The organism is Moraxella nonliquefaciens (assembly GCF_001679005.1).
In the GTDB taxonomy this organism is placed as follows: Bacteria; Pseudomonadota; Gammaproteobacteria; order Pseudomonadales; family Moraxellaceae; genus Moraxella; species Moraxella nonliquefaciens.
Map to the genome: position 1 here is coordinate 1 of NZ_LXTW01000006.1, position 115,343 is coordinate 115,343.

A 115,343-nucleotide genomic window follows, 5' to 3' on the forward strand; every position below is an offset into this window, starting at 1 on the left:
TGTGTTGTCAAGCGGTTTTTAAAAAACTTTTGATTTATTTTTCCAAAACGCTTTTCGTCAGCGAAAAGCAAATTATACAACAATATAAAAATATGTCAAGAAATTTTTTAAAGTTATTAACATTAATCAATTACTAAATCATAATCAATAATAGTGTTATTAATAATGGTGGCGATGAAGAGACTTGAACTCTTGACCTTACGATTATGAGTCGTACGCTCTAACCAGCTGAGCTACATCGCCGTCATAGGGTGCAAATTATACAGATGATTTTCTATGCTGTCAACACCAATTTTAAATTTTTTATTTTTGGAAAAATAATGGCAAACCGATAAGCCGGATTCTGTCGTGGACAATCATTCATCTAGACGCACAATCGCTTGTACGTTCAAGCAACCTACCCGTATCCTAAGCGGGCAACTCATTGGATACCTATTTGGTTTTGCTACACGTGGAGTTTACCTTGCCATGACTGTCGCCAGCCACGCGGTGAGCTCTTACCTCACCGTTTCACCCTTACCCAACCACTCAACCGAATATTTTTAAACACTTGATTGAGTGGTTGGGCGGTCTATTCTCTGTTGCACTGGTCGTAGGCTCTCGCCCCCTAGCCGTTAGCTAGCACGTCGCCCTGTGTAGTCCGGACTTTCCTCCCTTTACCAAAGTAAACGGCGATTGTCTAGTCTGCCATTTATTATTGTAACATATTTTTATCAAAGTGTGTAAAACTTTTATAAATCTATTGAAAAACTATAAAAATCAATCACATACAATTATTTCTTACCTTTGGATTGGTAACCACTCTTAGAAAAACTGTCAAAATTTTTTAAATACTGTGATAAGATAGTCAGCAAAATTCACTTATCTTTTGCTAATTTTTTGCTAAATTTGTAAATGATTGGTTTTGCTATGATTCTGGTACTCAAATAAAAATTCTCACACCTACTTTTCTTTTGAGTTAACTTTTGCTAAAATCTTTAATTAACAAAACTTAATCTAAATAAAATTTTAAAAATCTTGGCTTATCAACCTTGATTTTTTTAAATTTAAATTTTTGACAAAGCCAGAAAATACATAAGTTTACAAAATCTCTGAACTGCTTGTAAGAGAGAAATTGTTTTATTGTGGATATTTTTGTGATAACACCACACCATTTTTGACCATTTACCAGTGAATGGATAATCTAACATATGCCATCGCATTCTAATACCTGTTACATATTAAGGATAAACAGATGAGAATTCTAATTTGTGAGAGCGAGCTGGCCTTACGCAAGCACATTCAAGCAATTTTTGAATTGCTTACACATGAGATTGTCGGACAAGCAGAACGCCTAGAAGAAGCTTATACACTGGTTATGGAGCATCAGCCTGAGATTGTACTTATTAATGCACATCTGACATATATTGAAGAATTTTGCCAAAAACTAAACCGAGAATTTGACCATCCTCCTGCTATGATATTCTTTGGATTAGATGATACTCATCTTATGTTAAATGCTTTTAAATGGGGCATTTGTGATTATATCCCCATTCCCATCCAAGAAAATGAGATAAAAAATGCCCTGCAAAAATGTTGTCGTATCAACGCCGCCCAACAAGCAAATTTTAACGAAAAAAATGGAAAAAGTGGTCGTACTCGTCAATACATTGCCGCACGCACTCATCGTGGTGTTGAACTCATTTCACTGTCTGATGTCTATTATTTTACCGCTGATCAAAAATACGTCAAAGTACGCCATAAAAATGGCGTGGTACTCATTGATGAGACCCTAAAAGACCTAGAAGAAGAGTTTGAAGGCATTATGTTTCGTATTCATCGCAATGCCTTGATTAATTTAGATTATCTGGATTTATTAGAAACCGTAGACAACGGTCAATACCAAGTACGCTTTCGAGATGTGTCCGAAAAACTGTCGGTATCTCGTCGTCACCTGCCCATGCTAAGAGAGAAGATTCACAGCATCTAAAAAGATAGGCAGACAGATACAAGTGATGATATCCAAGGATATTGATGATTTGGTCATTTTGATTTGATGAATATTTTGTCATTTGACAGTGATTTACAGTCATGCTAAGGATTGACTGATATGAATTTTTATTTGGCATTTTGGGGCAAATGTGGTTAAATAGACAAACAACCTATCAGATGACACAGCGATAACACAACCATGAACACCTTAACCATTGCCACACGCCAATCTCCACTTGCACTTTGGCAGGCTTATTTTGTCAAAGACGAACTTCAAAAACTCTACCCCAAACTTGATATTCACCTATTAGAACTTGTTACCAAAGGTGATAAAATCCTAGACACTCCTCTTGCCAAAATCGGTGGAAAAGGCTTATTTGTCAAAGAATTAGAAACCGCTCTACTAAGCGGTAAAGCTGATATTGCTGTGCATTCTCTAAAAGATGTACCCATGGTGCTACCCGATGGTCTTATCATTGGGGCGTATCTTGACCGCCACAGTCCTTTTGATGCTTTTGTTAGCAATCACTTTCACCATTTGGATGAATTGCCACAAGGGGCAAAAGTTGGCACATCAAGCCTACGTCGTGAATGTCAACTGCGTGCCTATCGTCCTGACTTACAAATCATCAGTTTGCGTGGTAATGTTGGCACACGTCTTGGTAAGCTAGATAATGGCGACTATGATGCAATCATCCTTGCCCAAAGTGGCTTGGAACGGTTGGAGTTGCATGAACGTATTCGCCACAGTCTCTCCATTGGCATGTGCCTGCCTGCGGTCGGTCAAGGTACGCTTGCTATTGAGTGCCGAGATGATGGGATTAAAGAATTCATCAGACCTTTAAATCACAAAATCTCTGAACTACAAGCCATCACCGAACGGGCCATGAACCACGCCTTAGATGGGGGTTGTCAAGTACCGATAGCAGGATTTGCACAGCTTGATAAAGGTGTTTTAAGCCTAGAAGGCCGAGTAGGTACCTCCAACGGTCGCACCCTGCTTAAAGTCACCAATCAAACTGATGTTACAGATAATGCCACACAAAACACCCAAAATGCTCAAAGGCTGGGGAAAACTGTCGCAATAGAACTGCTCAATCAAGGAGCAGATAGCATATTAAGAGCTTTATACCAAAGACAAGACAGATAAGGCAAAAGATAAAACTAATAAATATAAGCAACTGATGACCATGTCGCCTTTATTCATCAACACCCGCCCTAGGCACAAGGCTGATATAAGTCTGGTCATTAACACCATCAACCTGCCATTACTCGCCATTCGTCATTTTGATGAGTTAAATGGGTCAGAGATACAGGATTTGGTAGATTTTGTGCAGGGTAAATTTGGCACACTCATCGTGGTGAGCGTGGAAGCAGTTGCCTGTGCGGTACATTTTTTAAAAAAACAAAACATTCACCATGCTTGTAACATACCCCATCATGACACTCTAAATGTCATCGCCGTAGGACAAACAACGGCGGATGCTTTGGTAGATTTTGGGTTTTCTGTGCTAACTCCTTTTGATGTGGGATGCCAGATGAGTAATGAAGGCATGCTTGCCATGCCTGCCATCAATGAATTACACGTCGGTGATGATGTGCTGATATGGCGTGGGGTTGATGGGCGTAGTCTATTGTCTGATACGCTCATCAAACGTGGCGTGAATGTGCATGCCATCGCCTTTTATGAACGGTTCGTGCCATCAGAGCTGTCAGATGACTTTGCTCGTCTGCTTGGTAATATTGATAAAAGTCTTGACAATACTTTTAATGGTACTCAAAATAATCAGCCAAATCAAATTGGTAACCATTCACCCATCTTTGTTCTTATCAGCAGTCAGATGAGTTTGGATGCTTGGCGAGGTGTGTACGACCACTGGATTTATGACCACACCACGCACACACATGGGTTTTTACCACAAAATATGATATATTTAACCCTAGGTCATCGCCTAAGCACCCTAACTGCCAAATACTATCCACACAGTCATGTCTGTGCTGTGAAAAATTTGGCAGAACCAACCCTAAATCAAGCCATACAGGACGTCATGGCAATGTATTCATCATAAGACTTCTTAACATTTAAAAACTTTTATCATCATGCCAAATACCAAAAAGCCCGACACTCCAAACGCCAAAGCCATCAAGGCAAATTTGGAAGAATTAGATGCCAAATTCACTCACGCCAAAGAAACTGAAAAAGAAGAGCTAAAAAAACAAGCCGAACAAGCTCGGATGGTACTCATGCGACTACAATGGCTTGTTATCATTTTATTGGCAGGTGGACTGCTGTGGTTGCACCTTTCTTTTACGTCTGTTGTGGATAAAGTAGATGAACGCCTTACCAAAATGGATGCTGTTGATACTCGCCTAAATGACATGGATGACCGTCTTTTTGCCATCACCCCAACCGACACCCACAAAAAAACAGATAAAGACGAAATAAGTAAAGACATCCAATTTTTAAAAATTGAACTGGCCATGATAAGCAAACTCTTTGAACAAGGCAGTTATGATGATACCTTGACCGCTTTGCAAGCCATTGACTATCAGCTTGGGCAGATGATGGGCATCGCTCCGTCAGTCAAATCCGCTTTAAGTAACAGCATTAAGGCAGATATTGCCTACATAAACACCCTAAAAACCCAACCTGACGCATGGCAAGCCCACATTATCAAAATGCGAGACATACAAGCATTCTTACGCACTCAGCAGACCAGCACACCCAACACTCCTCTTAGTCGTGATGATATTTTACTCCATGATGCCAACATGATGCTATCACTTGCTATCAGCTCGGCGAGTGTACGAGACAGAGGACTGATGACCAGTTATCTACAAGAAGCTCGCTCACAATTAGAAAGCCATATCATCTTGCATGGCGGTAAGATTGACCCTGACAGTCTAAAAAGACAGTCCAAGCAAAAAGCCACAGATGCCAAAAAGGGTGAAAAGAACAACGAAAGCACCAACAACAGCACCGATATCAGAACAGGACAAATCGGACAGCAGGTCGCTTTAAATACCATAGATGATGCCCTATTTTGGGTCTATGATTTACTTGCCAATAGCCCTAAGAACAAAGAGCTTAGCAGTGTTTTGATGTTAAAAAGCCCCCAAAATTAGCACTAAACTGGTGCCAAATTATCATTTACTTAACTATTTTTAGATAAGGATGCTTATGATGAGCCCCTATACTACCACACTCACAGGAAACGAGCGTCCAAATGAGTTACACGATTACCCCATCGTCTACGTCCAGCCTGTGGCATGGGGTGACATGGATGCTTTTAACCATGTTAATAATGTCGCCTATTATCGCTATGCTGAGTCCGCTCGCATCAGCTACCTACATGCTCTTGCCATGTTCAAGGGCGAAACCTTGACCATATTGGCAGGCTCATCATGCAACTATTTACGCCCTGTACGCTATCCTGACACGCTACTCATTGGGGTCAAATGCACCAAAATCGGTAATACAAGTCTAAGCATGGCATATGAATATTATAGCACCGCCCAACAAGCCATCGTTGCTAACGCCACAGCGACCATCGTTCGCACTGATAAAGATGGCAATAAACAAGCATGGACAGAAGATGAGCGTAATATTTTAAACGATTTTAAGGGATGATAACCATGAGTGAAGTTAGCATTTTTCATCTAGATACCACAGGTCTGATTTGCCCTGAACCCATCATGTTGCTACATAAAAGCATACGTACCGCCAAAGGAGGGGATGAAATTCATCTGCTGGCATCCGATCCTGCCACAACCCGAGACATTCCTAACTTCTGCCGTCATTTAGGGCATACGCTCGCCCATCAAGAAACCCTTGATGATGGCAGTTATCGCTATGTTGTTGTAAAAAAGTTGGGATAAATCAGTTGATAATCATTTTTTATACAAATATGAGTTGATGTTGTTAAATGCCCATCCATTGTCAATAAAATGCCAAAAGCAGCAGTCACGCTCTACTTTTGCTTTAACCAACGGATAAAATTAAAACTGCTCTGCTCTTTTTGATTATCAGCAAAATGATAAAAGCGTTTGCCAATGAGATTATCAGGCAGATAATTTTGGGGATAATAATGATTAGCATAATCGTGCGGATAGACATAATCCACCCCATAACCTGCTTTTTTCATAAGTTCGCTAACGCCATTTCTAAGATGAAAGGGTACGGGTGAATTGTCGTTTTTGACAAAGGCAAGGGCTTCATTAATCGCCGTATAGGTACTGTTAGATTTGGGTGATGTGGCAAGGTAAACAGTCGCTTGGGCAAGGATAATACGTGCCTCAGGCATACCGATAGACTGCACAGAACGCAAGGCAGTATCAGCAAGTAATAAGGCATTAGGGTTGGCAAGTCCGATATCCTCACTTGCCAAAATCACCAAACGACGGGCGATGAACGCAGAGTCCTCGCCAGCACTAAGCATACGAGCAAGCCAATAAATGCTGGCATCAGCATCTGAACCACGCACCGATTTGATAAATGCCGAGATGATGTCATAGTGCATATCGCCTGCCTTATCATAGCGTGGTAGCACGGTTTGGGCGATGTTTTGTAACAAAGCATCATCTATGATTAGGGTAAAACCATCTGAGTATTGGCAAGCGATTTCCAATAAATTCAATGCCTTACGAGCATCTCCACTGGCAAGACGTGCGATATTAGCAAGATCGCCTTGCACCACATAGTTTTTTAAAATCGCATCCATTGCCAACGCTCTTTGTAATACCTTGACAAGCTCATCAATGGTCAATGACTCTAAGCGATATACTTGACAGCGAGAGAGCAAGGCGTTGTTTACGCTAAAAGACGGATTTTCGGTGGTCGCCCCAATCAGCGTGATTTTACCGCTTTCAACCGCCCCAAGCAGAGCGTCTTGTTGGGCTTTGTTAAAGCGATGAATCTCATCAATAAACAGCACAGGCGAGCCAAAATCCAAACCGCCTGTCATGCCTTTTCCGCCGTCTATCAGCTCACGCAATTCCTTGACGGTCAAATCAAGGGCGGATAGCAGATGAAATTCACGCCCAACAGCATGGGCAAGTAGCCGTGCCAAAGTCGTCTTGCCAATACCTGCCTCACCATGTAAAATCAAACTTGGCAAATGATTGTGGGCAATCATACGACTAATGGGGGCATTCTTGCCCAATAGGTGTGTCTGTCCGATGATGTCAGAGAGCTGTTGTGGGCGAACTCGTTCAGCAAGAGGGATATTTAAGGTAGCCATTTTGGGGTTTTGTACCAATAATAGTTAATGGATAAGTTGATTAAAAATATCACAAAGACAGCCAAAATATAAATAAACAAATAAAAATCAAAACTGACATATCCTATTATCAAAAATAAGATGGTGTAATTTGATGCAAATTGGATGGTATTCGTTTTTTTTAATTTTGGATTTAGGGATGATTTTGTATGGCATTTTTGACACACATAATCATCATCTGCTGTGTTGTGAAATCTTTGAGATTGGCAATGTGGACAATATGGTGCATGTGCATCAAAAGAGGTGGCTAGTTTATCATGGGCAACAGAGATATTAAAATCATTTTTGATGTCATCATAGTTATCCACGCCTTTTATTAGGGGTCTGTTTTTTATTTTATAAGCATGATAATATCTTAGATTGTTTTCAATGGCAACAATTGCCACAAAAAACAAAAACATGATAAGAACAATCACTGCCGCCCAAAATCCTGTTGTAAGATTGAATTTATCTAAATCAGCAAAAGCGAATATATCAGTATAAATCAATATGAATATGCCGGTACAAATCACATATAATTTATAATATCTTTTGATGAAATATTTGACAAATTGCCAAAAAGTCATTTGCTGCAAATCAGGCGTAAATGGATTGACCAATAGGCTTTTTTGGCAATGCGGACAAAAGATGATACCATATTTATAAATCACATCACAAAATATCTTGCCACAATCACCATGTGGACAAGTACGTGGGGTGGGTGTTAAGTGAAATGGATTTTTCATACATTTTTAATCAAAAAGTTCATGAACCATCAAAACAGTTCGCTCTGATTTTATCACATGGCATAAAAAATTGACATAAAAAATCTGCCAAAATATTGACAGATTTTTAAGAACTTTGCTTTTTGATAATTAACGAAGGTCACGCTCACGAACAGTGATGGGCGATGCCAAACGGTAATTTGCTGCGGCAGTTTTTGCACCCATGATGCTTGCCACAAAAGTCAGTAGCGTGCTAATCAACCAAAACAGACCAGAGTATAGGGCAGCTTTACGAGCAGTATCTTCTGCATTTTGTAGCGTTTGCTCAATATTCATCTTAGCATCAGCAATGGCTTGCTCAGTTTTGGCACGATATTCATGATAAGCGGTGGCAGTTTCTTCACGCACCTCTAATGCTTGCTCTTGGGTTAAACCCTCTGCTTGTAGTCTGGCAATAAGCTCATCACCTGTAACAATGGCTTGCACCTCATCGGCACGCTGCTTGGCGTATCCATCAATATTTTTCCATGTGTCAAGATTGGTAAAATCCATGCCATTAAGGTCAGCTTTGGTTTTGTTAAGCATGTCTTCAAGCACATTCACTGTTGCGCTGATTTGTGCTTCATCAAAAGTTTCGTTGTTCTTAGCAACCCAAGCTTCGATGTCTTGACGGCTGATATTGCCTGTGGCTTTTTGGTACAGCTCTTGTGCTTTGGCAGTGATATCGCCACCTGCGGCATTAGATGAGCCAGCTGCTGCGGTAGCACCAGCACCAGCTACTGTTGTTACCGTTGATGTAACGGCACTGGCAGCCCCTCCAATAGCACCTGCGGTTGTGCCAACAGCGTTGCCAGCAGTTCTTACAATGCCAGTTACACTATTAAAAGCAAATACAGAGCTGATGACAACGATGGCTGCTGCGGTTAGCATACCTGTTAAAGCAGCGTCTTTTGGCAAAATGTCGGTACCATCACCAAATAACGCCTCTGGTGCTGATGCTTTGACGGCAAAAAACCCTGCAACAAAAGCACTGATTAAAGCGGTTACTGCGGCATAAACGCCAGCAGCAATACCTGCCCCACGCAAATCTAGTGATAAAAAAGAGCTTAGCACTAAGGCCAAAGCCAGCATTATCATAGATACAACAAGACCCATCAAAAGTCCTGCAAAAATGCCACGCCATGAAGGGCGTCTGGCGGCCGTTGTATGAATGCTCATAAGTGATCCTCTACAATCTTAATATAAAAAATAGTGATAATTGATGTGATGATATAAAAATTAAATCCGAATGAACGGACATTATAAAAAAAGTTTGTGTAATATTCAATAAGACTTTGGTAACCATCAGGTAATATAAGTAACTGTCAAATCTTCCGCCCAATCAAAATGAAAATAAAATATGAATTATCAGCAAAAATAATGTAACAAAATAAAGTCATTGATATAAATTTGTTACAATACGCTCTGTGATGCCATCAAATCATTGCTTGACTGCAAGTGTTACTGTGTAAGTTTTGCCCTGTTTGATTTTATCGGCATTACCAAACACCTCATTAAATGAGCGTTTCATAAAATCCCTAAGTCCATTAATGGTAACAACATAAAACCGCCCACCCACTTCCATGCGTTCATAGGCATCTAGTAGATACAAATAGTGTTGCTCTTTACTTGCTTTGGCGGGTAAATTGCTCATCACAAGGCTAAACTTTTTGTCTTTATTGACATGATAAAAGCCATTGGACATCTGAACATGAGTGTTGGTCAGTCCATTTTTTTGGCAGTTTAATTTGGCATATTCTACCGCCACAAAGTCTTTATCAATGAGCAAATGCTGACCATTTGGGCATTCACGTCCTGCGGTCATGCCAAGCACACCATAGCCACAGCCCAAATCAATGGAATCATCATCCGCCCTAAAATCAATATAATCAAGAAGCATAAGACTGCCATCATCTAACTTCTCTGGACTAAAAATTCCCCACGTGGTATTAAAGGTGAAGGGTTTGCCAAGCACATTTTGGGTGAAACTGATGTCTTCTCGCCATAATTTGGCTTTGGTTTGTAGCTCGGACAAACTGGTTTTGGTGGTTTGAATTGTCATGACTGTATCTCATTGAAGTTGGTGTCAAAGAAACGCCTATTGACACCGCTCTAAAAACTTGCCCAAATCTACCATAGGAGAATTTGGCACCTCTTTTTGCTTTATCGCTTATTGGCTTTGTCGTTTGACGCAGCGTTTAGATAAATTTATAAACACACGGTGGCACTGTTTGCTTTTTTAACTGTTTTTAACTGTCTAGACGGTCAAAACTTTTGTTGGGCTATTTAAATATAAATCGCCACAACCTTAAAAATATCTTAAAACCGCCAATGCTACTTGCTTGTGCGTATCATCACGTCCACGCTCTGCTTTGCCTGTTAAACGTAAGGCATGTGTGGCACTGATATCGTACTGCATACCTACATTTAGGGCAGGCTGAATGTATGTTGTGCGGTTTTTGCCCTGATTATGATGATACCATACTGGCAGAGAAAGCTCGCCCATGACACGCACCTTGTCGCTGGCATGATAAATACAGCCCACATTCACGCCTGCCCCCACACGATAGCCCTTATTGATACGCCCCACTTGTCCGCCATAATCACCCAACGCATAACAGAGTGTATCGGAGAGCCTGCCTGTACCTACCTTTGCCTGTCCCATCGTCCATGATTTGCCTTTTTCTAGGCGAACATCAAAGACCATATGGTCATCGTTATCACCATCTGATGCGTCCATGACTTGTATAAAACGTGCATGCTGACCCCATGCCACACCATCATGATTTTTGGCGGTATTGGCAGGGTTGTAACTGCGTGTGCTAAATAGCGTTGCTCTCTCCACTTTTAATCTGTCATCATGGCGTAAATCAAGCGATAACAACGTCATGTCTAAATACTGGCGTACACCCATGGGTCTGTCTAGCACATCATGATAGGCTGAGCGTACAGATAGTCCATAGGTCATACCATCGTTCTTGTCTGTACCATGATAAGCATCATCATAACCCACTGACATGCCAATGCGATGGGTAGGGCTGGCATGGGCAGGATTGTCATCACTTTTGATGGTGCCACTGGTGCCGTTTTGCACCGCTTGGACGATACTGCTCTTTGATGGCAAGTATTTACTGTGAACCACCAATCCCTTTTCACTAAGCACTCGTGCCACTTCATTGGGAATAACAACTCTACCAACCGCTTCTCGCAACTCGCTGCCACGCACCACATCAATCAGGCGTAATATCTCACTGGCACAGTTATCATGGGTAAAAAAGTACGGGCGTTTTAAATCTTTAATCTCCCACACGTGTCGCATGATTTGAGCAACTTCTGCTGTGCTTAGGTTTAAGCGATACTCCCAAATATCTCGCTCATCATCTAACAGGTACACATCTCGCTTTTCACCATAATCATAAAATTCCATGACCCCTGCATAGCCCCCAAAAAGTGAGTGCATACTCGCTTTGGCGTCGCTGTTTGCCCCATCTCGGGCGACAGTGTAATTAATGGCAAAAGCGTCATCATCCGTCCTACTTGCCAGACTTTGCTTGGTATCTGCCTTTATCATCACATGGGCAAATGCCGAACCTAGCGAATTGGGATGCTCATCAGCAAAAGTCAACGATAACGCCTGTGCATCATATCGTGTTGCCCATGCCCAAAATTCATCACAACCGCCATCATCCAACTCTAAGCCCAACTGCTCTGCCACAAAGTAAGTGCGAGCAGGAAAGGCACACAGTATTTTCTCATCATGCTCATCTATCGCCTTGATGATGGCATCTAGTTCTGCTCTGGTGTCGCCTCCTGCCAAAAGAAAATGTAAGTCTTTGGCAATGGGTTTGGCGTTTTTGTCCAAGAGCAAAAGTTTTCGCCAAGCAGACGAACTTGCAATATCTGCCAAGCGTTGTGATTTGGTTTGGTTTGTGGTTTGGGTGGTATTATATTTAGAATCATCCGTTTGGAATGACGGGTGATAAACATCATCAAAGAATACACCACCATCTTGCTGATACGCCAAATTGGTATTGGCTGTTAAAGCATTATCAGATGAGATGGCATAAGTTGGCATAGCCATGAAAAAAGTCAGGCTAAAAAATAACAACGCAGGGGCAAATTGAGAAAAATTTTTCATGGTGCATATTAAAATCAAGCAAACATTGGTAAAATAGACTTCTGATAAGTATTTGATAAGTATAAATCATCATGACAAAATTAACCACTTTTTTTATCAAAGATGGCATATTACACGGAGCAGACTTTTTGCCATCCCCCAACTTCAATGCTCGTCCCAACTGTCCCATCAGTGGCATCGTCATTCATAATATCAGCCTACCGCCTGGTGAATTTGGCAAAACCGATGCAACAGGAACACATTTTGTCAAAGCCTTTTTCCAAAACAGACTAAATGCCAATGACCATGAATATTTTAAAAGCATTGCTCATTTAGAGGTTTGTGCCCATTTATTTGTAGAGCGAGACGGACATGTCAGCCAGTTTGTCAATTTTAATGATAGAGCATGGCACGCAGGAAAATCTGTTTATCTTGGGCGGTCAAATTGCAATGATTTCACCATTGGCATAGAATTGGAGGGCGATGATTTTTCACCCTTTACTAAGATACAATACACCATCCTTGCTCATATCATCCATGCCATTCATATTGCCTATCCTAGCACACGGCGACATCTTATGGGACATAGTGACATTGCTCCCATTCGCAAAACCGATCCTGGGGAATTTTTTGATTGGCAAAAAATTCGTCATATGATTGATGATTTATGCAGAAATTAAAAAAACATTTTATCCACAACTTAAAAAAAAACAGCCATAAAAAATTCATCAACTCATCTGCCAAATCCTTTATAATACGCCCAAATCTTTGTTGACAATTCATCATGGCAAAATCTCATCTGTTGCGCTCTACCCTTATTGTAAGTTCCATGACCATGCTTTCACGCATTTTGGGTTTGGTGCGTGATGTTGTTTTGATGAGTGTGTTTGGGGCAGGCGGTCTGATGGATGCTTTTTTGGTTGCTTTTAAAATCCCCAATTTTTTACGCCGCCTGTTTGCCGAAGGGGCATTCTCACAAGCCTTTGTACCTGTTTTGACCGAATATAAAGAACAAAAAACCTTTAACGAAATTCAGCTACTCATCGCTCATGTCTCAGGCGTGCTTGGGTTGATTTTATTGGTGCTAACGGTAGCAGTGCTTGCTTTTGCCCCGTTTGTCATACAACTTTTTGCCCCCGGTTTTGTGGATGACCCTGCCAAATTTAACACAGCCACCGAACTTTTATATTTAACCTTTCCGTATTTGTTTTTCATTTCAATAACAGCATTTTTTGGCAGTATCTTGCAAAGTTATGGTAAATTTGCCCCACCTGCTTTTGCTCCTGTCCTACTAAACATTAGTATGATAATTGCAGCGTGGTGCATCGCCCCCCTGCTTAACAAATCCATCATGGCGTTAGGTTATGCAGTGGCAGTGGCTGGTGTGTTACAACTAATGATACAACTGCCTGATTTATATCGCAAAAAGTTGCTGGTTGCTCCAAGCATTGACTTTAAACATGAAGGGGTCAGACGCATTTTAACACTCATGCTCCCTGCCATTTTTGGGGTGTCAGTAACGCAAATCAACCTGCTATTAAATACCATTTTTGCCTCCAAAATGGCAAATGGCTCGGTCTCGTGGCTCTACTCTGCTGAACGGTTAAGTGAGTTGCCACTGGGTCTGATTGGCGTGGCCATCGGTACGGTCATCTTACCGAGTTTATCGGCAAGCCTTGCCAAAGCAGACATGGCAGAATTTGGCAAAACCCTAGATTGGGCAATGCGTCTTGTCATTGTCATCGGTCTGCCTGCCTCTTTGGCGATGTTTGCACTGTCAGATGTGCTGATGAATGCCTTGTTTGTGCGTGGCGAATTTACCCCCACAGATGGCGACATGGCAGGACTTGCCCTGCGGTGTTTGTCGGGTGGGATTTTGGGATTTATGCTAATTAAAGTGTTTGCTCCTGCATTTTTTGCAAGTCAAGACACCAAAACCCCTGTCAAAATCGGTATCGTCTCGGTGTTTGCCAATATGCTGTTTAGTGTGGTATTTATTGGGATTTTTTATCTTGCCAGATTACCTTTGCATGGTGGTCTTGCTCTTGCCACCACAGGGGCGAGTTTTGTCAATGCAGGGCTTTTATATTATTTTTTGCAAAAGCGGAACATTTGGCGTTTTGGTAAACATTGGTGCAAAATGGGCATGCAATTTGTCACCGCCACGCTTGCCATGACGGTAAGTCTGTATGCGATGCTACCTTACTACCCCCAAGACGGCTCGGCATGGGCAAAACTTACCGTACTTATCGCCATCTGTGTGGTAGGGGCGGTGGTGTATGGCGTGGTGCTACTTGCCAGTGGATTTAGACCAAAACAGTTACGACATGGATAAGCGGATGGGTGTGCATTGTTCTAGATGACGTTTTGATGGCATGTTAATGTGTGGCATTGGCATACCATCATCACTTAATTCTATTATCACTTAACCCCCATCATTTAATTGTGGCACTAAGGTCAGTTCAAGCAAATGAATGTACCGCCCCTCTACGTCCACAACCGTGATTTGCCAGTCATTAATAGACACGCTCTGCCCCTGTAAGTTACTTACCGCCCCCAACGCCTGCATGACCAGACCGCCCATGGTATCCACATCTGTATCATCAAAACTTGTTCCTAACACCTCATTACAGTCGCCAATGAGCGTGGATGCTTGTACAAGCCACACGCCGTCTTTTTCAGGGTGAGTGATGATGTTGTTAATGGTGCTGTCCTCATCGATGTCATCATGTTCATCAACAATATCGCCAACAATCTCTTCAAGCAAATCCTCCAACGTCGCCACGCCTGACACCGAACCGAACTCATCAACCACAACCGCCATATGCACCTGAGCCCGTTGCAATGAGCGAAGTAAGGTATCTGAACGTGCTGTCTCCGAGATATACAAGGGCTTTCGTACTAGGTCTTTGAGTAAAAATGGGGGGTTTTGCCCTGCTGACTTTTGGACAAGGTAAGGAATTAGGTCTTTGACAAGTAAAATCCCCATGACCGCGTTATCATCCGCCTCATCAATGACAGGATAACGAGAATGATTGGACTCAAAAATGGTAGCAAGCACCGTCTGGATACCATCACTACTGGTAATGGCTCTCACATCAGGACGTGGGGTCATGATTTCTTTGACCGCCATGGCAGGCAAATCAAGCACCCCCTCCAACATATCTACCATGTCCGAATCCAAAAATCGCCGAGAGTCTTGAACGAGATTAAGCAGGTCATCACGAGTTTCAGGAGCGGTAGATAGCCAACGTTTTAAGCCACGTCGCCAACTGTGGTCATCAGACATAAGCGGTCTTTTCCTTTTTAAAAATGTATGTCTAATATAGTGGATTTATCAGGGTTATTCAAGGGATTTTTTAATAGTTTGGGTATGATGCACCATCTGATGTCTAAATTTTTACCCACTTTATCACACGTTCTTCTATCTTATCATCACTAAAATACATCTCAGAGACACAGCGTCCACGTACACCCACTTTATCCATTTGTCTGTCGTGTCTGTCTTGCCCTGCAATAAGATAGTGCCAATGTGGTAAGCCCTGCCCCAAATAGAGACGTTTGTAAGCACAATGACGAGGCAGCCACATCATCTGTGCCATCATCTCCACTGTTAGGCGAATGCAATCAGGAACAAAGTGTTTGCGATTGGGATAATCCGAGCAATGCCCTGTGGCAGTATCCATGAGTTTACATGCCACATCTGTATATTCGGTAAAGCGTGGATCATCATCGTCTAGATATTTGACCAGACAGCACACACCACAACCATCACACAAAGCCTCCCATTCATCATCGCTAAGTGTGGCTAAGGGCAGTTGCCAAAAGTTGGGGCGTAAATTGGACACAGACATTTTCCAAAAATATTTATTGTAACAAATTTGGCAGTTTTTGGTAGCAAATTTGCCAAAAATTTTTGTTATAATCGTCGGTGGGATTTTGGTAAGAATTGGTTTTTTAAACTTTCATTATTTTACAATAAATCATTCATACAGGATAAATTTATGATTTATGACATTATTGGCGACATTCATGGACACGCCGACAAATTAGCAGGACTGCTTGATAAATTGGGCTATATTCATGATGGCATCAGTCATATCGCCCCACACGGTCATCAAGCGATTTTTATTGGTGATTTTATTGACAGGGGCAATCAGCAGTTAGCCACACTCCAAATTGTCTTTGACATGCTTGACAACAACCAAGCACTTGCTGTTATGGGCAATCACGAATACAATGCCATATGCTATGCCACCCAAAATGACCATGGCAACTATTTACGTCCACATACTGATAATAATAATTTTCAACACAAAGCCTTTATTGATGAAACAGGATTTGACAGCGATTTACACCGATATTGGATAAATCGCTTTTATGAATTGCCACTTTGGCTAGAATTAGACGACTGCATTTGTGTTCACGCCTGCTATGATAAACACAGCATGGACATATTAAGCCCCCTTTTGGATAATAACAGACTCACCTGCCATGCCATACAGCTTACAGGCAAAAAAGACACTAAGCCTTATTATGCCATAGAGCATGTACTAAAAGGCATAGAAAGTCCCCTACCAGATGGCTTGACCATGACCGATAAAACTGGCATTGTTCGCACACAAGCTCGTGTTAAATGGTGGGTGGATGATTGGCAACATCAATCCATTGACAAAACATTATTTGCCAATGATTTGCCAAAAATTTATCTTAACGATTTGTCTGATGAGTTATTGGCATTTGGCATAACAACCGACAAGCCAATATTCATCGGACATTATTGGTTACATGACAAACCGACCATTTTATCAGACAAAGTGGTGTGTATTGACTATTCAGCAGGCAAAGATGGACACTTGACCGCTTATCAATTTGATACAAAAAACCCAACATTAGACGATGATAACTTTGTGCAATTTATAGGTTAAATTTACCCACGCTCTTAGCATTCACCCAAATCTTTGCTATAATAGCACTTTTAGATTAAGGATTATCATGTCAAACACCCAACACGCCCCAAGTCCTGCCCCCATCACATCCCCCACTGGCACCCCAAAAGTTGGTATCATCATGGGCAGTCAGTCCGATTGGGCAACCATGTCTTTATCGGCGCAGATTTTGGCAGATTTTGGCATCCCCTTTGAGTGTCAGGTCGTCTCAGCACATCGCACGCCAGATAAACTCTTTGACTATGCCAAAACCGCCAAAGATAAGGGCTTAAAAGTCATCATCGCAGGGGCAGGCGGAGCGGCTCATCTGCCTGGTATGTGTGCCAGCCAAACCCCACTGCCTGTGCTTGGCGTACCCGTCAAATCAAGCATACTGTCAGGCTGGGACAGTTTATTATCCATCGTACAAATGCCCAAAGGCGTGGCGGTCGGTACGCTTGCCATTGGAGATGCTGGTGCGTTTAATGCTGGACTGCTGGCAATACAGATACTTGCCATCGATGATGATGCCCTTGCCACAAAATTGAACCAATTTCGCCAAAAACAGACCCAAACGGTGCTAAAAAGCCCCCATCCAGGAATTGTCAATGCCTAAAAGGACAGTTTAACATGAATGAATACATTGAAAAATCTGAAACAAATATTGATAATTTACATCATTGTTTTAAAAAATCTTGGGTGGCATATTTTAAAACAACATCAATATTTATAATTATTTTTTTGTTAAGTGTGTTTTTTTGGGGCAAAAGTGTCTTGATGGCATTGCTGGTTTCAACAGTGATTATTTTAATTTTTATCTATAAAATTCTTTATCTTAAAAGTTTTAAATTATATACCAATGAAGAGGGTGTTTGGGCATTTAGCGGTGTATTGCCTTGGCAGAGAGGTGTTTCTGGCGTCAAATGGCGAGACTTAGATGACGCTGTATTTTTTCAAGGCATGATAAGCTATTTTTGTAAATCATACAACATATCCATTCGTCATAGATTTACCAAATCAAATGAGATTGTTTTAGAACACATACACAAAGGCAACCATGCCGTTTCAATCATCAATCAATTACATAAAGATTTACTCAATCACGGGCTAATTCATTAACAAAGCGGGTAACCAAACCATGACACAATTGACCCTTGGGATTTTAGGCGGTGGACAGCTTGGCATGATGCTGGCTCAATCTGCCCTAAAACTTGGCCATCGTTGCGTTTTTTTAGAAGATACTCCCCATGCACCAGCGGGTCTGTATGGGCAAGTATACAGTACACAGCAACTGGATGAATTTGTCGCCAAAGCTGACATTTTTAGCTTAGAATTTGAAAATACGCCCGTCGCCACCGCTTCCTACCTTGCCAATCAAAAACAAAGCATTTACCCACCACCCACCGCCCTAGCCGTCGCCCAAGACCGCCTTGCTGAAAAGGCGTTGTTCAATGAGCTTGACATTGCCACCGTACCATTTATGGCGGTAAACAGCTTAGATGAGCTACAAACTGCTACCAAAAAACTTGGACTGCCTTTGGTCTTAAAGACCAGCCGAGGCGGCTATGATGGTAAAGGACAATATGTCATCAAAACCAAAGATGACATTGCCACCGCTTGGCAGGAGCTTAGTGATGCACTCACAAAAGGCAACTTACCTGCTCCACTCATTGCCGAGGGGTTCATTCATTTTAGCCGTGAGGTATCGCTCATTGGTGTGCGTGGACGGACAGGTGAAATTGGTTTTTATCCGTTGGTTGAAAACGTGCATAAAAATGGCATTCTTAGCAAAACAATCGCCCCCGCCCCCAATGTGGATACGCTAAGCCAAACCGCCCAAACAAGCATGAAAAAACTGCTTGAAAAATTAGACTATGTTGGTGTTTTGACCTTAGAACTTTTTGTCAGCGATGATGGACTCATTGCCAATGAAATTGCCCCACGCGTGCATAACTCTGGACATTGGACGATTGAGGGGGCAAATACCAGCCAATTTGAAAACCATATCCGAGCCGTATTAGGCTTACCGCTTGGCGATACAGGCATCATCAAGCCGTCTGTCATGCTAAATGTTATCGGTAAATATCCTGATGCCAGCGAACTTTTGACCCATACAGGGGTGCATTTTCATCATTATCATAAGGCAGAGCGAGACGGTCGCAAGATTGGACATATCACGGTGATGAGTGATGATAATGATGGGGTTGTAACCAATATCACACAATTACTCACATCATAACGACTGGTATTTTATCCATGACTGAATTTGTTCGCTATGAAAATACTCATTGATGCAGACGCACTGCCTGTCATTGCCAAAGAACTCATCATTAAAACCGCCAATCGCACCCAAACGATGGCGGTATTTGTGGCAAATCGGATGACCAAACTGCCACCATCGCCATTTTTATCATATGTTGTGGTTGGTGCTGGCTTTGATGTGGCGGATGACTACATTATCAATCATATCCAAGCAGGGGATTTGGTCATTACAAGCGACATTCCGCTTGCCAATGATGTGCTAGAAAAAGGAGCAAAGGTTTTGACCGCACGGGGTGAGGAATTTAGCAAAGATAACATCAAACCCAGATTAAATGTCCGAGATTTTATGGAGTCACTTCGTGGTACGGGCGTGCTTGACCCCAAAAGCATGGGCGGACAAAAACCATACAGCAACAAGGACAAAATCGCCTTTGCCAACGCCTTAAATCGCCTTGTTCGTACGTTACCCTAGTGGTTTTTTAATAGATTTGCTTAATCTTATGCAACGCAAACACCACAAAATCCACAAGCATTTTTATCAAGTTTTTGGCATAATAAGTAGCGACATTCCCAATTCAATTTCTTCTTTAAATTTGTTATGTTAAACTTCAAAAACCACGTCAAAACTGCGATGAAACCATGATGAAACCATGATTGAACAATGGAATAAAGAGTTCGTCTTACAACGCCTGCTCGCTTTGACCTTGCTTGTTATCTTGATTGTACTGTGCTTTAAAGTGGTGCAATTTTTTATCGTGCCAGCATTATGGGCAGGGATTTTGGCATATGTTACCTTTCCCATTTATACCTTTTTTCACACCAAAGTCCGTCTAAGCCCCAGTTTTAGTGCGTTTTTGATGACTTTTTGCATCTCGCTTATGATTGGCGTACCGCTTATTGTGGGTGTGTTCTACCTACAACATGAAGTGCTAAGTTTTGTTGGCATGGCAATTCGTCGCCTACAAGCAGGATATTTAGATTTACCCAGCCAAATCAAGGACTTACCTGTTATCGGACAGACGATTAAAGACACGCTTTGGGAGATTAACAAAAACCCTGAAACCACGATGGAGGCGGTACGTGCTTGGGTGCAGTCGCATTTGTATTATGGCAAAATGGCCTTTGATGCGGTGCTAAAAAACCTTGCCAAACTTGGCATGGCTCTGATGACGTTGTTTTTCTTTTATAGAGATGGTAAAAGTTTGGTACACCAAATCCGTCAAGCCATGCGTAACATCATCGGCGACCGCATTGATGATTACATTGACTCAGTAGGAGCAACCACACAAGCGGTGGTGTATGGCATTGGATTGACTGCCTTGGCTCAGGCGATTTTGGCAGGGATGGGCTATGCTTTCACCAACGCTCCCAACCCCATTTTACTCACACTCATCACCTTTGTGGTGGCACTCATCCCCTTTGGTACGCCCTTTGCATGGGGCGGTGTGGCGGTGTGGTTATTATCGCAAGGGCATACAACAGAGGGCATTGGGCTTGGGCTATGGGGAATACTCGTCATCAGCTGGGTGGATAATCTGATACGTCCGATTGTCATTAGTGGCGCAACCAAAATCCCTTTTATCATCATCTTTATTGGTGTACTTGGGGGCTTGACGGCATTTGGTTTTGTGGGGTTGTTCATCGGCCCTGTGGTACTTGCCATTGGGCTTGCTGTGTGGCGTGAGTGGATAAGTCAGCACAAAAATGAGATTTTCGCCCCCAAAGACAGCATTGTCCCTGTGTCAGATGGCAAAGCTCTGCTTGCAGATACCCATGGTAAAAAAACACCCAAATCTACTCACAACTAAATTTAATAAATTTGATGCCACCGGTAGACAAACACCGTCTATGATAGGGATTTTTATGGGTTTTAAGGGCGGTTATCAGCCCCTAGGATGATGCTCCTCATGCAATGCTTGTAGGCGTGCTGTGGCAACATGGGTATAAATCTGCGTGGTAGATAAGTCGCTATGTCCAAGCAACAACTGAATGCTACGTAAGTCCGCTCCATGGTTGAGTAGGTGCGTGGCAAAAGCATGACGTAATGTGTGGGGCGAGATGTCAGTGGTGATACCTGCCAGCAGTGCGTATTTTTTAATCAAATGCCAAAAATTATGACGTGTCATATAACCACCCTGCTCAGTCAAAAACACCGCTTGACAGATAACGCCTTTTGTACCAACTTTGCCACTTTTGCCTGCAATCAACTCATGGCGACGAACAAGATAATTTTGTAGGGCGTTTTGGGCATATTCACCAAGCGGAATTAGGCGAGTTTTGTTACCTTTGCCCGTTATTTGTAGCCAGCCTGCGTTTAGATTTAACTCATCTAGTGACAGATTAACAAGCTCGGAGACACGCAAACCACAAGCATACATAACCTCCAACATGGCTTTATCACGCATTCCTAATATCGTGGTCATATCAGGTGCATCAAGCAGTTTGGTAATGTCATCCTCAGACAAGGTTTTGGGTAGAGGTTTGTCAGCTTTGGGATTTTTGATGTTCTGGCATGGGTTATCATCACGCACCCCATCACCTACTTGCCACAAGAAGAACTGGCGTAAACTTGCCAGCATTCTCGCCTGCGTGCGTGGTGATTTGCCTTGGTTGTGTAGGTACACCAAACACCCTGCTACATCTGTCTCTTGCCAATTGGGTAATGCTCGCTTACTGCTTTTTAGGCAAATACGTAAATCACGAATATAGGCATTACGGGTACGTGTGGCAAGTCCCCGGGCCAGCATGTTAATACGAAATTGGGTCAGATAATCCGGATCGGTATCGGTGGTTGTCAAAGATGGCAGACGGGGCTTGGTGGCTCGGGTTTTACTCATGGTCGGTCACACTGCTAAGATTAAAAGTATTGTAACAAACTTTGACAGATGATGAAATGATTTTTGGGCAGGTGTGATGTTTTGTTGTTTTAAATTTTATATCATTTACCTTTAATCCCCCAAATACGCCCCCATGTAGCCCATAAATTTTTAACAAAATAGGCTCACCTATGGCAAGCACCCTAAATACCGCAGAAGAAATCATTGCTGACATCAAAGCAGGCAAAATGGTCATCTTGATGGATGATGAAGACCGTGAGAATGAAGGTGATATCGTCATGGCAGCGGTTCATATCAAGCCATCTGACATTAACTTTATGATTACCCACGCTCGTGGATTGGTGTGTTTAACCTTGTCCGAAGCTCGTTGTCGTCAGCTTGAACTGCCCCTAATGAGCGACAAAAACGGGGCGAAATTTAGCACCAACTTTACCTTATCCATTGAAGCTGCCCAGGGCGTAACCACAGGCATATCCGCCGCTGACCGTGCTAAAACCATCCAAGCGGCTGTCGCTCCCTTTGCCAAACCTAGCGACATCGTCCAACCTGGGCATGTATTTCCCATCATGGCAAAACAAGGTGGCGTGTTACATCGGGCAGGTCATACCGAAGCAGGTTGCGATTTGGCACGCCTTGCAGGGCTTGAACCTGCGGCGGTGATTTGTGAAATCATCAAAGCCGATGGTGAGATGGCACGTCGTGATGATTTGGAGGTTTTTGCCAAAGAACACGGACTTAAAATCGGTACCATCGCTGACCTTATTCATTATCGCATGACCAATGAACAGACTGTGGAGGTCATTGATGAGCAAGACTTTGACAGTGAATTTGGGACATTCAAACTCTACCGTTTTAGAGAATACGGAGCGGATGAGACACACATTGCTTTGGTTAAAGGCAATCCAAGCTGTGGCATAGCAACCGTACGAGTCCATGCCCTAAACCCCCTAAAAGACTTATTTGGACATATTAACAGCAAGCACAGTTGGGACATTCGCTCAGCATTGGCAGAGATCGGACGAAGTGAACAAGGCGTGTTTGTGTGGATTGACCCTGGGCATGCTGTTGATATCAGTGGTGCGTTAGATAAATTCCAAGCCAATACCAGCGTTCACGAAAGTGGCGAACCTTATCGCAGTATCGGTGTTGGTGCTCAAATCCTCAAACAGCTTGGTGTCAAAGACATGCAGCTTTTATCAAGTTCAGCCAAATTTAACGTATCAGGCTTTGATTTGAACATTGTCAAAGTCATACCACGATGATCATCACCAGATGGTTTGGGAAAGTACCATTTGGCTGATTTGATTATTATTGGCAAATAACTTATACTACAAATAGATGCACCCCAATCCAAATCTATACTATATAAGGACAGCTGATGAATGTATACCCTTGGCACTGGTTGATTTTTGGGCTAATTCTCATGATATTAGAGATGTTCGTGCCAACCTTTTTTCTGCTATGGTTCGGAGCGTCTGCTGTTGTAACGGCAGTGCTTGCCTGGGCGTTTGGCTTAGGCTTTGGGACAGAGGTCATCTTGTGGCTTGTGCTGTCGGTTATCTTATGCCTGTCATGGTTTAAATTCATCCAACCCAACATAAAAACTCGCACAACCGCAGGACTTGGGGGCAGTGTCATCATCGGCGAGATAGGCATGCTCACCCACGCCCCAAGTGCGAACAGACTTGGCAAAGTTCGGTTTAGCGTGCCAAAGGTTGGCTCTGATGAATGGCTGTGCCGTGGGACAGATGGCGAGGTGTTGCAGGCGGGCGACAGGGTCGTGGTGGTGCAGATACTCGGTAATGAGTTGGTGGTTCGGCGTAAGTGATACGGACTTATTGGGTTTTATTTATTAAATTTTAGACAGGGGTTTATTATGGAAGTTTTATTTGTCTTGGTGGCATTTGTGGTCTTTACCATTTTTAAGGGCGTCAGACTCGTACCACAGGGCTATAAATGGGTAGTTCAGCGACTGGGGAAATACCATCAGACCTTAGAGCCGGGCTTGAATTTTATCATTCCCTTTATTGATACGGTCGCCTATAAAATCACCACCAAAGACATCGTGCTTGATGTCCCAAGTCAAGAGGTCATCACCCGAGACAATGTGGTCATCATCGCCAATGCGGTAGCGTATATTAATATCATCCAGCCAGAATATGCTGTGTATGGCATTGAAGATTATGAATATGGCATTCGCAATCTGGTGCAAACATCCTTACGCTCTATCATCGGTGAGATGGATTTGGATAATGCTTTATCCAGCCGAGACCAAATCAAAGCCCAGCTCAAACACGCCATATCAGACGACATCGCCGATTGGGGCATTACCCTAAAAACGGTGGAAATCCAAGACATCAAACCATCACAGACCATGCAGATGGCAATGGAAGAGCAAGCGGCTGCCGAACGAGGACGCCGTGCGATGGTAACCCGAGCAGATGGGCAAAAGCAGGCCGCCATCTTGGAGGCGGATGGACGATTAGAAGCATCTCGCCGTGATGCAGAAGCTCAGGTAGTGCTTGCCAGAGGTTCCGAAGAATCCATTCGTCTTATCTCATCGGCGATGGACGGAAAAGAAATGCCTGTGGTGTACCTTTTGGGTGAACAATACATCAAGGCAATGAATGAGATGGCACAATCTAATAATGCCAAAACCGTTGTATTGCCTGCTGACATTCTAAACACAGTCAAAGGGCTGGTCGGTGATAAGTTAAAGGGTTGATGGTCAAAAGTGGATTATCAAAAAGTGGTCATGATGCCATCTTTTATGGATAGATTTTTAAAATCCATCCAATTTATCAATTTAATCCAATTCATCAAGCCATGCCATTTGAATGGCTTCAAGTATGGCTTCGCTTGATTTATCAGGTTCGCCCACAAAGTCATCAAGCTCGCACACATAGCGGTGCAGGTCGGTAAAGCGAATATACTGCACGTCCACATCAGGGTGTTTTTCGGCAAGTGCAATGGCAATATCTAAGCTGTCGTGCCAGTTGAGTTTCATAAAAAAACCTTTTTTAATGTAAGTTTCATGCAAATTTTAGCAAAAAATTTAAATGAGTGCTATAATAATCGCCATTTTTATTTATCATCGTTATCATTATGAACGTACAAACCCACACCTCCAATCAAAATCACAATCAAAATCAACGTAAAGGCAAACCACAAATCGCCAAAGCCGACCCAAGCAATCCACATTTAACACCGATTGACCGCCCCATTTTGACCCCACCCAACGGACATAAAAAAGTACTGCTGCACTCATGTTGTGCCCCCTGCTCGGGCGAGGTCATGGAGGCGATGCTTGCCAGTGGCATTGAATTTACCATTTATTTTTATAACCCCAACATTCACCCCAAAAAAGAATACGAAATTCGCAAAAACGAAAACATCGCCTTTGCCCAAAAGCATGGCATACCATTCATTGATGCTGATTATGACATGGATAACTGGTTTGCCCGTGCCAAAGGCATGGAGCAAGACCCTGAGCGTGGCAGACGTTGTACCATGTGCTTTGACATGCGATTTGAACGCACCGCCCTATACGCCCACGAGCATGGTTTTCCTGTGATAACCAGTTCTTTGGGCATCTCACGTTGGAAGAACATGGCACAAATCAATGACTGTGGTCATCGTGCCGCTGCCCCTTATGATGACCTTGAATATTGGGATTTTAACTGGCGTAAAGGCGGTGGCAGTAGCCGTATGATTGAGATTAGCAAACGAGAGCATTTTTATCAACAAGAATACTGTGGCTGTGCTTACTCACTGCGTGATACCAATAATTTTCGCCGCAGCCAAGGACGAGAACCCATCAAAATTGGGGTCAAGTACTACGGTGATGAGGAATAACCAAATAAAGCGGATATGTGTCATCCGCTTTTTTATTGGCAACACGGCAGACAAAAAACCACGATGATAATGACCCCACCATGATACAATCTATTTTTTAAATCAAAAATTAAATTTATCAAAGTTTTTTCAATTTAAAAAATCAAATAAAAACATCAAAATATTATGATTTACCAAATCATCAATCCTGCCTATAATAGCCCCATAAATTGACAAACCGAGCAAAAGCAATTCAGCAATGAGTGTCATTTGTATTGTTTACATACGCTAACCGACAAGCATGTCTTGCTTTGTTATACTCTCAATCAAAATACACCGTAACCATAGGATTTATCATGACCGATATCCCAAAATGCCCCTACTCAGGCACCGTATTAACCCACAGTAATGGCGCGCCTGTTATTGACAACCAAAATTCAATGACCGCAGGTGCAAGAGGGCCGCTGCTTGCCCAAGATTTATGGCTCAACGAAAAACTTGCCGACTTTGCCCGAGAGGTCATTCCAGAACGTCGCATGCACGCCAAAGGCTCAGGCGCATTTGGCACATTCACGGTAACCCACGACATCACCCAATACACTCGTGCTAAGATTTTTAGCGAAGTGGGCAAAAAAACTGAGATGTTCGCTCGTTTTACCACCGTGGCAGGCGAGCGGGGGGCGGCGGACGCTGAGCGTGATATTCGTGGTTTTGCCCTAAAATTTTATACCGAAGAGGGTAATTGGGACATGGTGGGTAATAACACGCCTGTTTTCTTTTTAAGAGACCCAAAAAAATTCCCTGATTTAAATAAAGCGGTCAAACGAGACCCACGCACCAACATGCGTTCTGCCACCAATAACTGGGATTTTTGGACACTGCTGCCAGAGGCGTTTCATCAGGTTACCATTGTGATGAGCGACCGTGGCATTCCTAAATCTTATCGTCATATGCACGGCTTTGGCTCGCACACTTATAGCTTTATCAATGCTGATAATGAACGCTTTTGGGTCAAATTTCACTTTCGCACCCAACAAGGCATTGAAAATTTGACAGATGCCGAAGCTGAAATGGTGGTTGGTAAAGACCGTGAGAGCAATCAGCGTGATTTGTTTGATGCCATTGAGCGTGGCGATTTCCCAAAATGGACAATGTATGTGCAAATCATGCCAGAAACCGATGCCCAAACTGTGCCTTATCACCCATTTGATTTAACCAAAGTGTGGCCAAAAGGAGACTATCCGCTCATTGAAGTGGGTGAGTTTGAGTTAAATAAAAACCCTGAAAACTTCTTTTTAGACGTTGAACAATCTGCCTTTGCCCCAAGCAACCTAGTCCCGGGTATCAGTGTGTCTCCTGACCGCATGCTTCAAGCACGCCTATTTAACTATGCTGATGCCCAGCGTTATCGCTTGGGTGTCAATCGTAACCAAATTCCAGTGAATGCCCCACGCTGTCCTGTGTACTCAAACCAAAGAGATGGACAAGGGCGAGTGGGCGATAACTATGGCGGTCGTCCACATTATGAACCAAACAGCTTTGGGCAGTGGCAAGACCAGCCACATTTGGCTGAGCCAGCATTAAAAATTCATGGCGATGCTAAGTTTTGGGATTATCGTGAGAATGATGATGATTATTTTAGCCAACCCAGAGCCTTGTTTGAGTTGATGAGCGATGAGCAAAAACAGGCGTTGTTTGGTAATACGGCTCGTGCGATGGGCGATGCCCCTGATTTTATTAAATACCGCCATATCCGTAATTGCGATAAATGCCACCCTGATTATGCCATGGGTGTGGCCAAAGCGTTAGGTCTTACGGTTGAAGATGCCAAAAATGCGTATGAGAGCGACCCTGCTCGCCATCTGTCCAGTTGCCTGCCACCTATGGTATAAAAAGCAGTTGTAAAAAATGCCGTCTAGTGAGACGGTGTTTTTTATGTTAATCCTTTAATAAAAGCTATACAATCCCCAAAATTTGCTTTACAATTTTATCATCAAAGACAATCAACCATATCTTCACCCATGACCGAACTTCTTCTCTACACTTTTATTTACCTATCCTTTGCCGTGCTTGCGGTCATGATAAGTCAGCGAGCAGGTTTGGGGTCAGTTTTGGGCTATCTTTTGGCGGGGATTGCCATAGGGCCTGTGCTTGGTTTTGTTGGTAAGGAGACCCAAAGTATTGGACATGTTGCTGAATTTGGTGTGGTGATGATGCTGTTCATTGTTGGCTTAGAGCTTGCCCCAAAGATGCTGTGGCAGATGCGTCATAAGCTCATCGGACTGGGCGGACTTCAAGTGGGGCTTAGTCTGTTTGGAATTACGGCACTTGCCATGCTGTTTGGCTTATCATGGCAAATCGGTGTGGCATTGGGCTGTATTTTATCCTTGTCATCCACCGCCATTGTCCTACAAACTTTCGCTGAGAAAAAACTCATCAGCACCCAAGGCGGTCAATCAGGTTTTGCCGTGTTATTGTTTCAAGATGTCGCCGCCATTCCCATGCTGACCCTGTTGCCCTTACTTGGCATGTCAAGTGTGCAACATGAACCAAACAATCTGTTATCTGGTATGGATGGTTGGGTGATTGCTTTGGTGGGTGTGGGGGCAGTGGCTTTTATTGTCATGCTCATGCGGTATGCTGTGCCATTTTTTTTGCAAATGATTAGCCGTTATCGTATTCATGAGATGTTTTTGGTGTTTACGCTCACGGTGGTGGTTGGCATTGCCACGCTGATGTCGCTTGTGGGGTTATCGCCTGCGTTGGGGGCGTTTATTGCAGGGGTTGCCCTTGCCAACAGCCCTTATCGTCATGAAATGGAAAGTCAGCTTGACCCCTTTAAGAGTCTGTTTTTGGGGCTATTTTTTATCACGGTGGGGGCGAGTATGAATTTTACCTTGCTAAAATCCAACCTGACTGAGATTATCGCCATCACGCTTGGGGTTATGACCCTAAAAGGGATGGTACTATATGGGCTTGGGCGATTGTTTAAACTAAATCCCTTAGCTAACAAGCTCCTTACCCTATCGCTGGCAGGAGCGGGAGAATTTGGCTTTGTGCTAATTTCTATTGCCAATCACGCCCGAGTTTTACCAAAAGAGCTGAGTGATAAAATCCTGTTGGTGGTTGCTCTGTCCATGATTTTGACGCCACTTTGTTTTGTCGTTTATGAAAAGGTCTTTGCCAAAAAAGTCTTAAAAGATGAACAACCTGCTCCCACCAATGACGATATCACCCATACAGCAGAGGTGGTGATTTTAGGGCATGGTCGCTTTGGACAACAAGTCAACAGTCTTTTGATGGCATGTGGATTTCATACAACCGTCATTGATAACCATGTGGAGATGATTGAGGGTCTTGCCAAATTTGGCATACAGACCTATTATGGCGATGCCACACGCCCTGATATGTTAAAAAGCATTGGACTAAAAAACGCCAAAATGCTCGTCATCTGCCTTGCCAACGAACAAGCATCCACGGACATCATCCATTTTGTTCGCCGTCATTATCCACATGTGACGATTTTGGCCAGAGCGTATGATGCTCGTCATACCTTTGATTTGCACCATGCTGGGGCAAATTACATCATCAGAGAGACCGCAGATTCTGCCATTCGTAGTGGTCGCATTGTACTAGAACAGCTTGGGCTGTCCCGTGATAAGGCCCGTGAGCTGACCAAGTTTTATGAAGCCCGTGAACGCCATCATCTGGGACGTGCCTCCCATTTGTATGACCCTGCCGTATCAGTCTATGACAATGATGAGATGATGAATCTTATCAAGAACTTACGAGAAGAGACAAACCAGATGATGAGTGCAATACGCCGTGGAAAGAGCGTAGACTGGCAAGAAGACCCCGAATGCTGGACGAGAACAAAGAAAGGGATCAGTTAGCAATGAATTCTCACCCACTCCACAACACGCCCTACCTGCTTGTCATAATCGCTCATTCTATGGTCGCCCCCATCTTGGGCAAGAACATCCGCCCCACGACTTTCAAAAAAGACTTTGGTGGCATGGGCATCTAGTAACTCATCGCCCATTTTTAGTAGCACTCTGATTTTATGAGGATTTTTGACGGTTAAGCGATGCTTTTCAAACCACGCCAAATCACCATGGCGAATTTGCCAGCCCCCTGTTGTGGTGTAAATAATGGCATCATCTGTGAGTAATTGCCTATCAAAATTACCCTTTAAAAATCGCACAAAGCTCAAATCAGGGCGTATGCTTGGATTTAGAAGCAGTGCAGGCATGCCTGTCATGTCAGACATTAATGTGGCAAAATACCCACCCAAAGATGAGCCAACCAGCACAGCATTTGGGTTTTTTTGTATCAATCTCAAAAGCTTATCTACCACATCATCGGGCGGGTAGTTCAAATTGGGGCGTAATGTGTCTATACCATACTCTTTGGCATGGCTTGCGGTGATGATGGCTTTGTTGGCGTTCGGGCCAGAATCTAAGCCGTGTAAATAGATGATGGTCATGGTCATATTATGGCTTGTGTTGATTGTAAAATATGTAAGATTAACAGATGAGTTTTGGCTAATATTGATGTCTTTGTTCGTCCAAATTCAACCAGTCCAAATTCAATCATGAGATGACGTGGTTTATTTGCCCAGCTTGTCTGCCAGTGCCATACATGCTTTATAACGCCTGTCAACATTGGTGGCATACCAGTTGGTGTTTTTGTCCTGCTTCATCTTTGCACTGCTAATCACAACCTGTGGCATGATGGCATAAGTGGGGTCTTTTTTGTATTTGGCTTTAAACAGCTCACCTATCTCTTGATAAGTGGCAGTCTGCTCAAAACTCGCTTTCTTTTCTTTTTTTAGGTCGCTTCTGATTTGGGCAGGGCTTAGCGGTGTTTTGGCAGTGGCAAGCAGTTTGATGAGTGCCGTTTCGGTCTGTGATTTGCTACTGCTGACCGTACCATTATCATATAACAATAAGTCGCCATCAATATCAAGGTTGATGCCTGTCAGACTTGCCACACGTTTTTGAAAAGCAGCATTACGACTAGAATACACCCCTGAATTATAATCAGCAAAACGGTATAAGGGCTTATCATAGTCCGCCTGATACATCATCAAGCGATGAATGCCATAGTACAGACCGCCGTATTGTTCATACATATCAGCACGCAAAGTGCGATCGTTCATGTTGGCTCGGCGATGGCGTTTGGCGTAGTTGATATGCACTTGCATAGAACCTAGTGTGGTGATGGGATTTAGACGCTCATCAAGGCTCTCGCCTGTGAGTTTGGTCAGATGATTGACCCCGCTGACTTTGTAGGTACTGCTAAAATGGTCAAATATCTGTTGGTATAGCTCATCTAACTGCTTTTCGGTTGTTACCTTTTTGATTTGGGTCTCAAAGCTGTTGGTGTTGGTAGGATGCGTGGCAAGCATGGAGCGAAATAATCCAGCGAGTTGTTTGCCCAATTTATCCTCCAACTTATCATCAATGGCACGCAAGGATGCCTGTCCGAGATTGGCAACAGCAGGGTCGGCATGAAAGTTGGATTCTTGGTCAATGACAGCAACCACGGTACATATGTTCTGTTTGTCCTTATGCAGTTTTAGCGTGTCAAATACCGCTTCAATATCGCCTGCCCAACTTGCCTTATCTTGTGAGCGATTCGGCAACACTTTGGCAATCTCATGGGCTGACAGCGTGGGCGTTTGGGGCGTATTTTGGGTGCAGGCGGTCAAGATGACTGTACCAAACAAAACAAGGCATAAGGGCAAATTTTTCATAAAAAAGTACCATAAAGACACGATGAACCAAAAAGGTCTATTGGGTGTATGTGTTTTTATATCATCAACTACATCGCACGTTCATCATCAACCAGTCGCATGAGTCCTTCTTGTTGGGTTGTGGCAACGAGCCTGCCATCTTGCCAAAATTGTCCGTGGTTTAGTCCTTTGGCATGACTGGTGGTGTCGCTCCACATGTCATACAGTAACCAGTCGCTGACATCAAAGGGGCGATGAAAATGCATGCTGTGGTCAATACTCGCCACCTGCAAACCTTTGGTCATAAAGCTAAGTCCATGTGGCATAAGCGCTGTGCCAACCAAATAAAAATCCGATGCAAAGGCAAGCAGAGCCTGATGAATAGCAACAGGTTGCTCTTGTAGTCCATTGATGCGAAGCCAGTTGGCTTGGCGTGGTCGCATGGGCTTTGGTGAGATGGGGTCTTTGGGCGTAACAGGGCGTATCTCAACATGGCGTTTACGCAAGTAGCGAGCTTTTAGGGCATCTGGAATTTTATCAACATGGGCATCTTTTAGTTCCTGCTCATTTTGTAGGGTGTCAGGAGATGGATACTTAGGCATACGCTCTTGATAATCTGACCCACCCTCCATAGGCGAGAATGATGCTATCATGGTAAAAATGACCTGTTCGGTTGTACCAGATGTGGGGTCATCAGGGTTGTTTGATACGTTTTGCACCGCCACGATTTGTCTGGCGGACAGACTTCTGCCATCACGCAGACGACGAACCTGATAAATGACAGGCAAACGAATGTCGCCCCCACGCAAAAAATAACCGTGAAAACTGTGACAAGGCTTGTCCGTCTCTAAGCTCTTTGCCCCTGCCATCATCGCTTGGGCAAGCACCTGCCCACCAAACACCCTAGCCCCCACATAATCAAAACTGGGTGCACAAAACACATCAGGGCTTATCTTAGTTAGGTTTAAGGTCGTCATCAGCTCACAAATCAAACTGGCATCAGGCGTATTTGGCATAATTGCTCCACATATCTAAATCGTCAAGGTAGGCTAAGGGTAAACGGTGTTGGTTCTTATTGATAAGTATCATCAAAACACGCCGTTTATGGCAGACTGCCAGTATAACAAAATTTTTGTCCATTTTTGCTTAAAAATGTTAAAATACTAAGAATATTGTCAAACCATGGTACGCATTATGCTAAAATTCCCTAAGCCATCTCAGTTATCTCAGCTGTCTCAGATTTTCTCCAAACGTACCAACTCTTCTATCCTGACCGACGATAATGCCACCACCAAACCCAAAAAAAGAACAGAAAACAGACCATCAGCTTATCGGCATTTATCAGGCAAAGGTTTATCACTGGCAGTCAAAGCACAAATTTTAGGCGAGGTGCCAGAGCTTGATGATGACATTCCCACTTTTTATGTTCTAAGAGAATATTCACGCTCTAACAGTCTGCTTGTAGACATCAAGACCAGAGAGCTGGATTTACCATCCGCCCTTGCCAGTACGACTGTTGGCAAAAACACAGAGAGTGCATCGGTCATTTTTTTAAAGCACCGACACGGCTCGGACAACGTACCATCGCCACGTTTAGAGCGTCTGGTGAGAGCCTGCCTAGATGACCCAACTTTGCGTGTGCAACTTGTTGTTGTTACCATCTTGTGGGGCAGAGCTCCGAGTAAAGAAGATAGCCTACTTCGCCTGCTCATGGCGGACGAATGGAGCACACCAAGCATTCCCAAACAACTCTTTAACATCGGTGTCATGGGACGTGATACGGTCGTACAGTTCGCCGCCCCCAAAGAGCTACACACACTCATAAAAGAGGTTAAGCAAACGGACACTGCCAACATTAATGCCACCGCCCTAACCCAAACCATCGCCACTGCCCTAAAAGGCTTTTTGGACAAACAGCGAACGAGTATCATAGGGCCTGATTTGTCCGATAAACGCAACATCACAGGCAAGATTCTGGCATCATCTGTGGTACAAAGCGCCATTGAACAAGAATCTGCCACCACAGGCAAATCCATCGTCGAAGTCAAAAAAGAAGCGGCGGGCTATATTGGCGAGATAACCAGTGACTATTCTCATTCGGTTGTGCGTTTTTTTTTACATTTTCTAACATGGCTCTGGGAGCAACTCTATGATGGTGTTGAGGTTCGCCATTTTGAACGAGTACGTACCATCGCCCCTGACAGCCAAATCATCTATGTGCCATGCCATCGCAGCCATATGGACTACCTGCTTTTATCTTATGTCATCTACAAACGAGGCTTGCGTATCCCTTATATCGCCGCAGGGGACAACCTAAATATCCCAATACTCGGCGAGATACTTCGTGGCGGCGGAGCCTTTTTTATGCGTCGTAGCTTTAAGGGTAATGCCCTGTATAGTACGGTATTTAAAGAATACCTACACACACTCATGCAACGTACTGTACCCATTGAGTATTTTATTGAGGGTGGTCGCTCTCGCTCGGGTCGCCTGCTGCCCCCCAAACTTGGCATGCTTGCCATGACCGTGGGCAGTTATTTGCGTGACCCTGCCAAACCTGTGGTCTTTATTCCCACTTATATCAGTTATGAACGGATCATGGAGGGGGCAACTTATGTGGGTGAACTCAAAGGCAAGCCCAAAGAAAGTGAAAACCTACTTAGCCTGATTAAAACCGCCCAAAAAATTGAACGAGTATTTGGTACGGTGCATTTGTCTTTTGGTGAACCGCTACACCTGACTCATTTTTTGGACAAATTTAACGTCAAAACAGGCAAAGATGCCCTAATGCTAAGCCCTGACGAACAAGCGGACAATAAAAAGCAAACACACGCCATGATTGCTAATATTGGTGTTAAAATCATGCAAAACATCAACAAATCAGCGGTCGTCAATCCTGTCTCCTTGCTGGCACTGGTACTGCTGTCTACCCCAAAGTCTGCCCTTGATGAAACCCAAGCGATAGAACAAATCGCCTTGTATCAGCGTATCGCCCAAGCTCTGCCCTACGATGGCGATACGTTTATCACCGACATGCACCCCAAAGACATCTTAGCGTATGGGTTACAGTTGGAACTCATTGAACGCACGCCCCACGTATTGGGTGATATGATAAAAGTGGCGGACAAACAAGCCCCCTTGCTAAGCTACTTTAAAAACAACATCTTGCACGTCTTTATCCTAGCCAGTTTTATCGCATCACTGATACAACGCAACGGACGCATGTACCGTGATAAGCTAGAAGACATCAGCGTGCTTTTGTATCCCTTTTTACAAACCGAACTGTTTTTAAAGCACTCGCAACGCAGTATCAAGGACACCATTGGTGAGATTTTGGACATGCTTGCCAAAGAAAATCTGGTCGTCAAATGGGGTGATACACTCATCAGTGCCCCTGAGACCAACTCGCCTGCCTACCAACAGCTTATCGTGCTTGCTGCCCCTGCCCAGCAGAGTCTAGAACGCTACTTTATGGCACTGACCTTATTGTCTGAGCAAGGGACAGGACGTCTAAATGCCGAACAAGTCGTCAATCTGTGCTACTTTTTGGGGCAGAGGGTATCGGTTTTGTATGCCGATGATTTGCCTGATATGTTTGATAAGGCGTTATTTACCAGTTTTTTAGATACGCTTGTACGCATGGGTTATGCCCATATTGAACCTAAGACGGGCATGATTGACTTTGATGAACGCATTGACAAAATCGCAGAACACGCCAAATACGTCCTAAATCCTGACATGATTGAGCTGTTACGTCATAGTGCCCGCCTAAGCGATGATGAGATTGACAGTGTCATGGATGAGATGCATAAAAAACGTAAATTTGGGCGTAAATAATGGCACATCAATCCACACACCTTGCCCCCCCCCCATTTAGGCTCTATCTAGGAGTAACCCATGGACATGAACACCCTACCCACCATTAATCCTGATGCCCTAGGCGATAGAGTGCCACGCCGTCATGGCAAATTTGCCCCACGCCTTGCCAAAGCCTTTTTGGACAAAGCAGGCTGGCGTATCACAGGTGAGATTCCCAACATATCGCAGGCGGTACTGCTTGCTGTACCACACACCTCCAACATGGATGGCGTGTATGCCATTCCCACCCTGCTGGCTCTTGATGTGGACATCAAATTACTTGGCAAAAAACAGCTTTTTAAACTCCCCATTCTGTCGCACTTTTTGAGATGGGCGGGGGTCATCGCCATTGATAGGGATAAAAAAGGCTCGGTATTACAAGCCAACATCAACCGCTTTAAAACTGGCAAACCGCTCTTTTTGGGGCTGTCGCCTGAGGGCACTCGGGGCTACACTGATGAGTGGAAAACGGGCTTTTATTATCTGGCACTTGGGGCAGACGTACCCATCTTGCCTGTGGCGATGGATTATAACACCAAAGAGGTTCGCTTTATGCCCCTGTTCTATCCCACAGGCGACATTTTAACAGACCTGCCAAAGATTTATGCTTATTATGATGGTGTGATGGGCAGACATGCAGACAACATGTCCGGGCCATTGCAAAGGCGGTCAAAACCCTGAGTATCTGCCCCTTAGCATGCCATCAATATGTTGGCAATACCATCAAAAAATCGCAATACCCATCCTCCCATCTGCTTTTATACCATCTGCCCTCTTTGTGATACCAAAAGTGATGCCAAAACAAAACGCCCCCAACTTGGGAGCGTTTTGGTGGTTGTGAGTGATACAGTTTAGATGATTTAGATGACTTCAATGCCTTTTTGAATAAAGACATGGGTATTCTCATTATTGCCATCCCAATAGGCATCATAACCCTCAGGAGCTTTCCCTTCTCGAATATCTTTGACAAATCCACCTAATTTGTCTCCTCTTCTTGGGCTACCATTAGCTCCCAAATCAACCTTATCTTGACCGTTACCATTGATAAACAGACCTTGATAGGACTGACCATCGATGAGGGTGGCAGTATCAGCATTCTTTACCACATCAGATATCTTGACTTGTAATACATTCTTGCGACCGCCTAGATCAATTACCTCCATGCCAGAGATGTTATTTAGATCATGTTTAATTCCAGAGCCAGTCATATCCCAAAAGTCATAACCTTTACCGCCATCAAGAGAACCTCTAACACCACCAACAGACCCTCCTCGGACGACATCATCACCCTCACCTAACTTAATGGTTGAGCCTGTAAAGGATGAATTACCAACCAAGCCCACCTCTAAGATGTCATTGCCACTGCCCATATCCACACTACCATATCCTGCTTGTCTGATATAGTTAAACTTGGCATAGTCATCACCAGCACCCATGTTGATGTAGCTATTATTTTGTAGATATCCGCCATTTTGTACCAACACATCATCAGCAGATCCAAAATTAAATGTCCCAGCAGAAATAACGTTATTCACGTAGACGGTATGTGGGATGTCTTGCAGTTTTGTTGTTGAAGCGGCGGTCGTTCCTGTCTTAGATGTAGCGGTACTAAAGTAATCATAGCCATCCAAGGAGTCAAAATAAAAGAAATGAGACATGTCCTTTTTGCTCAGTGCATTGCCAGCTTCATCAATCACACCAAGACTTGCTAACGGTGTATCTTTATTTTGACGGCTAAATATAAGTGGTCCATCTCTGCCTGTTTCTTTTAACTTTTCTCCAAAAGGTAGAGTAAACTCGCCTTTATTATTAGCAACAGTGCCAACATCACCTCTTGTGTAAGTACCACTGCCATCTTTGTCAATATAGACAAAGCTGTTTGCTTCTGCAATGCCTGTGATTTGATTACCAGATTTAACACCAGTGATAATAGGAGCACGCACACTTTGGTCAAGGGTCATATCAAGACTTCCTAGGGTACTGTTACTATCATAATCCTTAGACTTAACACGAGCTTCAATCTTATATGACACACCTTGCCATACATCAGGTGCTGGTTTTAGGTCAAAGGTGCCTGTACCCTCATCATTTGGTTTTTCGCCCTTCTCCCATTTTCCATTGTTTAACCTATACTCCCACTCTACCCCTTCTGGGATATTGGAAATGTTAATTTTTGGGTTATTGGTGTACTGATCATTATCACTACCCACCTGAGGTCTCTCTGAATAACTGTCTTTAGCCAACCCTACAACCAGCTTGTCGTCATTCTTAATCACCGAAGATGCACTGTCTGTGGTAATGGCTGCACCTTTCGCATCTGACAGGGTTACTGTAAAGCCCTCTGTTTTTTCTACCACTGTGTCATCTTTGATCTTGACCTCGATGATCTTCTCGGTTTCACCTGGGGCAAAGGTTAGCTTACCAGCGGTCGGCTGACCATCAGCAAAGTCGCTGTCTTTACCTGTTACTGTGGCAGGGTTATCGACAGTCCCTGTCAATGTCCATTTGACAGATGACTCTTTGTCAGTGCCTTCTGTACGGGTAACCTTAAAGGTTACTGTGCCATCTTTATCACCCTCGACAATCTCGGTTTGTTCGGTAGTGATTTCCAATTTTGAAGGTGTAGTAACCGTACTACCATTGGTCACAGGGGTATTAGTAAAGCTGGCAGCATCATTACCTGCTTTGTCTTGAACTGCTTTGGCATCGTTAGCAGCAGTTGGATCAGTGTAGCTGACACTAACTTTGTCACCTTGTTTGGCTGGGGTAGGCAGAGTTAGTTTAACTTTATCGCCATCAACAGTTACCGCTGTTGGTTTGACTGGTTTGCTATCCACTGTGACTGCGAAGTTTTCTTTGGCTGGTGGGTTTTTGTCATCTAGTGATTCACTAAATGGTACGGTTAATGTGGTACCTGTACCATCAACCGTTGGGTCGCCTTTGACTTTTGGTGGTGTGGTGTCTGCTGGTGTGACATTACCTGTACCCACATTACCTGCTTTGTCTTTGGCACCGATGGTGTTGTCAGCTGGGACTTTGCCTGCTGGGATGGTGAAGTTACCATCAGCATCAGAGACGATGGGCTTGCCCTTAGCATCATTGATGGGGTTACCATCTTTATCGGTGATGACAGTGTTAGGATCTGTTTTGCCTGTGATTGAGTTATCAGGTTGACGAGTGGCGTTAACAGTTGGAGCATCAGTATCAACTGTATAGGCTCCTGTGTCTGTGACGGTGCCTGTTTTGTCAGCTTTACTTAGAGTAACTTTGGCAGTGGCGGTATTGTCAGCATCTGTTTTGATGTCAGCAGATGGTACTTGGGCAGTATAGTTACCGTTAGTGCCTGGGGTTGCTTTGTATGGTTTGCCATTGACTGTGACTGTAACGTCTGTGACAGTTTCGCCATTTTGTGGGGTAACTTTGACAACAACAGGAACGGTGGTTTGGTCTGCTTCGGCTTTATTGACAATGTCATCGCCTGCCACGGTGATGGTGATGTCTTTGTCAGTAGTTGTTGGGGTGAAGGTGGTGCTGGGTGCATCTGCTACTGTAGCACTAGAATCACCACTCTTACCATTATTAGTGGTTTGATTGGCAGTCACATCAGAACCATCTTTAACTTTATCAGCTGGAATGGTGATGCTGCCATCATTACCGATGACAACTTTATCATTATTTGATGTCCATTTACCATTGTTATCTTTGTTGGCTGTAACAGTCTGCTCTTTGTTGTCTTCATCTACATAGCTGATCTCAACTTTTGTGGCATCTTTTGCTGGCTTGACTGTTACAGAGCCGTTATTATTGGCAGTAACCTCAGGTTCGGCGATGCTGTCTTTGGCAGTTGTATTTGCTGGGTTACTAATACCCACAGACGTGGTTTGCTGTGCGGTGACTTTTGAGCCATCTTTAACTTTATCAGCTGGAATGGTGATGCTGCCATCATTACCGATGACAACTTTATCATCATTTGATGTCCATTTGCCATTGTTATCTTTGGCGATGGTGGCAGTGTTTTGCTTGCCATCTTCGTCAGTGTAATTGATGGTGACTTTATTTGCTTTATCTGATGGCGTAACTGTCACAGAGCCATCATCGTTGGCATTAATTTCTGGTGATGCAGGTTTGGCAGGTGTGGTGCTATTTTGGTTGTTAACAACCACTGGTACTTTACCACTGTCTTTGGTGCCCACAGTTTGCTCAGCAGTGGCGGTTGAGCCATCTTTAACTTTATCAGCTGGAATGGTGATGCTGCCATCATTACCGATGACAACTTTATCATCATTTGATGTCCATTTGCCATTGTTATCTTTGGCGATGGTGGCAGTGTTTTGCTTGCCATCTTCGTCAGTGTAATTGATGGTGACTTTATTTGCTTTATCTGATGGCGTAACTGTCACAGAGCCATCATCGTTGGCATTAATTTTTGGTGTGGGTGTGGCATTATTTTGAGCGGTTGCTGTACCTTTATCGCTGTCTTTGGTGCCCACAGTTTGGTTGGCAGAGACCTCTGAGCCATCTTTTACGTTATTGTCAGGCAGAATGATGCTGCCATCATTACCGATGACAACTTTATCATCATTTGATGTCCATTTGCCATTGTTATCTTTGGCGATGGTGGCAGTGTTTTGCTTGCCATCTTCGTCAGTGTAATTGATGGTGACTTTATTTGCTTTATCTGATGGCGTAACTGTCACAGAGCCATCATCGTTGGCATTAATTTTGGGTTGTGGTACGCTTGTTTTTGCTCTGTCAGATGCAGGGACACTCTCTTCACGACCTGGATCGGTTTGTGTTGCACTAACATCAGAGCCGTCTGTCACATTGTCAGATGAAATGGTTACAGTGCCTTTGTCTTTGTCTAGGCTAACACCCTTTGGCAGACTTGCGTCAGCCGTCCAAGCACCTTTGTCTTTGGCGATGGTGGCGGTGTTTGATTTGCCGTCTGCATCGGTGTAGCTTACGATAACTTTTGAGCCATTGATAGCGTCATCGCTTGGTTTGATGACAACATTACCAGCATCATCGCCTGTCTTGATGGCCTCTACAACAGGTTTGGCAGATAAAATATCGCTCACGCCTTTGCTGTTATTGGTTGTACCGACATCAGTGGTCTGTTTGGCGGTTACGTTGGTCTTAGAACCTATCGTATTTACAGGAATAACAACCTTACCAGTAGCAGGGTCAATAGTAACACTGTCATCTTTATTGTTATCTATCCAGGCATCAGCTTTGCCATCGCCATTGGTGTCTTTGTGTGTAAATTTGGCAGTAGTAGATACCGTCTGACCTGGTTTGGTATAGGTTACTTCAAGCTCTGTTGCACTCTCATGAGGGGTAACAACAACACCACCATCCATCGTTACAACCTCTGGATTGTGTAGCGTGGCTGTGGCTTCTGTATAATGTTCTTTTTTTGCACTGATGGTAAAATCAGGAAGCTTACCCAATTTGATGCCATTTGCCTCCAAAAGCTGGGCACTAATATTTACCTTACCATCTTTATCTGTAAGAACTGTCTTATTATTTGCATCTTTTAGTTCGGTGCCATTGACAGAGATGATGGCTTGCGATACATTCTGACCGTTGCTGGTTACGGTAAAGTTTAGTGCTTGTGTTGCACCTTGTGCAACTGTATCACTTTGTATGTTTTCAATGTTTAGCGGTTTTTCTTGGGCAGAGGCATTAGCATTATTGTTATTGTCGTTACCTTTATCATCTCTACCAGAGACAACAGCAGCGATACCAGCCAATCCTGCGATACCAACAAGCCATGGCATGACACCAAAACGGCTGCCTTCTTCTGCACCGATCCACCATGGGGCAGGATATCCTTGACCGCCCAAGGCTTGACCTTCGATATCGCCGATGACAAGCTCGGTAACATAGTCCTGAGTTAGACCTGTATCTGGTACATAATAATGATATTGACCACTTTCAGCCTGTCCGATGAGTGCTGATTTGTCATAATCATAGAAGTCTTTGATGATAAGGTCGGATTCTTTGGCATCATCTTCAAAAGAGATGTGCAAATCTTTGCCAACACGTTTGGTTACGATGTGATCAGGAGCGTAACCTGTGGCATCATTGATAAGTTCATAATTGGCATTACGAGTGGCTTTGATGACGGTGGGCTGACCGTCTTTGGTGACAACCTTTGTCTGAGCAATGGTCTGAACGCTGTCATTAACTTTTACACTGATAGATTTCATAAATTATCCTTATATTAAACTACATGATGATTATTGTGATACAACTACGACACGGCGATTTTTATAACGCCCCGCTTGGGTATTGTTGGTTGCAATAGGTTGAGATTCGCCATGACCGATGGTAGATAGGCGAGATTTTTCAATGCCATGATTTTTTATCAACAAATGTTTGACTGTTTTGGCACGACGTTCAGAGAGTTTTTGATTATAACTGGCAGCACCTGTTGAGTCGGTATGCCCTTCAATGGTGGCATTGGTGCTAGGATGCTGTTTTAGAAAATTGGCAACTTCGCTAAGGTCTTTTTGAAAAGATGATTTGACATGACTTTTGTCATGGTCAAATTGGATGGTTAGATTTAAAGTATCAGATTCTGTCTCATAAGACTTATCCATCTGCACCGCATAAGACGACTGATTAGGCTGCACATTAGATGACCAAACAGATGATACATAGGAAGACTGGCTAGGCTGTACGTGTGTCTCTGCCCTTACAGGAATAATTACCAAAGAAGAGGCTTGGGGGGGGTTACTTGTTGCTGGCTGTATTGCACCGAAGCACAGTCATCAGGCTGTGGCAGACGACTAACCTGATGAGCCTGACGGCGTACCCCTTGGATGAGTTCATGAGCCCGATTGGCATTTATCTGCACCAGATTGGCTTTATGATTATTGCCAGCTTGTACCACAAAATATTGTATCTGTTTTGGGCTCAGATGGGTGTGAATGGATTGGGCGGATAAATCGTTGGTTTTTTTGCTTGTGGGGACAGCACTGATTTGAACATCACCTGCACACGCCACACCAAAGACATAGTGTCCATCTTGTAGATTGGATAGGTAACGGTTATTGATGGCAATGTTAGTACCAGACTGTTTAGAATGCTCTACATCGCCAGACGGTCTGATAAATACCAAACCACCAGCATTATCATGTGTGGTTAGATTGACTAGCTCATCTGTCTTACCATAAGATGAGGTATTCCATGTGACTTGATTGTCCAAATGCACATGAGCATGTGCATGAACCGCCATCATCAGCACTGAACCGATGAAAGCTGACTTTTTTAGTTGCATGGCAACTCCTTATCAATGAATAACTACTTGTAACATGTATTTGACATACTCCCACCACTAAGCCAAAGGATACAGTGGGGGAATCTTTGCGACCCATAACAATCCCAACCTAGATTGAATTGTTACCTTTCGCCAGCACACTTACGCTGATAAGTATTATACTGGGGGAACTCTTTACACAGCACTAAGTCCTAGTGCATCAGCTAATGCTTGCTGTTTATGGTTCTTTACCATGTTTTTTACACCTAAATCTTAAAAACATTTGTAGCAGAAAGCATCTGTCTTGACACATTCACATCAATAAATGCCAAATAAAAGATATGATATGAATGTCATGACAAATCCAAGTTCCACAAAATTTCCTTTCGCTCACTTTCACCAAACCCAAAGGTCAAGTTGGAAGATATTGACAACCCATAACATCCTAAGTCTAAGGTTGCGTGCTGTCCTTATCACGTCCATCCAAATGGTATGGATGAAAAAGCATTTATACAGCACTAAATTTTGGCATATTCGCTAAGATTTCAAAGGCTTCTGTATTTATTCAATATTGTATTGTGATGATATTATTGTTGCTTGCACTGTCATCGCAACCATGATGAGGCAGTCTGTCATCATCTCATGTTGTATCAATCTTGTACCTGCATCAATCTTGCACCAATAAAAACTTCTCTGGTCGCAGAACAAGCCAAATCAGTCCCATGGCGGGTTTTGGGTTGTTTTGTTGCACCAATAAGCCCCTAAATCTCAAAACTCCTTTAAAGCTGAGAAAAAAGCTAAAAAATACAAAACCAACATCCATCGTGTTGCAAATAATATACCAAAAAAACGATTGTATATACAACACTTTGGTAGCAAAATTAACTTAAATAACACTTAAATGATACTTAAACGATACAAATAAACCATCTTGACATACTTGACTAAGTTTTGATTAATGACTGATGCAAGTCATTCAATCAGTAGCTGGATATAACGCAAAATATGGTTATAAACAAATACTCCATCCTGATATTTGAGCAAGCAGTTTTGTTTGTTCAGACATCAAGATGGAGCAGAATTTATGAAGAGACTAAGTAGAAATAAGTAAAAATACTGAATACGGATAATAGATAATATATGGAGCTCTTGGCGAGAATTGAACTCGCGACCTCTTCCTTACCAAGGAAGTGCTCTACCCCTGAGCTACAAGAGCAAATGGCTTTGCTAAAAATGGAGCGGGTGGCGGGAATCGAACCCGCACCATCAGCTTGGAAGGCTGAGGTTCTACCACTAAACCACACCCGCATGGGTATTTGGTAGGGAAATATGGTGGTGGGGGAAGGATTCGAACCTTCGAAGCTTTCGCGACAGAGTTACAGTCTGTTGGGTTTGACCGCTCCCCAACCCCACCGAGTGATACAGGCATGTCTTTTAATGGTCTGTTAAAAGATGAAGCCCAATAGATGGGCCCAACCTGAAAGTATTCTTAGGAGTGGTGCCGGCTGCCGGAATCGAACTGGCGACCTACTGATTACAAGTCAGTTGCTCTACCAACTGAGCTAAGCCGGCGATGTTTCCTAAGTGGTGCGTATGATATCATAATTTTTCATTTGTGCAAGTATTTTTTTAAAAATTTTTGCAATTATTTTAAATTATTTTATAAGTCATTGTTTTTTATATTGATTGACTCTTGGATTGAGTGTTGGTTTTTCTTCATATACATGCCTGTTTGTTTTTATATCAACCAAATATAAAACAAAAAAAATCTGCTGATTTGAGGTGATTTGACAAAAACCATTTGCAATTTATCCTAAATTTTTGTAAATTAGCTAAATTAGCCAAAAACCATTTTAACTCACTTTTTTAAGGATAAAAACCATGCCTGCCCTACGAGACGACATTGACCCACAAGGACTTTTGGAGTATTCGGTGGTCTACACTGACCGAACATTAAACCACATGTCCGCCGAATTTCAAAATGTGATGAAAGAGTTATCCGCCACATTAAAGGGGCTTTATCATGCTGACAGCGTGGCCATCATCCCAGGTTCTGGCACATCAGGCATGGAAGCGGTCGCTCGCCAGCTTGCCACCGATAAAAATGTGGTGGTTGTACGAAATGGCTGGTTTAGCCATCGTTGGGTGCAGATTTTGGAACAGGGACGCATCGCCAACACAACGCACGTTTTTAATGCCCAAATCCACGGTAGCCCTGCCACATTCTCCCCTGCCAATATTGATGAGGTTACCGCTTTTATTCGCCAAAATCGCCCAAACGTGGTATTCGCTCCACACGTTGAGACCGCCTCTGGCATGATGTTATCAGATGGATATGTCAAAGCACTTGGGCAGGCGGTGCATGATGTGGGTGGGATTTTGGTGATTGACTGTATTGCATCAGGCTGTGTGTGGCTTGACATGAAAGCATTGGGCATTGATGTGTTGCTCTCTGCCCCACAAAAAGGCTTGTCTAGCACGCCTTGCTGCGGGCTTGTGATGATGTCTGGGCGTGCCATGGAGTTGGTACAAAGTAGCAATTCTACAAGTTTTGCCTTGGATTTAAAGGCGTGGGCAAATATCATGACCGCCTATGAAAATGGCGGACACGCCTATCATGCCACCATGCCCACAGACGGACTAAGACAGCTAAGAGACACCCTAAATGAGTGCCAAGCGATGGGATTTGATAAGCTAAAATCCGCCCAAATAGAGCTAGGATGTGCTGTTTTGCAAGTGCTAAACGATAAGGGCATCATCAGCGTGGCGGACAAAGACAGTCAAGCGATGGGTGTCATCGTCTGCCATGCTCCCAATGATGACATACACAAAGGGGTGGCATTCGCCAAAGTCGGTGTGCAAATTGCAGGAGGCGTACCGTTACAGGTGGGCGAACCATCTGACTATAAGAGTTTTAGGATTGGGTTATTTGGGCTTGATAAATTAAGTGATGTATCAGGCACGGTGGCACGATTTAGACAAGCGTGTGATAAGATTTTTTGAGTATTAAATCAACTTTCTAAACAGATAAACACAAAAACTTGCCATCATCTCAAAACTCTTTTGTGCCTTTAACGCTGTTTTTCGGTCAAGTTTGGCTTTGTAGGTGTAGGGGGTCATGTCTATCAAATCACTCAGACTTTGACTATTAAGAGATAAATCTGTGTCTATTTGCCACTGATTTATCAGCTCAAACTCTGGGGCAAGCTCATCTATGACTTTGGTAGGGTTGTGCACATTAACGGTCTCAAAAAGCCACTCACGCATGGTGTATAAGTGCATCGGAGCTGGCACAGCCACAAGCAGATGACCATCTGATTTTAACACTCTTAGCATTTGTGTCTTTGGCAAAGGGGCAAATAGACTGGTGCAAATATCCATAGAGCCATCCGCCACAGGTAATAATGCCCCTGTACCAACTACCCAAATAAGATTATTAGCGATTTTAGTGTTCTTGTAAGTTTTGGATGCTGTGATGATGGCAGTTTTGGCGATGTCTAATCCGATGACGTGGGCGGTGCGTGCCATACAAGCGGTATAATAACCCTCACCACAACCGATGTCTAACACCGATGTTGGGGCAAACTCGTCAATCACTTGCCCGACCTTATCCCTTAATGGTTCATAAAATCCGCCTGCCAAAAACCGCCTGCGAGCCTGTACCGATATATTGGTATCGCCTGCGGTGTGGCTGTTTTTGTGCTGAACCACGTGTAGGTTAATATAGCCGTCCTTGCTCACATCATAGCTGTGGCGGTTTTGGCAAGTGTAAGTTTTGCCTTGTAAGTTTAAGTCGGTGTGGCAAATGGGGCAGATGAGCATGAGCAAGTCTTATTTTTCTAAAAGTTTTCTTAATAATTCAATTTCTTTGTCTTTTTGGGCAAGCAATTCATCTTTATGGGCAATGATAAGTTCTAATTTTTCTATTTCATACTGATTACCATAACATTTATTTGCATAATTTCCGTTATTATCGCCAAATAGTACATTTAAATCCTTTCCTTGTTTTAATAAATCTACAATGTCAATATTAAATACATTGGCAATTTGTTGCAAATGTTCAACATTTAATTTACTTTCGCCCCTTTCTAGTTTGGCATATCCGTTTTTGGACATTTGCAATTTTTCTGCCATTTGTTCTTGGGTAAGATGATGTTCTTTTCTAAGATTGGCAAAGTTTTTGGCGATGTCCATAAGTTACCTTTTTGTGGGTTTTGTGATAAAAAGTGGGTGTGAAAAGTCGGGTTTGTTGGTGGATTTAATACACATTACAACTTAGAATGATAACGCATTTTTGTATTTTTGGCAATTTATTTTTAAAGGATGGAATTATGGTATTACCAGTATTGGCGTGGGGTGCGATTGCACTGGTGGGTGCGGTAGCAGGCGGAGCTTATACTTACAGCAAATGGTGGGACGGAAAGTCCATTGCGGTTTTGGGTGGGCGTGGCACAGGCAAAACCACTTTGCTTAATTATTTTGCTACCGAAGAAGTCATCACCACTTATGAACAAACTGACACTAAGCAACGCTATTCTGGCATGACGGTTAAAATAAATAATTTAACACTTAAAATTAAAGGAGGGTACGATATTGGCGGCTCATCTATCAATCACGGTACTTGGCGAGAGCAGATTGATAATTCTGATATTGTTTTTTATATTGTTGATATTAGCCGAGTGATTGGGCAAGCAAAAGATGAACAATATATAAATAATACCCTAAATGACATAGAAGCAATTGCAAATAAAGTAAGTAATCGCAAGGAAAAAATGCACATTATTATTTTGGCAACCCACGCCGATAAATGCTCTGCATTTCATAAAGATAAACAAGCCTTTGAAAAGAAAGTGGCACGCTCACAAGTGATTGAAACCGCTGAAATTGCCTTCGGTGGTACGAATTATTGCAAGGTAATTATTGGCTCTTTAAAAGATACCACAGAAGCCGAAAAACTTGTCAAAAACATATTGTCATCTATTAATAACTAATGGGAGAATGTAATGTCAAAATTTAGTCCTTTTTATATTTATACCCAATCTTTGGACAATACTTCCCAAGATTTGATGTATAAAATCTCACAAGACAGCACCATTAAGGCTGAACAAATCACAGATTTACCAACAGCTCAATCAATTATGCAAGACATAAATGATGTTGCCACAGACATTAATCTAAAAAATTTACTTGCAAATAACAAAATTATTGAAAAAATAAAGCAACATTCACCAATTTCAGAAAAGACATTGCCGCCTATCTTTATTAAAAAGAATCAAGTTGTCATTAAATTAAAAACAAAAGATGTTGATAATCTTAACCGACATTCTCCTATCTTGATTTTTTTTACCCTACCTCACGATAAAAACTATAAAGGGTGTGTAAAATATATTTCAAATGGGCTGGTTGAATTTTGCAAAATTACAGACAGACACCCAAATGATGGGATTTTAAAGTTCATTGAATTTCTACCCTTAGATGATTTAATTTCTAGCGGTGGCAATTTTTTGTCAAAAAAAATAACCAAGATGGCAATCGTGGTACTTATCGCCACTATCATTTTGATTATTTTAAAAAATTGTATTTCCCCCACTCCCAACTCCACACAAGAGATTGATTCATCAACACAAGAGATTGATTCATCAAGGGCAAATTACAATTCGCCCCTACCTCCCGAAAAATAATTATAGAATAATCAATAAGTTAACATTTTAAGTTGAGAGTGAGATATTTCTTAATTTATCAAGGAATTAAATATGTTTTATCATGATTTAGATGATTTACCAGCCCAATATCCAGAGCATTTAATTTTAATTGACGAAAGCCAGTTTAATGAATTAAAGCAAGATAAAAAAAATAGTGGTTTTTTGCTTGCAAAGGACAAGCATTATTTGATTGTCCCAAGCATTCAAGAGGCACAAAACCACCCTATAACCAAAGAATTGATAAATCAAAATAATTTAAAGCCAAATACGCTACTTCTATTGAATGAAAATGAAGGAGCGAAACGCTATTTGCCTTACGATGTGCTTATAGAAAAAAGTCTTGAATTTCAAATGCTCCAATTTACAGAGCTTTGTCAGCATTTGGGGGCAAAAAAAGTGGAGCTTATTTATGAAGCAAGTTCCAATGAAAAGTCCAAGACTTCTGCCGAAGCGAGTGCTACGATTAAGAGTGCAAATATGGGTGCGGGAGCAAGCCATCAAAACGAATCATTAAATAATGCAAAGACAAGAAAATCAAGTACTTTTGATGGCAAACATATAGACCTTACTAAGGCAGAAGAGTTGATGAAAACGGGCATTTTTGATGGTAATAATCCAGTAATTGCTTTTTATAATACCGCTAGAAACCAAACCAATAAAATGCAAACACAACATATTGAATTTTCTGCCAGTCAAAAACTGACCAAGCAGCTAAAAGCATTTGCCAATGCCGATGTGCCATTTTTAAAAACAATTGCCAATGCTGAATTTGAAAGAGAAGTTGAGCAAGTGCAATCTTGGAGGGTGGCTTATAAGGTTGAATTTTAAATGGTTTTAAGATAAAAGCATATTATAAATATGCTTTTTACTGTTTATTACGCCAAAATCAATGCTCCCTCGTACTTCTAAACTCCACCTCAGGATACCGCTCCTGCATGAGTTGTAAATTGACACGACTGGGGGCAAGATAAGTCAGATAACCACCACCGTCTACCGACAGCTGGTCGTGGGCTTTTTTCTTAAATTTTTCAAAAGCGACCTTATCATCAGAGTAAACCCATCGCACCGTTGCAATGCTAATCGGTTCAAAGGTGCATTGTACTTTATATTCTTCTAATAATCTGTGTGCCACCACCTCAAATTGTAGCACGCCCACCGCCCCCAAAATCAAATCGTTGTTGATTTGGGGCATAAATACCTGAGTTGCCCCTTCTTCGGAAAGTTGTTGCAAGCCCTTTTGTAATTGCTTGGATTTCATCGGGTCTTTTAGCACCACACGGCGAAATAGTTCAGGGGCAAAGTGCGGGATGCCTGTAAAATTCAAAGTCTCGCCACTCGTGAAACTATCGCCAATTTGTATCGTGCCATGATTGTGCAGACCGATGATATCACCAGCATACGCCTCATCTAGCGTCTCACGGTCGCCTGCCAAAAACATGAGAGCGTCCGACACTCGCACTTCTTTGCCAAGACGCACATGGTTCATTTTCATGCCACGCTCGTATTTGCCCGAACACACTCGCATAAAGGCGACACGGTCTCGGTGCTTAGGGTCCATGTTGGCTTGAATTTTAAAGACAAAACCTGTAAAGGCAGGTTCGTCCGCTTTTACCGTCCGCTCTATTGCCACATGGTCTTTTGGGGGCGGTGCGTATTGGGTCAGCACGTCCAAAATCATGTTTACGCCAAAGTTACCCAACGCCGTACCAAACAGCACAGGTGTTTGTCGCCCTGCCAAAAATTCACGCTCATCCCAATCTTCATACGCCATTTGGGCAAGTTCAATGTTTTCTATAAATTCATCCCACAAAATCTGCCCAAGCCTGTCCTTAATGTCAGCATGGTCATAGCCATCTTTACTCTCAATCTCTACAATTTGTGAACCAAAGCCTTTTTTATAAAAGTAAGTCTTGTTATCCACAAAACTATATACCCCCACAAAGTCCTGACCCATACCAATGGGATAAGCAAAAGGCACGCATTTGATTTTTAGGACACTTTCAATCTCATCAAGCAAGGCAAGCGGATTTTGAATCTCACGGTCAAGTTTATTGACAAATGAGATGATGGGCGTATCACGCATGCGACACACCTCCATAAGCTTAATCGTCCGCTCCTCAACGCCCTTAGCACCGTCAATCACCATAAGGGCAGAGTCCACAGCGGTCAGCGTGCGGTAAGTATCTTCTGAAAAATCGGCGTGTCCTGGGGTATCTAGCAGATTAACCACATGATTTTTATAGGGAAATTGCATGACTGATGTCGTGATAGAGATGCCACGCTCTTGCTCCATGCTCATCCAATCGGATGTGGCGTGGCGGTCGGCTTTGCGTCCACGCACCTCGCCTGCTACCTGAATTGCCTTGCCCCAAAGCAGTAGCTTTTCGGTCATGGTGGTTTTACCAGCGTCGGGGTGGCTGATGATGGCAAAAGTTCTGCGAGCCTTTATTTCATTGGTTAAATTGGTTGTCATTGCTTGCCTTTTTGTATTATGCACACGTTTATGTACAAATATATTTTGAGTAAAATGGGATAAAATTTGGCATATTATATATCAAAACACACTTTCTTAACACACAAAAAATAACCCCCATCTTGTGATGGGGGCAAGGCATAATCTTTATGGGCAATTTAAACACACACCATCATAACCCACTGATGGACACCTAGATTCGCACCCAAACCTTAATCAAAGAGCATCTCATCAATGGTCATCGCCTCACGGATTTTGTCCATGGCATTTTTTTCAATCTGACGCACACGTTCAGCTGAAATGTTATAGACCGCTGCTAAATCGTGCAAGGTAGATTTTTGGTCAGCAAGCCAACGCTGCGTGATGATGTCCCGAGAACGCTCATCTAAGCCATCCATTGCTTCTTTTAGAGCAGTGGTTGTATTTTCTTCCCAGTCAGCATCTTCAACCATCTCAGCAGGATTAACCCCATCTTCTAAGAAAAGCTGGGGAGCATAACGCCCATCTTCATCATCAGAATCTTGCAACTCAAAGGAGGCGTCATAACTGGTCAAACGTGATTCCATTTCTAGGACTTGCTTGACCGTAACGTTTAGGTCTTTGGCGATGGCTTCGGCCTCTTCTAAGCTAAGCTGATTGCTTGATTTTTTAAGGCTACGCAAGTTAAAAAACAGCTTACGATGTGCTTTGGTAGTGGCAACCTTGACAATACGCCAATTTTTGATGACAAATTCATGAATCTCCGCCTTAATCCAATGCACAGCAAAGCTCACAAGACGCACGCCCTTAGTGGGGTCAAAGCGTTTGACTGCTTTCATTAACCCCAAATTACCCTCTTGAATCAAATCCGCCTGCGACAGACCATAGCCTGAATAACTGCGTGCGATGTGTATCACAAAACGCAAATGACTCATGACCAACAGGCGTGCCGCTTCTACGTCGCCATCTTGATAATACCGTTTAGCAAGCTCTCGCTCTTCATCTGGGGTTAAGATGGGAATGTGATGCACAGTATTGATATATGCCCCCAAATTTACCCCAGGGGCGGTTAAATTGGTGGGCATGGCAGGCACCAAATCCTTGGTAGCAACCTCATGGTGTGGCATGGCATTTAAAGCGTTATCTGTTTGATTGGCAAAGACGGGGGTAAGTGCTTCATTCTCATTTGGCTCATCTGTTTTATCTTCACCATCTAAATATCCATCCAGCTCATCATCAGGCTCATCAAAACCATCTAATCCATCCAACTCATCGGACAGCTCACCAGAGAAACCATCAAGTTCATCCATCTCATCACTTAATTCATCTAACGTATCAGGTGCGTCAAAATCACGCCCATCGGCATAATCACCGCCATAATCGTCAAAGTCATCAAAAGTGTCATAATCATAATTTTTGGGCATGCTTTTTATCTACCAATTATCTACCAATGAATCATCAGTTTAAATATTGCCCCATTTTAAGCTGAAATCTACTCAAATGCTAGCGGTTTTTACACCTTTTTGGTAATCAAAAAGTGAAAGATTGTATCTGTTTGTCCATACGTCCACGTCTTGACCGCCAGTTTGTTTTTATGGCAATAGGCCACAATGTCAGTTTGTGAATTTTTATCGGTGGCAAGCAAATACAAGGCTTGCCCCATCGCAACATGTTTTAAGGTAACTTTTGCTTTTAATAAAGGCATGGGACAAGACAGACGACGTGCATCAAAAAAATGACTGACACACATCACATCATCGGCATGTATCAAATGCTCACTTAGGGCAAAATACAAAGCATCACTCACGTTGGCATCATCTGCCACATCAGCAGGGACAATGTCATTCATAAAATCAAAAACAGCAGATAAATCGGTCATGATAGTGGTTCAAGCGGTCAATGGCAATGGCTAAAATGGTTCTTAAAATGGCTCTTAGAGCACTTTCATCATGGGGATAAATCAAAACTTTACAAGAGAGTTATCAAAGCAAATTTCCACTCGCCCCAATTTAAATGAATACAAGTTTAAATGAACGTAAGTGATGCGGTTTGTTTGTTTGTTATTTTTCATATTCTCTAAAAGCAAGCAGCTCTGATTGTTTGGGATTGAACTTTTAAAATCGCCCTACCGTTTAACAGACATTTTTCATGACAAAATGACAAATAAAACATAAATACATTTCAATTCAATAAAACCCATACGTTTACAAAAATATTGATAAAAATAACGCAGACTCGCTAAAATTTTGACAAAATTTGACCAAAATTCTGATAAACTTGACATCTTAGTGATTTGCCAATCATTTAACATCTAATTTAATAATTTGTTTTTTAATATCAATTTTTTAATATCAATAGAGGACAATTCATGAGTTTATTGCAAAACATCATCGCTCAGGTCGCCCAAAGCACACTCAATCAAAACACACCAACTGGCGGTCAGCCCCAGCAACAAAACAGTGCAATCGGTACACTGCTAGGTAGCGTACTTGGCAGTCAGACCCAACAAAATACCACATTAAGTGGTGTGCTTGGGCAGGTTTTGGGCAATTCCCAACAAACCCAAAATGGGCTAAGCGGTGTGTTAGGCTCACTCTTAGGAGGCGGTCAAACTCATCAAAACATACCTGCCAGAGATTTGGGCAGTGTGTTGGGGCAAATACTTAGCAGTCAATCCGCCGAGCAAAAAGGTGGATTTAACAAAAATACCCTGCTTTTGGCACTCATTCCCATCGTGCTCGGTTATATCCAAAAAAATGGGGGTCTGTCAGGCGTGCTTGCCAAATTTCAAGGCAGTGAACTGGCAAGCAAAGCCCAATCGTGGATAAACAACGACACAGCCAATGATGGACTAAACCCCCAAGACGTGGTAGAACTGTTTGGCAAAGATGAGATTAACCGTGTCTGCCAGCAAACAGGAGCCAGCCAAACACAAGTTTGTCAAGGCATTGCCGAGCTACTGCCACAGGTCATGAATGACCTAACCCCTAACGGCAACCTAGCCACCGAAAGCGAGGCTAATGCTGAGATTAATCAAATCTTACAGCAGGTAGGCATCAATCGCCAACAATGAGCCAAACCCATCAAAACCTAAAACCACAAAGAGTGTCATATGACACTCTTTTTATGGCAAATAATGACTTTGCCAGTTTATAAAAATGGTAACTCATACGCAGTATTTACAAATACCAATAATCATGACATAATTATTTATAAAGACACCCTTTAAATAACCATACATATGTTATAATTAAGAGAATAAAAATTAAGTGAGTAAATTAGTCATTTTAAGGCTCGTTATAAGTTAGTTTTTGATTAAACACACAATACCACTTTAATACCACTTTAATGCTTGATATATTTATTTACAAATAAATACCAATAACATCCAATCACACCAAAGATACAATCCCATGATAACCATACTAGCCGATGAAAATATTACCCATTTGGACGATTATTTTTGCCATGATAATATTAAACTCATCAAATTAAAAGGGCGTGAAATTAGCCAATCCGTCATTGACAACCATAATCCAACTGCTTTGCTCATTCGCTCGGTAACCCCCATCAATTCAAATACCATCACAAACCCTAAAAACATCAAATTCATCGGATCGGCAACCATTGGTACAGACCATGTAGATAATGAATTTATTCATTCAAACAATATCCACTTTGCCAATGCCAAAGGTTCAAGCAAACATTCAGTTGCTCAGTATGTCATTACTGCCATTTTAAGCAAATTTTCCAATTTTTTACATAAAAAAATCACAATAGGCATTATAGGTTTGGGTAATATCGGGGGAACACTCGCCCAATACGCCAAAGAGCTGGGCTGGCAAATATTAGGGTATGACCCTTATTTGCCAATATCGGATACTAATAACAGCAGTTTTGATGAATTATTAAAAAATAGTGACATCATCTCCATTCACACACCATTAACCAAAACAGGCAGTCATCCCACCCATCAATTATTTAACCAATCCATTTTTAAACAATTAAAAAATCATGCCATCTTAATCAATACCGCTCGAGGTGAGATTATTCATCAAGATGATTTATTATGGGCGATAAACAATAAAAACATTAGCGTGATATTAGACGTTTTTCCTTTTGAACCGATGATTGATAAAATATTGTTAGACAAACTCACCATTGCCACATCTCATATTGCAGGCTATACCCTAGATGGCAAACTGCGTGGTACAGATATGGTTTATCAGGCATTTTGTGAATGTTTTAATTTACCTATTTTACAGAGTATGAATGATTTAATGCCAACCAATAATTATCATTGGCAAATATTAAAAAATGAGCTGTTAAATGGTGATACTCATCATTTAAAAATTTATTATGACATTTTAAAAGACGACAATCATTTACGTAAAATTTGTGCTGATAAAGTACATGGGGCAGATTTTGATGAATTAAGAAAACAATATGAACTAAAAAGAGAATGGCTTTATGATTAATACCGATTATCGCCCAAGCATGACATTAGACATTGCCATAAATAAAGCCCAAATGATTGCTGATATTCGTCAGTTTTTTGGCAATCGGGGCGTATTAGAGATTACCACACCCATATTATCCAATCACGGCAATACTGACATATTTATAGAAAGCGTGAGTGCCAATTTTAAGCAATATGGTAAATTAAAAACAGGTTATCTACACACATCACCAGAATTTGCCATGAAACGAGTATTGGCAGAGTATCAAATACCAATTTATCAGATTTGTCAGGTATTTCGTGATAATGAAAAAGGAGATAAACACAATATAGAATTTACCATGTTAGAATGGTATCGCCCTGATTTTAATTTGGCTGATTTGGCAAATGAATTAAATGCACTCATCAGTGTGGCACTTCATAAAAATCTGCCCTTTAAAACTTATCGCTACGCCCAAGCCTTTAATGACATGCTTGGCATTCACCCTTTTTGTGCTGATATTGACACATTGCAACAAGTTGCCCTAGCACAGGGCATTCATCTGAACATGGGTAATGACAGACAAGGTTGGCTTGATTTGCTATTTTCTCATGTGATAGAGCCGACTTTGGGGCATGATTTACCAACACTCATCACAGATTATCCTGTGGCAACAGCATCCTTGGCGAAAGTTACAAGCGATGTGGATGGCTATGATGTTGCCAAACGCTTTGAACTGTATATCAACGGCATAGAGATTGCCAATGCCTATGATGAACTTACCAGTGGCGATGAACTATTCAAACGATTCACACAGGACAATCATGAGCGAGAAAAGTTGGGTTTACCGGTCATTCCCATTGACATGAATCTTATCCGAGCATGTGATGATTTACCGCCATGTAGTGGCATTGCTTTGGGGATTGACCGCTTATTTATGGTGCGTGAAAAACTCTCTGACATCAGTCAAGCGGTCATGATGATGACAGACAGAGCATGACTGTGAGAATATGGCTACTTATCATTTGATTCCTGTAACCATCTTGCCTGCTCTTTGGTCGGCGTAAAACACTCCCACAGGTCAGGGCGACGGGTTTTGGTACGTTTGACCTGCTCTAAAAAACGCCATTTAGCAATGTTAGCATGATGACCTGACAGCAATACATCAGGGACTTTTTTATCCTTAAAAATCAATGGCTTGGTATAGTGAGGGCAGTCTAGCAGTCCATCAACAAAACTGTCCTCCATGGCAGATTTGTCATCATTTAACACGCTTGGCAAACGACGAATGACGCTGTCCATCAATACCATCGCAGGCAATTCACCCCCTGTCAGTACATAATCACCAATGGAAATCTCACCATCAACATAAGCACTAAGTAGCCGTTCATCAATCCCTTCATAACGCCCACAAAGCAGTATCATACCATCTTGCTCGCTACATCTTAGCACCGTCTGTTCATCCAATGTCTTGCCCTGTGGCGACAGATAGATGACAGGACAAATGGGGTTATCCTTGCCTGCACTTGCAAAATACTCGTCAGCCAAAGCCTTGGCATATAATATCGCCCGTTCCAATGGTTCAGCCAACATAACCATGCCCGGTCCACCACCAAAGGGACGCTCATCAATACGCCGATAATTGTCCGTGGTAAAATCCCTAGGATTAACAATGTGTATCACCACCTGCCCACGCTCCACGGCACGCCCTGTAATACCAAAATCTGTGGTTGCTTCAAACATCTTGGGTAAGATACTAATAACTACAAAAAACATCATTCACCTTTGCTGACCGAACTTTTTGGTAAAGCCATCCAACACACAAGATGGTACAAATTTTGAGACATCACCGCCGAGTTTGGCAACTTCTCGCACAAGCGTGGATGAGACAAATGAGTATTCTTGGGCAGGGGTCAAAAATACCGCCTCAAAGCTCTCATCTAAGCTACGGTTCATGTTAGCAAGTCCAAATTCATACTCAAAATCACTCACCGCACGCAGTCCACGAATGATTGCCACCGCCTTTTGTTCTTTAACAAAATCCACGAGCAAGCCCTCAAAACCGACCACCGATACACGGTCATTATCCTTAAAAATCTCCTGCACCAGTGCCACTCGTTCATCAAAACTAAATAATGGTTTTTTGTGATGAGCGAACGCCACCGAGATGACAACCTCATCAAAGATTTTTAAGGCACGATTAGCAAGGTCAATGTGTCCGTTGGTGATGGGGTCAAAGGTACCAGGGTATAGGGCTTTTTTTGGTGTCATGGTTTTTGATATATTGACAAAAATGATTTTAAAAAATGCTTATAGTAACAAATTTTTGACGCTTTGGGGATTTTATTTTAAATTTTTGCACATAACACACAAAAAGCATAAAAAGAAAAAGCCGAACCAATGTCCGACTTTTTGTGTTTGGTTAGCGTTTGGCAAAGCCCTGCGATTGTAAATATTCTAGCATAAACGGACGCACCTCCCCACCAAAGGTTTTGGCAATTTGTTCTACCCAGTCAAGCTCTAAGCCACGGTCAGCATAGTAGTCCCTCACTTTGTCATTATAAGATGATAACACATCATCGCTTGGGGTTTTATAGGTGTCGGTTGAGACGATGACATCAAGCGGTAGGCGTGGTCGCTGAGATTGATTGATTTTGGCGGTTTGGTCAGGATGCCCCAAACACAGCCCAAATAGTGGCACAACATGCTTTGGCAAAGAGAGCAATTCACTGGCTCGTTTAATATCATTACGCAGTGAACCAATATACACCCCACCCAACCCAAAACTCTCAGCAGCTGCCAGCATGTTTTGAGCCATGAGTGCTGAGTCAATCACTCCAATAAGCATTACCTCTGTCCAGTCGGTATTGACATCAGCAAGGGCGTGATGACGATAAGCATCCATACAAAATACCAGATATTCAGCACAACTCTCAACATAGTCATGCCCCAAACGTTTGCCTTGTGAGAGCAGTTCGTTGTATTTGTCCTCGCTTAGGTTATTAGAGATTTGACGAAACGCCGTCCGCTTTGCTTTATCACGCACACGCACCACACTCGCCGCTTGTAGATAACTTGATGTAGAGACAGCACGCCCTGCCTCCAAGATGGCATTTAGCATGTCATCAGAGATTGGTTCATTGGTATATTTACGCACCGAGCGATGATTTAGTAAGGTTTGTAGGGTTGGCTGTGAGTTTAGCATATCAAATCCTGTGATGATAAATTTACCCCATCTTATCAAGTATTAACCCCAAAGGCAAATGCTGTTTTATTAGACAAATGTAACATGGGCATGGGTTTGTTTGTAATTATTTGGCAAATCTCTTATAATGGACGCATGAACAGCACTAGGAAAATAAACATGGCAAAAAAACCCTCAAACCAAATCTGTGCCAACAAGAAAGCTCGCCACGAATATTTTATTGAGGAGACCTTTGAGGCAGGTCTGTCGCTTGAAGGTTGGGAGGTCAAATCAATACGAGCAGGCAAAATGGCAATCACAGATGCTTATGTGATTTTTAAAAACGGCGAAGCATTTTTGTTTGGGGCTCACATTCAACCCCTGCTAAGTAGCTCTACGCACATCAACCCTGACAATATCCGCACTCGTAAATTACTGCTGCACCGCAAGCAGATTGATAAACTCTTTGGCATGGTCAACCAAAAAGGTTATGCCGTTATTCCTCTGTCATGCTACTGGAAAGGCAGTCGTGTCAAATGTGAAATTGCCCTAGCCAAAGGTAAAAAGCTCCATGATAAACGAGCCACACTCAAAGAACGTGATTGGCAGATGGATAAAAAACGTGGCTTTAAAGTAGATATGAGATAAGGGTATGCTGCCATTTATGACGTGCTTGCTCTTTATCAAACAATTAAGACCAAACAATGACAAATTAAAATTTAGAGACTTATAAGATAAACCCCAACTCATTGAATCATTGAACCACACCCCAAAAGGTCAGGCATCTAACTTTTGGAGTGTGGTTCATATTCTGTTGGGATTTTTAAATCACTTCTTTTTGGCAGGGCCTAACAGCATGCCCATTTGGCGACCTTCTACCTTAGGAGCTTGCTCAACGCTGGCAATCTCTTCGGTATCTTTGATAATACGTTCAAGCTGAGCTCTTCCAATCTCTTGATGGCTCATCTCACGACCACGGAAACGAATGGAGACCTTGACTTTATCTTTATCCTCCAAAAACTCAACGATTTTACGCAATTTGACTTGATAATCTGCCTCTTCTGTACCAGGGCGTAGCTTGATTTCTTTAAGCTGAGTCTGTTTTTGATTCTTTTTGGCTTCTTTTGCCTTTTGTTTTTGATCGTACAAATACTTTTTGTAATCCATAATTTTGGCAACAGGTGGCTTGGCATCTGGAACGAGTTCCACCAAATCCAAATTGGCCTCTCTTGCCTTTTCTAGGGCTGTTTTTAGATTGACAACACCAAGCATTTCGCCATCTTCTTTGACTAAGCGAACTTCTCTGGAACGAATGTCTTCATTGACATTTAGACGGTTTGACGGTTTAATGGGTCATACTCCAAATAAAAAGATAGACCCTTATTTTACTTAAAAATGACGGGGATTTCAAGGGGTTTTTAATGCCTGACTTCAATAACTAACCTTTGTCTTGCCAATTCATTAATTAACTCATCAAGATGACTTTTATTGATGCCATCCAAGTTTGCGTCCCATTCATCAAGAATGATGACATCAACATCGCTTTTATTATTATTAATTTGCATTAATTGAGATGATAATTTTTGACCTGTGGATTTTTTATGATTTTGATGAAAAAATAAATCATGGCTGACAGGCAAATAAAAAGCCCTATTTGATAATAATGTTTTTAAATACAACAAAAAACTGCTTTTACCTGCCCCATTACGCCCTTTAATCGTCATTCTGCCATTTTTTGGCAAATGATTTAAATCAAAATCACTCAATGGCATGTTATTAATAAAAATCTCTTTAAAGTTAATTCTGCTTAATATGTCAATATCAGGCATATTTAACGAATTTTGCAAACCAACAAATCTGGCTTTAATGCCAGAAAAATTGGTTTGGTGAAAAACAAGTGCCTGACCCATTTGCAATAGCTGTATTTGTCTTGGTAATGTTGCAACCAACAATGATAAAAATACATAATCATTGTGGTGTTTGATAAATAAATAAACAATAAAGCCCAATACAGGAATCATAAACAAAATCATACCAAAACTAGAAATTAATTGATTGAATGATTGGCTGTGAATATGATATTTTTTTGAGCGGTTAAAATTATTTTTATAAATACGGTTAAAAATACCCATATTATATTGATTATAAATAATTACATTGTCCCAAATTTTATTTAAAATGGCAATAAAATATATTCTGGATTTTTGAGATATTTTTGACATCTTAGATATTTGATTTTTATGGTAAAAAATAAAAAATTCCACCAATAAAAATCCAACGATATACGCCACCAATAAATCATAATCAAGAAAAAATCCCAAGATTAAGATATTAATCAATAAATTTAAAATCAGTGCCACGCCATCAAATGCAAAGTCCAGCATGTCATCTATCACTGATTTACCCTCTTGACTGACAAAAACGGTGCTTTGGTCTTTTAGTTCTTTATTATTAAGCAAGACAGCTTTGCCAAAAAAAGTTGTCGTAAATTTTTGCACATAATTATTTAGTAGGTCAAATTTTGATTTTTCTAAATAAATGGTTGCAAAATAAGCAGGGATATAAACAATGATTAACGATAAAACAAAACCAGCTAAATTTAGCAAAAAATCATCATTTTTAGCAATGTCTATGGCAAGATTTGCAATAAAATAGGTGGATAAGCCAACAATCATTTGTTGAATGAGTAAAAAAATAAAGCAAAGACATAATGATGGTGTGATGATTTTCATGATATCCATAAAGATAAATGGAAAGACAAATGGAAAGACAAATGGGTTGTCAACAAAATAATTTCGTTAAACATGGTTTTAAAAAAATCCATTCAATGTTTTGAATGGATTTTTCTTAATAAACTTATTCTGTTTACAAATTTAGCCGACCTTTTTTCTCAATCGCCCCATCTAATATTTTGATAAAGTCGTCAAGGTTCATACTGCCTAAGTTATCGCCCGTGCGAGTACGCACATTGACCGTACCACTCTCCACTTCTTTATCACCCAAAATCAGCATGAACGGAATGCGTTCTAAGGTGCGTTCACGGATTTTAAAGCCAATTTTTTCGTTACGCAAATCACTGATGGCACGATAGCCTTTGGTGTTTAGCTTGCTAACCACATCGCCCACGCTGTCAGCTTGCTTGTCGGTGATGTTCATTACAACCACTTGTTGGGGGGCAAGCCATGCTGGGAAGAGACCTGCATAATGTTCAATCAAAATGCCAATAAAGCGTTCAAATGACCCTAAAATCGCACGGTGGAGCATGACAGGGCGTTCACGCTCGCCTGATTCTCCCACAAACTCAGCGTCCAAGCGTTCAGGTAGGTTAAAGTCCAGCTGTAATGTGCCACATTGCCAAACCCGTCCGATACAATCTTGTAGGCTAAACTCAATCTTAGGACCATAAAACGCCCCTTCGCCTGCTTGTAGCTCCCAGTCAAGCCCAGCGTTATCTAGGGCGTCGGCTAGGGCTTGTTCTGCCAAGTCCCACAACTCGTCCGCCCCCACCCGTTTTTCTGGGCGAGTGGACAGCTTCATTTGAATGTGGTCAAACCCAAAGTCTTTATACACATCAAGGGTAAGTTTGATAAAATTAAGGGCTTCTGAGCGAATTTGGGCATTGGTGCAAAATATATGGGCATCGTCTTGGGTAAAGCCACGCACACGCATGATGCCATGCAAAGACCCTGATGGCTCGTTGCGGTGGCATGAGCCAAACTCAGCCAAGCGTAGGGGCAAATCACGGTAGGATTTTAAGCCTTGATTAAACACCTGCACATGACAAGGGCAGTTCATCGGTTTGATGGCGTAATCTCGTTTTTCACTGGCGGTGGTAAACATCATCTCGCCATAGTTATCCCAATGCCCTGATTTTTCCCATAAGCTTCTGTCCACAATTTGCGGGGTTTTTATTTCAAGATAGCCGTTGTCTTTTTGTACTTTTCGCATATATTGTTCAAGTACTTGCCAGATTGTCCAACCATTGGGATGCCAAAACACCATGCCGGGGGCTTGCTCTTGCATGTGAAATAAGTTCAAGGCTTTACCGATTTTGCGGTGGTCTCGCTTTTCGGCTTCTTCTAGGCGTTGTAAGTAGGCTTTAAGCTGTTTTTTGTCTGCCCATGCTGTGCCATAGATGCGTTGTAGCTGTTCGTTTTTGGCATCACCACGCCAGTACGCACCGCTCATTTTGGTGAGTTTAAACGCCTTTAAAAAGCGAGTGTTAGGAACGTGTGGGCCTCGGCACATGTCAATGTATTCTTGATGGTGATACAAGCCCATGTGGGTTTCATCAGGCATGTCCTCCACCAAGCGAAGTTTATAAGTCTCATCACGCTCCAAAAAGGTTTTGATAACCTCATCTCGTGGGGTCATTTTTTTGATGACATCATAATCTTGATTGATGAGTTGTATCATGCGAGCTTCAATCTTTGCCATGTCATCAGGGGTAAAAGGGCGTTCGCTATAAATGTCATAATAAAAGCCATCATCAATGACAGGCCCGATGACCATTTTAACATCAGGGTAGAGCTGTTTGACCGCATGACCTAAAAGGTGGGCGGTTGAATGACGGATAATCTCCACGCCTGCATCATCTTTTGGGGTGATTATCTCTACCGTGGCATCGGTGGTGATGGGGTCGCTGGCATCGACCAACCGACCATTCACCCGACCTGCCACGGTGGCCTTGGCAAGCCCAGCACCGATACTTTGAGCCACTTGCATCACGGTGGTGTTACCGTCAAATTTTTTGATACTACCATCAGGTAGGGTAATTGCGACCATAGAACTCTCCTAAATATGGCGTTGGTAGTGATATTTGTTACAACCAAATATATAACCGCTACCAATGGGACTAATATAAAATAGATTGGTATAAAAATAAAGTACATACAAGGCACTTTTGGGCAAGTGGGTCATTATAGCAGACTTTTGGCATCAAAAAAAGCCAATGGACGTGATGGGAAATGGATTGACATCATTGTATGTTTTATTATTTTATTATTCAATTTTGATAAACCAAACAAAATCATCATCTTGTAAGCAACCCAAATTGTCCAAGTCTTTCATCATTGTCGCCACGCACCCAAAAATTCAGCATGCCGTACCGTATCGCCATTTTTTATCTGTAATAATCTGTCATGAGTGAGTGCCTCATAGTATGCCACAATATCTGCGGTGAATTTGCCTGTCAAAAGCTGCCATCTTAGATAGATGAGCCATGTATTTAAGACGTCCGATTCACAATATGTGGTAAGTTTATCCCATTGCCCTGCTTTGACCATCGGCACAACGGCTGAACCGTCAATCTCACCTTTGCCAGCAAATCCACACAGACTGGCAACGGTATCCAGCTTTTGTTTGTGGCCATAATTACCCAGTGATAATTTATCCATCAAATCAATGTGAGCATCACCATATTTATACAGATAATTGGGCGATTGGCTATTAAACAGTGCAGGAGCAGATAACTTGTGGTGCAAGGCACGATAGAGCATGACAGGCAAGTCAAATCCTGCCCCATTCCATGACACAAGCGTAGGGGCGGGTCTTTGAATAAATGCCCTAAAAAAAGTCGTCAAAATCTCCGATTCGCTCATCTGATGTAGGCTTAATGATTTTAGGCTAAATTTATCATCACTGACCCACAAAAAAGACAAGCAGGCGATTTTGTGCAAAGGCAATCGCATAAAGGTATGACCTGCCTCTGCCTGCCTGATGGCATTTAGGGCGGTTTGGGCATCGTCATCAGAGAGCTTGGCAATATTAGGATAGAGCAATCGCCCTGTATCAAGGTCGGGGATGGTTTCAATATCAAAAATCAAAATTGGGTTCATCATCACTGCTTGTCATTCACAAAAAAGCAATTATAGCATGATAAATGCTCTGCTAAGAAGACAATTTAATTAAGAAGATGATTTAATAGAATGTGCCAACTTGATTGACATGGCGATTGATTGATGGTTTGGATTGATATCCAACCTAATCTGCCCCAAACAGTCCTGTGGACAAGTATCTGTCGCCTCTGTCACATACGATAAAAACGATGAGTGCTTTGGGATTGGTTGCTTTGATTTGCTTGGCGATTTGGTAACTTGCAAAGCCTGCACCACCACCAGATACCCCACAAAATATCCCCTCTTGGCGTGCCAGCGACCGCATGTAATTCTCTGCATCTGTCTGCTCAATATCCATCATCACATCCACCCATTTTTCATCAAAAATTTTGGGTAAATAAGCCCTTTTCCAACGGCGTATTCCTGCAATATTTGAACCATCTGATGGTTGCAAGCCTATGATTTGAATGTTGGGATTTTGCTCTTTTAAAAAGCGAGAGACGCCCATAATCGTCCCTGTCGTCCCCATGCTACTGACAAAATGAGTAATGCGTCCGTGCGTCTGCTCCCAAATCTCAGGGGCGGTAGTCTTATAATGGGCTTGCCAGTTGTCATCATTGTTAAATTGGTCTAACACCACACCTTTACCATCCGCTTGCATGGCAAGTGCCAAATCTCGTGCCACCTCCATATTATCCACCTCTATCAAGTTTGCCCCATAGGCACGCATGGCATCTTTACGCTCTTGGGTTGAATTAGATGGCATGATCAGCGTCATTTTATAGCCCAGCATGGCAGACACCATCGCCAAGGCAATGCCTGTATTACCGCTTGTGGCCTCAATGAGTGTGTCGCCTTGTTTGATTTGTCCACGTTTTTGGGCTTCATTTATCATATTAAAGGCAGGGCGGTCTTTGACAGAGCCTGCGGGGTTATTACCCTCTAATTTGGCAAAAATATCAGCATTTACGTCTGTGGCAAGGCGTGTCAAACGGACAAGGGGGGTGTTGCCAATGGTGTCAGATAAAGTATGATTTAGGGTGTTAGGGACAATCAAATCAGTCATGGGATGGTCATTTGTGCATTAATATGGCAACATTATAGCACAAATAGGCTTTTGGCGTTAAATTTGTCAGTAAATTCTAATCACTCTGCCTTAAAATTCATCTTAAAGTCACCCTCAAAGTTATGCTACACTATGGCATCGCCTAACAATAAAACTCATTCATGAAAAAAACCCTCTTTAACCTACGAAGTGCTTATGGACAACTGCTCATCCTTGTGTTCTTGCCAATAGTCATCTTGGCGATGGTCGGTGGGGTGTTGGTTTTTCGTGAAGTCAGACAGGCACTGCTCTCTGAGCAGGATGCTTTGGCACGCACCGCCTTGCTTGGTTATGAGATGAATTTAACCCATCATTTTGCCAATACAGGCAGTCCCACGCCCACACTGTCTGTTTTTGATGAATCTTTTCATCAAATATCCCCCCAACAAGTCAGGCGGATGGCAATTTTTGATGGTGATTATCATCTGTTGGCAAGTCATGGTGGTTATGATAATGATACCCTCTTTGCCAGTGATGACCTACTTAGGGTAATGCACAAAAATCAGGGCAATTTTGAACGTCATAAAAGTACTTATGGCACAAGCTATGGCAAGCAGATGATGTTTTATGGCATGCCTTATTATGTTGTCGTTGAGATGGACGATGAACCTTTGACCATCACAGGCTATCGGGTGGTGCTTGCCCTTGCCATCACAGGTTTGACCACGTTATTGTTGCTTTTGCTCATTTTAAATATCTACTCTAAACGCTGGATTGCCCCGATTTATGAAATGCGTCTGTTTTTACAAAAACTAAACAGTAGCAACATTGATAAACCCATCAAGACCAATGCCGATGGTGAGTTTTCGTTACTACAACGAGACTTTGTTCAGGCCATGAGACGATTGTCATCAAGTTTTAATGAACTCAAAACCCATGCCAATGAGACCGAACAGGATTTACAGCATGCCCTAGATGAGATGGAAATGCAGGCCATCTCCATTCGTAAAGCTCGGGATTTGGCAGTATCATCCAGTCATGCCAAATCAGCCTTTTTGGCAAATATCAGCCATGAACTACGCACACCATTAAATAGTATTGACGGCTTCATCAACCTGCTGGCTCGCCATGACGGTCTGGGTGCTAAGCAAAACCTGTATGTCCAAACCATCAAAAAATCATCCGCCCATCTGCTCGCCTTGGTCAATGATGTGCTTGATTTTTCAAAGTTAGAAGCGAATAAGCTTGTGCTGGACAGTCATAGGTTTGACTTATATGCTGCCATCTACGATGTGGTAGACATGCTCTCACCCATGGCATTAGAAAAACACCTAAGACTGTCGGTGCTGTTTTATAATGACGTACCAAATCGTGTAACTGGCGACAGCTTACGGGTAAAACAAATCCTAACCAACCTGGTTGGTAATGCCATAAAATTCACCGACACAGGAAGTGTGGTGGTGCGTGTGGAACTGTCTGATGATAATGACGGCTATTTACACATAAGTGTTGAAGATACAGGCAAGGGCGTATCTGATGATGATAAAGTATCGCTGTTTAAGAGTTTTAGTCAAGGAGACTTGTCAGTAACACGGCGTTATGGTGGCACAGGGCTGGGTTTGGTCATCAGTAAACAATTGACCGAACTGATGGGCGGGGTGATAGGTTTTTATGACAACAACAGCCAAAATATTGCCAAAACAGGGGCGACGTTTTGGTTTGAGATGCCCATTAATTTGGGTGGTGAATTTAAAGAAACTTACCATGACACAGATGCAGATGATGCCCTATACGATTTGGCAAAACTTAGCCCAACCAAAATTGTGGTATGGATAAACCACACGCCTGCCATTCACGTACTAAAAGCAACTTTGGCAGGGTCGGATATGGACGTACATTTTGCCATCGGCTTTGCTGATTTGCTAGAACAGTTGGACAAGGTGGGGCATGGTTTTGATTGGGTGATTGTGGATTATTTTGGGCAAGATGCCTCTTTGGATGATGTTGGTGCCATCCTTCGCCAAATCCGCTCTCGTTATCAAGGCAAACTGTCCGCCTATGGCTATCAGGTTGGCATGGATAATGCTCTACTGGAAAAATACCAAACACACGCACTCTACGAACCCATGGATAAACGCCAGCTTATCGCTATGCTTGCCAATGACAAATCTGTGCAAGATGCCCCCACCAGTAAATTTTTGGGCTATCGGGTGCTGGCGGTGGATGACCATCTGCCCAACTTGCTTGTGCTAGAAGCTTTGCTTGGTGAACTTGATGTAACAGTCATCACCGCTCATAACGGCTTTGATGCCATTGAGACCATGACTCATGCCATTAGCATGGGTGAGAGGATTGATCTGATTTTTATGGACATTCAAATGCCCAAAATGTCAGGGCTTGAGGCCAGTATCCAAATCCGTAAAATAGAAGAAAGCCACAACCACCCCCCCACCCCCATCATCGCCCTAACCGCTCACGGTCTGTCTGATGAAAAAGAGCGATTGGTTATGGCAGGGCTAAGTGATTATGTTGGCAAGCCCATCGGACATGAACAGTTGGTACAGACGCTCTCACGTTGGCTTGGTCAGTCGGGCAGACCCATGCTCGCTCCCACAGATGATGAATCTGACTTTATAAATACATTGCATCAGGATATGGGTAAAATAAAAGACCATGACATCAATGATGGCACCAACAAAGCTGATGAGAATGAATCAAACCCTAAACAGAACAAACACCCTCCAAAAATTGATAATAATGATAAAGCCAAATCCATCTTAGCTGACATTGATTGGGCAGATGCATTGACACGCTCTGCCAACAAAGACGACCTTGCCAAAACCTTGCTCTTGCTACTCATTGAAAGCAGTGAAAGCGAAAAACTCGCCTTAGAACGAGCATGGGCAAACAGGGACAGAGTTGCCTTGGCTGACATCACACATAAATTGGTTGGAGGTAGTCGTTATACGGGCGTGCCACGTCTTAGAGCTATGGCAGAAGACTTTGAACAAAAATGCCGTGCCAATTTGGACGACACATCAGCAGGTCAGTTTATCAGTATTCGCCCCAGTTATCGTTCACTCATTGATGCCTTAGAGAGCCTTGAAAATATTGACATTGAAAACTTCTTGACAAACCAGACAATGACACACTCACCAAAGACTCATCTCAACAAAGGCGGTCATGATGGTAAAGATGCCCTACCTTGAAAAATGGTATAAAAAATCCATGCAAATCCATATAGTCACTTACCCATCATCACATCGCTCTTGACATCTAAGTAAAGCTCAAACTCTCCATGTTCCAACGTGGCAAGCACACCACCGCCAAATCATCCATTTGCCCCATACTAAGACGACGATAACCTGCATATGCTATCATTGCTCCATTATCAGTGCATAGGTGCAAAGGAGCATAATGCACACTCGCCCCCATCTTGGCAAGGGCAGTTTCTAGCTGTGTGCGTAAAGTTGCGTTGGCAGAGACCCCCCCTGCGATGACTAGTTCTGTTAGCCCTGTTTGTTTTAAGGCTTTGGTGCATTTTTTGACGAGTGTATCTACCACCGCATGCTGAAAACTTGCCAAAATATCTGCTCGCACCGAAGGGTCGGTATCACTTCCTGCTGTGTCTTTGATGAGATTATGTACCGCTGTTTTCATGCCACTAAAACTAAAATCTAGCCCCTTGCCCATCATAGGGCGTGGCAAGTCATGGGCATCAGGATTGCCCCCTTTGGCAAGTCGCTCCACATTAGGGCCACCAGGATAAGGCAAACCCAACATTTTGGCAGTTTTATCAAAACACTCGCCTACCGCATCATCAATGCTCTCACCCAGTATCTTATAGCAACCCACACCATCGGCTCGCACCAGCATGGTATGACCGCCTGAGACAAGCAGACAGACAAAGGGGAAATTTAGCCCCTTGTCATTTTCTATCATCGGAGCAAGCAAGTGTCCTTCCATGTGATGCACACCAATGGCAGGTATGTTGAGTCCATAAGCAAGCGTTCGCCCAAATAATGCCCCTGTCATGAGCGCCCCAATCAGCCCCGGGCCCTTGGTGTAGGCAAGTGCGTCAATGTCAGATTTGCCAATATTTGCCTTGTCCAACAGTTCGTTAAATAACGGCACAAGTTTGCGAATGTGGTCACGGCTGGCAAGTTCAGGCACAACCCCACCATAAGTGGCGTGCAACTCAATTTGACTGTATAATACCTGAGCTAATATTCCCCCTTGACCATCATTCATCTTGCTGTCATAAATGGCAAGCCCTGTCTCATCGCAGGATGTCTCTAAACCCAATACTCTCATAACTGCCTTATTCTAAAAATTTGGGGTATTATAACATTTTTATCCAAATGATTAGCAGATGTTGTCAAAATCATTGAAAAAGCCATCAAGATGTGTTAGTTTTAAATTTTTAACCAAAAATCCACACCCTATGACAAAATCTCCCAACCCCCCCTTTATCATCGGTCTAACAGGTGGTATCGGTAGTGGAAAAACTACTGTCAGCGATTATTTTGCCAAACTTGGCATAGATGTGATAGATGCTGATGTCATCAGCCACACCATTACCGCCAAAGGTTCGCCCGTACTGGACAAACTTGCTTTGGCATTTGGCACGGACATCATCACAGACGGTAGGCTTGACCGTACCTATCTGCGTAAAATTGCTTTTGCAAACGATGCCAAACTTGCCACCTTAAATGCCATCATCCACCCTGCCATCCGCACCCAAATCAAGCATGAACTTGACCATGCCAGCAGTCCCTACGCCATCTTATCTGCCCCACTTTTGTTAGAGAGCATAAAGGGCGATGATAAAGGTTTAACCGCCCTTTGCGATAGAATTTTAGTGGTAGATGTGCCAACAGAACAACAAATAAAACGTGCCAGCAGACGAGATGGACAAAGCGATGAGGATATTTTGGCAATCATGGACAAACAAATCGGACGAGAAAAACGCTTATCCCATGCTGATGATGTGTTAGATAACTCGCATGATGTGAATAGTTTATACCAACAAATCAATCAGTTGCACCAAAAATACCTAATCATGGCAAATAATATGGCAAAAAACCAATGATGCCAACAAAGAGTAAATACTTGTAAGCAAATGCTTACAGACATTGACGACATTAGCGTATTTTTTTAGAGCGTGGATTTTGGCATAATACACCCATCAGCAAGGAGACGGCAAATGGATAAGTCAACCATGGATGACAGCTGATATTATGGAAGCCCCTATGGATAAAGCAAGTAGCAACCCCCTATAAAACCACAAACTCCCCCAGTTTGTGGTTTTATTCTTTGATGAGTTTATCATCTTTATTAAAAGACAAGCCATGTCTGTCACACCAAAACCCCGCTTTATTTTAATGACACACACCATCAAAGATGCCATTTATCCATCTTGCACATTTTTGTAAAACTAAATTTATCAACCCCCATCATAAAAAAAACACCTTGATGCGTATCAAGGTGTTAAGGTATTTGTACTGTGTTTGTGCTTTTAGCTGATTAAGCAGGAATACGCAATACTTGACCTGGATAGATTTTATTTGGGTCGGACAGCAGTGGCTTATTGGCTTCAAAGATTTTGTTATAGTCATTGGCGTTGCCATACATTTCTTTGGCAATTTTTGATAACGTATCGCCTGATTTGACGGTATAAAAACGAGACTCAGATTCAGGCATTGCCACGCTCAATTGGTCATCCACCTGAGCGACGTGCTGAACATTACCTGCGGCAAGTACCGCTTTTTCACGGTCGGCTTGCGATGCGGCCATACCTGACAGGACAACCGTATCAGTATTACCATTATAGTTGACCTTTAAGCCAGTGATATTAGCATTAGCTTGCACACGAGCCAACAGCAAATTGGCAATCTCTTGGGCGCTAGGCTCAGCAGGAGCTGATGTTGTTGGTGTAGGGGTTGTTGGGGCTGATTGCTCTTTTTTATTGCGGTTAAATACTTTATCACCGATGTCTTTGGCAAAACTAAAAATACTCATAATAACTCCTGATGGATTTGTGGGTTTGTTCTATCTGGATAAATAAGGCATTTATTTATGGCTTGTGATGATTTGCTTGTTTGGAAAATCACCTCAAAACCTACTTGCCATCTTAATACAAACTAATAACAATTTGTGCTGTCTTTGTGCATAAAATTGTTGTAGTTATGTAGGGCATGTTAGACAAGGTAGCACACCATCCAAAAAAGCCACTTTTTTAAAACTAAAAAGTGGCATACATCTGACCCTAAGCAAACTTATATGCTGTCGGTTACATAATCAATGGCTTTTTGAACAGTGGTCAGCTCAGATGAATCCTCATCGGGGATGGTAATACCAAACTCATTTTCAAAAGTCATGATAAGCTCAACCAAATCAAGGGAGTCAGCACCCAAATCATCCATAAAAGATGCTGCATTGTTAATCTCGTCAATATTTTTACCAAGTTGCTCGGCAACCGCTGCTTTTACTTTGGCTTCGATATCGCTCATAAAATTATCCTTTAAATAAAGTGAAAAAATGGAATGAAAAATAACACAAATCGCTTTGTGAATGAGACTGGCGTATAATAAAACATTTTTGCCATTTGTGCAAGTATTATTAGTACGCTCGTTCACAAATTTACATAAAAAATTTACATCAAAATGGCAACACAGAACAAATCACATATACATGCCACCATTGACTGCCAATACCTCACCTGTGATATAACTTGCCCCATCGCTTGCTAAGAATGACACAGCTGCGGCAATCTCATCAGGCTGTGCCATACGTCCAAGCGGTACAGCATCAAGCATGGAGCTGACCAAACGTTCATCTAACTCTTCGGTCATGTCTGTCTCAACAAAACCAGGGGCGACACAGTTTACCGTAACGCCACGAGAGCCAATCTCACGAGCCAAAGCACGGGTAAATCCTTCCACGCCTGCCTTAGATGCGGCGTAATTGGTCTGACCTGCATTTCCCATCTGCCCAACCACGGAAGTTACATTAATGATACGTCCAGAGCGAGCCTTCATCATGCCACGCACTGCACGGCGACTCATGCGATAGATGGCAGTCAAGTTGGTATCAAGCACACTTGCCCAGTCTTCGTCTTTCATACGCATGAGCAGACCGTCTTTGGTGATGCCTGCGTTATTGACCAACACATTGACCGAGCCATACACGCTGTCAATCTCTTCAAAGAGTTTATCAATGGCTGTATCATCGCATACATCAAGCACACGTCCGATACCGCCTGATTCGGACAGATACTCTTCTATTACCTCTGCCCCACGCTCACCGGTGGCAGTACCAATGACAAAATGACCTTCACTGGCAAACTGTGCGGCAATGGCACGTCCGATACCACGGCTTGCCCCTGTTACTAGGATAATCTTACGACTCATATAATTGCTCCAATTTTTCTAAACGTGCTAATTTATCGGTCGGCAAAGCGACAATCGGCGTCTTTTGACGTTTGGCAAGGTTGGATAGAACATTACCAGGCCCACACTCAATGACCAGCTCTATGTGTTTGTCAGCAAGCTGTTGCATGGTTTGTGACCATAGCACTGGCATGGACAACTGCTCAATCAAGGCAGTTTTGATGTCGCTGACACTCTTTTGCACTTTGGCATCACGGTTTTGGATGACAGGGATTTGGGCAGCGGCAAATTCGGTTGCATCCAAAAGCTGTGCCAAAGCATCGCTGGCAGAATTCATCAGCTCACAGTGTGATGGTACAGAGACTTTAAGTGGCACTGCCTTTTTACCCAGTGCCTCTACCGCTGACAGAACATGACTGACCCCCACTTGCGTGCCTGCAATCACAACCTGACCTGGACTGTTAAAGTTGGCAGGATTGACAATCCCCACATGCTCTTTGGCATTCTCACACAGGCTGATGACCTGCTCATCATCTAGCCCCAGCACTGCTGCCATCTGCGTGTCTATCCCTGCTACCGCTCCTGTCATGAGTTTACCTCGTTCATGCACAAGCTTGACCGCATCGGATAAGGTCAGCACAGAACTTGCCACCAATGCTGAATATTCACCGAGTGAATGCCCTGCCATGCACAGTGGTACAATTGTCTGTGCTGATAATTTATCTTTGACAATCTGCCAAATCGCCACGCTCGCTGTCAGTAGAACAGGCTGGGTAAACTCTGTCTTGTTTAGGCGACTCTCATCATGGGTTATCTCCCACAAATCCATGCCCAAAGCACGACTTGCTTCATCAAAGGTGGTCTTTATCGCACTAAAATGCTCGGCAAGCTCATCCATCATGCCAATGGCCTGCGAGCCTTGACCGGGGAAAATCACTGCCACACGTTTTGTTGTCATGTTACACCATTTACACCATTTTTTATCAAACATTCATCAGGCTGATGAACCAAACATTTTACCATAAAAATAAACATTTGTTTACAGTTTATGGATGAAATTTATAAATCATTCATTTTTACCATAAATATGTCAATGATCCAAAAATAGGTACGCTCAACTGATGACAACCTATAATTTAAAGAGATTTTAAATAAAAAGCCAAGCTCATGGGTCATGAAACTTGGCCAGATTCGGTATTTACAAGGTAAATCCAAACAAATTAGCTTTCGGCGGCTACTTTAAATAACTGACGACCACGATAAAAACCATCTTTGGTTGCATGGTGACGAATGTGCTTCTCGCCAGTAGTAGAATCAATGCTTAAAGTAGCAATGCTGATACGGTCGTGAGAACGACGCATATCACGGCGTGAACGGCTTTTGCGATTTTGTTGAACTGCCATGATAACTCCTAAAATAAGATACGGTAAATGACTGCCAAACAGGCTCAGATACATTAAACGCCCTATTATACCAAAAATTTGACATTTTAAAAGCCCATTTTGCAAAATTTACAAAAATTTCAGTTCTGCTTTGACAGCTCATCTCTTAACTGCCCCAAAACAGCAAAGGGGTTCTCGGTAGGTTCATCAACGACATCGCCCACACTGTCAGTATACATATCACAATCATCATGACGTGGAGAAAGCGGGATGGCAAGCAACAACTCATCTTCTAGCATGTCCGCCACAGGAATCATTTTTTTATCATCAAGACAAACCTCATCTAACAAAACATAATCTGCCGTCTCATCTAGGGCATTTAGGTAGCCAATTTTATTTTCGCTGTCTAAGATTGCCATACGGTAGTTACCTGAGATATCCACAGGCATGGGGTCAAGACAGCGTTGGCAAGCCACAGACAGCACTGCTTTGATGTCATAGTTTAGCCAAAGGATTTTGTCTTGCTGGGTAAGTGTCAAGGCAACCGTCAGCATCTCATCAGCCATCACCTGCTCTGCCAGACGGGGCAGGTCGGTTACAGGAACATTGCCCTGCCATGTAAAGCCAATGTCTGCCCATTTATCAAAGGCGATGTTTTTGGGTAGTGTGGTCATGTTTTATCATCATAAAAATTTGGCTTATTATTTCACAAAAACCACCAAAATTCACGCAAAATTTATCCAGCGTGATATAATTTTATTTTTTAGATAAATTTAGATACAGCAGATGAAAAGCACTGATTTTAGCAAGCTCGGTTTACACTTTCAAGCGCCACTTTGGCAAGCCTTTTATGATGATAAGGTCATACAGGCATGCGTAACGTCTGTGTTTTGTTTTGATGAGACCTATTACAGGCTAAAACAGGCATGGCAAGCACTTGCTGATGAACATGAACAGACCGATTGGCTCATCAACCTATTTAATCATCTGTATGAACACAGTGCCATACCCACCGTGCTGGTACGTGGCATGAGTGAACCTGAATACTTTGCCAGCAAAGATGGCATGCCTGCTCGCATTGAGTTCGCTCATGGTTTTTTTCAAAGTGCCTTGCATGAAATTAGCCATTGGTGTGTGGCAGGAACAAAACGCAGGGGGCTTCATGATTTTGGCTATTGGTACTGCCCTGATGGGCGAGATGAGATAACCCAGCGACAATTTGAACAAGTAGAGATAAAACCCCAAGCCATTGAATGCTTATTGTCGTTGGCACTGGGACGACATTTTTATGTCTCAGCGGACAACCTAAATGCCAATTTTGACACATCAAACAGCACCTTTGCCACAGATGTCTACGCCCAAGCTTATGCCCATCTAAAAAATCCACACGCACTACCCCATCGGCTGTCTTTGGACGCCAAACGCTTGCTTTGGGTGTTTTTGGATATGAACATGCCAAAGTTGGATAAATGCCATTTTGCTGATAAATCTCTTACCATCTAAACAACCATCAAGCGATATATCCATCAATACATGCCCATCCATCAATAAGGATAATTTATGAAAACGCTATACATACACCCCAAAAACCCCCAACCTCGCCTGCTAGATGAGACAACAAATGCACTATTATCAGGCAAAGTTGTCATCATACCGACCGAATGTGGTTATCGTTTTGCTTTTGCAATGAATGCCAAAGATGCCTTTGAACGCTTGGTGCGTGTGGGGGTCAATGAGTCTGATTTGGTTCTGCTTTGCAAAAATATCAGTCAGCTGTCAGGCGTGGCGGTTATAACAAATGATGCGTTTATCACCCTAAAAAATGACTTTTTGCCCCATCATGTCTTCATCTTAGAGCCAACCAAAGCGGTCAATAAAAAAATCATCAGCAAAAAATCACTTCGTTTTACCACCTCTGCCATGCCCATCATGACGGCACTATTAGAGCAAATGGATGAGCCATTTTTTACCGCTCCACTTATCTGTCAAGGCGAGTCTGTTAATGAATATGACATAACAGACAAGCTGGACTCACAGGCAGAGATTTTTGTAGATGTGGGCGTGATTGATGAAGCTAGGATGACCGTGATTGATTTGATGGGCAGTTAGGGTTTATTTACGGTCGGGTAAGTTAATGTTCATTTCAAGCACATCAAGGCTCTCTTCATGACGCTGTTTGATATTAACATCATCAATCTGTACGCCACTGATGAATTTATTAACCACCGCCAAAATCTCACGCTTCATCTCATCCACACGTTCAGGCGTCAGACGTGTGTTTAGGCGGTCGTGGCTTGCGACGATGACTTTTAGGCGGTCTTTGGCGATAGACGCACTGGTTGGCTCATCGCCCCCACCAAATAACGTACTCCAAAATCCTTTTTTCATATCAGCCCCCGAACAACTTAGCAAAGAAACCTTTCTTTTTGACATCAATATGACGCAAAGGACGATTTTCACCCAAGAATCGTGCCACGATATCATCATAGCACTGACCTGCTGCCGAGTCTTTAAAATAGATGACAGGCTGACCGTGGTTTGATGCTTCTAGTACGGCATTAGACTCTGGGATAACGCCAATGAGTGGCACTTTTAGAATGTCATTGGCGATATCATCAATGCCCATCATCTCACCATGAGCGGCACGCTCTGGATTGTAACGGGTAATGATAAGATGCTCTTTGACACTACCACCCTCCAAAACACGCTTGGTGCGAGATTGTAAGATGCCAATGATGCGGTCAGAATCACGCACGCTTGACACCTCTGGGTTGGTAACAATTAAAGCCTCATCGGCATGATACATGGCAAGCTGTGCCCCACGTTCAATCCCAGCAGGGCTGTCGCAAATGATATAATCAAAGCCAAGTTCTTCGGAGAGTTCCTTGATGACCGCTGCCACACCTTCATCTGTGAGAGCATCTTTATCACGGGTCTGTGATGCAGGCAGGATATACAGATTTTCTTGTTGTTTGTCCTTGACCAGTGCTTGTGAGAGTTTGGCATTACCACTGATGACATCAACAAAATCATAGACAATGCGATTTTCACAACCCATAACAAGGTCAAGGTTACGTAAACCCACATCAAAATCAATGATGACTGTTTTGTAACCACGCTCTGCAAGACCCGCCCCAAAAGATGCACTGGTGGTGGTCTTGCCCACCCCACCTTTACCTGATGTTACTACGATGATTTTTGCCACAGGGCAACTCCTTATATTTTAACATTGCTACATTTTAGCAATCCAAACACATAATACCCAACTGTCTTTGTAAACCATTATTGCTATTATCAATCTGATGAGTGATTTTTCTTACTCATCAATCATTTATTCATTATCGGTTCTTAAAGTTGGAAATTGGGTTAAGATTTAGAAAAATTTATCTATTTTAGCATAATTTTAAAAAATGATAAACCAAACCCATCATGCCATCAGCGTAAAAATAAGCCCCTCACTGTCATCATAGCTAACTTGCACCGCCTTATCTATCATCTGAGATGGGATGGCATCGCTTAGGCAGTATGTACCTGCTACCGAGACCAGCGTGGGGTTGAACTTTTGACAAAAAATACGGGCATCTCTGTCGCCTGTTGCCCCAGCAACCAGTCGCCCTTGTCCATGCCCATAAATGTGTAAACTGTTATCGGTAATGGCCTCTGCACCATTGTTTACCCCACCGATGATGATTAAATCGCCACCCAAGTGTTGTAAACTCTGACCTGAACGAAGCATTTGACCATGCACTCTACTGGTTACACCTTGCTCTTGCTGGGGGATGGTTTGGGGTGTAGGCCGATTGCTAAACTCGCCTGCTTGCTCTGATGATTTTAGTTGTGATGATTGAGATTGTGATGATGGGGCATTATTATCCACACTACTTGTTTTTGACGTTGGGGCAAAATGTGAATCAACTGGCAAAATGCGTTCCATACGTTTACCATCAGCAGGAAAGCTCGCCAATCGTAGGGCATTTGCCTGCTCGCTTAATACACCATCAATCACACCAATTGGCTGTACGCCCATTTGCCATAACATCTCAACCAATGCTGACAAATCAATTTTGTATTCACTCTCTAACACCACAGGTACAGACACGTTATCTTTTAATACAACACTTAACTCGTTTTGGATGGCAGTTAAGTCATCGGTGTGTAGTTTTAGACGGCTAAAACTGAGCATCTTGCCAAATAAAGTAATTGCTTTCATAATATTATTACCATTATTACCATTGTCTAACATTTTGTCAATTTTACCATTTTTTTTGATATTTTAGGGTAAAATCACCGCTCTTATGTGGCTGTTTTGGTGTTTTTGATGATAAATGGCGTGAATTTATGGGCAAAATACCACAACCACCATAGACTATAAATGAAGCTGCTCTTTGTGTTTCCACTGTTGCACCTTAATCTGCTTTTCAAAAGCGTTTAGGGCATCATCGATCACCACACTGACAAAATTTTGTAGCTGTGGGTGTGTGGTATCAATATTTGCTACGCCTTTGGCGATATGAATCATCAGTGCATCCAAGGTCTTTTCATCAAACAAATGTTCATTGACCGCCATGGTAACATTCTCACCGATATGGCGACCCACATTTGTAATTTGCGATTCTATCATACCCCCTGCGATGGGAATGAGTTTAAGATATCGTCTTAGCTCAGGAGTGTCAAGGAGTGCCTGCTCAACGGAAGTACCAATATCATGCGAGAGCCTCTGCCCTGTCTGTGCCAAAAACGCCTGTTGCAACTTTGGGGCAAGCTCACGACGAAGCAAATCAAGCACCACACCTTCAAACTCAGCACGGTTACGGTTAATCGTCGTCTGAATCAGCGTGCCATGTGTCTTAGACTGTGCCATCTGCTCACGAAAGTTATCAATGGCGGTCAAAATCACTCGGTCAGAGAGTTCCTCTAAGATGACATGATAATAAAACTGGGCAGATGTTATCCACTTTTTAGGAATGACCATCACGCCTGTGTCATGCAGTCGTTTGATGATAATCCCTGCTCGCAGCAGTCTTAACGCACGAAGTATGGGAAAACATGCCAGCACCTCATACCAATGCACAAAAGGGAAAAAGAACCAGCGATAATAAGTGCGACGCTTAATGGCCAGCAACCAGCGTGCCAGCAGTTCACTCACCCAAAACAGGGTAAATACGCCACCAATGACGGACAGGCTCAAATGATGAGTCACTTGATACATGTTTAGCATCTCACCAAATCCACCCCACTGGGCAAGTTTGCTCATCAGTTCACTCATCAAAAGATTGTCGGCAAATATCAAACACAAATCAACAACCAACAGGATAAGCATGACGATATCATAGATGATTTTGGTGCGACTTTGTCTGGCGCTGGACTCTCGTTTGTCCTTATTTACCCCAAAAAGTGGGATAACATCATCTGGCACATCAGAGGGTTGGGGGATTTCTAAGTCGGATAAATCAGGAGTATGCTTGTTATTCATGTTGTGTTTATCACAGTTGTATTGACGATATTGTAAAACTTTTTGGGTAATTGTAAAACTTTTTGGGTATTTTTAAAAGCATAACCCCCAGACAAATTGCAATTTACACAACATCAAATCACACAAAATCAAACATCTGGGGTGTTGGGGATGAGTTTAACATTATCTTATTATCTTATTGCATGATTGCCATCGCCATCAGTCATCAAACTTGCTTATCATCTGTCCAATTCGCTCATCTTTAATCGTCCACACCTCATCTAAAAAATCAAACAGCTCTGCCTTGACCGCTTCATCATTGTCATATTTACCCTCTTTTAACTGAGCAAACAAACGCTCATCCATCTTCAAATGACGAATGTCCACGCCCAAACGAGTCATTTTACCTGCCCACAACTCACCATAATTAGGCACACCATCAGGATAGACCACCGTCATATCCAATATGCCATCTATCTTATCGCCCAAACTTGCAATGGCTAAGGCAAAACCCCCTGCTTTGGGTTTTAATAAATGTGTATAAGGTGAGTGTTGGCGGGCGTGTTTATCATTGCCAAAGCGTGTGCCTTCTAGGTAATTAAGCAAAACAAAGGGCTTATCAGCGAGCAGTTTACAGGCACGTCTGGCCTCTTCTAAATCCACAGTAGCAAGGATAGGATTTTTGGCAATCTGTGCTTTGGTGTGGCGTTTCATCATCGGAAAATCCAAAAAATAAAACGCCTGCCCTATGATGGGAATATACAGCAGTTCATGTTTGGCAAAAAATCTGGTAACTGGCAAATGTGATTGACTGACATACTGCACCACACTCGTATCTACCCAAGACTGGTGATTACACACCAGCAAATAACGCCCATCCTTTTTTAGGTCATCAGGCATCGATATTCGCCAATCACGCTCTGGCATGAGTGTATCTAGCAGACGGTTGTTGGTGTTAATCCAGTGGTTGGCGATGGACAGCACCACTTTATCACCCCACTTTGAACCCAGCAATGTCTTAGCAAGTCCTGCCCCATATAACGGCACGCTGATTGCCACACTATTAACAAGTATCGTCCCCAGTCCTGTACCCAGACGAAGTTTTTGGGCAAGTTTGGGGTGCTTGTTGTGGATTTTTTGAAAAAAGAGCGTAAAATTAGGTGTGTTGTTATACATACAAAACCGCCAATGGGATAAATGTCATTATTAATGTTCAAAGTTAATATTCAAAGTTAATGTTAAAATCTGCCCATCATCAGCCTGCCAAAAGGCATGATACCGCCAACGCACTTAACCAAAATGTTGCATTAACCAAAATATCATAAAGCCGTAAAATAAATGTTCTCTGATAATGGGTGGGTCATGCTCCATTTTAGCAAATTTTCATCAAGATAATCAAAAAGCCATCAAGTTTTTTAAAGATTTTTAAAATAACTTTAAAATAACAACGCACAAAAATGACAACGCACATCATACTCATGATGATTTTATCATCATTGAAATAACATTGATTAAATTGTATCACAGCAAACACCCCAACAAAATCATTCTTTTATTGGGGCGATTTACTAAGTGGCGTCTGCTTTTACAATTAAAATAACTTATTAACTACACACTTATAACAAATAAGAGCGTTTTTTAGGGCATAATAGTCTCATCAAATGATTTGAGTTTGAGTTTAATGCTTGAATTTTGATATTTTTCTATATCACATATCAAGGTCAAATCACCTTGGAGTTTTATTTTTTACACTTTTTACCATCGTTTATTCGGAGCATTTTATGAAAAAAATTCTAACCGTTACAGCCATCTCCACAAGTATGATTTTGGCAGGTTGTGCCAGTACTGGTACAGGCATGAACGACACCACAAGACAAACAGGTCTTGGTGCGTTGGGCGGTGCTGCCCTAGGTGCTGTCATCTCTAAGGCAACAGGCGGTGAGCATACCGGTCGTGATGCTGCCATCGGTGCAGCACTCGGTGCAGGCGTGGGGGCTTATATGAGTCGTCAAGAAGCCAAACTCAAAGAGCAAACCGCAGGCACAGGCATTGAGGTTCAAAGAGACCCTGTTACCAATAACATTAACCTATCCATCCCAGAGGCGATTACCTTTGATGTTGGCAGATACGACATTAAGTCCAGCTCATATAGCACACTAAATCAGGTGGCTCAGACACTCAATCAGTATGACCAAACCACAGTGATGGTCAATGGTTATGCCTCCATTGAAGGCAATGCCAATTTTAATCAGGTACTATCACAAAATCGTGCCTCTGCTGTTGCCAACTATTTGGTAGGTCGTGGTGTTAACTCTTACCGTATTGATGCCATCGGACATGGTGCAACCACTCAATTTGGTAGCAGATACGAACCAAACCGTCGTGTTGAGCTGACCATTTTGGCACCAAACAACATGAATTAATCGCCTTTTTACCATCTTTTGATGCTAAAATACAGGTTTTGAATTTGACCTGTATTTTTTTGTTTAATTCATGGCTTGTTCATGGATGCTCAGGGCTTCATTAAAAATCTCGCTTAGGGTCTTAACATCATTGACCCGTGCGTAGTTTAGGCGAGTAACAAATGCCAGTCGTCTGTGTGGCCCTGCCTCGTTTAGGGGCAAGGTGGTTACATCATCACCGATTTGCTCTAATGCCATCTTAGGCACTAAGGTCGTCCCCATGCCCACTTTTGCCATCTGAATGAGCGTGTTAAGTGTGGCATCAGAAAAGCCTGATTTTAGCTCATTTTTATTCATGGTACAAACAGACAGCACCTGATCGGTCAAACAATGACCCTCACCCAGCAACAGCACATCATTTTCAAACAACTCTGTGCTTGAAATGCTTGTCTTATCTTGCTTGGCATCTTTGGGAAAAATGGCATAAAAATTCTCCGCCCAAAACTCAAACGCATGCAGACCATCAATGGCATAAGGCAAGGCAACGATGGCAGTATCAATATGTCCATAACGCACCTGCTCCAAAAGTCGCTCGGTCTGCTTTTCTCTCACCGCAATATCAAAATTAGGATGCTTTTGTTTTAGAGCTGGTAGCACCTTGGGTAAAAGATATGGGGCGATGGTTGGAATGATGCCTATTGTCATGGGATAAGCAAGGGGCAACTGATGGCTATGTGCCCGTGTGGTCAGGTCATTAATCTCGCTAAACACTCTTTGGGCTCGCTCCAACAACTCCTCACCGATGGGCGTGATAAGCACCTGCTTGTTATTGCGTTCAAAAATTTGCGTGTCCAGCTGTTTTTCAAGTTCAGCAATGCCAAGACTTAGGGCAGATTGGGAGATATTGCACTCCTCGGCAGCACGTTTAAAATGCTTGTGTTTGGCAACGGCAAGGGCGAACTCTAACTGACGCAAAGTAATCATCACACATTCCTTATTTTAAAAAATCATAACCGCTATTTTACACCTAAGTTTAATAAAACAAAACCTTTTATTTAAAACTTTTAACTGGATAAACCGTTAAATTTTGTTATCATGTTTATGAAAAATCAGTTTATGGCAGAGCTTTTTGTGCTTTGTCATGCCACTTTTAACAACAAACCATAGGTAATATTATGACTGCCATCATTAATCAACATATTCCAGAGTTTACCACCGAAGCTTTTGTCAACGGTGAGTTCAAAACCATCTCATCAGAAGACACCAAAGGCAAATGGTCCATTTTCATGTTCTACCCACACGACTTTACGTTCGTCTGCCCAACCGAGCTTGAAGACATGGCTGACCACTACGAAGAGCTAAAAACCCTTGGTGTGGAGGTGTATGCCGTCTCTACCGACAGCCATTTTGTTCACAAAGCATGGCACGATTCATCTGCTGCCATTAGCAAAGTAAAATACCCAATGTTAGGTGATGGCACTGGTAAAATCACTCGTGGCTTTAACATCATGATTGAAGACGAGCACGCTGCATTGCGTGGTACTTTCTTAGTAGACCCAGACGGTCTTATTAAGGTTGCCGAGATTCACGACTTAGGCATCGGTCGCTCTGCCAAAGACATGATTCGTAAAGTCAAGGCCGCCCAATATGTGCGTGATAATGACGGCGAGGTTTGTCCAGCTGCTTGGGAGGCAGGTCAAGAAACCTTAAAACCAAGTTTGGATTTGGTTGGTAAAATCTGATTTGATGATTGGTCAAAAAGAGATAAAATCGCTCAAAATTTGGGCGATTTTTTATGGTCAAATGAAAAATGATTACATAAAAAACACAGGTCTCATACCTGTGTTTTAGAACCTATGTTTAAAACCTGCATGTAAAACGTTTTTGAAATAACCTACTCATGCCTTACTAAGCAAATATTGATACAATTCATCTTTTAGGGCAAGTTTTTTGCGTTTTAGCCCTTCAATTTCTTCGCCACGACTATTATGGGCAATGGGGTCATTTTCAAGATTGGTAATCTCTTCATCAAGTTTGTTATGAGCATCAAAGAGTTTAACAAAATGCAAATCATTTTTGGTTTTTAGTTCGGTGATGAGTTCACGGTATTCTGGGAACATAAAAATTCTCCTGATATATCAATGGGTTAGAGATACTGCAAGAGCTGATTTGATGGCGACTTACCATCAAATCTGCTCATTTGATATGGCTTTATCTTAGCAAGAATTCATGGCATAAGCAAGCGTAATTCTCTTTTTTATGTGCTTTTTTGTATGAATTTTCTTTTTTGTTATTGATTAAGTTTTATGAACTTAATCTTAAAAACGTTTAAATTTTCTAAATACAAAACAGCCCTTATAATGCTGGGCAGTTTAAACATTTTTATATATAGGTACACACCATGCTAGACCAATCTTTACTTGATGCCATCAAATCATACAGCACCAACATGACCCGCCCCATCCAGATGGTTTTGGGGCAAGGCAATCATGACAGACGTGCCAATCTTGTGGATTTCTTAGAACAAATCGCCAGTTGCTCGGATAAAATCGGCTTTGATAAAACCCTTGTAGATACCGATTTATCCCCCATGAGCTTTAAGATTAGTGCCGATAACCGTGATACAGGCATTGTGTTTAGTGGCATTCCAGGGGGTCATGAATTTACATCGCTGCTGCTTGCCATTTTGCATGCAGGCGGTCATGAGATGAAACTGGACAAAAGCATTCAAGAATTGGTCGGACGCATTCAAAAGCCATTAAAGTTTCAAACCTTTGTGTCATTATCTTGCCACAACTGCCCTGATGTTGTGCAAGCATTGAACCAATTTGCCCTATTAAATGACAATATTGAAAACGAGATGATAGATGGGAGTGTCTTCCCTGAACTTGTGGAGGCCAACAACATTCAAGGTGTGCCTGCGGTATTCTTAAATGGCGAACCTTTTTTAAATGGCAAAGTAGATACCGCCCGTATCATTGACAAACTCCAAACCCAGCATCCTGATTTATTGGCAAATGGTCAGACAGAACAGCTACAAACACAAGACGTTACCGTCATCGGTGGTGGGCCAGCAGGCTGTGCAGCTGCCATCTATACCGCTCGCAAGGGACTGCGTGTGGCACTTGTGGCTGACCGTATTGGCGGGCAAGTCAAGGATACCCAAGACATTGAAAACCTAATCTCCGTACCACTGACCAATGGTAACACCCTAGCCAACAACCTTAGCACTCACATTAAAGAATACAACATTACCATCAAAGAACACGTGAGTGTCTCTGGCATTGAAGAGGTCAAAGGCGGTTATAAGATTACCCTAAACACAGGAGCAAGTTGGACATCACGCACGCTTATCGTTGCAACAGGAGCCAAATGGCGTAAACTTGGTGTCAAAGGCGAGGATGAGAATATCGGTAATGGTGTGGCGTATTGCCCACATTGCGATGGCCCTTTCTTTAAGGGCAAACCTGTGGCAGTCATCGGTGGTGGTAATTCAGGCATAGAAGCAGCATTAGACTTAGCAGGTATTGTTCATCATGTCACTGTGCTAGAATTTAGCGACAAATTGCGTGCTGATCAAGTACTCATTGACAAAGCCAATGCCAAAGACAACATTACCATCATAGGTAATGCCGCCACCCAAGAGATTACAGCAAATAATGGCAAAGTAGACAGTCTCATCTATCAAGACCGAGTATCGGGCGAGAATATAACTCTACCGTTGTCAGCGGTATTTGTGCAAATTGGGTTGGTACCAAACTCTGATGTCGTCAAAGGTTTGGTTGAAATGAGTGTGCATGGCGAGATTGAGATTGATGCCAAATGTCGCACAAATAAGGCAGGAATATTTGCCTGCGGAGATGTAACCACTGTGCCTTATAAGCAAATCAACATTGCCATGGGTGAGGGTTCAAAAGCAGGATTATCCGCCTTTGAATATCTCATGATGAATTCTTGATGCCAGTTAGAGCGCGCCTGTATTTGGTTGATAACAAAAACACACCCCAAAAACAAGCCCCAAACAGATATTGGGGCTTGTTTTGCATTTGACCGCTCATTTTATTTCATGACACTCATCAAATCATCTTTCATCACAAATTGATGATACAACGCCCCACCAACGTGGGCAATCACCAAAAATACCAGCACATAAAACACCATCCCTGTGTGTAATCCGTTCATCACTTTTGCCATCTGCCTATCAATACCAACCACACTTGGTAAACCAAACAATCCAAACACGCTGACGCCACGACCGCCATACATACTCATGAGCATGCCTGTGATGGGCATGGCAAGCATGGCAACATACAAGCCCAAATGGGTCAGATGGGCTATCGCCGTTTGCCATTTTGGCATGGGCGGGTGCGGCGGTGTTTTGGTAATAAAGCGGTTAATGATACGCAAAACCGTCCAAATAAAGAAGCTTGCCCCGATGGATTTATGCAAACTGATGTATTCATCACCCATATTAATGCTAATAAATGCCACGATGATAAGTAACGCCCCCACCCAATGAAAAATACGAGTAAAAAGGCTGTGTTTATCAGTACGCTGTGTTGGCTGGCTTTTGGCTGGCGTGGTCATAATTTTTTTCATGAATAAAAATGGGGGAATTAACTGTCCAAATCCACCAAACGGTGAGCGATTAAATCCAAATCTGGCACGACATGTATCGCACCATCTAACATGACCGCTTGATACAGATAGCTTTCTTGTTTTTGTTCACGATTGGGCAGATTGGGAGTAGACAACCAGATACCAGCCATCTCCTCATCACTTAGAGTAACATCTGTAACATCTGAAATACGCACCCGTTTGGTCATCAGCTCACCTGTGGTCTGCAATACCAAACGGTGCACATCTGAGTTGCCCTCTAAGATGACAAGTTTATCCGCTTCAATGTCTTTGGGTACTAAATGATATACCGAGACCTCTTGTCCACGCCACAGATATGTCCAAATGCGTTCATGGTATTCATCCACACTCATGATAAGGGCGGTTGGTACAAGCCAATTGGGCTGACCGATGGCAGGGATGATGGTTACCTCAATCATGCCACGCTCAGCGGTAAGCAAACTGACAGGTTCAAACTGGTGTTTTTGGATTTTTCTCATAACGTCTCTTAATAATAATACTAAATGGCAAATGATACATTCTTTAATGCTGTTATCATACAACTTTTGTCAAAGCCATCGGTCTACAACACATCCGATGATATGGACAGATTTGGATTGTCATCTTTTGTTATTTTGGGCATTTAAAGCCGCCAAGCATATGATTAATGCGATTGGCAAGCTCCAACGGCGTCCCAGAAAACTGGCAAAACCCTGAATCAATCACCGCTTGGGGCTGGCTTGAACAGACACTACTTTTGGGACTTTGAGCCCAAAGATGGCTCTTATTTTGGTTAATTTGAGCAAGATGGGCAGAGCCGTCGTTACCCATGCCAGAGAATATGATGCCAATAAGGTCACTGCCATACACATCACTGGTATTTTTAAGCAGCTGGCTGATGTTCGGCTGGTACTCACCCTCCCACACCTTATCCAACAAAATCACCCGTCCTTCACTATCGCACACGATTTGTTGTTCAATCGGAGCAATCAAACAAGTGCCTGTTTGTAGTCGCTGGCTTGTGCCAATTACCCGACATCGCCATTCATTATTACGACTTAATATCTTTGGCAAACCATGAATCATCTCTTTGTCAAAATGATGAGCGATTAAAACAGCAAGTGGCAACTGAGCAGAAACATTATCCAAAAACACCTTCAAGGCATCTGGCCCACCCATGGATGCTCCCAAAAACAGCACATATCTCCAAGGGCGTACAGACACATGAAAGACAACTTTGGGGTTTTTATCCTCAGTTTTTATCATGGGCAAGCCAAGTGAGTCGCAAAGACGGCGTAATAGGGAGCGTTGCCATTTTTTATAAGCCTCATCATGCTTTGGGTTGGGTGCCTCTTGAAAACCCACTAACATCAGGCGTGGCTGATAACTGTCAATGAGTGCCTGCAATCCATCCGACAAAGGCGACTCTACCAGCCACACCATACCTTTGGGCAGTTTTGATTTTATCATCACATCAAGCTGTTTGATGTCAAAACAGCCGATCACATCAAAGCCTGCTTTACGCAAACCATCATCAAAAGCAAGTCGCTGACTGCGTTGGTCGCTGACCACGATGATTTTAATATCTTTGACTTCATCAAATGTGGTGGGCGGATGGGTGCAAATTTCATCAGTCTCTGATTTTTCCCAGAGCTGACAAGCAGGAGATGCGTTATTTAGCTTACTTTGCCAATATTGTGCCGCCACACTCAAAGACTCTTGTTTTGGCACTTTTTTATTAGATTCCATCACCCACCATCATCTTCCATCAATCAAACGCTAAATGTTAAGCAAATTACCAATACGTCCCAGCAGTTCCATCTCTTGGAATGGCTTACCCATGTAGTCATTAACACCAATCTCAAAGGCACGATCTCGGTGTTTCTCGCCTGTTCTTGATGTGATCATAATGATTGGCAAATGGCTCAAACGAGAACTATGACGTACCTGTGTGGCAACCTCAAATCCATCCATGCGTGGCATCTCAATGTCAAGCAACATCAAATCAGGCATGTTGTCCTGCAAAATCTCAATGGCATCAACACCGTCTTTGGCAACAATTACCTCAAAGCCTTGACGTTCTAGGAAACGAGAGGTTACCTTACGTACTGTTACCGAGTCATCTACCACCATGATAAGATGACGACGACTGGCAGTAGGTTCTACCTCTTTGACCTCTCGTTTTGCCTGAGCGGTACGCATGAGTGCTAACAGGTCAAGGATGAGCATGACCGAACCATCGCCCATGATGGTTGCCGCTGAAATGCCCGATAAGTTGGACAGTTGGCGACCCAATGGTTTTACCACAATCTCAATACGAGAGCCTACAATTTCATCCACTTGTAAGGCAAGAGCTTGTCCTGTTTGTGTTTTGATGATGATGACAGGCAAGGTAGTACCTGAGACAATCTCATTAAAATAATTACCCGCCAAAATTTCATTAAGATAACGCAAGCGATAGTTTTTGTTGTCAATCTTGATGGTGTTTTTGCCCGACTGATGATAAGCCAGTAGTTCGGTGGCATTCATCTGTACCACACTCTCAATCTGCACCAACGGAATGGCATACTGGCGGTCAGCCGCTCGTACAACAAGCACATCTGACATAGATACAGTCAGTGGTACACGAATGATAAAGCGAGAACCTTTGCCAGACTCTGACTCTACCGATACCGAGCCACCCAACTGACGAATCTCTGTTCGCACAACATCCATGCCCACGCCACGCCCTGATATTTGAGTTACTTTGCTTGTGGTAGACAGACCTGCGTTAAAGATATATTGCATGATATCACTGTCAGAGAGCTTCTCATTGGGGCTGATAAGTCCTTGACTGATGGCTTTATTACGTACCGCCTCTACGTTCACGCCTGAACCATCATCAGAGAGCAAAATAACCATCTCACCGCCCTCACGCATGACCTCCAACACGATACGTCCTGTTAGTGGCTTGCCCATCTCGCTCCGTTTGGCGGGCATCTCCACACCATGGTCAACAGCGTTACGAAGCATGTGTTCTAGCGATGATGTGATGCGGTCAAGAATGCTTCTGTCCATCTCATCATCGGCGTTAATCACTGTCAGCTCAACATTTTTGCCAAGCTCACTGGCCGTTTGACGCACGATACGTTGCAAGCGTGGGGTTAGACGTGAAAAAGGCACCATCCGTGAATTCATCAGACTGTTTTGTAAGTCCGCTTGTGTGCGTGACAGTTGTAGCAATAAATTTTCGCCATCACGGGTCTTATCAAGCATGGTTGCCTTAATGTCTAGCAAATCCGACGCCGACTCCGAGAGTGATTTTGACAGCTGGTTTAGTGATGAATATTGGTCCATCTCCAAAGGGTCAAAACCCTCATCTAAACCATCATCATCAATCTGTGCCAAAATCTGCTCTTCTAGCTCAATATCCATCCGACGCAACTGGTCAAACAGACGCTGAACCGTAACACCCATCTCCTCAATACTACCTGTGATGCTGGCAAGATTCATGTCAATACGAGCACGGTTAATCGCCGCCTCACCTGACAGGTTAATCATGCGTTCAAGTAATGGGGCTGAGATGCGAATCATCTCATTGCTATTACTGCTGTCCACGCTCTCACCAAACACACCTTTCATAGGTGGCATGTGACTGATGTCACGGACATTTTTAGATGCTGCCAAAAAGGCTTGGTATTCGTTGATGACATTAATTTGTTTTTCAAGCGAAACCACAGGCACTTCATTTAAGTTGTCAGGATTTTTGACAAAATGTCGCAGGGCATCCACCAGTGGCGTAGGATGTGGTGGGTTATAATTGTGTTCAAGCAATCCAATCGCTGATGTGATCCAATCATGACAGGCAAAGAGTAGATTTGTTACCATGCGTGTGGCGGGCAAGCGACGGTTTGCCAACTCTTCATAAACGGTCTCCATCTCGTGAGCCAAATCTGCCATGCCGTTGGCAGAGACCATTCTCGCCCCACCTTTGATGGTGTGTAGCTTACGCTGTAATGACTGCAAACTTGCCACATCTGATGTGTTATTACGAAACGCCACAAAATCTTCGCTACTGCTCTCAGCAAGTTCTTTGGCTTCTTCTAAGAATGTAGCCAAAATGTCCTTATCAGGCAGCACATTCTGCCATGAATCATTGATAAAACGCTGATATTTGACCGTCTCATCAAGTGGTGCTTCGCTTGTCTCTGGCGTGGATGGCGTTTCTTGACCTTGTTTGGTGTCAAGCATGGGAATGGCTATTGTTGCCCCCTCTGGCACTTTCCCTGCGGACAAATAGGCTTGCAAATCAGCAATGGTATTATCAGCAAAAAAAGACTGCTTGGTATTTTTAACCGCATCCAACTGCAAAGACAACACATCCTGCACACGTTGCATGGTACGCACCCACAGGTCGGTAACGGTCATCTGCTTGTTTGTAAAACGTTCGTACACACTCTCTGCTTCGTGAGTGAGATCACCAATACTACTAATGCCTGCCAATCTCGCCCCGCCTTTGATGGTATGTAAATGACGTTGCAAAGTTTTTAGGTGGTCAAGGTTGTCTTTATCATCACGCCATTGCCCAAAAACTTCTGTCACCTCAGCATCAAGCTCTAATGCTTCATCCAAAAAGATTTCTAGCAGTTCGTCATCGGTGCTAATTGTCTCCAAACGAATAGGGGCTGACTGCGATGCCTTTTCATCATCTGATGTCTGAGATGCAGTGGCATTTGTTTGGGCGGACTGCTCTGTTAAGACATTTGCCAGTTCTTGGTAATAATTGTTTTGCTCTGATGTGATGGTATTTAGATGATTTAAAGCCTCTTTATTTACCGTCAATGCCATGCTGCCTGCCATGGCATCAAACAGCCCAATGAGCTCATGATGCACCGCAAGCAAGGCATCAATAAAGCCATCATCTTTGGCCTGCTCGGGATGTTCTTTTATGAGTTCATAGGCAGATTTTAAGGACATGAGCAGGTTTTGAAATTTTGGTAAGTCATGCGTACGTTCTAAGAGCGTCTCAATTTGGGCAAGTTGTGTTTTGGCATAGCTTTGTACAACATCATGCTCTTTGCCAACCACATTTTCCAGTTCAAGTTCAGCATCTAGCAGTTCATCAATGCCATCAATGAGAGTCTCTACATGATAAATATCATTCTCATCAAGCATTAATTCTTTGATTTCTTGTTTATCATCAGCAAGCTCTCCCAACTCTTGGGCACTGATGAGATTATCATCGGTTTGATTGTAAGCATTTAAATAACCATCAATGAATGCCACCGCATTTTTGAGTGCTTGTTTGTGCTTATTGCCCATCGGTGCGTCATGATGCTGTAAACTTTGCAAACCACGCTCAATGATGGCACCTACCTCGCCTACCTCCACAAGCGGTGTTAAACCCGATGCCCCACGTAAGGTATGAAATGCACGCACCACGTTATTATCCACAGGCGTTTTAGCATCTGCTTCATGCGTATCTAAAAATGTGGTTACCTCTGCCAAAAGCTCTCTGGCTTCTTCAATAAAAATCTGACACAGCATGTCCTCTTCATCATTTGCAGGACTTCTTGGTGTCGTACGAGACATTAACTGACCTGCCTGCTCTACCAGATTAAGTGCTTCGTGGGCAGGCTTGGTTTTCTTGGCAGTTTTGTTCTCTTGAGTGTTGTTTGCCTCTTGGATGACCTCATCATTGCCAATATCTTGACCCGATAAGTGTTGTGCTGATGGTTTTGTCAAAACAGGTTCAGACACCAACCCTTTGTCATCTAATGATTGCCAACCAACATCAATACGCTTGTCAATATCGCCATCTTTGATATCGGTATCTTTATCTAAATCATCACTGACATCTAGCATACGATAATCAAAGTCTTTGCCATACCCTTTGCTATACGCATGAGCCACCGCTTCCCACAGCTTTATCTTGGCAGGATAATCATCAGATTTGGATTTAAAGATTGACACCAATGCACTAAACTCACCAATCACATCGCCAATGAGAGCTTGCATGCCAGCATCCATCGGTACAGTCTCATCTAAGACACGGTTTAGCATGTTTTCAATAGACCACGCCAACTCACCCAATTCATACGCCCCAACCATACGCCCTGAACCTTTTAGCGTATGAAAACCTCGGCGGATGTCGGTCAGCGTGCCTTTGTCAGGACTGCTTTGGTATTTATCAAAAAGCGGAATGATGGTCTCTAAGACCTCGCCTGCCTCTTCAATATAAATCTCACGAATGTCCTCATCAACTTCCATCGGTTCATACGTGGTCGCCTTAGCGGTCTCAATAAAAGGCATTAACACATCTGGTAGCGTGCTTTGTGTTTTTGATGATACTTCATCAACATCAACACCATTTAAACCGTCGCCAACATCACTTGTTGATGCCTGTTCTGCCTCATCAATTACCCTCTCATCGTCGCCAGCACTCATGTCAGTTTCATCAGATGCCAAATCATCTGCCACATTCTCATCTGCTGGCTTAGGAGCGCCTTCATCCATAGGTCTGCCCGCCAAAATGTTATTGGCACGCATGACCACCAGTGCATTATCCACACTGGGGGATTTGGTATTGGCAAAATCTTGCACCATGATGGGGATAATGTTGGCGGTCTCACTGACAATGGCCACCACATCAGGGCTGATTTTAATCGTCTCATCTAGGACACGGTTTAGCATGTTTTCAATTGCCCAAGCGGTTTCACCCACTTGCAACGCTCCAACCATACGCCCTGAACCTTTGAGTGTGTGCCAATTACGGCGAATCTCTTTTAGCGGTTTGAGATTTTGGGGGTCATCTTGCCATTTTGGTAGGTGCGTGTGCATCTCTTCCATGACTTCATCGACTTCTTCGATAAAAATCTCACGAAATTCTTCATCATGACTAAAATCATCCTCTTTTAGGCTTGCCTTGGCAGCAATATAAGCTTCGCTTAGAGAGTCTGTATCTTGCCCATCATCCAATACTTGCTCGGTAGGTTCATCTTGTTGGTAAGTTTTATCATCAGCGTCATCAGCGTCATTTTCTCCGATAAGAATTTGCTCTGTTTCATTTGACTGTGGTTCATCTTGTCTTTGGTTGGTAAAGTTGTCCGCCAATTTAGGCTCAACCAATACCACATCCTGTTCAGAATCGCCCTCCGATTTGGGTTCGTGAGCCATCTCATCATCAAAGACAACCTTATCGGACACATTTTGATCATCATCTGTTTGAACAACATCCACATCAGTCGTCATCTCATCTGCATTTATCTCATTAGCAGATGGCTCATCAAAAGCCAATAACTCACTGCTTGCAAGACTTGGTACAACATTATCTACCGTGCCTTCATTGACATAATCAGACAACAAAATCTCATCATCTTGGGCAGCATACACGCCATCTTCTGCTGTGCTTGGCTCTTGGTCGGATAACTCATCTACCAACAATTCATCATCATGGTCATCATCGTCATCTAAGGTCAGTGCAATACCATCATCAAACAAATCAAGCTCAATATCATCAGACAGTTGTTGGGCGATTTGTGATTCATCTTGATTTTGGGTGTCTTGATTTTGGGTGTCTTGGTTATTTGATAATATGGGTTCATCAATAAAAATATCATCAAAGAGTTCATCGTCTGAAATATCAAAATCAGTTTGGTTGTTAGTGCTTATTGCAACATCATCAATACCAAAGTCATCATCAAAGCTAAGCGTGTCATCAAATAAATCATCAAAATCATCTTGAAATGCTTGACTGATTTGGTCGTCTTGGGTGTTATGATGATTGACATCTTGGTAACTGGTATCTGTGACATTAGCATGTTCATCTGGCGTTATGGCAACTGTCTTAGCATCTTGATGGATATCCAGATTGGCATCATCAATGCTGACATTATCAGCATCGGCATCGGCATCAGTATTTATCACATCATCATCCACAGAGACATCATCTGTTGGTAACGCATTTGTAACTTGCTCTTGATGCTCATCTTGATGCTCATCTTGATGGTTATCTTGATGGTTATCTTGGGTACTGTTTTGTACAGACAATTCATCAGTATGACTCACAACAACATCTTGTGCATGGTGGACTTGCTCATTATGGGCATCCAAATCTACACCCAAATCCATATCTGCATTTGTATCCACATCAAGCGTCTGTTGGGCATCATCTAAATGCGTCTGCGATGATAAAGCGGGCAAATGTTCGCCTGCATCATCATAAAGTGTGGTATGCTGATGGGCAAGACGTCGTGCCATCTCCACATCAGACAGTTCAGGTTCGTTTAGATTGGCATCAAGCAATAATTTTTGCACATCATCGGTACATTCTTCTATCCGGGTCAGCAGTGCATGATCAAATATTTGCTGTGCCAAATTATCAAGGAACATCTCAAATAAAGACAAGCCCTCTGCGGTCTTATGGGCAATTTGCCATGACAGATGATTTGGTGATTTGTCTTGAAGCAGGGTGAACACCTCCGCCATTTTTGTTGCCACTGTCGCTGCATCAAACAATCCTAGGTCATTAAAACTTTTGACCAGCACCTCAAAACTCTTAGATGATGGCAGTTTATCAGTTTGCTTATCTTGTAGGTAATCTAAGAACTTATCTTTAAACTGCTCCATCAAAATACGCACATCACGAAGTACATCATTGTCATTGGCAATCATTTCATCATGATGATTGTCTTTGGTGTTGATAACCTCGGCGGTACTGGTGATGGCGGTATACAAATCTTGGAGCTGAGTGTTTATTTGCCATTGCATTTGAGCAAACATCTCATTACTACTTTGAGCGGTGGTGGCATCATTGATGATTTGTTCCACATAGCGAGCATAAAATGACCAACCACGTGCTGACAGTTGCTCTTGTAGGGCAGATAATACATTTGTCTCAATCTTGTTATCTGCCAACGCAAAGATTAGCCCTTCAATGGTGGTTAATACATGGGAAAAGAAAGTTTGATTGTCCGTTAAAATCTCATTGAGACGTTTTAAAAAGTTATGAGCTTGCTCATTGAGTGTGTCCAGATTGGCAAGTGCCACATAAATATCAGCAATGACATTTTCAAGCCAAATACTCGCTTCAAGCTCTGGGGTAATGCCTGCCTTTTGAAAAGCAATCACACGGTCAAGCTCACCTAAAATATGGGCATAATAAGATGGTAACGGCTTGGTATTTAGTGCTGTATTTTCAAGCCATAATACCGTGATAAGCCACAACCTTTGCAATACAGGCTCTACTGTTGCCCCTGCCAAATGTGTACTAAGGTTACGCAATTTGGTTAATTGTTCGCCATTGACCCCACTTTGGATAAGTTGCCCTGCAAGCGTTCGCCATGCCTGATTGATTTCTTGATAATTATTATCATCTAGTACGCTTGGCTGTATGGCATGTAACTGTATTTGTTCACTAAATCGTTCGTGGACAACTGATTGCAAAATGCTTTGTTTGTCTATATTATTGTCCCCCAAATGAGCACTCACCAAATTCAAATAATAGATGCGTGAATTTAATAAAGAGCGTCGCAAAAATCCAGTGGTGGCATAGCGATTTATCTCATGCTGCAACAGATGACTGGCATAGATGATTTTTGGTGCTAATACCGCAGGGTTGCCCACTTTTGTAAAATAATCAGCAGTTTGGGCGATGGTTTGGGCAAGTTTGGTAAAGTCGGGTAAATTTGCCATGACAAGCACGTTGCCAATAATGTCATATTGACGAGCAAAATGAGCCAAAAGCTCAGATGGCGATGGTGCTATATGGGCATGCAACGCCCAAAATTCCTGATTTAATGGGTCAATGAGCCATTCTAATGCCACTAATTCATTGGACTGCTTAATCATCTTATCATCCTAAAACAATCTTAAAAATAATATCTTGATCGGCTTACGCCATTTTTAAATCATTATTTGATGTGGGTGGTCATTTATTGGCTTATTTTTTGCCAAGCATTAATTTGTCCGTTATCCACACGTCTCATACTGGGGTGTTGCCAAAACATGGCCTCATTGGGAGCAAGCAGAACATAACCCCCAATGTCTAAATTCTGCACAAAATATGCCAAGATGTCTCTTTGGTCAAATTTTCTAAAATAAATCAGCACATTTTGACAAATAATCACCTGTTGCTTAGGCAGTTCAAGTGGTGTTTTTGCAAAAAGATTATGCCAAAAAAAATGAGTGTGTTGCTGGGTTGCCTGATTCACTTGCCATATTTTTTGGCAATCAGCAACATCTGCATTATTTTGTATGGCATGAAGCTGAGAGTGATGGCGGGCAGGTATTTCATGAATTTGTCTGCCCATGTATTCACCCTTTTTTGCCAATGCCAATGAACGAGAAGACAAATCCGACCCATTAACCTGAAATGGCAGAGCACTGACAAACTGCCGAGATATCAAGTCAAGCACCATCGCTAAGGAATACGTCTCTTGACCTGTGGAACATCCTGCACTCCATACCGAGAATGTGGATGGTATGTCAAAAGATGGGGTTACTTTGTGTCGCTCGGTAATGTGGGATTTGTATAACTCTCCGACAAATGTTATAGACGGCTCATGGCGAAAAAACCGACTCTCAGTAATGAGTAGGTTGTCAAGTAACGACTGAGTCAAAGCCGACAATGGTTGCGATGAAATCATGTTGTCATGTTGTATGGTATCGTACAATTCATCAGCACTCATGCCATGATTTTGGGCGGTGATTGTAATGGCATGAATGAGCCAATTATGTTGCACCGATGGTAACACAAATCCACAGATTCGCTCTATGCACGCTTGCCACAAAGGCAGATTCATCACGTCCCCCTACACCAACAATCAGCTGTCAGCAAAGACATCATCATCATTTGACAACTTAAAGCCAGATACCGACTCTTGGAGTGCCGCTGCCATCTCATTTAGACGACCTACCGAACGAGCGGTTGCCATCGTACCTGATGATGTCTGAGATGTGATGTCTTGGATGATGTTCATCGTGCTAGAAATATGACCTGCTGATGTGGCTTGCTGACGAGCAGCGTTTGAGATGTTTTGAATCAAGTCTGCCAATGTATTTGATACGTTTTGCACCTCATCTAGTGCTTCACCAGCATCTTTGGCAAGTTTGGCACCTTTAACAACTTCTGAGGTGGTTGATTCCATGGATGATACCGCTTCATTGGTATCTGCTTGAATGGTCTTAACAAGCGTCTCAATCTGACGGGTTGCCGCAGCAGAACGTTCTGCCAGTCGCTGAACCTCATCGGCAACAACAGCAAAACCACGACCAGCCTCACCTGCCATCGATGCTTGAATGGCGGCGTTCAAGGCTAGGATATTGGTTTGGTCAGCAATATCGTTAATCAGACCGACGATATCACCAATCTCTTGTGATGATTCACCCAGACGCTTAATACGTTTGGATGTCTCTTGGATCTGATTACGAATGGTATTCATGCCCTCAATGGAACGCTGTACCACGTTTGCACCATTTTGGGCGATGACAACCGAACGCTGAGCAACCGAAGCAGATTCTGATGCGTTCGCTGATACCTGATCAATAGAAACCGCCATTTCATTAATAGCAGCAGATACACCAGCAATCTCTTGGGCTTGATGCTCAGATGCTTCGGCAAGCTCCACAGCGGTCATCTGTGTTTGTTGTGATGACTGAGCAACACGGTCGGCGGTGGTGTTAATGGCAAGTACCAACTGACGCAGTTGGTCAATGGCAAAGTTTACCGAGTCAGCGATTGCCCCTGTAAAATCCTCTGATACAGTGGCGTTTACGGTCAAGTCACCCTCTGCCAAATCTCCCAATTCATCAAGCAGTCGCAAAATCGCCATTTGTGAGCGTTCGTTTTCTTCTTGGATTTGTCTGGCTCGTGCTGCTTCCTTTTCCATCTCTTGACGCTGACGCAAGTTTTCTTTTTCACTCACACGCAGCTCTTGACTGCTTTGCTGTCTTAGCAAGCGATACAAGGCAAATGCCAAAACAAGGCTGCTAAGCAACAACAAAAGTGCAGGGATGAGAATGCTTTTTTGGGTAATGATACCACGGTCAATCTTAGACAGCTGTTCTTGGGTTTTGGTGGCAAGGTCGGTAAGTGCTTGGGCGGATTCACGAGATTGGATGGTGGGGTTACTTAGGTCGGTCAGCTGACCCATGACAGGTTTGACCATTTGCTGATACGTATCATTAATGTTTTGCAAGGCTGGGGAGACTTGCCCAAAGGCTCCTTGTTGATTGTCCAAAACACGTGAAAAATTTGCCACTTCTGCTTTAAACTCATCGGTATTGGTGCCTGTACTGCTAGTCAATGCCGCCATTTTTTCGCTGATGCGTTCAAGCCGTAAAATTTGCCCTTGAATTTCTTTGATAAAAGCAGACGATACACCCACTTTCATGGCTTGGTCGGTAACGTTGGCATATTGCTCTTGCATTTGATGAGTGGCATCTTGGACTTGTTTTTGTAAATCTTGCAAGGCATTGATGTCATTTTGATGTGCAACGATATAATCCACACTGTCCTTTTTGGATTGCCAGTCATTGCTGATGGCGTTGATTGCTCCTGCATTGCCCACCATCTTGTTGTTTTGTAGGCGTGATAGTGCCAACTCATAGGACTGCACATCCGCCACCAGTTTGGCATATGCGGTTTTGCTGACATCAAAATCACGAGAAAACGTGGCGTCATTGATGTTTTTGACGATATTTACCGCATTAACTTCCAGCTGATTAACATCGCCAAGATAATCGGTTACTTTTAGCAGTGAGTACGCCAAATACGCCAAGCTAAACATGGCAATAAATCCAGAGATGATCAGTAGTGTCCACCACTTTTTCTCTGAATCTGACTTTGGGGCGACCACTAGGGGTTCTGAGACTTTGCTCACATCATTCATTTTGCTTATCCTTTTAAAACCGAGCCACTTATCACTGCTGCCCGCTTTTCTTAACTGATACAACTCATCAATCCCACCACTTATTGATGAAATGTTTGATTGATTCTATATTTATTTGCTAAAACAATTTGCTAAAATATATTGGGTGAATATATTGGGTGCATTTACCCTACTAACATAAAATAAGACAAAAATAAGACAAATGACATTTAATTTTATCATTTTATCATTGGCAAAAAATTGACACGTCTTGATTTTGATACATCAAGCACTGATTTGACAAAACCAATAACACACCATCAGCCCAATGCTGCATTTAGATACTCTGCATCATGGAACAACAAAGACGGCATGACCACATGCCATGCCTTATCATCTTTGACAAATCTACCGTGATTGTATGGAGCAAAAGGCGAATCTTCTGGCAGGGGCACATCTTGGTATTCACTGCCTGAAAACTGTACCATGCCCGTCACTTGATCCACCAAAATGCCTGAAAAAAAACCATCTTGGTCAATGACCATCACCTTTTTATCTTTAAGGCGTTCACGGCTGTCAATATTTAAAAATTTTGCCAAATCCGCCAGTGGTAGCAACCTGCCTCGCACATTCGCCACGCCAAGCAGCCATGGCTTAGTTCGTGGAATGGGGGTCAGCTCAGGCAGCGCCAAAATCTCAGACACCTCACCCATCGGAGCGACAAATTCTTGTCCACCCACCTCAAAGGCAATGCCAATCCACTGCGTATAGTCTGCATCATGTCGCCCTGTTGCCCGAGATTTGGCAAGGTCGGCCAGACGTAAAAGTTCAATAAAACCAAGAGATGCCATGATTTACCCCGCAGATACGCTCATAACAGAGCGAATGACTTTGATAAGCTCCTCTTCATTGATGGGTTTGGTCAAGTATTCTTTTGCACCTTGACGCTTGCCCCATACACGGTCTGTCTCTTGATTTTTGGTACTAACGATGACCACAGGAATATGGGCAGTTTTAGGTTCACGAGTGATTTTGCGAGTGGCTTGAAAACCGTTCATCTCAGGCATGACAATGTCCATAATCACCACATCTGGCATCACCTCAATGGCTTTGGCACAGCCATCTTCACCATTGTCCGCCTCAACCATCTCAAAGCCATGCTTGACCAAAATCTCACGAAATCGCAACATTTCCGTTGGTGAATCGTCCACTACTAATATTTTTGCCATGTCTGTCTCCAATTAAGTAAAAAAGTCTCGCTAGGTGTCAATAGCCTGATTAAATTAGCGAAAACGGCTGATGGTTGCAAATAGGTCTTCTTTACTAAATGGTTTGGTCAAATACTCGTTTGAACCCACAATACGCCCACGGGCTTTGTCAAACAGACCATCTTTGGATGACAGCATGATGACAGGTTTTTGAGCATACTCTGGATGATTTTTAATCATAGAACACGTCTGATAACCATCCAAACGTGGCATCATAATATCCACAAAGATGATGTCAGGATTGGTCTCAACGATTTTTGATAAAGCATCAAAACCGTCAACTGCGGTAATCACTTCACAGCCTTCTTTTTGGAGTAGAGCCTCGGCGGTACGGCGAATGGTTTTTGAGTCGTCAATAATCATGACTTTAAGACCAGAAAATTCACTCACGGGATGATCCTTTTATTTGAAAGATGGATGATAAAAATAGGTTATATAAAAAAATTGGTTAGATTTTGACAAATATTTTAGTCAGTAAAAACCTACTCTACTTTTTAACATAAATAAGGCAAATTTTCCACTCTTTTTTGACAAAACATAAGATTTATGGATTAAAAATGTGATACGATGGCATGGTTTTTTTAACTCATTTTACCGATTTTACTTTTTATGAATGTATCTGCCCCTTTGTCTGTTTGGTTGTTTTTTCGGTCGCTGTTTGGCACCATGACAGTCGTTGTTTTAATGAGTGCCTGCAATCCTGTGCCTGATGCCAAATTGACCGACTTATCCACTTTTGATGATAAAGACAAACGAGATGGGCTGGTACATGGCAACAGTGCCGTACACCCACCAAACGATGCTGATAACGCCAAAATCATCATCAATGGCAATGATATCACCCTTGCCAAGGCTCATGTCATGCCCATCAAATCGGAGCGTTATCAACCTGCTTTTCGCTTAGAGGGGGTCATCATTGCCCACGAACAAATAACCATCACCCTACCCAAAGAAGGCAGACTTGATAAAATGTTCATCAAGGTAGGCGATACAGTTGATACAGACGATGTGGTAGGCAAATTTTATGAAGAGACCATCACTCATGCCAGCCCTACCGATGACAACCCCAAAGCCGATAGTAGCAATGATGTGGATTTATCCACTGACAATATCGATACCACAAATGCCAAACAAAAAATACAGACGCCAAAAAACACAAAACACCCGAGCAAAATAAATTCACAAGAGCAAACAGATGATACAGATGATGAAGTACAAACGCCACCTGAACCCATCATTACCAAATCTCTTTTTGACATCAAAAGCCCCATGACAGGTAAGATAGAGGCCATCTTCACCACAGACAAAGACATCATCTATCCTAAGGATACGCCCGTGCTTGTGGTCTTTGATGAGCGTTTTGTCAAATTCATCAGCCCCTTACCTGCTGAGTTCGCAAGCCATCTGGCGGTAGGTGATGGGGTTACCTTTGATACCGAGGATGGACGAAGTTTTGGCGGTCAGATTAAAAACATCATCCCAAATGCCAAAGTGCATGGCATGATGGACATTCATGTTGCCATCACACCTGAACAAGCCAAAAAAGCCAAACTAAGCCTTGGTGAGCGAGTGGGTGGTTATGTCAATTATGGTCAAATTGAGGTGGGGGTTTTGGTACCATCTTTTGCCATTTTTAATGACACACTAGACCCCATGGATTTATCAGAGCTCACCAAACCACCATACAAACCTGCCACGCCCCAACCTGCATGGCTGTGGACAGTGGGTCAAGATGAACGCTTGGCTTTATCTAAGATATTCATCATCCAATACCAGCCTGAAAGCGACCAATATCTCATCTCAGGCATTGGTTTGGATGGGCTAATTGTACTTGCCGACCTGCCCAAACAAGCTCATGGCGGACGAGTACACCTAAAATAAACCACCCCACCATCTGTAACAATAGTTACAAAGAGCATATAAAAGTAGGCAAAATTGGCTAAAATACACGCAGTCATTTTAATTAAATAACAATTTATCCCTTGCCAAAACAGCCAAATATTGGCAAGATATGTTGGTAATGTTATTGCCCATTGTTTTGGGTATTTTATAACAAAAGGCAATTTGTAATTTAGTAATTTAACATACAATTTTACTTAACGCATCATCTGACATAAGGACAACCATGACCAAACAAATCCTACTCATCGAAGACGACCCAGATTTGGCAGAGCTTATCAGCGACTATCTGTCCATGAATTACTATGAGGTTCATCACACCCTAACCGCCCAAGAAGGACTTGACCTATTAGAAGCCAAAGAGCGTGATATCAATCTCATCGTGCTTGACCTGATGCTCCCCGACATGGATGGCATGCAAGTATGCCAAAAAGTGCGGGCATCTAAAAATGTAATGATTAATAAAGTACCCATCATCATGCTCACCGCCAAGGGTGATACCACCGATCGTGTCTTAGGTTTGGAGATGGGAGCGGATGACTATATTTCCAAACCCTTTGAACCTCGTGAACTGCTCGCGCGTATTCGTGCGGTGTTACGTCGTCATGAGACCCCCAATCAAGCCGATACTGACTCAGGCAGTCTTAGCTTTGGGCGTTTGACGGTGTTTCCTGACAGCCATGAGGTAACCATTGATGATAACATTGTCCGTCTGACCACGCACCAATTTCAGTTACTCCACTACTTTGCCACTCATGCAGGAAAAGTGCTAAACCGTGAACAACTTTGGCAAGCCATGCCCAATGACGACAGTTCAGAGAATATTGACCGTGCCATTGACGTGCATATCTCACGCCTTAGAGCATTGATTGAAGATAATCCTCGTCAGCCCAAACGCATCATTACCGTGCGTGGTGTGGGATATCAGTTTGCAACCGATCAAGTATGATTCTCAAAATCCAATGCTTTTGCTTTGTCATTGGATTTTTGTATTTTTTACATATAGATAAGGCGTAATCCTTTTACGCCTTTTGATGTATTTAACATGTCAATGCCCACACCAACCCCCCCACCAATCCGCCTCCGTCTTGGCTTTCGTTCACTGTTTGCAAGGCTATTTATCAGTGTATTTTTGGCAATCATTGCTTTTGCCATTGCCATGATTTTGCTCGCTCAGCTCGTTCATAACAACTCCGACAGCATGAAATCTAAGGTTATCGCAGGACAAATTATCGGACAGATTGACCCATTTTTGATAGAAGTGGATGATGCCATGTTGGGTAACGATCGTTTACAAGCCCGATTTATTCTTGCTGTGGTCAAAAAGAGCTTTGATATCTTTGATGAGAGCCTAGAAGCCAAAATCGGCTTATACGACAAAAACCGCAATCTCATCTTAAAAACCGAAAACAGCGAATTACCCGAACACCTGCCCCCCACCCCATCATGGCTTGCTCAAACCCTGCCAACGCTATCGGGCAATGACCCGCATCATGTCATCTTAAAGACCAGTTCAGGCTACTGGGTGTGGTATGAGAGCCGAAAACCACCCAAAGAGCGTCCATTTTTGGGTGTGGTTAATTTCTTTACTGGCACACTGCTACTCATTCTCATCATGACAGCAGTGCTGTGGGGCATCACTCGCAACATGACATGGCGACTAGACCAGATGAGTCGCAAAATGGCAAAAATGGGCGATGGTGATTTTAGCGTACGTGTTGATCAAACAGGCAATGATGAAATTGCCATGCTTGCCTATGGCTTTAACCAGTCTGCTGAGAAGATAGAAAGACTCATCAATGCCAACAGCTTACTGCTTGCCCATGCCAGCCATGAATTTAGAACACCAATCACTCGCATTCGCTTACAGATTGAGATGATGGACATGCTCACCCAAAAGCTCGACCCTGCTGATAAAGCCAAATTTGACAAACGTGCCTGTGCCATCAACCGTGACCTAACAGGACTCAATGACTTGGTTGAGAGCATTTTATTGGTGAGCCGTCTGGACGCAGGTCATGCCCTACAAGCCAATGAGAGCGTAGATTTGGTAGAGCTTATCAAAAGCGAATGCCAACACTACACCGAAGCGACACTCTTTGCCGAACCCATAACAATGATGGCTCAGCCCAAACTACTGACGCATTTGGTACGCAATCTCATCAATAATGCTCTCATCCACGGCACGCCCCCAGTAGAGATTTATGTCTATGGCTCACCAAGTCTGACAGAGGCGGGCGTTATCCCCAAAGCACTCATTGAGCTTAGCAAAGATGATGAATACATGAACACGCCTACCACCTATGACATCACAACCACGTGCAACATAGAAGATAAGGAACTGGCAAGCCATCTTAATATAGATAATGAGGGACAAAACGACCAAGAGGCAAGCAAATCCATCAGTATCAACGAAAACAATAAAATCTCAGAGCAGTCCATTCAAGATACGCCATTAGAGAAGCACACCCGTGCATTTTTTAAACTACTCTCTCGCAACAAAGATAAGGAGCATGGCAAAAAAAATCTCTATGCCATCATGGCGGTCATCGACCAAGGGGCTGGCATTCCTGTGGATAAGCGTGAAGATATTTTCAGCCCCTTTGTGCGACTAAAACAGGAGAAAAAAGGCTCGGGGCTTGGGCTGTCGCTGGTCGCCCAAATCGCCGAAGCCCATGGCGGACATATTAGCACCGACACATGGCAGGGCAAAACTCGCTTTTTGGTGGTGTTGCCGATAAATCAAGACAATTAAAACTTGAAAAAATTTTAAAATTCACGATAAAGCGACAAATACACTCTCTGATTTTGATATTGATATAACTGGGGAATATTACTCGTTACATCCTTATAGAGCCAATTTAGCGTAGGTCTCATGCCTTTGTATTGCCATCTTGGATTAAATAATGACACATGATAGATCTTTTCTTTATCCAATCTCGGTATAGAGACAAGCTCATGGTTAGTGTCAAACTCTTTTTTGGTTGTTAAATAACGAGCTTGCAAGCCGATACTATCATCAACAGATATTGCTATCCGCCATTGCACCTGATTTTTGGTTATCATATTGATGATTTTCAGTATTTTCTATTTGATGATTTAACCCAAAGAATGTGGCATGGCGATTTTTATGATAAAAAACCGCTCACCCTAAGGCAAGCGGTTTTATCATTACTCATAATGTGCGTGCCACTTCATGAATCTCAAAGACTTCAATCTTATCACCCACGGCCACATCATAGCCTTTGACCGCCAGACCGCATTCCATACCTGCTTTGACTTCATTAACATCGTCTTTATAACGACGCAATGATTGTAGCTGTCCTGTAAAGATAACTTTGTCATCACGCAAAACACGGATGGGCTTGTTGCGATAAATCGTGCCTTCTTGTACCATACAGCCTGCTGCTGCCCCAAACTTGCTAGAACGGAACACATCACGCACCTCGGCAACACCCAAGATTTTTTCACGATGCTCAGGGGCAAGCATGCCACTCATCGCTGCTTTGACATCATCAATCAAGCCATAAATCACACTATAATAACGAATGTCAAGTCCTGCCTCATCTGCTTTACGCTTACCTGCTGTATCAGCACGCACGTTAAAGCCAAGCAATACCGCCTCACTGGACTCTGCTAAGATGACATCAGATTCAGTAATAGCACCCACGCCTGAACTAATCACACGCACCTTGACCTCATCTGTTGACAGGTCATCCAAAGCACCCAGTAAGGCTTCTAGTGAACCACGTACGTCTGTTTTTAGAATGAGATTTAGGGTTTTTGCTTCACTGCCCATGTTGGCAAACATATTTTCCAGACGCATTTTGTTTTGGCGTTCAATCAAACGCTCACGCTCACGAGCGATACGAAAATCCGCCACTTCACGGGCTTTTTTCTCATCAGAGACCACCAAAAACTCAGAACCTGCCATCGGTGCATCAGGCAAACCCAAAATTTCTACAGGAATGGATGGCCCTGCTGACTTGATACGCCCACCATTTTCATCGGTCATGGCACGTACTTTACCATAAAACTCGCCTGCCAATACAAGGTCGCCTTGTTTGAGTGTGCCTTTTTTGACCAGTAGGCTTGCCACAGCACCACGCCCTTTGTCTAAGCGAGATTCTATGACCACACCTTGGGCAGCACCATCCACAGGGGCGGTCAGTTCCATAATCTCTGCTTGAATACTAATGGTATCTAGCAACTCATCAATGCCCATGCCTGTTTTTGCAGAGACTTTGACCAGTGATGTATCGCCACCCCATGCGTCGGTAATCACCTCTTTGACGGACAATTCATTGAGTACACGCTCTGGGTCAGTGGTATCTTTATCCATCTTGTTCATGGCGATAATGATTGGCGTGCCAGCAGCTCGTGCATGATCTATCGCCTCTTCGGTCTGTGGCATGACCCCATCATCTGCTGCCACAACGATAACCACGATATCCGTCGCCTGAGCGCCACGTGAACGCATGGCAGTAAAAGCGGCATGACCCGGGGTATCTAAAAAAGTAATCACGCCACGGTCAGTCTCAACATGGTACGCTCCGATGTGCTGAGTAATACCGCCAGCCTCACCGCTTGCTACTTTGGTCTCACGGATTTTGTCAAGCAAAGACGTTTTACCATGGTCAACATGCCCCATGATGGTAACCACGGGTGGGCGGATTTGGACATTGCCCTGCTTCTCAATGGCAGCCTCTTGTAAGTCGTCTTCTAGCTGAGTGTCAGACACGGCGACGAAGTTATGTCCAAACTCTTCAATAACCAAAGCGGCAGTAGTCTGGTCAATGACATCACTCTCACGTACCATCTCACCCATTTTCATGAGTGATTTGACAACCTCACGCACTTTGACCGCCATTTTTTGGGCAAGGTCAGACACAACAATCTGCTCACCCACCTCAACATTATGAATGATTTTCTCCAAAGGCATTTCAAACTTATGTTTACTCGCTTGCGACGATTTTAAACCACGTGATTTAGGTCTGATTTCAAGCTCTTCTTTGCCTTTTTTCTTGCCACCTTTGGCACGGCTTGCTGCAGTGCCTGTACCACGCTTAATCTCACGGCGTTCTTTTTCAAAGGACTCTTCTAGTGCCGCCCCAACCAAACCTGCCGCCAAAGGTTCATCTTTACGCACAACAGCACTTGGCACATCGTCTTTTTCACTATAACGATTTGCCATTTGTTTCATCTGTTCTAAGGTGCGATTTTGGGCATCAATGGCAGCACGGCGACGATTTTCAGCTTCTATCTCACGCAGTTTTTGCTCTTCAATTTCACGAGCAAGGCGAGCTTGGCGTTCTTTTTCGGTCTCGCTCTTGATGGGCTTGGCGGATTGCTTTTTGGCTTTGTCTGATTTGCCTTCTTTTTTGTCAGTTTTTACCCCACTTTTGACCGCCAAACCTTTTTTGACCACAGTGGAGCTAACGATGCTGTCTGTGTCTGCGTTGTCTTTTTTGACCTTTTTGACAACCACAGACGCACTGGGTTTATGTTCGCTGTCATTTGTATTGCCTGAATTGGCACGCATGGCAGCAAGTGTTGCCTCTTGACGCTTTGTGGCCTCTTGTTTGGCACGCTCTTCGTTTTGTTTGGCTTCTAATGCAGCGATGGCCTTGGCTTTTTTGGCTTCATGTTCTGCTTGAACTTTGGCCTGATCAGCGACCAGGTCAGGCTTTTGGATGTCAAACTGCTTTTTTTTGGCACGCACAACGTTAATATTTTGAGCTTTGCCTGTGGTGGTGGTGATTTTTTTGGTTGTGGTGGTTTTTTGAGTCATACCAATGCGAGTCTTTTGGGCTTGACCATGACTTTGTTTTAAAAATGCCACCAACGTCGCCTGTTCATCGGTTGAGACGGCATCATCTTCGCCACGGATGGGCAGACCTGCATTTTTTAGCTGTTTTAACAGCACATCAGTGGTAATCTTAGAATCTTTTGCCAATTCTTTTACGGTTTTTGTTGCCATTGTTTTACCTAAATTTATTTGGTTATTTGATGAATGATTTTATCATAAAACCATTAAATAATGAATTTGGTGAAAATGGATGGTTAGGATAAGTATTTACTCTTCGTTTAACTTCACCATCCATTTTTACAATTGCCAAATTCTCACCAACCAAATTTGGCAATGCTCTTACGCACTCATGACAGTACGCTCCATGATGCACGCACGGCTATTCAAACCATGACTGACGTGCTGCCATAATCAGCTTGCCCGCCAACTCACTGCCCACACCCTCAATATCTTCAATATCAAACACCGCTTGCTCGGCCAAATCATCAAGGGTGATGATATCACGTTCTGCCAATTTATAAGCGATGGCAGGGGTCATCTCTTCTAGGGCAAGTAACTCGCCACTGGGTTCTTTAATGTTTTGCTGTCTGATAAGCTCATCATTGATGATGACTTCTTTGGCACGTTCTTGGATGGCAGCGATGGTATCATCATCCAATCCATCAATGTCATAAAAAGTCTCAGCAGGCACATAAGCCACCTCTTCGATGGTTGTAAAACCAATCTCCGCCAACGCTTCTGCCAAATCTCTGTCCACCTCTAAACGCTCATAAAACAGCGTGATAATCACCTCAGATTCACTTTTTTGGCGTTCTAGATACTCAGATTCTAACATCATATTGAGTTTATAACCAGTCAAATCAGATGCCAAACGCACGTTTTGACCTTGTGAACCGATGGCACGTGCTAATTGGTCATTTGCCCCAAAGATGATATCAGCGGTTTGATTATCTTCATCCAGCACAATACTAGATACATCAGCAGGCTCCAATGAACTGATGATATACTGGGCAGGATCATCGCTCCACACCACAACATCAATACGTTCGCCATCTAACTCTTGTTGTACCGCTTGGATGCGAGTGCCACGCATGCCAATACATGCTCCCACAGGGTCAATACGGCTATCGCTTGTCTTTACCGAGATTTTGGCACGCAACCCCGGCAGACGTGCCACATCACGAATTTCAATGATACCCTCGCTAATCTCAGGCACCTCTTTGGTCATCAGTGCAATCAACATCTCATTACTCGTGCGAGACAGCACAAGCTGACTGCCACGCCCATCACGATTAACTTTGGTCAGCAGGGCAGTTACACGACTCTTAGGTCGTAGCATTTCACGGGGTAAGGTTTGGTCTTTGGCAAGATAACCCTCTGCCCCATCACCTAAATCAATGACATAGCCATCACGGCTTGCTTTTTTAACCTCACCTGTAATCAGCTCACCCACACGAGCCTCAAAAGCATCCGCAATCAAAGCACGTTCAGCTTCACGGATTTTTTGGATGATGACTTGCTTGGCTTGTGTTGCAGCAATACGCCCAAATTCAATTGATTCAATCTGCTCTTCGATAATATCACCAATTTGGTATTCATCCTCATCCAAATCACTGATCGCCTTTTGACAAGCAGGCATCTCATGGTCTTCATCTGCCACAACCGTCCAGTAGCGATAAGTGTCATAATCACCTGTTTTGCGGTCAATAGCAACACGTACTGCCACCTCAGGTTGGTCGGTATAAACCTTTTTCTTGGTTGAAAAAACAAGTGCTTGCTCAATCGCCTGAAAAATATCATCAGGGTCAAGTCCTTTTTCATTACTGACAGTCTCAACAACGGTCAAAATTTCACGGCTCATTGCTTATCCTTAGGTTAATTGATTAATAACAACATCAATCTTGATAGATCAAATTGGCTTTATCTACATTATCAAAAGCGATGTCAAATTCTAGTTTATCTTCGGTCATCACATGCATGCCCGTATCACTCACACTCATCAAATGACCCACGACTTTACGGCGTTTGACATCACCTTGTCCGATGGCATGAATCAGACGTAAGCTGACCATCTCATTAACAAACATCGCCACCTGCTCAGGGGTAAACAGCGGACGGTCAAACCCAGGGCTTGACACTTCTAGCACATACTCACCAGCAATGGGGTCATGCACTTCTAGTACGCCTGAGACTTGGTGATTGACCGCTGAGCAGTCCTCAATGGTGATATGCTCGCCACGCTCACGGGCATCGGCATTTACTTCGATATAGATACGAAGTAGCGATTTACGCCCTTGGGGCATAAACTCAATCCCCCAAAGCTCTACACCACAAGCGGACACTGCAGGGGCTATCATTTGGGTAAGTTCAGCGATTTTGCTAGATGGTTTCATTTTGGCTGGATTTATCCTATATTAAAGCACAAATTAAAAATCAAAAGAGTTAAAAGCGGTTTGGCAAATTGCAAATACAAAAAAACCCACAAAACACGTTGGTGGGCTAAAATCATTTCTCGCCGACATCTTTACCGTATTACCAAATAATCAAATTCTAATTTTTAATGGTAAATTTATGGAAAAGATACCTTACTTTTGAAATAAGGATTTAAAAAGTGGTAGCGGGGGCTGGATTTGAACCAACGACCTTCGGGTTATGAGCCCGACGAGCTACCAGACTGCTCCACCCCGCATCAATTTAGAGTGCCATTATAGCACGCTTTTTGACATTGTCAAGAAAAAATTTAACTTTTTTAAAATTAATTCATCTTAGACAAATCCATCTTAGGGTCAAGCTGATAGACCAAAAAAGTTCCAAACGACACAAGTGCCGTGATGATAATACCCAGCTTTAACACAGGGTTGACATCAAACAAACTTAACAGCAATCCGCCAAAAATCCCCACACTAAACTGCAATGCCCCTTGCATGGCAGATGCCATACCTGCCCGCTTTTTTTGATATGCCAGAGCGATGGCGGTAGCATTAGGCTGAGTAAAGCCAAGTCCTGAAATACAACAAAATATCGCCACAAATACAAGTGGAAAATAGCCAAGCCCCATCAATGCCAACACCAACAGACAACTGGCAGAGACAAGCTGCATCAAAGCCCCAAAACGTAGCAACTGCACAAGACGAAAACGACTGGTCAAAAACTGATTGACCTGTGTTAGGGCAATAAACCCAAAGGCATTAGCTCCAAAAGCGATGGCAAACTGCTGCTCAGATAAGCCAAAATTCACCATAAATAACTCGCTTGAAATGGACAGATAAATAAAGAATGCCCCTTGTAGTACGCCCCCTGCAACAGCAGGAACGATAAATGTCTTGTCTTTGACCAAATCCAGATAAGACACAAAGGTTTGGCTGATGGGTTTGGTATTGCGATTTTTGGGGGCAAGCGTTTCTTTTAAAAACAGTTTGGTCAAGACAATATTAAATAATCCATAACCTGCCAAAAACCAAAACAGAGCATGCCAATCAGCAAAGTTTAAAATCAGTGCCCCCAAACTCGGTGCTAATATCGGAGCCAGCCCCATGACAAGCACCATAAGACTAAATGCCTTTGCCCCTTGTATGGGATTTAGAGTATCTCGGATGGCAGCACGGGTTACCACGGCTGTTACACATGCCCCCAAAGCCTGCAATGTACGGGCGGCAAATAGCACCATCTCACTTGTGGCAGTTGCACAAATAACAGATGCAATCACAAATATCGTCATACCCATGTACATGGGCAATACTCGCCCGACACGATCGGAGAACGGCCCGTAAAATAACTGCCCCAATACCAATCCAATAAAATAAAATGGCACCGACTTGGATACCTGAGAGACACTCACACCAAAATCATCTGCCATGCTAACAAAAGCAGGTAAATACATATCAATGGCAAGCGGACCAATGGCAATCATCACCCCCATCATCATCACCCACAGAGTGGGAAAGGGTTTGTCAGATATCGTCTGGTCTTGGGAGCTATGATGTGGCATATTAATATTGCTTATCTTAATGCTGACTGATGGGTATGGTTATTGGTTATTATTATGTCAATCAGCCAAATTTTTTAAAACAAAAATAAATGAGAAAATCCGACTATTTTACCATGATTTGCCCCATTTGACGGTAAAAAATTGCAATACCGACATTGACTGTTTAATCTTAAAAAAATCTCATCTTATATTGAAAATATTGAAATTGATTAATCATGGACATTTTGTTATATTTTTATTAGGGCAATACGCTCGGTATGACATTTAGTTAGTATGACCATTAAATAATCACCCACCAGATGACCACACCATGACGACGCATCAAACCAACCTAGCCCACGCCATCAGCCACACACCCATGAGTGCCTATCAGTGGCTCATCGTTGCCTTGGCCGTTCTTTTAAATATGTTAGACGGCTTTGATGTGCTGGCGATTGCCTTTACCGCCAAAAGCATCCAAACCGAGCTTGGGCTGACAGGGGTGCAAATCGGTACGCTCATGAGTGCAGGTTTTATTGGCATGGCAATCGGCTCTATGGGACTGGCTCCCTTGGCGGACAAATTTGGCAGACGTCCACTACTTATCATAGCAACCGCCCTATCGGCACTGGGCATGTTTATGACGTATTTTTCGCACACAACCCAATCCATTGGCTTTTGGCGCGTGATAACAGGAATTGGCGTGGGCGGCATTTTGCCATGTACCAACGTCATCGTGAGCGAATACGCCAACCAAAAATGGCGTGGGCTTGCCATTGCCATTTATGCTTGTGGTTTTGGTATTGGGGCGATGCTTGGCGGGCTGTCAGCGGTCATGCTCCAAGATGAATTTGGCTTTCGTTCGGTATTTATGACAGGGGCGGTATTGACAGGGCTGGCACTGGTGGCACTCGTTAGCCTATTGCCTGAATCGGTGGATTTTTTAAACCAAAAACAACCTACCAACGCCCAAACCAAACTCACCAACATCGCCCACAAAATCGGCAAACAAGGCAACTGGCAACTGCCCACCCAAAATCAATCTGCCAAAGCCAAAGCACCCATCAGCCAATTGTTTGCCAAAGGTCAATTAAAGACCACTCTACTCATTTGGGCAGCGTTCATTGCCGTGATGTCGTCCTTTTATTTTATCAGCTCGTGGACGCCTGCCCTGCTAGAATCATCAGGGCTTGCCAAAGAACAAAGCCAAAAGGTTGGCATGGCAATCAGCATTGGCGGTACGATAGGCTCGCTCATCTTTGGTTTTTTGGTGAGTAAATTTACCCCAAAATCCACACTCATGGCGTTTGTTGTGCTGTCGTCCCTTGCCATTATCGGCTTTGTGTTTAGCCCAACATTAACTCTTGCCCTTATCTTTGCCATTTTGGTCGGCAGCCTTGTCAATGGCTGTATCACAGGACTTTATACCATAAATCCCACGCTGTATGCCCCAGAATTTAGAAGCACAGGGGTTGGCACGGCAATCGGCGTGGGGCGTATTGGTTCTATCGTCTCGCCCATGCTGGCAGGGAAACTGTTGGATGTGGGTATTGGCAAAGATGATTTGTATCTTGGGGCGAGTGGTTTTATTTTATTGGTACTGGTGGCGTTATATTTTTTAAAGCCGAATGAGCGTTGATTTTTGGGATTTTAAAAATAAATCACAACCCAAACAAGCATTTAACCTTTTTTAATGACTTTTAACCACAGTTTTTTAACTCAACCACAGCTTTTTTAACCAAGCAAAAGAGAGTAAGCCATGAGCCAACTTTTTCCAAACGCCAAACCTCGCAATGTCGCCCCTTATCGCAATGATGTGGTCGGCTCGTTTTTACGCACCGATGAGCTGATGACCGCCAAAACCAAGCTAAATGCTGGCGGGCTAAGTCAAGATGAGTATGATGTTATTCTAAAAGATGAAATTGGCAAACTGGTTACCAAACAAAAAGAAAATGGCTTGCACGCTGTAACGGACGGTGAGTTTAGCCGTGTGTGGTGGCATTTGGACTTTATGGCGGAATTGGACGGCGTGCAGTGGGTAGAAACCGAGAATTTTTCGGTGCAGTTTAAAGATGCCAAGCCAAAAAGCCATAGCGTCAAAATCGTGGATAAGATTGATTTTTCAGACGACCACCCTTTTATCAAAGCCTACCAAATCCTAAAAGACTGTGCTGGCGATGCCCCAACCAAATTCACCATACCCTCTCCATCCATGCTACATCTTGTGGCGTGCGTGCGTGATGTCAACTATAAGCCCATTGAACTGTATCAAGATGAAAACCATCTGTACGATGACATTGTGGCCGCTTATGTCAAAGCCATGCACAAGTTTTATGACATGGGTCTGCGTAATTTGCAACTGGACGACACAAGCTGGGGGCAATTTTGTGCGTTGGATAAAAAGGCAGAGTTTGCCGAGCGTGGTATTGATTTTGACAAATTGGCGGTGGATTATGTTGCCATGCTAAACCGAATTGTGGATGCCAAACCTGCCGACATGCAAATTACCATGCACATCTGCCGTGGTAATTTCCGCTCAACGTGGTTCTCCGAAGGCGGTTATGCTCCGATTGCCGAAGTGCTGTTTGGCACCTGCCGAGTGGACGGCTTTTTCTTGGAATATGACAGCGAGCGAGCAGGCGACTTTGCCCCACTTGCCCACATCAAAGACCAACAAGTCGTGCTAGGCTTGGTAACTTCAAAAACAGGCGACCTTGAAAACAAAGATGACATCATCGCTCGCATCAAAGAAGCCACGCAGTACGTGGACATCAACCAGCTTTGCCTATCGCCACAGTGCGGATTTGCCTCCACAGAAG

The 115,343-nt window shown here is 43.0% G+C and carries 97 protein-coding genes, 6 tRNA genes, 1 other RNA gene and 1 pseudogene (1 of these 105 running past the window's edge); 42 read left to right on the plus strand and 63 right to left on the minus strand.

Features of this window, described 5'->3' with window-relative positions:
- Positions 1–166 precede the first annotated feature (166 nt).
- Both A7456_RS03175 and rnpB read right to left on the minus strand, forming a co-directional pair.
- A tRNA-Met gene (locus A7456_RS03175) sits at positions 167–243 on the minus strand.
- A 73-nt stretch (positions 244–316) separates the two neighbouring features.
- Positions 317–691, minus strand: an RNA gene (rnpB, locus tag A7456_RS03180) — RNase P RNA component class A.
- A gap of 543 nt (positions 692–1,234) precedes the next feature.
- Here rnpB and A7456_RS03185 point away from each other — a divergent pair.
- The 6 genes from A7456_RS03185 (at position 1,235) to tusA (ending at position 5,850) form a co-directional block, all read left to right on the plus strand.
- Positions 1,235–1,969, plus strand: a complete 735-nt coding sequence (locus A7456_RS03185) for a LytR/AlgR family response regulator transcription factor (RefSeq protein ID WP_066885233.1) — start codon at positions 1,235–1,237, stop codon at positions 1,967–1,969.
- 201 nt (positions 1,970–2,170) lie between these two features.
- A complete protein-coding gene (gene hemC / locus A7456_RS03190) occupies positions 2,171–3,121 on the plus strand; it encodes a hydroxymethylbilane synthase (RefSeq protein ID WP_067007532.1) in 951 nt (316 codons plus the stop codon).
- A 34-nt stretch (positions 3,122–3,155) separates the two neighbouring features.
- The gene (locus A7456_RS03195) at positions 3,156–4,040 is read left to right on the plus strand and encodes a uroporphyrinogen-III synthase (protein WP_066885241.1); all 885 of its coding nucleotides are present in this window, start codon (positions 3,156–3,158) and stop codon (positions 4,038–4,040) included.
- Between the two features lie 31 nt (positions 4,041–4,071).
- Complete coding sequence (locus A7456_RS03200; RefSeq protein WP_066893975.1) at positions 4,072–5,097, plus strand: hypothetical protein; 1,026 nt, start codon at positions 4,072–4,074, stop codon at positions 5,095–5,097.
- Positions 5,098–5,152: 55 nt separating this feature from the next.
- Complete coding sequence (locus tag A7456_RS03205; RefSeq protein WP_082995418.1) at positions 5,153–5,602, plus strand: acyl-CoA thioesterase; 450 nt, start codon at positions 5,153–5,155, stop codon at positions 5,600–5,602.
- Positions 5,599–5,850 carry a sulfurtransferase TusA gene (gene tusA / locus A7456_RS03210; RefSeq protein ID WP_067007538.1) on the plus strand — a complete coding sequence of 84 codons (252 nt, stop codon included), beginning with the start codon at positions 5,599–5,601 and terminating at the stop codon, positions 5,848–5,850. The genes A7456_RS03205 and tusA overlap by 4 nt, the downstream gene beginning before the upstream one ends.
- A gap of 92 nt (positions 5,851–5,942) precedes the next feature.
- Here the strand turns inward: tusA and A7456_RS03215 are convergent, their stop codons facing one another.
- From A7456_RS03215 to A7456_RS03235, 5 genes are all read right to left on the minus strand, one after another.
- Positions 5,943–7,211: a replication-associated recombination protein A gene (locus A7456_RS03215; RefSeq protein WP_067007541.1), complete on the minus strand. Its 1,269-nt coding sequence runs from the start codon at positions 7,209–7,211 to the stop codon at positions 5,943–5,945.
- Positions 7,199–7,975: a hypothetical protein gene (locus tag A7456_RS11525; protein WP_067007544.1), complete on the minus strand. Its 777-nt coding sequence runs from the start codon at positions 7,973–7,975 to the stop codon at positions 7,199–7,201. The genes A7456_RS03215 and A7456_RS11525 overlap by 13 nt, the downstream gene beginning before the upstream one ends.
- 129 nt (positions 7,976–8,104) lie before the next feature.
- Positions 8,105–9,172 (minus strand): hypothetical protein, encoded by a 1,068-nt coding sequence (locus A7456_RS03225; protein ID WP_062501282.1) that lies wholly within the window; start codon positions 9,170–9,172, stop codon positions 8,105–8,107.
- A gap of 262 nt (positions 9,173–9,434) precedes the next feature.
- Positions 9,435–10,055, minus strand: a complete 621-nt coding sequence (locus A7456_RS03230; protein ID WP_066885269.1) for a class I SAM-dependent methyltransferase — start codon at positions 10,053–10,055, stop codon at positions 9,435–9,437.
- A 246-nt stretch (positions 10,056–10,301) separates the two neighbouring features.
- Positions 10,302–12,131, minus strand: a complete 1,830-nt coding sequence (locus A7456_RS03235) for a DUF7840 domain-containing protein (RefSeq protein WP_067007546.1) — start codon at positions 12,129–12,131, stop codon at positions 10,302–10,304.
- 71 nt (positions 12,132–12,202) lie between these two features.
- Between A7456_RS03235 and ampD the strand changes: the two genes are divergently transcribed.
- Positions 12,203–12,790 carry a 1,6-anhydro-N-acetylmuramyl-L-alanine amidase AmpD gene (ampD, locus tag A7456_RS03240; protein WP_067007549.1) on the plus strand — a complete coding sequence of 196 codons (588 nt, stop codon included), beginning with the start codon at positions 12,203–12,205 and terminating at the stop codon, positions 12,788–12,790.
- A 104-nt stretch (positions 12,791–12,894) separates the two neighbouring features.
- Positions 12,895–14,445, plus strand: a complete 1,551-nt coding sequence (murJ, locus tag A7456_RS03245; protein ID WP_067007552.1) for a murein biosynthesis integral membrane protein MurJ — start codon at positions 12,895–12,897, stop codon at positions 14,443–14,445.
- A 90-nt stretch (positions 14,446–14,535) separates the two neighbouring features.
- Here murJ and A7456_RS03250 read toward each other — a convergent pair whose 3' ends face one another.
- Complete coding sequence (locus A7456_RS03250; RefSeq protein ID WP_066893952.1) at positions 14,536–15,399, minus strand: transporter associated domain-containing protein; 864 nt, start codon at positions 15,397–15,399, stop codon at positions 14,536–14,538.
- 103 nt (positions 15,400–15,502) lie between these two features.
- Positions 15,503–15,964: a YkgJ family cysteine cluster protein gene (locus A7456_RS03255; RefSeq protein WP_067007554.1), complete on the minus strand. Its 462-nt coding sequence runs from the start codon at positions 15,962–15,964 to the stop codon at positions 15,503–15,505.
- A gap of 150 nt (positions 15,965–16,114) precedes the next feature.
- Here A7456_RS03255 and A7456_RS03260 point away from each other — a divergent pair, with 150 nt between their 5' ends.
- From A7456_RS03260 to A7456_RS03285, 6 genes are all read left to right on the plus strand, one after another.
- Positions 16,115–17,038 (plus strand): metallophosphoesterase, encoded by a 924-nt coding sequence (locus tag A7456_RS03260; RefSeq protein ID WP_067007694.1) that lies wholly within the window; start codon positions 16,115–16,117, stop codon positions 17,036–17,038.
- A gap of 67 nt (positions 17,039–17,105) precedes the next feature.
- Positions 17,106–17,654: a 5-(carboxyamino)imidazole ribonucleotide mutase gene (gene purE, locus A7456_RS03265; protein WP_067007557.1), complete on the plus strand. Its 549-nt coding sequence runs from the start codon at positions 17,106–17,108 to the stop codon at positions 17,652–17,654.
- Between the two features lie 14 nt (positions 17,655–17,668).
- Complete coding sequence (locus tag A7456_RS03270; protein ID WP_066885298.1) at positions 17,669–18,157, plus strand: hypothetical protein; 489 nt, start codon at positions 17,669–17,671, stop codon at positions 18,155–18,157.
- A gap of 19 nt (positions 18,158–18,176) precedes the next feature.
- Positions 18,177–19,277 (plus strand): 5-(carboxyamino)imidazole ribonucleotide synthase, encoded by a 1,101-nt coding sequence (locus tag A7456_RS03275; protein WP_067007560.1) that lies wholly within the window; start codon positions 18,177–18,179, stop codon positions 19,275–19,277.
- 36 nt (positions 19,278–19,313) lie between these two features.
- Complete coding sequence (locus tag A7456_RS03280; RefSeq protein WP_067007563.1) at positions 19,314–19,772, plus strand: YaiI/YqxD family protein; 459 nt, start codon at positions 19,314–19,316, stop codon at positions 19,770–19,772.
- 178 nt (positions 19,773–19,950) lie between these two features.
- Positions 19,951–21,108 carry an AI-2E family transporter gene (locus tag A7456_RS03285; RefSeq protein WP_066893936.1) on the plus strand — a complete coding sequence of 386 codons (1,158 nt, stop codon included), beginning with the start codon at positions 19,951–19,953 and terminating at the stop codon, positions 21,106–21,108.
- Between the two features lie 75 nt (positions 21,109–21,183).
- Here the strand turns inward: A7456_RS03285 and xerD are convergent, their stop codons facing one another.
- A complete protein-coding gene (gene xerD, locus A7456_RS03290; protein ID WP_066885319.1) occupies positions 21,184–22,137 on the minus strand; it encodes a site-specific tyrosine recombinase XerD in 954 nt (317 codons plus the stop codon).
- 170 nt (positions 22,138–22,307) lie between these two features.
- On the opposite strand from xerD, the gene ribB reads away from it, so the two are divergent.
- From ribB to A7456_RS03310, 3 genes are all read left to right on the plus strand, one after another.
- Positions 22,308–23,399, plus strand: a complete 1,092-nt coding sequence (ribB, locus tag A7456_RS03300; protein ID WP_066885325.1) for a 3,4-dihydroxy-2-butanone-4-phosphate synthase — start codon at positions 22,308–22,310, stop codon at positions 23,397–23,399.
- 116 nt (positions 23,400–23,515) lie between these two features.
- Entirely contained in the window at positions 23,516–23,965 is a 450-nt protein-coding gene (locus A7456_RS03305) for an NfeD family protein (protein WP_066893930.1), read from the plus strand.
- A 48-nt stretch (positions 23,966–24,013) separates the two neighbouring features.
- Positions 24,014–24,862 (plus strand): SPFH domain-containing protein, encoded by an 849-nt coding sequence (locus tag A7456_RS03310; RefSeq protein WP_067007566.1) that lies wholly within the window; start codon positions 24,014–24,016, stop codon positions 24,860–24,862.
- Positions 24,863–24,943: 81 nt separating this feature from the next.
- Here the strand turns inward: A7456_RS03310 and iscX are convergent, their stop codons facing one another.
- Positions 24,944–25,144: a Fe-S cluster assembly protein IscX gene (gene iscX, locus A7456_RS03315; protein WP_066885339.1), complete on the minus strand. Its 201-nt coding sequence runs from the start codon at positions 25,142–25,144 to the stop codon at positions 24,944–24,946.
- Between the two features lie 98 nt (positions 25,145–25,242).
- Between iscX and A7456_RS03320 the strand changes: the two genes are divergently transcribed.
- The 3 genes from A7456_RS03320 (at position 25,243) to A7456_RS03330 (ending at position 29,864) form a co-directional block, all read left to right on the plus strand.
- On the plus strand, positions 25,243–25,992 hold the full coding sequence (locus tag A7456_RS03320; RefSeq protein ID WP_227713251.1) for an epoxyqueuosine reductase QueH: 750 nt from the start codon (positions 25,243–25,245) through the stop codon (positions 25,990–25,992).
- Positions 25,993–26,327: 335 nt separating this feature from the next.
- The gene (locus A7456_RS03325; protein WP_067007569.1) at positions 26,328–27,863 is read left to right on the plus strand and encodes a catalase; all 1,536 of its coding nucleotides are present in this window, start codon (positions 26,328–26,330) and stop codon (positions 27,861–27,863) included.
- Positions 27,864–27,992: 129 nt separating this feature from the next.
- Positions 27,993–29,864 carry a cation:proton antiporter domain-containing protein gene (locus A7456_RS03330; protein ID WP_067007572.1) on the plus strand — a complete coding sequence of 624 codons (1,872 nt, stop codon included), beginning with the start codon at positions 27,993–27,995 and terminating at the stop codon, positions 29,862–29,864.
- Here the strand turns inward: A7456_RS03330 and A7456_RS03335 are convergent.
- The 3 genes from A7456_RS03335 to A7456_RS03345 form a co-directional block, all read right to left on the minus strand.
- Entirely contained in the window at positions 29,861–30,463 is a 603-nt protein-coding gene (locus A7456_RS03335; RefSeq protein ID WP_227713252.1) for a YqiA/YcfP family alpha/beta fold hydrolase, read from the minus strand. The genes A7456_RS03330 and A7456_RS03335 overlap by 4 nt on opposite strands.
- 117 nt (positions 30,464–30,580) lie before the next feature.
- Positions 30,581–31,729, minus strand: a complete 1,149-nt coding sequence (locus A7456_RS03340; protein ID WP_067007575.1) for a DUF1615 family protein — start codon at positions 31,727–31,729, stop codon at positions 30,581–30,583.
- 68 nt (positions 31,730–31,797) lie between these two features.
- Positions 31,798–32,724 (minus strand): acyl-CoA thioesterase, encoded by a 927-nt coding sequence (locus A7456_RS03345; RefSeq protein ID WP_067007577.1) that lies wholly within the window; start codon positions 32,722–32,724, stop codon positions 31,798–31,800.
- Positions 32,725–32,902: 178 nt separating this feature from the next.
- On the opposite strand from A7456_RS03345, the gene plsB reads away from it, so the two are divergent.
- Both plsB and A7456_RS03355 read left to right on the plus strand, forming a co-directional pair.
- Positions 32,903–35,545, plus strand: a complete 2,643-nt coding sequence (gene plsB, locus A7456_RS03350; protein WP_082995419.1) for a glycerol-3-phosphate 1-O-acyltransferase PlsB — start codon at positions 32,903–32,905, stop codon at positions 35,543–35,545.
- A 60-nt stretch (positions 35,546–35,605) separates the two neighbouring features.
- Positions 35,606–36,247 carry a lysophospholipid acyltransferase family protein gene (locus A7456_RS03355; protein ID WP_067007580.1) on the plus strand — a complete coding sequence of 214 codons (642 nt, stop codon included), beginning with the start codon at positions 35,606–35,608 and terminating at the stop codon, positions 36,245–36,247.
- Positions 36,248–36,426: 179 nt separating this feature from the next.
- Here the strand turns inward: A7456_RS03355 and A7456_RS03360 are convergent, their stop codons facing one another.
- The 7 genes from A7456_RS03360 to A7456_RS03390 all read right to left on the minus strand — a co-directional run bounded on the left by A7456_RS03360 (position 36,427) and on the right by A7456_RS03390 (position 44,402).
- On the minus strand, positions 36,427–41,778 hold the full coding sequence (locus tag A7456_RS03360; RefSeq protein ID WP_067007581.1) for a SwmB domain-containing protein: 5,352 nt from the start codon (positions 41,776–41,778) through the stop codon (positions 36,427–36,429).
- Between the two features lie 30 nt (positions 41,779–41,808).
- Positions 41,809–42,285 carry an OmpA family protein gene (locus A7456_RS03365; RefSeq protein ID WP_145916054.1) on the minus strand — a complete coding sequence of 159 codons (477 nt, stop codon included), beginning with the start codon at positions 42,283–42,285 and terminating at the stop codon, positions 41,809–41,811.
- A complete protein-coding gene (locus A7456_RS03370) occupies positions 42,279–42,851 on the minus strand; it encodes a hypothetical protein (RefSeq protein ID WP_067007587.1) in 573 nt (190 codons plus the stop codon). The genes A7456_RS03365 and A7456_RS03370 overlap by 7 nt, the downstream gene beginning before the upstream one ends.
- Before the next feature lie 1,120 nt (positions 42,852–43,971).
- Positions 43,972–44,046 (minus strand) — tRNA-Thr (locus A7456_RS03375).
- Between the two features lie 18 nt (positions 44,047–44,064).
- Positions 44,065–44,138 (minus strand) — tRNA-Gly (locus tag A7456_RS03380).
- Positions 44,139–44,160: 22 nt separating this feature from the next.
- Positions 44,161–44,244 (minus strand) — tRNA-Tyr (locus A7456_RS03385).
- 82 nt (positions 44,245–44,326) lie between these two features.
- Positions 44,327–44,402: transfer RNA gene (locus tag A7456_RS03390), tRNA-Thr, on the minus strand.
- A gap of 309 nt (positions 44,403–44,711) precedes the next feature.
- Here A7456_RS03390 and A7456_RS03395 point away from each other — a divergent pair.
- The gene (locus A7456_RS03395) at positions 44,712–45,833 is read left to right on the plus strand and encodes an aminotransferase class V-fold PLP-dependent enzyme (RefSeq protein ID WP_067007589.1); all 1,122 of its coding nucleotides are present in this window, start codon (positions 44,712–44,714) and stop codon (positions 45,831–45,833) included.
- 3 nt (positions 45,834–45,836) lie between these two features.
- On the opposite strand, the gene A7456_RS03400 is transcribed toward A7456_RS03395, so the two are convergent.
- The gene (locus A7456_RS03400) at positions 45,837–46,652 is read right to left on the minus strand and encodes a putative RNA methyltransferase (protein WP_197940249.1); all 816 of its coding nucleotides are present in this window, start codon (positions 46,650–46,652) and stop codon (positions 45,837–45,839) included.
- 9 nt (positions 46,653–46,661) lie between these two features.
- Entirely contained in the window at positions 46,662–47,024 is a 363-nt protein-coding gene (locus A7456_RS11580; RefSeq protein ID WP_067007595.1) for a helix-turn-helix domain-containing protein, read from the minus strand.
- A gap of 137 nt (positions 47,025–47,161) precedes the next feature.
- Between A7456_RS11580 and A7456_RS03410 the strand changes: the two genes are divergently transcribed.
- From A7456_RS03410 to A7456_RS03420, 3 genes are all read left to right on the plus strand, one after another.
- Positions 47,162–47,821 (plus strand): ADP-ribosylation factor-like protein, encoded by a 660-nt coding sequence (locus A7456_RS03410; protein ID WP_067007598.1) that lies wholly within the window; start codon positions 47,162–47,164, stop codon positions 47,819–47,821.
- Positions 47,822–47,833: 12 nt separating this feature from the next.
- On the plus strand, positions 47,834–48,511 hold the full coding sequence (locus A7456_RS03415; protein ID WP_067007601.1) for a hypothetical protein: 678 nt from the start codon (positions 47,834–47,836) through the stop codon (positions 48,509–48,511).
- A gap of 72 nt (positions 48,512–48,583) precedes the next feature.
- Positions 48,584–49,360 carry a hypothetical protein gene (locus tag A7456_RS03420; RefSeq protein ID WP_067007605.1) on the plus strand — a complete coding sequence of 259 codons (777 nt, stop codon included), beginning with the start codon at positions 48,584–48,586 and terminating at the stop codon, positions 49,358–49,360.
- A gap of 58 nt (positions 49,361–49,418) precedes the next feature.
- Here A7456_RS03420 and A7456_RS03425 read toward each other — a convergent pair whose 3' ends face one another.
- From A7456_RS03425 to A7456_RS11155, 3 genes are all read right to left on the minus strand, one after another.
- The gene (locus A7456_RS03425; protein ID WP_067007608.1) at positions 49,419–51,005 is read right to left on the minus strand and encodes a peptide chain release factor 3; all 1,587 of its coding nucleotides are present in this window, start codon (positions 51,003–51,005) and stop codon (positions 49,419–49,421) included.
- Positions 51,006–51,217: 212 nt separating this feature from the next.
- Positions 51,218–52,069 carry an RNA polymerase sigma factor RpoH gene (gene rpoH, locus A7456_RS03430; RefSeq protein ID WP_197940352.1) on the minus strand — a complete coding sequence of 284 codons (852 nt, stop codon included), beginning with the start codon at positions 52,067–52,069 and terminating at the stop codon, positions 51,218–51,220.
- Positions 52,070–52,497: 428 nt separating this feature from the next.
- Positions 52,498–52,863, minus strand: a complete 366-nt coding sequence (locus A7456_RS11155) for a sulfurtransferase TusA family protein (protein ID WP_067007614.1) — start codon at positions 52,861–52,863, stop codon at positions 52,498–52,500.
- A gap of 489 nt (positions 52,864–53,352) precedes the next feature.
- On the opposite strand from A7456_RS11155, the gene A7456_RS03440 reads away from it, so the two are divergent.
- From A7456_RS03440 to epmA, 3 genes are all read left to right on the plus strand, one after another.
- The gene (locus A7456_RS03440; RefSeq protein ID WP_067007617.1) at positions 53,353–54,057 is read left to right on the plus strand and encodes a YidB family protein; all 705 of its coding nucleotides are present in this window, start codon (positions 53,353–53,355) and stop codon (positions 54,055–54,057) included.
- Positions 54,058–54,397: 340 nt separating this feature from the next.
- Complete coding sequence (locus tag A7456_RS03445; protein WP_067007620.1) at positions 54,398–55,462, plus strand: 4-phosphoerythronate dehydrogenase; 1,065 nt, start codon at positions 54,398–54,400, stop codon at positions 55,460–55,462.
- Positions 55,455–56,423: an EF-P lysine aminoacylase EpmA gene (gene epmA, locus A7456_RS03450; RefSeq protein WP_067007623.1), complete on the plus strand. Its 969-nt coding sequence runs from the start codon at positions 55,455–55,457 to the stop codon at positions 56,421–56,423. The genes A7456_RS03445 and epmA overlap by 8 nt, the downstream gene beginning before the upstream one ends.
- A 14-nt stretch (positions 56,424–56,437) precedes the next feature.
- On the opposite strand, the gene trmD is transcribed toward epmA, so the two are convergent.
- From trmD to nfsA, 3 genes are all read right to left on the minus strand, one after another.
- Positions 56,438–57,199, minus strand: coding sequence for a tRNA (guanosine(37)-N1)-methyltransferase TrmD (gene trmD / locus A7456_RS03455; protein ID WP_066894000.1), 762 nt, complete (start codon positions 57,197–57,199; stop codon positions 56,438–56,440).
- 3 nt (positions 57,200–57,202) lie between these two features.
- A complete protein-coding gene (coaD, locus tag A7456_RS03460) occupies positions 57,203–57,694 on the minus strand; it encodes a pantetheine-phosphate adenylyltransferase (protein WP_066893874.1) in 492 nt (163 codons plus the stop codon).
- A 151-nt stretch (positions 57,695–57,845) separates the two neighbouring features.
- A complete protein-coding gene (nfsA, locus tag A7456_RS03465; RefSeq protein WP_066893871.1) occupies positions 57,846–58,628 on the minus strand; it encodes an oxygen-insensitive NADPH nitroreductase in 783 nt (260 codons plus the stop codon).
- 159 nt (positions 58,629–58,787) lie between these two features.
- On the opposite strand from nfsA, the gene smpB reads away from it, so the two are divergent.
- The gene (gene smpB / locus A7456_RS03470) at positions 58,788–59,255 is read left to right on the plus strand and encodes an SsrA-binding protein SmpB (protein WP_066885413.1); all 468 of its coding nucleotides are present in this window, start codon (positions 58,788–58,790) and stop codon (positions 59,253–59,255) included.
- 180 nt (positions 59,256–59,435) lie between these two features.
- On the opposite strand, the gene infC is transcribed toward smpB, so the two are convergent.
- The 5 genes from infC to cysM form a co-directional block, all read right to left on the minus strand.
- The gene (gene infC, locus A7456_RS03475) at positions 59,436–59,957 is read right to left on the minus strand and encodes a translation initiation factor IF-3 (RefSeq protein WP_082995421.1); all 522 of its coding nucleotides are present in this window, start codon (positions 59,955–59,957) and stop codon (positions 59,436–59,438) included.
- Between the two features lie 68 nt (positions 59,958–60,025).
- Positions 60,026–61,339: an ATP-binding cassette domain-containing protein gene (locus A7456_RS03480; protein ID WP_067007625.1), complete on the minus strand. Its 1,314-nt coding sequence runs from the start codon at positions 61,337–61,339 to the stop codon at positions 60,026–60,028.
- A gap of 133 nt (positions 61,340–61,472) precedes the next feature.
- Positions 61,473–63,392 carry a threonine--tRNA ligase gene (gene thrS, locus A7456_RS03485; protein ID WP_067007628.1) on the minus strand — a complete coding sequence of 640 codons (1,920 nt, stop codon included), beginning with the start codon at positions 63,390–63,392 and terminating at the stop codon, positions 61,473–61,475.
- Between the two features lie 284 nt (positions 63,393–63,676).
- Entirely contained in the window at positions 63,677–64,444 is a 768-nt protein-coding gene (locus tag A7456_RS03490; RefSeq protein WP_067007631.1) for a 3'-5' exonuclease, read from the minus strand.
- A gap of 145 nt (positions 64,445–64,589) precedes the next feature.
- A complete protein-coding gene (gene cysM, locus A7456_RS03495; RefSeq protein ID WP_067007633.1) occupies positions 64,590–65,510 on the minus strand; it encodes a cysteine synthase CysM in 921 nt (306 codons plus the stop codon).
- A 161-nt stretch (positions 65,511–65,671) separates the two neighbouring features.
- On the opposite strand from cysM, the gene A7456_RS03500 reads away from it, so the two are divergent.
- On the plus strand, positions 65,672–68,698 hold the full coding sequence (locus A7456_RS03500; protein WP_067007635.1) for an ATP-binding protein: 3,027 nt from the start codon (positions 65,672–65,674) through the stop codon (positions 68,696–68,698).
- A gap of 67 nt (positions 68,699–68,765) precedes the next feature.
- Here the strand turns inward: A7456_RS03500 and tsaD are convergent, their stop codons facing one another.
- Positions 68,766–69,803, minus strand: coding sequence for a tRNA (adenosine(37)-N6)-threonylcarbamoyltransferase complex transferase subunit TsaD (gene tsaD, locus A7456_RS03505; protein ID WP_067007638.1), 1,038 nt, complete (start codon positions 69,801–69,803; stop codon positions 68,766–68,768).
- A gap of 130 nt (positions 69,804–69,933) precedes the next feature.
- Between tsaD and coaE the strand changes: the two genes are divergently transcribed.
- A complete protein-coding gene (gene coaE, locus A7456_RS03510; RefSeq protein ID WP_067007704.1) occupies positions 69,934–70,581 on the plus strand; it encodes a dephospho-CoA kinase in 648 nt (215 codons plus the stop codon).
- 434 nt (positions 70,582–71,015) lie between these two features.
- On the opposite strand, the gene lysM is transcribed toward coaE, so the two are convergent.
- The 6 genes from lysM to A7456_RS03540 form a co-directional block, all read right to left on the minus strand.
- A complete protein-coding gene (gene lysM, locus A7456_RS03515) occupies positions 71,016–71,510 on the minus strand; it encodes a peptidoglycan-binding protein LysM (protein WP_066885445.1) in 495 nt (164 codons plus the stop codon).
- A 257-nt stretch (positions 71,511–71,767) separates the two neighbouring features.
- Positions 71,768–72,001, minus strand: a complete 234-nt coding sequence (gene acpP, locus A7456_RS03520) for an acyl carrier protein (RefSeq protein ID WP_066885448.1) — start codon at positions 71,999–72,001, stop codon at positions 71,768–71,770.
- Positions 72,002–72,172: 171 nt separating this feature from the next.
- Positions 72,173–72,901: a 3-oxoacyl-ACP reductase FabG gene (gene fabG, locus A7456_RS03525; RefSeq protein ID WP_066885451.1), complete on the minus strand. Its 729-nt coding sequence runs from the start codon at positions 72,899–72,901 to the stop codon at positions 72,173–72,175.
- Positions 72,891–73,838 (minus strand): ACP S-malonyltransferase, encoded by a 948-nt coding sequence (gene fabD, locus A7456_RS03530; RefSeq protein WP_067007641.1) that lies wholly within the window; start codon positions 73,836–73,838, stop codon positions 72,891–72,893. The genes fabG and fabD overlap by 11 nt, the downstream gene beginning before the upstream one ends.
- Positions 73,839–74,100: 262 nt before the next feature.
- Positions 74,101–74,283: a 50S ribosomal protein L32 gene (gene rpmF, locus A7456_RS03535; RefSeq protein WP_066885454.1), complete on the minus strand. Its 183-nt coding sequence runs from the start codon at positions 74,281–74,283 to the stop codon at positions 74,101–74,103.
- A gap of 119 nt (positions 74,284–74,402) precedes the next feature.
- The gene (locus A7456_RS03540; protein WP_067007644.1) at positions 74,403–74,936 is read right to left on the minus strand and encodes a YceD family protein; all 534 of its coding nucleotides are present in this window, start codon (positions 74,934–74,936) and stop codon (positions 74,403–74,405) included.
- A gap of 112 nt (positions 74,937–75,048) precedes the next feature.
- On the opposite strand from A7456_RS03540, the gene A7456_RS03545 reads away from it, so the two are divergent.
- Together A7456_RS03545 and A7456_RS03550 are read left to right on the plus strand one after the other, a co-directional pair.
- A complete protein-coding gene (locus A7456_RS03545) occupies positions 75,049–75,765 on the plus strand; it encodes an elongation factor P hydroxylase (protein WP_066893850.1) in 717 nt (238 codons plus the stop codon).
- A gap of 57 nt (positions 75,766–75,822) precedes the next feature.
- Positions 75,823–76,371, plus strand: a complete 549-nt coding sequence (locus tag A7456_RS03550) for a Sua5/YciO/YrdC/YwlC family protein (protein WP_066885463.1) — start codon at positions 75,823–75,825, stop codon at positions 76,369–76,371.
- Positions 76,372–76,374: 3 nt separating this feature from the next.
- Here A7456_RS03550 and minE read toward each other — a convergent pair whose 3' ends face one another.
- From minE to A7456_RS03575, 5 genes are all read right to left on the minus strand, one after another.
- Positions 76,375–76,650 (minus strand): cell division topological specificity factor MinE, encoded by a 276-nt coding sequence (gene minE, locus A7456_RS03555; protein WP_029103917.1) that lies wholly within the window; start codon positions 76,648–76,650, stop codon positions 76,375–76,377.
- 1 nt (position 76,651) lies between these two features.
- Positions 76,652–77,467: a septum site-determining protein MinD gene (gene minD, locus A7456_RS03560; protein WP_066885469.1), complete on the minus strand. Its 816-nt coding sequence runs from the start codon at positions 77,465–77,467 to the stop codon at positions 76,652–76,654.
- A 222-nt stretch (positions 77,468–77,689) separates the two neighbouring features.
- Positions 77,690–78,475, minus strand: coding sequence for a septum site-determining protein MinC (minC, locus tag A7456_RS03565; protein WP_067007705.1), 786 nt, complete (start codon positions 78,473–78,475; stop codon positions 77,690–77,692).
- Between the two features lie 153 nt (positions 78,476–78,628).
- Positions 78,629–79,735, minus strand: coding sequence for a hypothetical protein (locus tag A7456_RS03570; RefSeq protein WP_082995423.1), 1,107 nt, complete (start codon positions 79,733–79,735; stop codon positions 78,629–78,631).
- Positions 79,736–79,933: 198 nt separating this feature from the next.
- Positions 79,934–80,890 carry an acetyltransferase gene (locus tag A7456_RS03575; protein WP_066893846.1) on the minus strand — a complete coding sequence of 319 codons (957 nt, stop codon included), beginning with the start codon at positions 80,888–80,890 and terminating at the stop codon, positions 79,934–79,936.
- Between the two features lie 605 nt (positions 80,891–81,495).
- Here A7456_RS03575 and A7456_RS03580 point away from each other — a divergent pair.
- Positions 81,496–82,137, plus strand: a complete 642-nt coding sequence (locus A7456_RS03580) for an OmpA family protein (protein ID WP_067007647.1) — start codon at positions 81,496–81,498, stop codon at positions 82,135–82,137.
- 63 nt (positions 82,138–82,200) lie between these two features.
- On the opposite strand, the gene A7456_RS03585 is transcribed toward A7456_RS03580, so the two are convergent.
- Complete coding sequence (locus tag A7456_RS03585; RefSeq protein ID WP_067007650.1) at positions 82,201–83,100, minus strand: hydrogen peroxide-inducible genes activator; 900 nt, start codon at positions 83,098–83,100, stop codon at positions 82,201–82,203.
- A 191-nt stretch (positions 83,101–83,291) separates the two neighbouring features.
- On the opposite strand from A7456_RS03585, the gene ahpC reads away from it, so the two are divergent.
- Entirely contained in the window at positions 83,292–83,858 is a 567-nt protein-coding gene (gene ahpC / locus A7456_RS03590) for an alkyl hydroperoxide reductase subunit C (protein WP_067007653.1), read from the plus strand.
- Between the two features lie 156 nt (positions 83,859–84,014).
- Here ahpC and A7456_RS03595 read toward each other — a convergent pair whose 3' ends face one another.
- Positions 84,015–84,236 (minus strand): YdcH family protein, encoded by a 222-nt coding sequence (locus A7456_RS03595; RefSeq protein WP_062500321.1) that lies wholly within the window; start codon positions 84,234–84,236, stop codon positions 84,015–84,017.
- A 281-nt stretch (positions 84,237–84,517) separates the two neighbouring features.
- On the opposite strand from A7456_RS03595, the gene ahpF reads away from it, so the two are divergent.
- Positions 84,518–86,074: an alkyl hydroperoxide reductase subunit F gene (gene ahpF / locus A7456_RS03600; RefSeq protein ID WP_067007656.1), complete on the plus strand. Its 1,557-nt coding sequence runs from the start codon at positions 84,518–84,520 to the stop codon at positions 86,072–86,074.
- Positions 86,075–86,175: 101 nt separating this feature from the next.
- On the opposite strand, the gene A7456_RS03605 is transcribed toward ahpF, so the two are convergent.
- The 9 genes and pseudogenes from A7456_RS03605 to A7456_RS03645 form a co-directional block, all read right to left on the minus strand.
- Positions 86,176–86,703, minus strand: a complete 528-nt coding sequence (locus tag A7456_RS03605; protein ID WP_066893986.1) for a cytochrome b — start codon at positions 86,701–86,703, stop codon at positions 86,176–86,178.
- A 29-nt stretch (positions 86,704–86,732) separates the two neighbouring features.
- The gene (locus A7456_RS03610) at positions 86,733–87,233 is read right to left on the minus strand and encodes a hypothetical protein (RefSeq protein ID WP_066893840.1); all 501 of its coding nucleotides are present in this window, start codon (positions 87,231–87,233) and stop codon (positions 86,733–86,735) included.
- 130 nt (positions 87,234–87,363) lie between these two features.
- Complete coding sequence (locus A7456_RS03615; protein WP_082995425.1) at positions 87,364–88,482, minus strand: chemotaxis protein CheB; 1,119 nt, start codon at positions 88,480–88,482, stop codon at positions 87,364–87,366.
- A gap of 30 nt (positions 88,483–88,512) precedes the next feature.
- A complete protein-coding gene (locus A7456_RS03620; RefSeq protein WP_067007659.1) occupies positions 88,513–96,561 on the minus strand; it encodes an Hpt domain-containing protein in 8,049 nt (2,682 codons plus the stop codon).
- Positions 96,562–96,644: 83 nt separating this feature from the next.
- Entirely contained in the window at positions 96,645–97,514 is an 870-nt protein-coding gene (locus A7456_RS03625) for a CheR family methyltransferase (protein ID WP_067007662.1), read from the minus strand.
- Between the two features lie 21 nt (positions 97,515–97,535).
- Positions 97,536–98,573: pseudogene (locus A7456_RS12025) on the minus strand (methyl-accepting chemotaxis protein); the annotation flags it as partial.
- Positions 98,574–99,901: 1,328 nt separating this feature from the next.
- Positions 99,902–100,432: a chemotaxis protein CheW gene (locus A7456_RS03635; RefSeq protein WP_066885495.1), complete on the minus strand. Its 531-nt coding sequence runs from the start codon at positions 100,430–100,432 to the stop codon at positions 99,902–99,904.
- A 3-nt stretch (positions 100,433–100,435) separates the two neighbouring features.
- Positions 100,436–100,810, minus strand: a complete 375-nt coding sequence (locus A7456_RS03640) for a response regulator (RefSeq protein ID WP_066885498.1) — start codon at positions 100,808–100,810, stop codon at positions 100,436–100,438.
- A 54-nt stretch (positions 100,811–100,864) separates the two neighbouring features.
- Complete coding sequence (locus A7456_RS03645) at positions 100,865–101,212, minus strand: response regulator (protein ID WP_036388546.1); 348 nt, start codon at positions 101,210–101,212, stop codon at positions 100,865–100,867.
- 246 nt (positions 101,213–101,458) lie between these two features.
- Here A7456_RS03645 and A7456_RS03650 point away from each other — a divergent pair, with 246 nt between their 5' ends.
- From A7456_RS03650 to A7456_RS03660, 3 genes are all read left to right on the plus strand, one after another.
- The gene (locus tag A7456_RS03650) at positions 101,459–102,730 is read left to right on the plus strand and encodes an efflux RND transporter periplasmic adaptor subunit (protein WP_067007667.1); all 1,272 of its coding nucleotides are present in this window, start codon (positions 101,459–101,461) and stop codon (positions 102,728–102,730) included.
- A gap of 244 nt (positions 102,731–102,974) precedes the next feature.
- Positions 102,975–103,697, plus strand: a complete 723-nt coding sequence (locus tag A7456_RS03655) for a response regulator transcription factor (protein WP_066885503.1) — start codon at positions 102,975–102,977, stop codon at positions 103,695–103,697.
- A 96-nt stretch (positions 103,698–103,793) separates the two neighbouring features.
- A complete protein-coding gene (locus A7456_RS03660) occupies positions 103,794–105,503 on the plus strand; it encodes a HAMP domain-containing sensor histidine kinase (RefSeq protein WP_227713255.1) in 1,710 nt (569 codons plus the stop codon).
- Between the two features lie 14 nt (positions 105,504–105,517).
- On the opposite strand, the gene A7456_RS03665 is transcribed toward A7456_RS03660, so the two are convergent.
- The 6 genes from A7456_RS03665 to A7456_RS03690 all read right to left on the minus strand — a co-directional run bounded on the left by A7456_RS03665 (position 105,518) and on the right by A7456_RS03690 (position 112,545).
- Positions 105,518–105,814: a surface lipoprotein assembly modifier gene (locus A7456_RS03665; protein ID WP_067007670.1), complete on the minus strand. Its 297-nt coding sequence runs from the start codon at positions 105,812–105,814 to the stop codon at positions 105,518–105,520.
- A 109-nt stretch (positions 105,815–105,923) separates the two neighbouring features.
- Positions 105,924–108,728, minus strand: a complete 2,805-nt coding sequence (gene infB / locus A7456_RS03670) for a translation initiation factor IF-2 (RefSeq protein WP_067007673.1) — start codon at positions 108,726–108,728, stop codon at positions 105,924–105,926.
- 208 nt (positions 108,729–108,936) lie between these two features.
- Positions 108,937–110,418 carry a transcription termination factor NusA gene (nusA, locus tag A7456_RS03675; protein ID WP_066885509.1) on the minus strand — a complete coding sequence of 494 codons (1,482 nt, stop codon included), beginning with the start codon at positions 110,416–110,418 and terminating at the stop codon, positions 108,937–108,939.
- A 34-nt stretch (positions 110,419–110,452) separates the two neighbouring features.
- Complete coding sequence (rimP, locus tag A7456_RS03680; RefSeq protein ID WP_067007676.1) at positions 110,453–110,950, minus strand: ribosome maturation factor RimP; 498 nt, start codon at positions 110,948–110,950, stop codon at positions 110,453–110,455.
- 219 nt (positions 110,951–111,169) lie between these two features.
- Positions 111,170–111,246 (minus strand) — tRNA-Met (locus tag A7456_RS03685).
- Between the two features lie 66 nt (positions 111,247–111,312).
- The gene (locus tag A7456_RS03690; protein ID WP_067007680.1) at positions 111,313–112,545 is read right to left on the minus strand and encodes a multidrug effflux MFS transporter; all 1,233 of its coding nucleotides are present in this window, start codon (positions 112,543–112,545) and stop codon (positions 111,313–111,315) included.
- Between the two features lie 310 nt (positions 112,546–112,855).
- Between A7456_RS03690 and A7456_RS03700 the strand changes: the two genes are divergently transcribed.
- Positions 112,856–114,163 carry an MFS transporter gene (locus tag A7456_RS03700; RefSeq protein WP_067007686.1) on the plus strand — a complete coding sequence of 436 codons (1,308 nt, stop codon included), beginning with the start codon at positions 112,856–112,858 and terminating at the stop codon, positions 114,161–114,163.
- A 120-nt stretch (positions 114,164–114,283) separates the two neighbouring features.
- On the plus strand, positions 114,284–115,343 hold the 5' portion of the coding sequence (locus A7456_RS03705) for a 5-methyltetrahydropteroyltriglutamate--homocysteine S-methyltransferase (RefSeq protein ID WP_067007688.1). 83 nt of this gene lie beyond the right edge of the window; 1,060 of the gene's 1,143 nt are visible here — the first part of the coding sequence; its start codon is at positions 114,284–114,286; its stop codon lies beyond the right edge, outside the window.

What these genes read in the sequence shown, in the direction of transcription:
- A7456_RS03215 (WP_067007541.1), bottom strand. Translation starts at nt 7,211, where the DNA reads ATGGCTACCTTAAATATCCCTCTTGCTGAACGAGTTCGCCCACAACAG.
- A7456_RS03335 (WP_227713252.1), bottom strand. Translation starts at nt 30,463, where the DNA reads ATGACCATGACCATCATCTATTTACACGGCTTAGATTCTGGCCCGAAC.
- A7456_RS03605 (WP_066893986.1), bottom strand. Translation starts at nt 86,703, where the DNA reads ATGACCACGCCAGCCAAAAGCCAGCCAACACAGCGTACTGATAAACAC.
- A7456_RS03345 (WP_067007577.1), bottom strand. Translation starts at nt 32,724, where the DNA reads ATGCCAAATACGCCTGATGCCAGTTTGATTTGTGAGCTGATGACGACC.
- smpB (WP_066885413.1), top strand. Translation starts at nt 58,788, where the DNA reads ATGGCAAAAAAACCCTCAAACCAAATCTGTGCCAACAAGAAAGCTCGC.
- A7456_RS03250 (WP_066893952.1), bottom strand. Translation starts at nt 15,399, where the DNA reads ATGTCTGATGACCACAGTTGGCGACGTGGCTTAAAACGTTGGCTATCT.
- tusA (WP_067007538.1), top strand. Translation starts at nt 5,599, where the DNA reads ATGATAACCATGAGTGAAGTTAGCATTTTTCATCTAGATACCACAGGT.
- A7456_RS03620 (WP_067007659.1), bottom strand. Translation starts at nt 96,561, where the DNA reads ATGATTAAGCAGTCCAATGAATTAGTGGCATTAGAATGGCTCATTGAC.
- coaD (WP_066893874.1), bottom strand. Translation starts at nt 57,694, where the DNA reads ATGACACCAAAAAAAGCCCTATACCCTGGTACCTTTGACCCCATCACC.
- A7456_RS03660 (WP_227713255.1), top strand. Translation starts at nt 103,794, where the DNA reads ATGTCAATGCCCACACCAACCCCCCCACCAATCCGCCTCCGTCTTGGC.
- purE (WP_067007557.1), top strand. Translation starts at nt 17,106, where the DNA reads ATGTCAAACACCCAACACGCCCCAAGTCCTGCCCCCATCACATCCCCC.
- ribB (WP_066885325.1), top strand. Translation starts at nt 22,308, where the DNA reads ATGGCAAGCACCCTAAATACCGCAGAAGAAATCATTGCTGACATCAAA.
- A7456_RS03625 (WP_067007662.1), bottom strand. Translation starts at nt 97,514, where the DNA reads ATGAATCTGCCTTTGTGGCAAGCGTGCATAGAGCGAATCTGTGGATTT.
- A7456_RS03355 (WP_067007580.1), top strand. Translation starts at nt 35,606, where the DNA reads ATGGACATGAACACCCTACCCACCATTAATCCTGATGCCCTAGGCGAT.
- A7456_RS03580 (WP_067007647.1), top strand. Translation starts at nt 81,496, where the DNA reads ATGAAAAAAATTCTAACCGTTACAGCCATCTCCACAAGTATGATTTTG.
- A7456_RS03410 (WP_067007598.1), top strand. Translation starts at nt 47,162, where the DNA reads ATGGTATTACCAGTATTGGCGTGGGGTGCGATTGCACTGGTGGGTGCG.
- A7456_RS11155 (WP_067007614.1), bottom strand. Translation starts at nt 52,863, where the DNA reads ATGACCGATTTATCTGCTGTTTTTGATTTTATGAATGACATTGTCCCT.
- thrS (WP_067007628.1), bottom strand. Translation starts at nt 63,392, where the DNA reads ATGGTCGCAATTACCCTACCTGATGGTAGTATCAAAAAATTTGACGGT.
- murJ (WP_067007552.1), top strand. Translation starts at nt 12,895, where the DNA reads ATGGCAAAATCTCATCTGTTGCGCTCTACCCTTATTGTAAGTTCCATG.
- A7456_RS03615 (WP_082995425.1), bottom strand. Translation starts at nt 88,482, where the DNA reads ATGGAATCTAATAAAAAAGTGCCAAAACAAGAGTCTTTGAGTGTGGCG.
- ahpF (WP_067007656.1), top strand. Translation starts at nt 84,518, where the DNA reads ATGCTAGACCAATCTTTACTTGATGCCATCAAATCATACAGCACCAAC.
- A7456_RS03325 (WP_067007569.1), top strand. Translation starts at nt 26,328, where the DNA reads ATGACCGATATCCCAAAATGCCCCTACTCAGGCACCGTATTAACCCAC.
- A7456_RS03305 (WP_066893930.1), top strand. Translation starts at nt 23,516, where the DNA reads ATGAATGTATACCCTTGGCACTGGTTGATTTTTGGGCTAATTCTCATG.
- A7456_RS03545 (WP_066893850.1), top strand. Translation starts at nt 75,049, where the DNA reads ATGAAAAGCACTGATTTTAGCAAGCTCGGTTTACACTTTCAAGCGCCA.
- fabD (WP_067007641.1), bottom strand. Translation starts at nt 73,838, where the DNA reads ATGACAACAAAACGTGTGGCAGTGATTTTCCCCGGTCAAGGCTCGCAG.
- A7456_RS03595 (WP_062500321.1), bottom strand. Translation starts at nt 84,236, where the DNA reads ATGTTCCCAGAATACCGTGAACTCATCACCGAACTAAAAACCAAAAAT.
- lysM (WP_066885445.1), bottom strand. Translation starts at nt 71,510, where the DNA reads ATGAGTATTTTTAGTTTTGCCAAAGACATCGGTGATAAAGTATTTAAC.
- A7456_RS03645 (WP_036388546.1), bottom strand. Translation starts at nt 101,212, where the DNA reads ATGATTATTGACGACTCAAAAACCATTCGCCGTACCGCCGAGGCTCTA.
- iscX (WP_066885339.1), bottom strand. Translation starts at nt 25,144, where the DNA reads ATGAAACTCAACTGGCACGACAGCTTAGATATTGCCATTGCACTTGCC.
- A7456_RS03260 (WP_067007694.1), top strand. Translation starts at nt 16,115, where the DNA reads ATGATTTATGACATTATTGGCGACATTCATGGACACGCCGACAAATTA.
- A7456_RS03360 (WP_067007581.1), bottom strand. Translation starts at nt 41,778, where the DNA reads ATGAAATCTATCAGTGTAAAAGTTAATGACAGCGTTCAGACCATTGCT.
- A7456_RS03340 (WP_067007575.1), bottom strand. Translation starts at nt 31,729, where the DNA reads ATGAAAAATTTGCCCTTATGCCTTGTTTTGTTTGGTACAGTCATCTTG.
- A7456_RS03275 (WP_067007560.1), top strand. Translation starts at nt 18,177, where the DNA reads ATGACACAATTGACCCTTGGGATTTTAGGCGGTGGACAGCTTGGCATG.
- A7456_RS03195 (WP_066885241.1), top strand. Translation starts at nt 3,156, where the DNA reads ATGACCATGTCGCCTTTATTCATCAACACCCGCCCTAGGCACAAGGCT.
- infB (WP_067007673.1), bottom strand. Translation starts at nt 108,728, where the DNA reads ATGGCAACAAAAACCGTAAAAGAATTGGCAAAAGATTCTAAGATTACC.
- A7456_RS03185 (WP_066885233.1), top strand. Translation starts at nt 1,235, where the DNA reads ATGAGAATTCTAATTTGTGAGAGCGAGCTGGCCTTACGCAAGCACATT.
- cysM (WP_067007633.1), bottom strand. Translation starts at nt 65,510, where the DNA reads ATGACTGATTTGATTGTCCCTAACACCCTAAATCATACTTTATCTGAC.
- A7456_RS03285 (WP_066893936.1), top strand. Translation starts at nt 19,951, where the DNA reads ATGATTGAACAATGGAATAAAGAGTTCGTCTTACAACGCCTGCTCGCT.
- epmA (WP_067007623.1), top strand. Translation starts at nt 55,455, where the DNA reads ATGATTAATACCGATTATCGCCCAAGCATGACATTAGACATTGCCATA.
- plsB (WP_082995419.1), top strand. Translation starts at nt 32,903, where the DNA reads ATGCTAAAATTCCCTAAGCCATCTCAGTTATCTCAGCTGTCTCAGATT.
- A7456_RS03665 (WP_067007670.1), bottom strand. Translation starts at nt 105,814, where the DNA reads ATGATAACCAAAAATCAGGTGCAATGGCGGATAGCAATATCTGTTGAT.
- A7456_RS03480 (WP_067007625.1), bottom strand. Translation starts at nt 61,339, where the DNA reads ATGAAAATCATCACACCATCATTATGTCTTTGCTTTATTTTTTTACTC.
- A7456_RS03400 (WP_197940249.1), bottom strand. Translation starts at nt 46,652, where the DNA reads ATGCTCATCTGCCCCATTTGCCACACCGACTTAAACTTACAAGGCAAA.
- tsaD (WP_067007638.1), bottom strand. Translation starts at nt 69,803, where the DNA reads ATGAGAGTATTGGGTTTAGAGACATCCTGCGATGAGACAGGGCTTGCC.
- A7456_RS03205 (WP_082995418.1), top strand. Translation starts at nt 5,153, where the DNA reads ATGATGAGCCCCTATACTACCACACTCACAGGAAACGAGCGTCCAAAT.
- A7456_RS03650 (WP_067007667.1), top strand. Translation starts at nt 101,459, where the DNA reads ATGAATGTATCTGCCCCTTTGTCTGTTTGGTTGTTTTTTCGGTCGCTG.
- hemC (WP_067007532.1), top strand. Translation starts at nt 2,171, where the DNA reads ATGAACACCTTAACCATTGCCACACGCCAATCTCCACTTGCACTTTGG.
- A7456_RS03585 (WP_067007650.1), bottom strand. Translation starts at nt 83,100, where the DNA reads ATGATTACTTTGCGTCAGTTAGAGTTCGCCCTTGCCGTTGCCAAACAC.
- ahpC (WP_067007653.1), top strand. Translation starts at nt 83,292, where the DNA reads ATGACTGCCATCATTAATCAACATATTCCAGAGTTTACCACCGAAGCT.
- A7456_RS03310 (WP_067007566.1), top strand. Translation starts at nt 24,014, where the DNA reads ATGGAAGTTTTATTTGTCTTGGTGGCATTTGTGGTCTTTACCATTTTT.
- A7456_RS03280 (WP_067007563.1), top strand. Translation starts at nt 19,314, where the DNA reads ATGAAAATACTCATTGATGCAGACGCACTGCCTGTCATTGCCAAAGAA.
- A7456_RS03255 (WP_067007554.1), bottom strand. Translation starts at nt 15,964, where the DNA reads ATGTCTGTGTCCAATTTACGCCCCAACTTTTGGCAACTGCCCTTAGCC.
- A7456_RS03415 (WP_067007601.1), top strand. Translation starts at nt 47,834, where the DNA reads ATGTCAAAATTTAGTCCTTTTTATATTTATACCCAATCTTTGGACAAT.
- A7456_RS03440 (WP_067007617.1), top strand. Translation starts at nt 53,353, where the DNA reads ATGAGTTTATTGCAAAACATCATCGCTCAGGTCGCCCAAAGCACACTC.
- A7456_RS03640 (WP_066885498.1), bottom strand. Translation starts at nt 100,810, where the DNA reads ATGGCAAAAATATTAGTAGTGGACGATTCACCAACGGAAATGTTGCGA.
- A7456_RS03490 (WP_067007631.1), bottom strand. Translation starts at nt 64,444, where the DNA reads ATGAACCCAATTTTGATTTTTGATATTGAAACCATCCCCGACCTTGAT.
- A7456_RS11580 (WP_067007595.1), bottom strand. Translation starts at nt 47,024, where the DNA reads ATGGACATCGCCAAAAACTTTGCCAATCTTAGAAAAGAACATCATCTT.
- acpP (WP_066885448.1), bottom strand. Translation starts at nt 72,001, where the DNA reads ATGAGCGATATCGAAGCCAAAGTAAAAGCAGCGGTTGCCGAGCAACTT.
- A7456_RS03655 (WP_066885503.1), top strand. Translation starts at nt 102,975, where the DNA reads ATGACCAAACAAATCCTACTCATCGAAGACGACCCAGATTTGGCAGAG.
- A7456_RS03610 (WP_066893840.1), bottom strand. Translation starts at nt 87,233, where the DNA reads ATGAGAAAAATCCAAAAACACCAGTTTGAACCTGTCAGTTTGCTTACC.
- rpmF (WP_066885454.1), bottom strand. Translation starts at nt 74,283, where the DNA reads ATGGCAGTTCAACAAAATCGCAAAAGCCGTTCACGCCGTGATATGCGT.
- A7456_RS11525 (WP_067007544.1), bottom strand. Translation starts at nt 7,975, where the DNA reads ATGAAAAATCCATTTCACTTAACACCCACCCCACGTACTTGTCCACAT.
- A7456_RS03420 (WP_067007605.1), top strand. Translation starts at nt 48,584, where the DNA reads ATGTTTTATCATGATTTAGATGATTTACCAGCCCAATATCCAGAGCAT.
- A7456_RS03570 (WP_082995423.1), bottom strand. Translation starts at nt 79,735, where the DNA reads ATGAATAACAAGCATACTCCTGATTTATCCGACTTAGAAATCCCCCAA.
- A7456_RS03700 (WP_067007686.1), top strand. Translation starts at nt 112,856, where the DNA reads ATGACGACGCATCAAACCAACCTAGCCCACGCCATCAGCCACACACCC.
- A7456_RS03235 (WP_067007546.1), bottom strand. Translation starts at nt 12,131, where the DNA reads ATGAAAAATTTTTCTCAATTTGCCCCTGCGTTGTTATTTTTTAGCCTG.
- rpoH (WP_197940352.1), bottom strand. Translation starts at nt 52,069, where the DNA reads ATGCCCACCAATTTAACCGCCCCTGGGGTAAATTTGGGGGCATATATC.
- A7456_RS03225 (WP_062501282.1), bottom strand. Translation starts at nt 9,172, where the DNA reads ATGAGCATTCATACAACGGCCGCCAGACGCCCTTCATGGCGTGGCATT.
- A7456_RS03270 (WP_066885298.1), top strand. Translation starts at nt 17,669, where the DNA reads ATGAATGAATACATTGAAAAATCTGAAACAAATATTGATAATTTACAT.
- A7456_RS03500 (WP_067007635.1), top strand. Translation starts at nt 65,672, where the DNA reads ATGAAAAAAACCCTCTTTAACCTACGAAGTGCTTATGGACAACTGCTC.
- A7456_RS03370 (WP_067007587.1), bottom strand. Translation starts at nt 42,851, where the DNA reads ATGCAACTAAAAAAGTCAGCTTTCATCGGTTCAGTGCTGATGATGGCG.
- A7456_RS03690 (WP_067007680.1), bottom strand. Translation starts at nt 112,545, where the DNA reads ATGCCACATCATAGCTCCCAAGACCAGACGATATCTGACAAACCCTTT.
- nusA (WP_066885509.1), bottom strand. Translation starts at nt 110,418, where the DNA reads ATGAGCCGTGAAATTTTGACCGTTGTTGAGACTGTCAGTAATGAAAAA.
- A7456_RS03230 (WP_066885269.1), bottom strand. Translation starts at nt 10,055, where the DNA reads ATGACAATTCAAACCACCAAAACCAGTTTGTCCGAGCTACAAACCAAA.
- rimP (WP_067007676.1), bottom strand. Translation starts at nt 110,950, where the DNA reads ATGAAACCATCTAGCAAAATCGCTGAACTTACCCAAATGATAGCCCCT.
- A7456_RS03445 (WP_067007620.1), top strand. Translation starts at nt 54,398, where the DNA reads ATGATAACCATACTAGCCGATGAAAATATTACCCATTTGGACGATTAT.
- A7456_RS03550 (WP_066885463.1), top strand. Translation starts at nt 75,823, where the DNA reads ATGAAAACGCTATACATACACCCCAAAAACCCCCAACCTCGCCTGCTA.
- trmD (WP_066894000.1), bottom strand. Translation starts at nt 57,199, where the DNA reads ATGTTTTTTGTAGTTATTAGTATCTTACCCAAGATGTTTGAAGCAACC.
- ampD (WP_067007549.1), top strand. Translation starts at nt 12,203, where the DNA reads ATGACAAAATTAACCACTTTTTTTATCAAAGATGGCATATTACACGGA.
- coaE (WP_067007704.1), top strand. Translation starts at nt 69,934, where the DNA reads ATGACAAAATCTCCCAACCCCCCCTTTATCATCGGTCTAACAGGTGGT.
- A7456_RS03575 (WP_066893846.1), bottom strand. Translation starts at nt 80,890, where the DNA reads ATGTATAACAACACACCTAATTTTACGCTCTTTTTTCAAAAAATCCAC.
- A7456_RS03200 (WP_066893975.1), top strand. Translation starts at nt 4,072, where the DNA reads ATGCCAAATACCAAAAAGCCCGACACTCCAAACGCCAAAGCCATCAAG.
- A7456_RS03330 (WP_067007572.1), top strand. Translation starts at nt 27,993, where the DNA reads ATGACCGAACTTCTTCTCTACACTTTTATTTACCTATCCTTTGCCGTG.
- nfsA (WP_066893871.1), bottom strand. Translation starts at nt 58,628, where the DNA reads ATGCTAAACTCACAGCCAACCCTACAAACCTTACTAAATCATCGCTCG.
- A7456_RS03635 (WP_066885495.1), bottom strand. Translation starts at nt 100,432, where the DNA reads ATGGCATCTCTTGGTTTTATTGAACTTTTACGTCTGGCCGACCTTGCC.
- A7456_RS03540 (WP_067007644.1), bottom strand. Translation starts at nt 74,936, where the DNA reads ATGACCACACTACCCAAAAACATCGCCTTTGATAAATGGGCAGACATT.
- minE (WP_029103917.1), bottom strand. Translation starts at nt 76,650, where the DNA reads ATGAAAAAAGGATTTTGGAGTACGTTATTTGGTGGGGGCGATGAGCCA.
- A7456_RS03425 (WP_067007608.1), bottom strand. Translation starts at nt 51,005, where the DNA reads ATGACAACCAATTTAACCAATGAAATAAAGGCTCGCAGAACTTTTGCC.
- A7456_RS03395 (WP_067007589.1), top strand. Translation starts at nt 44,712, where the DNA reads ATGCCTGCCCTACGAGACGACATTGACCCACAAGGACTTTTGGAGTAT.
- xerD (WP_066885319.1), bottom strand. Translation starts at nt 22,137, where the DNA reads ATGAGTAAAACCCGAGCCACCAAGCCCCGTCTGCCATCTTTGACAACC.
- fabG (WP_066885451.1), bottom strand. Translation starts at nt 72,901, where the DNA reads ATGAGTCGTAAGATTATCCTAGTAACAGGGGCAAGCCGTGGTATCGGA.
- A7456_RS03320 (WP_227713251.1), top strand. Translation starts at nt 25,243, where the DNA reads ATGAACGTACAAACCCACACCTCCAATCAAAATCACAATCAAAATCAA.